Genomic DNA, 115,343 nt, shown 5'->3' on the forward strand with positions numbered 1-115,343 from the left:
CATCGTTCGCGGCGGCCGGTTGCGCGTCGCGGCGCTCGATCAGCGCGCGCCGGTCGAGCGTGTCGGCGATCACGTACGGTGCGCCGTCCACCGTGCCTTCATGCCACGCGCGGTGCATCGACACCGCGAGCGTCGATTCGGCCATCCCGTAGCACGGCTGCAGCGCCGATGCCGCGAGGCCGTACGGCGTGAACGTCGCGGCGAAGTCGCGCAGCGTCGTGTCGTCCACGCGTTCGCCGCCGATGAAGATGTTGCGGCATGCGGACAGGTCGACGCCTTCCATCGCGGCGGCATTGAAGCGGCGCACGCAGTAGCGCAGCGCGAAGGTCGGCACCGACGTCGTGGTCGCGCGCGCCGACGCGATGCGTTTCAGCCAGCCGAGCGGATTCCGGATGAAGCTGTTCGGCTGCATCATCAGCAGCGGCGCGCGGTAGTGCAGGTTCGACAGCAGCGTGAGCAGCCCCATGTCGTGATAGAGCGGCAGCCACGAGGCGGTGCCGTCACCCGCCGCGATGTCGAAGCGGACCGACCCGCCGATGCCGAGCACGTTCGCGATCACGTTCTCATGGCTGAGCACCGCGGCTTTCGGGTGCGACGTCGAGCCCGACGTGAGCTGCACATGGTGCGGGTCGCGGCCGCTTTTCGCGCTGATCAGCGCGCGTGCGCCGGCATCCGCGGCGCTCGACAGCGTGTCGAGATCGACCACGCGCGTCGACGCCGCGGGAAACGCGTCGTCGCGCCACGCGGCGGCCTGTGCATCGGCGGCAATGACGAGACGCGGCCGGTACAGCTCGCACGCGACGTCGATCACTTGCCTGCCGGCGGTGGCGCGGCGCGCGGGAACGGGCACGGTGCAGGGCAGCGCGCCCGTCATCACGCAGGCCATCATCGCGACCGCGTGCTCGACCGACGCGGGCAAGGCGAGCATCACCAGGTCGTTCTCGCGCACGTCGAGTTCACGCAGCGCGCCGGCCTGGTGAAACACTGCTTCCGCGAAGCGCCGGTACGTGATGCCTGCCTCGTTGCCGCCCTCGTCGACGAACGTCATGCGATGCGTGGCGCCCGCGACGTCCTCGAGCGATTCGATCAGGCGATGAATGGTGGATGCGCACTTCGTCACGAGAATCTCCCGTTGAGGAACACGGCCGCTCGTGCCACGGTGCCGGCGGCGCCGTTCGTCGAGTGAGGGGGATTCTTGCCGGATCGACATGACGCGACAAACGGAATATTTGCAGGCTATGCATGAGCGGCACGCATCCACTCGGGTCTGCCCCGCACGGATGCATGTGAAGCCGCGCCAGGTGAATGACCGGTACGCATTCGACCGGTCGTCTAGTTCACGATGTGGTGCGCTCATGCGCGGGCGTCATGCAATGCGTTCGGAAAATTCGTTTGTCCGAAGCATCGACTCACAGAAGAATTGCAACCCGGCAGCGCGCCAGCGTCGCCGTGTCATGGCGCCGGGCAGGGTCCGGCTCAAGGAGAGCGTCTTGTCCGTCACCTCATCGCTTGTCGCCCGTCAGAAACCGGTTGCAGACATGAAGAGCCGCCCGAGCGGCGTCGTCTTCTCGCTGAAGCTCGCGGTATACGTCGCGCTCATTGCGCACGGCATGCTGTTCGCGCTGTCGACGTATGTGATCCTGAAGATCGTCGGGATCCTGCTGATCGGCGCGATGTACGCACACGGCGTCGAGCTGCAGCACCAGGCGCTGCACTACCAGGGGTTCCGGAGCAAGCGGCTCAACATGGTGTTCGGCGTGCTGCTCGGCATGCCGATGCTGGTGTCGTTCCACGCGTACCAGGACAGCCACCTGCGTCATCACCGGCTGCTCGGCACGCCGGAGAACAAGGAGTTCTTCGACTACGGCGACCAGTACGGCGCGAGCCCCGTCGTCAATCTCGGGCTGTGGGCGTGGCGGCTGTCGATGGCCGCGCACTATATCCAGTTCGCGAAGAACGTCGCGAAGCTCGTCGTGCCGGGAGCGCGCTTCGGCGACAACCCGCTCGTGTCGCGCGCGATCCGCCGCGATCACCTGCTGATGGTCGCGGCGATCGCGCTGCTGGCCGGCGTGTCGGTCGTGCTGCATACGTGGTTTGTCGTGTGGGTGTGGGTCGTGCCGCTGGTGTTCGTCGCCGCGCCCGTGCATGCGCTGGTCGAGATGCCCGAGCACTACCGCTGCGACCTGACGAGCACCGACCCGTTCCGCAACACGCGGACGATCGAGAGCAACGCGTTCATGACGTGGTTCACGAACGGCAACAACTATCACGTCGAGCATCACATGATGCCGAACCTGCCGATCGAGCGGCTGCACGACCTGCATGGCGCGATCGGGCCGCGCATCCGCTATTACCACCGCACGTACCGGCAGTTCTATTACGCGCTGCTGCGCGGCAGGCTGTCGCCGCGCACGGTGGACGACGATGCGGACGAGCGTGCGCCCGATGCCGAAGCGGCGGCGCCGGCGTCCACGCAATCGGCATGACCGCGACGGGGCCGGCCGCCCGCGTGCGTGCCGTGCCGGAACGTTGTTCAACGACGGTGACGACGATGCTCTATCCGGAATTATTCAAGTCGCTCGAAGCGGTGCGCTGGAACATGGAGAAGGACATTCCGTGGGACAAGTTCGACGCTTCGCTGCTCACCGACGAGCAGGCCGAGACGATCAGGATGAACGCGATCACCGAATGGTCGGCGCTGCCCGCGACGGAAATGTTCCTGCGCGACAACCGGCACGACAGCGACTTTTCCGCGTTCATGAGCGTGTGGTTCTTCGAGGAGCAGAAGCATTCGCTCGTGCTGATGGAATACCTGCGCCGCTTCCGGCCGGAGAGGGTGCCGACCGAAGAGGAACTGCACGCGGTGCGCTTCGAATTCGACCCGGCGCCGCCGCTCGAGACGCTGATGCTGCACTTCTGCGGCGAGATCCGCCTGAACCACTGGTACCGCTGCGCGGCCGACTGGCACACCGAGCCGGTCATCAAGCAGATCTACGAAACGATTTCGCGCGATGAAGCGCGCCATGGCGGTGCCTACCTGCGCTACATGAAGAAGGCGCTGAACGACTGCGGCGACGTCGCGCGCGCGGCGTTCGCGAAGATCGGCGTGCTGATGGCGTCGGCGCGCCGCACCGAGAAGCCGCTGCACCCGACCAACCTGCACGTGAACCAGGCGCTGTTCCCGCGCGATACCGTGCAGTCGCGCCTGCCCGATCCGGAATGGCTCGAGCGCTGGCTCGACGAGCAGATCCGGTTCGACGGCGAGTGGGAAAAGAAGGTCGTCGAGCGGATCCTGCACAACCTGTCGATCCTGTTCGAGCGCACGTTCGCGACCGCGCAGGAGCTGAACCGCTATCGCCGCGAAGTGACCGCGCGGACGAACCGTGTGGCGGATGGCATGGTGGACGCCATATAGCGGATGCGTGTTCCGCCCAGCATGGGCGGAACCGATTCCGGCCGGCAAGATGACGTGGTGAGCACGGCGTGCCGTATCCGGCCGGCGGGATATTCATTTCCGGACACAATTGGTTCATCAATTTCCTGTTATTGCATGGTTGAATCCAATTTCATGCGTTTAGTATATTTTTATAAACATGAAATTCCGGATTTAAATGGTATTCCGCGTGTATGTTGAGGTGTGTTTTCTTTCCGTAATGCGGCAAATTAATCAATATGTCGGGCGACTGAAATTGTATTGTAGGCGCGGGTGCGTGATTCCGTTGCGACGTCGGGATGTCCGTCATGACATCGTTTTTTGCCCGCAATGCGCTGTTTTTGCGGGTATTTTCAGGCCGTTCCCGGCGCCATTCCACCCGGATATTTATTTACAAAATCACTACTTCATAATTTTAATGTAAGAATTTCCGTGGTGGCTAAAATCGATAGATAAATACAAGTGTCACGATTGAAAATAAGAATGATCCGCATCCATCCTTCAATATAAAATCGCTTCAGAATCCAAATAGGAGAAACGATTCAGGGGAACGAAAGGCGACTTGCCTGTCGATGGGTGCAACTTTGAGGCGGCGGTATGGCTAATGTGAGATTGGCAAAACGATTGAGAAGTATGCCTTCGCTGGATTTCCTGAGAGGCTTCGAATGCGCGGCGCGTCATTTGAGCTTTACACGCGCCGGGCAGGAACTGAACGTCACGCAATCTGCCGTGAGTCGGCAGGTCAAGGCACTCGAGGAGCAACTCCGGATCGAGCTCTTTCACCGGCACATTCGATCCCTGACGCTGACCGACAAGGGACGGGAGCTGTACGACGCGATCTCGTTCGCGTTGTCCGACCTGGAATCGGTGATCGGCAAGCTGTCGTCGAGCGTGGGACAGCGCGCGATCTCGTTGTCGACGACCGTATCGTTCGCGGCGCTGTGGCTGATTCCGCGCCTCGGTTCGTTCCGCGCAAGCTACCCCGACATCGACGTGCGCGTATCGGCAACGAGCGAAATTGAAGATCTTAAGCGCAAACGTTTGCACCTGGCCGTACGATATGCGGGGCCGTATACGTCGACGGACGATACGGACGTGCTGTTTCGCGAGCGCGTCGTGGCGGTCTGCAGCCCGAGCCTGATGGCGACGGCGGGCGATGCGGCGTCGATGAAGCCGGAGGACCTTGAAAAGCACGTGCTGCTGCATCTCGACGATCCGCGCTGCGAATGGCCGTGGCACGGGTGGAGCCATCTGCTGAAGGAACTCGGCGTGCCGCGCCTGCGGCCCGCCGGCGCGCTGCATTTCAGCCAGTACGACCAGCTGGTGCAGGCGGCGGTCGACGGGCACGGCATCGCGATCGGGCGGCGGCCGCTGGTGGACGGGCTGCTGAAGCAGGGCCGGCTCGTCGAGCTGTTCGCGCACTGCACGGTCGCATCGGGCAGTTACGTGCTGGTGCAGAACCCGGATGCGTGCAACGAGTTCGACATCGCGGTGCTGACCAACTGGCTGCTCGAACAGGCGCGCCATCCGCTCGCGTCGGGCCAGGAAGCGGCCGGCAGCAACGTGCTGCCGATGTATCGCGTCGGATAGGACGGCACGCGTCGTGCCGTCGCGCGCGACGCCGGTGCGATCGACGCGCGATGCGGTGACGAGCGGCGCCGTGCCGCCGAATAGCGCCCCCACGCGTTGAAGCCGGTCGCGAGCCCGTGCGTGATTGCCATACGGGGGGGGCAACGCGCGGTCGCGGCAGCCCGTGGTACCTGGTGAAATCGATCGTGCCGATCGCCGCACGTCCGGCGACGTTCACGATCACGTCGTTGCCTTCCGTCGCGATCCGCCCGTCGTTAAAAAAGCGGTCGCGCAGCGCGCGCGGCATCGACGAAAAAAGCGCGCGGCCGCGCGGCACGCGCGCAAACTCGGAGATCGTTCGGCGGTGGCGAGTCAGTTGCCGTTCGACGCGACGGTGTTGGCCGCGCCCGTGCAATCCTTCTGATACTCGTTCATCAGGCGCGCCTGCGCCGAATCGATATCGTCCGGATAGCTGCTCTCGTCGCCCGACGACGGGTTGTAGCCGACGGATTCCAGTTCGTTCAGCTCGTTGATCAGTTGCCGGTGAGAGACCGGGCCGTGCGTATGCACGAACGGATAGTCGTGGCATTGCGCCGGCGTGAGCGTCGGTGCGGCATGCGCGGCGAAGCTCATCGCGAGCAGCGCGGAACAGGCGAGGTAACGGGCGGGATGTTTCATCTTCGACTCCTGGGAAGCGTTGGGAACCGGCCGTACGGTGGATTGCCAGCGTCGACCTCACGACACAGGTTAGGCACCGTGGACTATCGAAACGGCCGCGCGAAGATGAAACTAGTTTTATCCGGACCGACCTCGCGCGGAAGCGAACGTCGTCGTACGCATCGAACCTTAAAGAAACCTTCATGCACGCGCGACCGAACGGTTAGCCGTGCGGGCGTATCGTCGAACCCGTGATCAATCGACGCTGCGCATGGCGCGGCCTGCATCGGGGTAATGCAATGAAAGAGACCGTCAGGATGGCCGCGCTCGTCGCGCTGGTGTGCGCACCGCTGCTGGCGTTCGCGAAGGTGCAGGGAACGGGGCTCGCGATTGCCGACGTGACGCTCGCGCACGAGAAGGCCGAGCGAATGCAGCGTGTGGAGGACGCGACACATCGCGTCGCTTCGCATCGCGTCGACCAACCGGGCGTGGAGCCGCACCGAAGCTGATGCGCGATTCTTTACCGATACCTTTCTAAGCGAGCGATCGCGACCGTCCGTGCGCGACAGCGACGGGCCGTGCGGCATCCTGTCGCAACAACGCGCGCCGGTAACGCCGGCGGGCGTTGCCGCCGTAGATGAAACTTTCTTCATGAAGTCGACGCGCACGATTTACACGCGCGCGTGTAGTCTCCATCCGAACGCGCGCGCCCTTCGGGTGTCGAAGCGCGTGCGTCCCTTCGCTGAAGACGAGAATCGTAAATGGCATCATCAGTTTCCCCCGGTAACACGCCGGCCCTGCCCGACAGGCTGGCCAGGAGCGGTACGGCCATGGCGCACGTACTGACGATCGAAGACGACGAGATCACCGCGAACGAAATAGTCAGGGAGCTGCAAGGGCGCGGCTTCACGGTCGAATGGGTGGCGAACGGCCGTGACGGCATGGCCCGCGCGCTCGGCAACGAGTTCGACGTGATCACGCTCGACCGCATGCTGCCGGTCGTCGACGGCCTCACGATCCTGACCACGATGCGCAGCGTCGGCGTGCGCACCCCGGTGCTGATGCTGAGCGCGCTCGGCGATGTCGACGAACGCGTGCGCGGCCTGCGTGCGGGCGGCGACGACTACCTGACCAAACCGTTCGATCCCGAGGAAATGGCGGCGCGCCTGGAGGTCCTGCTGCGCCGGAGCCAGACCGCGCCGGCGCCGTTCGCCACGACGCTGACCGTCGGCCCGCTCCGGCTCGACCTGATCTCGCGCAAGGTGTTTCGCGACGGCGATGAAATCGCGCTGCTGCCGACCGAATACCGCGTGCTCGAATACATGATGCGCAATGCCGGCCAGACCATCACGCGCACGATGCTGTTCGAGGCCGTATGGGGCTATCACTTCGATCCCGGCACCAACCTGATCGAAGTGCACATGGGCCGGCTGCGCAAGAAGATCGATCCGCCCGATGCGAAGCAGATGATCCAGACGGTACGCGGCGCGGGCTACATCCTTGGCTGAGTTCGCGACCTTGACGTCCTCGACGGATCACGTCCCGCCGGCGCCGAAGCGTCGCTGGTATTCCAGCACGTTCCGGCTCGTGTCGGTCTATGCGGTGACGTTTTCCATTTCGGTGATGCTGCTGCTCGGTTTCATCGCATCGATCATCACGCACGACATGGAGCGCGAAACCGACGTGGTGATCGACTGGCAGATGATCTACTTCGATTCGCTCCAGGACAGCCAGCTTGCCGCGGCCATCCAGCACCGGATCGAGCACGAGCGGATGCACACCAACTACTACGGACTTTTCACGGCCGACGGCAGGCATGTCGCCGGCGACGTGCTGGCGATGCCCGACGGCATCCGGCCGGATCGCAACGGCGTGACGCTCGACCACACGATGACGATCGCGGGCGACCAGGTGCCGCCGGTCGTCCGCACGATGGCGGAGCGGCGCGCCAACGGCGACGTGCTGGTGCTCGGGCGCGACCTGACGCACATCCTGCGGATTCGCGCGGCGATCATCCAGGCGCTGGTCGGCGGCGGCCTGTTCTGCCTGGGCGCGGGCGTCGTCGGCGGCCTGATTCTCAGCGTGCGGCAGATGCGGCGCCTGAAGGAAGTCCGGCGCATCACGCAGCGCATCGCACAGGGCGACCTCGGGCAGCGGCTGCCGATCGGCGGGCACGACGAGATCGACCTGCTGTCGCATCTGGTCAATCACATGCTCGAGGAAGTCGAGCGCCTGATGAACGAGGTGAAGGGCGTCTGCGACGGCATCGCGCACGACCTGCGTACGCCGCTCGCGCACGTGCATACGCTGCTTGCGCATGCGGCGGAGCGCGCGGACGGGCTCGACGATGCCGCGCTGGCGACGCTCGTCGCCCGCGCACGCAACGAGACCGACGTGCTGCTCAGCCGGTTTCGCGCGATGCTGCGCATCGCCGAAATCGGCTCGCTGCAGCGGCGCGGCGGGTTCGCCGAGCTCGCGCTGGAGGATCTCGTCACGGACGTCGGGCAACTGTTCGAGCCGCTCGCCGACAGCCGTGCCATCCATTTCGTCGTGCTGGTCGAACCGGTCGCGCGGATTCACGGCGATCGCGCGCTGCTGTTCGAGGCGCTCACGAACCTGCTCGACAACGCGCTCAAGTACACGACCTCGGGCGACACCGTGCGCCTCGAACTTCACGATACGCCGTCCGGTCCGCGCATCGACGTGGTCGACAACGGCCCGGGTATCGCGCCGAACGAGCGCGAGGCCGTGCTGCAGCATCGTTACCGCAGCCGCCGCACCGGGCATCTCGCCGGGGCGGGGCTCGGCCTGAGCATCGTGTCGACGGTCGTCAACGTGCACGACTTCACGCTGCGCATCGGCAATGCCGAGCCGGGCACGCGCGTGACGATCGAATGCTGGCCGAGGTCGCTCGGATGACGGTCGTTCGGATCCGGCTGCACGTGCGCGCGCATCGCTGCCGCGAAGGGGGCTGACGATGCGCGTGCTGCTCGTGACTTCGCCGCACCCGGAAGCGGCGTGGCTGTACAAGGCGCTGCAGGAGAGCGGGCACAGCCTGCAGCGTGCGGACGATCTGCGCGACGGGTTGTTCCTCGCGTCGCAGGAGACGTTCGACGCGATCGTCGCGACCGCGTTCGAGCCGGGCAGCGATGCCGCGCTGATCGCGATGCTGCCGCGTTTCGTCGCCGACGGCGGCGGCGCGGCACTGGTGGTGCTGATCGGCCAGGCGTCGGCGCGCGAGCGCATCCGCGTGCTGCACGCAGGTGCCGATGCGTGTTTCGGCGCGCCGTATTCGTTCATCGAGCTGCACGAACGCCTGCAGGCGTTGCAGCGGCTGGCCGGGCCGCGCGACGCGGAAGGCCCGGTCGCGGCGGTGTCCATGCTGGAGACGCTCGCGCGCGAACTCAAGGACGGCAAGCTGCGCCTCGCCGTGACGCGGCGCGAATGCCTGCTGCTCGAATGCCTGATGCGCCACCCGAACGCGCCGGTGCCGCGCGACCAGTTGATCCGGTATGTGTGGCAGGACAAGGACGATGTCGACCCGTCGAGCGTCAATCTCGTGGTGTCGCGGCTGCGCCGCAAGCTCGCGCGTCATCTGCCCGATGTCCGGATCGATACGGTGAGCCGCTACGGCTACCAGGTGACGCTGCCGGACGCATAGCCGCGCGGCCCGGGCCGTCCCCCTGTACGAACGGGCGCGTTGCCGATGGCAGCGCGCCCGTCGTGCGTTTACGAGCCGAAGAACGGCACACAGAAATCGGGCGGGCCGACACAATCGCCGGGGCCGTCGGGTTGCGCGCCGGCGCAGCCGGACAGCATCACGCCGGCCGCGATCGCGACGAGCGCAGCACGGGCGGAACGAACGAGCAAGGGACGAAGCTTCATGAGTGACGGGTGATGCGAGGGGTGGGCGGCGCGCGCCGGGCAGCACGCCCGGCCGCACGGCGGTGCGCATCAATGCGAATAGAGCGTGGAGTCGAGGTACTTGATCTGCCCGTCCTGTTCGGCGTGCACGAGTTCGGCGTAGACCTCGGCACGCGTCTTCTCGTGGATCGGCTGTCCGTACGGCGGCACCCACTGGCCGGCGGCCTGCGCGCCGGGCACGCCGTCCTTGGTGGCGGCCGGCGTCATCTGCGTCGCCGGGGTACTCGTCTGCGCGAACGCGGGAACGGACAGCGCGGCACACGCGGCGAGCAGCGTGGAAGCGACGATCGTGGTGTTTTTCATGTTCGGAATCCTCATGATGATTGACGGGATCATCCCCGGTGCGGCCAGTCGATGCCGCGCATCGGGTTGAGGACAAGCATAGGGGAGCGGCGCTATCGGATCGGCATACGCAACGTGAAAAGAAATTCATGCGCGGGCGCGTTCCGCACGGACATGAATGCGGCGTATCGCGAGGATGAAGAAGGTTTCATTTTTCGGGCCGTTTCGATAACGGCGCTGTCATGCCCGCTGCCTAAATTGTGCGCCATCGCATCGCGGACGGATCGGCCGTTCCACACCGGCCGGCGATGCGAGAAGACCGATCCACTCTAGCGAAACCATCATGAAGAAACTTCTGGCAATCCCGGCAGCGGTTGCGTGCCTGCTTGCGGGCGCGGCGCATGCGCAGAGCAGCGTCACGCTGTACGGCACGATCGACGCGGGCCTGGACTACATCAGCAACCAGAAATCGGCGGCCGGCGCGGGGCCCGCTTACGGCGTGCAGAGCGGCAACGTCAGCACGTCGCGCTGGGGGCTGCGCGGCAACGAGGATCTCGGCGGCGGCCTGGCCGCCGTGTTCACCCTCGAGAACGGCTTCAACGTCGCGAACGGCAAGTTCGGCAACGGCGGCGACGAGTTCGGCCGTCAGGCCTGGGTCGGCCTCGCGAGCCGCCAATGGGGCACGGTGACGCTCGGCCGGCAATACGATTTCCTGGTCGACTTCGTCGCGCCGCTGTCGGCGACGGGCTCGGGATTCGGCGGCAACCTCGCCGATCACCCTTACGACAACGACAACCTCGCCAACGACACGCGGATGAACAACGCGGTGAAGTTCCGCAGTGCAGACTATGGCGGCCTCACGTTCGGCGGCGCGTACGGTTTCAGCAACCAGGGCGGCGGGTTCAGCAACAACAACGCGTACAGCGTCGGCGCGCAGTATGTGAACGGCCCGGTCGACCTGGCCGTTGCCTACCTGCAATCGAACCAGCCGGGCGGCGTGAATGCGCCGCAGAACACCGGCGGCTCGCTCAGCAGTTCGGATGGCGATGCGATGCTCGTGGGCGGCCGCTGGCGCACGTTCGGCGCCGGCGCGCACTATGCGTTCGATCATGCGACGATCGGCTTCGTCTATACGAGAACGATCCTGAACGACCCGCGCGAACTGTCGCAGAGCGGCGCGTACGGCACCGTGAACGGCCAGTTGCTGACCTTCAGCAACTACGAACTGAACGGGCGCTACTTCCTGACGCCGGCCTTCTCGCTCGGCGGCTCGTATACGTTCACGCAGGGCCGCTTCGACGATGCGGGCCGCAGCATCGCGCCGAAGTGGAACCAGTTCATGCTGCAGGCCGACTATGCGCTGTCGCGCCGCACCGATCTCTATCTCGAAGGCGTGTATCAGCGCGTGACGGGCGCGGACGGTGTCGCGGTGCTCGGCAACGCGGGGATCTTCAATCTGGCCGCGTCGGGCAACGATCGCCAGGCGGTGGTCGCGGCCGGCATCCGTCACAAGTTCTGAGTGCGCCGGGCCCGCGAAAAAAAAGCACCCGTCGCGATGACGGGTGCATCCAAACGCGACACGCTCCCCACGTGCCGCAACGGGCTCAGGTCGTCGAACGCGCCGGCGTCGCGCCCGGCGCTTTCGCGCCGGACGCTGCGTCGTCGGCCGACCACCCTCCGCCCAGTGCCGCGATCAACCCCACCGCCGCCAGTTGCCGGCGCGTATCCAGTTCCAGCATCGCCACCTTCGTATCGAGCTCGGTGGTTTGTGCGGTCACCACGTCGAGGTAGCTGACGACGCCGTCCCGATAGCGCGACATCGACAACTGCAACGTGCGTTCGGCCGCGTCGAGCGCTTCCTGCTGGCGATCGGCTTCGTTGCCGAGATGGTGCGTGAGCGCGAGGTTGTCTTCCACCTGCTGGCACGCGTCGAGTACCACCGCGCGGTATTTCGCGCCGTTCTCGGCCAGCTGCGCGTGCGCCTGGGCCGTGAGCGCCTGGCGGCGGCCGCCGTCGAACAGCGTGAGCGCGAGGCTGGGCCCGATCGACCAGATCTCGTTCGGCGCGCTGAGCCAATGGCCGAGCCCCGAACTCTGGTACCCGCCGATCAGCCCGAGCGTGATGTCGGGGAAGAACGCCGCGCGCACCACGCCGATCCGCGCGTTTGCGGCCGCCATGCGGCGTTCGGCGGCCGCGACGTCGGGCCGCCGTTGCAGCAGCGTGGCGGGAATGCCGGCCGGGATCGCGGGCAGATACGCGACGCTCAGGTCCGGCGCGAGCGAGAACGACGAGGCCGGCACGCCGGTGAGCGTCGCGATCGCGTGCTCGTACAGCGCGCGCCGAGCCCGCACGTCCTCGGCCGACGCGCGGGCCGAGTCGAGCTGCGTCTGCGCGCGCGAGACGTCGAGATCGGATGCGATGCCGCCCGCGTGCCGGCTCATCGTGAGTTTCAGCGCACGCCGGTACGTGTCGATCGTGTCGGACAGCAACTGCTGCTGCTGGTCGAGCCCGCGCAGGTTGAAGTACGCGTTCGCGAGGCTGGCCTGCAGGCTCAGCTGCACCGATGCGAGATCGTCGGCGCTGGCCTGCGCGTTCGCGCGCCCGGCCGCGACCTCGTTGCGCACCTTGCCCCACAGGTCGAGGTCGTAGTCGAACCCGGCGTCGAGCGTGTTCGAGCCGTACACGTTCGGCTGGTTCGAGCCGCGCAGCGGGCGCGTGGCCGATTGCCGGTTGCTCGAGACCTGCGCGCCGAGGCCGATGGTCGGGAACAGCCCTGCGCGCGCCTGATCGAACAGCGCGCCGGCTTCGTCGTGGCGGGCCACCGCGGCGGCCACGTCGGGGTTGGCGGTTGCCACCCGCGCTTCGAGCCGGTCGAGCACCGGATCGCGGAACGCCTTCCACCAGCCGTCGCGGGCGATGCGGTCGGCCGGCTGTGCCGGCTGCCAGCCGCCCGCTTCCTTGAAACGGGCAGGCAGCGCGGTGGTCGGCGCGTGATAGACGGGCGCGAACGAGCAGGCGGAGAGGAACGCGACGCCGGCGAGCATCGCGCAGAGCCGACGCGGGTTAGCCATTCGCACGCTCCGTGTCGCGCACGGCCGCCGCGACGGTGCCGGCCGGCGTCGCGAGCCGGACGCGGTCGCCCGCGGACAGCGAGTCGGGCGGGTTGTCGATCACGCGATCGTCGGGCGCGAGGCCGGTCGCGATCTGCACGTGCGTGCCGAGGTCGGTCGCGATCGTGACGGGCTTGAGCACCGCGCGATCGTCCTTGCCGACCACGGCGACCTGCAGGCCGGCCTGGCGGAAGATCAGCGAGCTGGCCGGAATCGTCAACGCGTGGCTGCTGCCGGCCGGCAGCGCGAAATGCACCTCGGTGTATTCGCCCGGAATCAGCTTGCCGTCGCGGTTGTCGACCATCAGCTGCACGAGCAGCGTGCCGGTCGAATCGGCGATCGAATCGTCGGTGTCGGCGAGCGTCGCATGGAAGGTCTCGCCCGGATGCTCGGGCACGGTCAGCGTCGCGCTCATGCCGGGGCGGATCGCGGCGGCCTCGTTCTGCGGCACGCTCACGTAGACGCGCATCCGGTGCACGTCGGACACGGCGAACAGTTCGGGGCCCGTGCCGCCGCCGGCCGAGATCAGCTGGCCGATGTCGGTCTTGCGCGCGGTGACGACGCCGTCGAACGGCGCGACGATGCGCTTGAATGCCTCCAGCGCGTCGAGACGCCGCACGTTGGCCTCGTTGGCCGCGACGATCGCCTGCTTGGCGGCGAGGTCGCTGGTCTTCTCGTCGGTTTCCTGCTGCGACACCGAATCCTGCGCGAGCATCCTGGTCCAGCGCGCGGCCGTGGACGCGGCCAGCTTCTCGTTGGCGAGCGAGCTCTGCAGGTCGGCGCGCGCCTGCTGAAGCTGCTGGTCGAGCTCGGGCGTGTCGATCAGGCCGAGCAACTGGCCCGACTTCACGTGCGCGCCGATATCGGTGTACCACGCATGCAGGTAACCCGACACCTGCGCATGGATCGGTGCGCTTTCGAACGCGGACAGGTGGCCGGGCAGCACGAGCGCGGCGCCGTCGCCGCCGGTCGTCGGCGTGTACGCGGCCACGGTCGGTATGGCCTGGTCGGCGGACCAGGTCGTCATTTCCTGTTTCGCGTGTGCGCGGCCTGCGATGCCGGCCGTCACGATGCCGGCTGCGACCAGCGCGGCGATCGTGGCGACGAGCTTGAGGTTGGGCAGCCGTTTCGGCGACTTGATTTCGATCTCAGTGGACATGGGAAGCTCCGGACGCGGAAGGGGAGGAAGCGCGGGGTGCGTCGTGTTTCAGCGCATCGCGCCGATGCACGAGGCTGAACACGACGGGAACGAAGAACAGTGTCGCGATCGTCGCGCACGCGAGGCCGCCGATCACGGCGCGGCCGAGCGGCGCGTTCTGCTCGCCGCCGTCGCCGAGGCCGAGCGCCATCGGCGCCATGCCGATGATCATCGCGAGCGCGGTCATCAGCACGGGCCGAAAGCGCGTGAAGCCGGCTTCGAGCGCCGAGGCGAGCGCGTTGCCGGTTTCGGCGAGGCGCTCGCGCGCGAAGCTGACGACGAGGATCGCGTTCGCGGTGGCCACGCCCATGCACAGGATCGCGCCGGTGAGCGCGGGCACCGACATCGGCGTGTGCGTGGTGAACAGCATCCAGACGATGCCGGCCAGCGCCGCCGGCAGCGCGGAGACGATCACGAACGCATCGGCCCACGAGTGGAAGTTCACGACGATCAGCAGGTAGATCAGCACGATTGCGCCCACGAGCCCGAGCAGCAGGCCGGTGAACGCGCTGTTCATGGTCTGCACCTGGCCGCGCAGCGTGACGGTCGAGCCCTTGGGCAGGTCCTTCGCGGTGGCCTTGACGACGCTGCCGATTTCCGCGGCGACGGCGCCGAGGTCGCGGCCCTGGGTGGTCGCGTAGATGTCGAACAGCGGTTCGATGTTGTAGTGCGACACCACCGCGTTGCCGACGCCGCGCGTGATCGTCGCGAGACCGCCGAGCAGCTGCGACTGGCCGTTCGCGCCGGTGACGGGCAGGTTCTGCAGCGCCGACAGCGTGGTCATCCGGTACTGCGGCGTCTGCGCGACGATCGGATAGGACACGCCGTTACGCGGATTGAGCCAGTAGGTCGGGTCGACCTGGCTGGTGCCCGCGAGCGTCGCGACCACCGAGTTCGTCACGTCCTGCTCGGTGATGCCGAGCTGGTCGGCACGCGTCCGGTCGACCGCCACCGTGAACTGCGGATAGGTGCTGGCCTGCTGGATGCGCGGGTCGGCCACGCCGGCGATCAGGCGCAGCTTGCGATACAGCTCCCGCGCATAAGCGAGGTTGGCCTGCTGGTTGGGGCCGGCCACCTGCAGGTCGACCGGGGCCGGTGCGCCGAAGTTGAGGATCTGGCTGACGATGTCCGCCGGCAGGAACGAGAACGTCGTGCCCGGATAGGCGCGCGGCAGGCGTTCGCGCAGCTCGCGCACGTAGTCGGCGGTCGGCGCGTGGTCGTGCGACAGCGAGATCAGGATGTCGCCGTCCTGCGGTCCGAGCGTGCCGCTGTTGTTGTAGGTCAGGTTGATCCCGCTGTTCGGCAGGCCGATGTTGTCGACCACTTCGCGCAACTGCGCGGGCGGGATCACGCCGCGAATCGTGTTTTCGATACGGTCGAACTCGGCGGCGGTTTCCTCGACCCGCGTGCCGACCGGCGCACGCACGTGCAGCGAGATCTCGCCCGAGTCGATCGTCGGAAAGAAGTTGCGGCCGAGCCACGGGACGAGCAGGAACGATGCGGCCACCACGCACAGGAACGCGACGACGAACGGCTTGCGGCGCGTGAGCGCGAGGCCCAGCAGGATCCGGTACGACGCGCGCACGGACTCGAAGCGGCGCTCGAATGCACGCTGGAAGCGCACCAGCGGATTGCGCGACGGCGGCACGTCGTGCGCGCCGGCATGGCCCGCATGCGAATCCATGATCGCCGCGAGCTCGCCCGACGCATGGCCGGCCGACGCGTGCGGCTTGAGCAGGTATTGCGCGAGCATCGGCACGAAGGTGCGCGACAGCACGAACGACGACATCATCGAGAAGATCACGGCCTTCGCCATCGGCACGAACAGGAAGCGCGAGATGCCGTCGAGCATCAGCATCGGCACGAACACGATGCAGATGCACAGCAGCGAGACGAGCGCCGGCATCACGATCTGCTTCGCGCCGTCGACGATCGCGGTGCGCGTGTCCTTGCCCTGTTCGAGGTGCCAGTTCACGTTCTCGATCGTCACCGTCGCATCGTCGACCAGAATCCCGACCGCGAGCGCGAGGCCGCCGAGCGTCATCACGTTGAGTGTTTCGCCGGTGGCCGCGAGCAGCGCGATCGCCGAGAGCACGGCCAGCGGGATCGACGCGGCGATGATCAGCGTCGAGCGCCACGAGCCGAGGAACAGCAGGATCATCAGCGACGTCAGTGCGGCGGCGATGATGCCTTCCCGCGCGACGCCGCTGACGGCGCCGTTCACGAAGGTCGACTGGTCGCCCATCGTGACGAGCTTCAGGCCCGGCGGCAGCGTCTGTTCGACCAGCGGCAGCTTCGCCTTCACGCCCGCGATGATGTCGAGCGTCGACGCCGAGCCGTTCTTCAGGATACTCATCAGCACCGCGCGGCGGCCGTCCACGCGCACGATGTTGCCCTGCGGCGGGTAGCCGTCACGCACGTGCGCGACGTCACGGATATAAATCGTCGTGCCGTCGACCGACTTGATCGGCAGGTCGTTCAACGCGTCGAGCGAGAGCGGGCTGTTGTTGAGCTTGATGTTGTATTCGAAGCGGCCGATCTTCTGCGTGCCGGCCGGGATGATCTGGTTCTGCTGCGCGAGCGCGTGCGCGACGTCCTGCGCCGACAGCCCTTTCGACTGCAGCGCCTGCGGGTCGAGGTCGATCTGCACTTCACGCGACTTGCCGCCGTACGGCGTCGGAATCGCGACACCGGGCACCGACAGCAGCTGCGGTCGAATGAAGTTGACCGCGTAATCCGCCAGCTTCTGTTCGTCGAGCGTGTTGCTGGTCAGCGCGATCTGCAGCACGGGGACGGTCGACGCGTTGTAGTTGAGGATCTGCGGCGGCGTGGTGCCGGGCGGCATCTGTTTGAGCACGGTCTGCGAGATCGACGTGACCTGCGCGGTCGCCGTGCGGATATCGACGGTCGGCTGGAAGAAGATCTTCACGATGCCGTAGCCGCGGAACGATTGTGATTCGATATGCTGGACATCGTTGACCGTCGTGCCGAGCGTGCGCTCGTAGTACGTGATCACGCGTCCGGACATGTCGTCCGGCTGCAGGCCGGCGTAGTTCCAGACGACGCTGATCACCGGAATGCGGATATCCGGGAAGATGTCGATGGGCGTGCGGAGTGCCGCGAGCGGACCCGCGATCAGGATCAGCAGCGCCAGCACGACGAACGTGTAGGGCCGGGTGAGCGCGAGCCGGACAATTTTCAGCATGGGGTGCTGCTCCGTTCAAAAGCGTCGTGAAGAAGAGCCGGATGCGCGCGGCTTCGGGAAAACACCGATACGCAGCCGATGACCGCATTCTGCGGAGCGGCCCCTAACAGCCGGTCGCTAAAAAAATGAAAGAAGTTTTAGGTGGCGGCGGCCGGATTCAGCCGAGCATGTAGCCCGCGCCGCGGATCGTGCGGATCAACGGTGCCGCATCCGGCCGGTTCACCTTCTTGCGCAGGCGGCCGACGTGGACGTCGATCAGGTTGGTGCCCGGATCGAAACGGCAGCCCCACACCGCCTCGAAGATCATCGTGCGCGTGAGCACGCGCCCGGCGTGGCGCATCATGAATTCGAGCACGCGCAATTCGGTCGGCAGCAGCGCGAGTTCGCTCGCGCCGAGCGTGACGCGGCGCCGCACCAGGTCGAATGCGAGCTCGCCCGTGCGCAGCACCGTCTCGACCGGCGCGCCGCGCGGCCGGCGGCGGATCAGCACGTCGATGCGCGCGCACATCTCGTCGAGCGAGAACGGCTTGACGAGATAGTCGTCGCCGCCCGCGCGCAGCCCCTGGATGCGCTGGTCGACATCGGACATCGCGCTCATCACGAGCACCGGCGTGTCGAGGCCGACGCCGCGCATCGTCGCGAGAATCGTGAGCCCGTCGAGATCCGGCAGCATGCGGTCGAGCGTCACGACGTCGTAGTCCGCACTCATCGCCCTGGCCATGCCGTCGCGGCCGGTGCGCGCGACGTCCACCTGGTGGCCGGCGGCGCGCAGCGCCTGGGTGATGTGATCCGCGATCAGCGGATCGTCTTCGATCGTCAGGATGTGGGGCATGGACGGAGCGGCCCGGGCGGAATCAGGCGGCGGCGCGCTCGGGCGCGCGATAGTGTTCGACCACGTAGTCGATGAAGCTGCGGACCTTGGTCGACAGATGGTTGCGGCTCGGGTAAAGCATCGAGATGCAGCGCGCGCCGCCATTCACTTCGTAGCGTTCGAGCAGCGGCACCAGCGCGCCGCGTGCGAGATCGTCGGCGACGAGCGGGTGCGGCAATTGCGTGATGCCCATGTGATTGAGTGCCGCGATCCGCACCATCATGCTGCCGGTCGAGGCCAGCGCGTTGCCGGTGTAGACGCGGTAGGAACCGTCGACGTCCGAGAATTCCCAGCTGCGCGCGGTGCCGTTCGACACGGTCAGCAGGCTGTGTTCGTTCAGTTCGACGGGATCGTTCGGCGTGCCGTGGCGCGCGAGGTACTCGGGCGATGCGACGACCACGTCGCGCACGCTCGTCAGCATCCGCGACACGAAGGTCGCGTTGACGAGGCGGCGATCGTCGCAGAAGCAGACGTCGTAGCCGCCCTCGACCATGTCGACATGCGTGTCGAACGTGGTCACGTCGAACCGGACGCGCGGATGCCCGTCGCGATATGCCGACAGCAGCACGCCGAGGCCGGCCGCGACGGAGGTCGCCGACGCGGCGATCCGCAGCGTGCCGCGCGGGTCGCGCGTGACCTGCACGAGGTTCGATTCGATCTCGTCGAGCTTCTCGATGATCGTGCGGCAGCCGTCGAGATATTCGCGGCCGGTCTCGGTGAGGGACAGGCTGCGGGTCGTCCGGTTCAGCAGTCGCATGTTCAGGTGCGCTTCGAGCATGCCGACGCTGCGCGTGACCGCGGCCGCCGACATCCCGAGCTGGCGCGCGGCGAGATTGAAACTCGACAACTCGACTACGCGCGTGAACACGCGCATCGCTTGCAGTTGGTTCATGGTTCGCCGAAGGAAAGAATTGACCGTTCGCATGCGCCGCCGACGCATCGCTCGATGCGTGCCGCCGCGCGTGACCGGCAAGGTAGCGAGCCGATTATGGGATGCGGGCCGGCGCCGGACGCTTAAAAAACGACGCGGAATGGATGAAATTTCGTTTAAGGAAGCGGCGGACGACGCGGGGGATGACGCGTGCGCGTGCGGGACGGCGTTCTTGCCTGTTGCTGCGATTCACTGAACACGCGTGTCGTCGAAGGTCTCGACCATACCGTCGAGATCGTCGTGCGTCGCGACGACGAATACGCGTTTGCCGCAACGGCAGACAACCTAAAAATAAATTAATGAAGCTGCATCAAATCTTCAGGTGCGCGCGTGACGCGGCTGCCGATAATGGGCCGATACGAGTAGCCACGAGGAACGCAATAATGACGCAGCCGCTGAGTATCAAGATGATCCAGGAACACGGCAAGCCGGTGGTGCTGGTGTCGATCGAACGGGGTGCCGCGGTGCTCGATCCGGAGGACGTCGATGCGGTCATCCAGTATCTGAGCCTGTTGCGCGCGTCGATGCAGCCGGCCGTGCCCGAGATGCCGCCGCGCGCGCAGCAGTTCGTGACGGAGATGGACCCGTGCTGGTATGCGGAGCGCCATCCGCTGTACGGCGGCGCGGTGCTGTTGCTGCGGCACACGGGGCTTGGCTGGGCGAGTTTCGCACTGCCGCCGCGCAGCCTCGAGCGTCTGCACGGGTCGCTCACGCAACTGCTCGAGGACGAGCAGATGGTGGTCAGCCTGCCGAACTGATTCGACGCGCGGGTCGATCGCACCGGCCGGGGCCGGCTTCCGGTACACGGCAAGCCGGCCCCTTCGCGCGATCGCCTAGAACGTGTGGCGCAGCCCGATCCGGCCGACCGCCTGCCGGCCGCTCGACGACGGATCGAAGCCCGCGACCTGCGCGACGGCGCCGCCCGACGCCATCTGCAGTGCCGCGAGTGCGTAGACCGCCGTGCGCTTCGACAGTTCGTACTCGGCGCTCGCGTTCAGCTGACGGTATTTGGGTTCCTGGCCGGTCGCGTGGTCGCGGCCGGTCGTGTAGGTATAACCGAGGCCGAAGTTGAGCTGGCTCGTGGCGGCGAGCGTGCCGGCGACTTCGTAGTTCTGGAACTTCACGTCCTGCTCGTCGTCGCCTTGCTGGAAATCGACGTCGGTGAAGTTGCCCATCAGCTTGACGTTGCCGAGCTGGTACGACGCGCCGGCCGCGAAGATGTTCTGGCTGCGCGCGTTCATGAGCGCGTCGCCGTATACCGCGTTCGTGTATCCGCCGCCGTTCTGGTAGCTCTGCACGGCCTGCTCCGGATCGTTGACGCGCAGGTAACCGACACCGGCCGAGAACGGCCCGTTCGTGTACGCGAGCGCCGCGCTGTACGCGGCGTTGTCGGAGAAGCGGCCGGGCTGCCCGCCGAACGAGTAGAGCGCCTCACCCGTGAAACCAGCGATCGTCGGGCTCGTGTATTTCACGGCATTGCTGATCGCGAAGCCGTTGTCGAGGTTGTCCATGTCGTTCGGGTGCGAGAAATACCAGCCCCCGTAATAGTCGTTCAGCGAATACGGCTCGATCAGGTCGACGATCGGATCCCACTGGCGGCCGAGCGTCAGCGTGCCCATGCGCTGATCGGACAGCCCGACGTAAGCGTTGCGCGAGAACGCGAGGCCGCTGCCGAGCCCGCCGTTCGTGGAATTGAAGCCGCTTTCGAGATCGAAGATCGCGGCGAGCCCGCCACCGAGATCTTCCTTGCCGCGCAGCCCCCAGCGGCGGCCGGCGCTGACGCCGCTCGCCATCTGCCACAGGTGCTGGCCGCCGACGTTCGACGCGAAGTCGATCCCGGTGTCGATGACGCCGTACAGCGTGACGCTGCTTTGCGCATTCGCGTGGGAGAACAGGCCGCAGCAGGCGAGTGCGCACGTCATGCGCAGCAGCCGTGTCGTTTTATTCATGGATGAAGGTCTCGAACGTAGGTTGACGGATATTGTTCGCAGTCCTTGTTTAAAGGGCTGGTCGTCGAGAATATAGCTGCGTCAAAAGCGTGCGGATCGGCAATTCAGTCTTTCAGTTTTTGCGTTGGTTTCGTGCCTGTGGGCGGTCGACAACGCGGGTGTTGGGCGCTGTGGGTTGTTCGTTTCGGGGTTGCGGGCTTGGGCGATGATTCGTTCGCCCTTCCGGGAAGCGGGCATGCTCCTGGCCGCTTCGCGGGGGAGTTGACGCCGCGCTTCGCAACGCGACCGACATCGATGCGCAGTGCGTCAGCGCTTGAATAGGCCCGGATCTCGAGGCTACCGGTCGACCATGACCTGCCAACTATTTTCAGAACAGGCGTAATTTTCAGAGAAATAATCATTCGTACCGGTTCGGGTTTTGAATGATTGGCGGGCTTTATTCAATTCAAATATCAACCGACGAATCAAATTATCGAACAATGGAGGCGGCCATGCCGGTGGCTCCCGAACGCGAAATTCCGGGATCGATCATTCACGATCGTCAAGCGCCAGAATCCGCGTTACGTCAGGGCTGACGAGCGAAGCAAGCGGGAATGGATGATTCGATGCCGCGAATCAAAAGATTAACAATGACGGACGTTTATTTTTCCGGTTTTTGCGGATAAGGTTCGACTCGGTGAAAGTGATTTGTCAGAAAGCATGATGATTGTTTATTGCTTGCCGCGGTTTCATTCGACCGCCGCTTTCGCCGATCAGCATGCGCGACGACGCGTCGACAGGAATCTCTTCACGGAATCTTGCGACAGGCTCGATGTGCGCATATCCGTTTCGACATTCATGCCATGAGAGGGCTCATGAACAAGAACATCCGCAGCTACGTTGCTTCCGTCATGCCACGCGCGCTGGCCGGTGTCGCACTGCTGATCGCGGCGGCCGGTGCGCACGCGCACGGCCGTTTGACCGAACCGCCTTCGCGCATCGTGCTGTGCACGCAAGGCCAGAATCCGAACTGCCCTGTCGACGCGTGGCACGCGAACGCGATGGAGAACGGCAAGTTCTTTCCCGCGACGCAAAGCGGCCTGTCGGACCCGTTCGCGCCGGATGACGCGAAGAATGCCGCGCCACCGAAGGACGGCGAAATCGCCGGCGCCAGCACGAATGGCCCGCTGCCCGTGCTGAACGAGCAGTCGCCGGGCCGCTGGCAGAAGATCCCGCTGCGGCCGGGCGCGGTGCAGAATTTCAAGTGGGAGTTCAGCGCCGTGCACAAGACGCGTCGCTGGAACTACTTCATTACACGCGCCGACTGGAACCCGTCGGAAAAGCTCACGCGTGCGCAGTTCGAGCCCACGCCGTTCTGCACGATCCAGAATCCCGGCCAGCCATACTGGGACCCGAACGCGAACCTGGTGCCCCAGCAGCCGACCATTCACGCGTGCCGGCTGCCGGTGCGTAGCGGCTACCACGTGATCCTTGCGGTCTGGGAAGTCGCGGATACGGCGATGGCGTTCTATCAGGTCGTCGACGCGATCTTCACCAATGGCGATACGACACGCAGCCCGTTCTGATACGGCCGCGACATGACGCGCCCGGCGATGCCCGGCGCGTCATGAGATGAAGAACCCGTGTGAGGGGCGCGGTGAGCGTCACTGACACGGCAACCGGCTTAGCCGGCGACCACCTGGTTGCGGCCTCCGGGTTCGATGGATGCATCAGGGTCGGCAGCCAATACGATGAAGCTCGATCGCGTCCCTTGAATTTCGTTGATTTGAACAATCAGCCAAATGGCTGCGGAATATCCGGTTGAATTATCGAATGGCGATAATTGCAATATGGCCATACGATCGCGTGAATATTTAAGGTTTCGATATGGGTGAAAATACTCGATTCAAGGGTTGATGCCTGACGATTATGTAGTATAACCAAACGAAACGCGGGCGTCGGATTGAAGCATCACTACATCGGTCGGCGAAAGACCCGTGTCAGCCGTCGCGTGTCAGGCCCGCTATCCCCGGCCTGCGTGACGGCTACACGTACCGCCTGCAGCGCGCTTGTGACGGACATCCGGACTTGCGCGTAAGTGGCGTGCACACACTTCACCAGCATAGACCGAAGTCGTCGTTTTTTTCGTCGTAGATATAAAAACAGAATCAATATCGGAATTTGTTTCAGGTGGCAATTTGTAAGGTTGATTTCTTTTGAATTCGACCTGGGCGAAGCTTTGTCGATCGAAAGGGGAAACCACCGGTTGGATGAGCCCCAAGGCTGATCTGGTCGCGATGTTGATTTGGTAGTCCGTATCAATGATGCCGACGCTTGCCGTCCGCGTGACGTGGCGGGTTTCCGTTACGCCTGCGCGGGCGGAGCGCGTCTTCCTGACATATTCCCCGGCATGTATCGCGTGGAAGAGCGATGCCGGTAATGCGTAAAACGCGATGAGGGCATGAAAATGAAGAGCAACCGATCCGGAATCATGCAGCGCTCGACCTTGAAGGGCGCGCTGGCGCTTCTGTTGGCATGGTCGTCCTTCGGCACTGGCACCGGTACCGCCGCGGCAGCCGGGGCGGGTACCGGCACGGCGCCGGCATTCGTCTATAGCCCGTACAAGGACGCGACGATTTCGATGAACTGGAACACGAACGTCATCTCGTCGAACGTCACCGGTCAGATGAGCCCGGTGCTGTCGGTGCTGCCAGCCGGTGTCCGCACGCTGACGCTCGCGTTTGCGACCGGCGAATGCGGCAGCGAGAACTGGGCGGGCGTCGACGGCGGCGCGCTGGCGGCCGCCAACGTGCCGCTTTTCACCGCGGCCAATGTGAATTACGTGATTTCCACCGGCGGCGCGGCCGGCATGTTCACGTGCGGGTCGGATGCGGGCATGGCGGCCTTCATCAATCGTTATGCGTCGAGCAACCTCATCGGGATCGACTTCGATATCGAGGGCGGGCAGACACAACAGGTGATCGACGATCTCGTCCGGCGCGTGGCAGTCGCCCAGCAGAATTATCCCGGCCTGCGTTTCAGCTTTACGCTCGCGACACTGGCCCCTTCCCAGCAGGGCGCGACCACGGCCAGCTCCTGGGGCGCCAGCGCCCCCGACAGCTTCAACGTGTATGGGGACTGGGTCATGCAGGCGATCCAGGCGCACGGCCTGAAGAACTACACCATCGACCTGATGACGATGGACTACGGGTCGGCGGGGGCGGGGAACTGCGTGGTGGCGAACGGCACCTGCCAGATGGGACAGTCGGCGATCCAGGCGGCGATGAACCTGCACGATCACTGGGGCGTGCCGTACAGCCAGATCGAGCTGACGCCGATGATCGGCGGCAACGATGTGAGCGGCGAAACCTTTACGCCGGCCGATGCGGACACCGTTGCGCAGTTCGTGAAACAGAATGGCCTCGTGGGTGTCCACTTCTGGTCGTTCGACCGTGACGTCGATTGCCCGCCCGGCGCCGCATCGTCGACGTGCAACTCCATCGGCGGCGTCGGTACGCTCGGTTATACGAACCGGTTTGCCAACGACCTCGCGCCCGGCAATTGAACGAAGCGGGGGCAGCGCGGCGGATCGGTGTCGGCTTCTGCGTCGACCGTACCTTCAAGCCGCGGCGGATCGCCCTTTCGGCTCGGCGAGGTGTGCCAGCCCGAGGCCCTCGAGCACCTGCGCCTGAATCGATGCCGCTTGAGCGTTGAGGGCGTCGGCGCCGAATGACTCGCCCACGATCAAACGCGGCGGGCGAGTACCGTTGGCTTGTGCGACAAGCTGCACGATCGCGTCGGCGACGTCGTGCGGGTTCGGCGCGTGGTCGCTCGCGAACAGCGCCATGAGCGTCTCCACCATCTTGTCCGGAATCGCACCGGCGTCGCCGTAGCCGGGTACGCGCGCGGCATCGGCCGGCCGCTGCGCGCTGGCGAAAATATTCGTCGGATAGTTGCTGGGTTGAACGAGAACGACGTCGATGCCCGACGTCGACAACTCATAGCGGTAGCTGTCGGTCAACGCTTCGAGCGCGAACTTCGATGCGCCATAGAGACCGAAGAACGGAAACGTCACGCGGCCGAGTATCGAACCGACGTTCACGATCAGGCCTTCGCCCTGTTTCCTGAAGGTCGGCAGCACCGCGCGCGACGTTCGCTGGATGCCGAATACATTCACGTCGAAGAGCGCCTGTACCTGCTTTGTCGTGAACGCCTCGGAAATACCCGCTGATCCGATACCTGCGTTGTTGACGAGGACGTCGAGATGTCCGGCATTTTCCAGCACGGAAGCTACGCCTCGCTCGACGGACGCATCGTCCGTCACATCCAGTTCGATGACGTGCATGCCTTTCGCTTGAAGGGCATCGGCATGCGGCCGGTTTCGGCCGGCGATGTCGCGCATCGACGCGAATACCCGGTGCCCGGCCACCGAGAGCGCTTCCGCAGTGTCGCGGCCGAAGCCGCTGCTGGCGCCGGTTATCAGAATAGTTTTGGACATGTCGAGTGTGTTCCAGCAAAACAAGGTTGGAGAGCCGCAACCGAATCAGCGCGAGCATGTCCGATGCGGTCGAGATGAAATGGACGGCGTCGTTGGAGAAATCTTCGCCGCATTGCTGTGCAGTCTAGGTTTTTCACGGAAAGCGGGCTATAGTCGTAAATGACATTAATAGATGTGTTTACGACATGAGATTGTCCATTCTGGCGCTCGAAGGGCTGTTCGACACCGGCCTGACGGTGTTTTTGGATACCTTCGCGATGGCCAACGAACTGGCTGCCGCTCAGGGCTTTGCCGCGCCGCCCTTCGACGTCGAAGTGGTCGGCGTACGCAGATGCGTCCGTACCGCGCACGGACTGTCCATGCTGGTGGAGCCCGCAAGCAGCGCACGCCATGCCGACTGGGTGGTCGTGCCCGCGCCCGGCATCAGGCAGCCGGAGCGCCTGATCGAGGCGCTGGAGCGTCCGGACGTGCGCGATGCCATGGCGTACCTTCGGGCGTGGCATGCCGATGGCGTCGGTGTCGCCGCCGCTTGCATCGGTACGTTCGTGCTGGCGGAAGCCGGGCTTCTGGATCATCGCGAGGCGACGACCACCTGGTCGCTCTCGCCCTTCTTTCGGCAACGTTATCCTGCAGTCGATCTGGACGATTCACGCATGGTCGTCGCCGCGGATCGCCTGGTGACGGCGGGGTCGGCCATGGGCCATCTCGACCTTGCGCTGTGGTTGCTGCGTCAGGCGAGTCCCGAACTGGCCACGCTCGTTGCCCGTTTCATGCTGATCGACAAGCGTTCGTCACAGGCCGAATACATCGTTCCGGATTACCTTGCCCATGCGGATCCGCTGGTCGCTCGATTCGAGCGATGGGCCCGCGAGCATCTTTCCACGGGTTTTTCGCTTCAGGCGGCGGCCGCCGCATTGGCCGTAGGACCGCGCACGTTGCAGCGCCGTACCGAGGCGGTACTCGGGAAGTCGCCATTGGCGTTCGTCCAGGATCTCCGCATCGAACGGGCGCAGAATCTCGTGTCGATGGGTTACGACCTGGAGACGATTGCGAGCGAGGTCGGCTACGCGGATGCGGCGACGTTGCGGGCCTTGTTGCGCCGTAGGCTCGGCCGCGGGGTGCGGGAATTGCGTGCCGGCAATCGATAGCGTCCGGCCTTGAAAAGCGGTGTTGCCGTACGCTGCGAAGGCAGCGCCAAGGGGCCGCGAGCGCCGCCGGAACGGCACTAGCGCATGCCGGCGCGGCCGTGAATATCCGTCAGTTCGACCATGAAATCCAGGAACGCCCGCGTCTTGGCCGGCACGTGATGCCGGGATGGGTAGTACGCATATAACGGATACCGCTCGTCGGCCCATTCGGGAAAGAGATTGATCAACCGGCCGTCGGCGATCAGCGGCTCGGCACCGAGCAGCAGCATCTGTGCAATGCCGGAACCGGCGAGGCACGCGCCGAGCAGCGCGCCCGGATCGTTGACCGTGAGGCGTCCCCGGGTGTCGACCACGATGCGTTTGCGCCGACGATGGAATTCCCAGGCGAACGGCTTGCCTGTCTCCGGGTTGCGAAATTCAAGGCATCGATGGCTCCGGCTTTCGAGATCCTCGGGTTTGGCCGGCCGTCCCCGGCGAGCGATGTACGAGGGCGCCGCGACCGTCACGACGCCGGTATCGAGCAGCTTTCTCGCAATCAGGCTGGACGATCGCGGTTCGCCGAATCGCACGGCGAGGTCGAAGCCGTCCATGACGAGGTCGCCCAGGCTGTCTCGCGCGATGAGCTCGATTTCGAGGTCGGGATGTGCGTCCATGAACGCATCGAGTCGTTGCCCGAGAACGGCCCGGTAAACGACGGGATCCAGGTTGATTCGCAGCTTTCCGCGCACGACGGAGGCGCCGCCCGCGGCCGCCGCGGCTGCTTCCTCCAGCCCGGCAAGATGCGGCATGACCTGCTCGTAAAACCTGCGGCCCTCTTCGGTCAGCGACACCGACCGCGTCGTTCGATTGAACAGCCGGATGTTCAGCCTTCTTTCCAGTCGCGCAATCGCTCGACTGACGCCCGGCGGCGTCATGCCTATTACGTCGGCTGCAGCCGCAAACGTGCCGGCATCGACCACGGCGGCGAACACGCTGATGCTGCCGGACAGTTTCTCGCTACTGGATCTCATGGTTGTTCGAGTGCATACGGTGGCGGATCGCGGGCGACCCACGGAAGGCCGACACGCCGACGCCGGATAGCGCGGCCATGCCGGTCGTCTGCGTCGATCATGCCGAATTAGTGACGCGTTGTCACTTATCTGCTTCCATCCATGTCGTTTTGTTTCGCTCGATGTTTGGCCAGAATGCGACCGACGTATTCACACACGGAGAACGAGCATGTATGCGATAACAGGCATCACCGGCAAGGTCGGCGGCGCATTGGCCAGCGAACTGCTGGCCTCGGGGCGGTCGGTGCGCGCGGTCGCGCGCGACGCGACGCGGGCAGGGGCGTGGGCGGCGCGCGGGTGCGAGATTGCGACCGCCGTCATGGAAGACCCATCGTCGCTCGCCGCCGCGTTCACGGGCGCTGCGGGCGTTTTCATCCTGCCGCCTTCGGAGTTCGATCCGGAGCCCGGGTTTCCCGAGGCGCGGAAGGTGATCGAGGCCGTGTCCGCGGCGCTTCTGCAGGCGCGCCCCGAAAAGGTCGTTTGCCTGTCGACGATCGGTGCGCAGGCTGACGAGCCCAATCTGCTCACGCAACGCACGCTGATGGAACAGGCGCTGCGCGAGATGCCGATGCCCGTGACGTTCCTGCGGCCCGGCTGGTTCATGGAGAACGCCGCGTGGGACGTCGCGTCCGCGCGCGACGATGGCGTCGTCGCCAGCTACCTGCAGCCGCTCGACAAGCCCGTGCCGATGGTCGCCACCGCGGACGTAGGTCGCGTCGCGGCAGAACTGCTCCAGCAGACCTGGCGCGGTGTGCGTGTCGTCGAGCTCGAGGGCCCGCGCCGCGTGAGCCCCGACGATCTTGCACTCGCCTTCGCTCGCGTTCTGGGGCGGCCGGTGCGCGCGGAAGGCGTCGACAGGCGAACGTGGGAAGCGCTGTTCCGCGCGCAGGGCATGAAACATCCACTACCCCGCATGCGCATGCTGGACGGCTTCAACGAAGGCTGGATCGATTTCGAAAGTAATCCGGAAGAAATCATGCGCGGGCACATCGCACTGGATGCGGTTCTCGGCGAGCTTGTGTCGCGTGCGGTCTGAGTGAATGCGGTGGGCGACGTGTGGCGCGTTTGTGCCACGCGCCAACGATGCATCGTCGCGGTCGAACGACTGCCGGATTCTGTTTCGATCTTGTGTCGTGATTGTCGCTATTAATGTCATTTGTGACTATGGATCAGGCCTCGTCGCGAGTCTAGACTGCGAAGCATTTCCGGCATCCGCAGATCTCTGCCGCACCTTCTGTTCGACAAGGCCCATCCGATGACATTTTCGCCAGAACTTCACCTGCTGACGCTCACTGCGCTCGCAACGCTGCTGATGTGGATTCCGTACATGCTGGCCAGGATCACGACGCGTGGCCTGATGGCGGCCCTGAACAATCCCGATCCGTCCCGTCCGCCCGATCCGCCGTGGGCGGAGCGCGCACGTAGCGCGCATGCGAACGCGATCGAGAATCTCGCCGTGTTCGCCCCGCTCGTGCTGATGTGCGCGATGACGGGGGCGAGCGGCCCGGCGACGGTGTTCTCGGCCAAGCTTTATCTGGGTGCCCGGTTGGTTCACTACGTGGTCTACGCCGCCGGCATTCCCGTCGTTCGCACGATCGCTTTCCTGGCCGGCTTCGCGGCGACGCTCACGTTCGCTGTTGCGTTGCTCGGACACGCGAGCTAACCCCACGCACTTGCGTTTCACTTGCCCGTTTACTTCAGAGGTCACCATGAAATCGACTCCCGGCAACATCCTCGACACGATCGGCAACACGTCACTCGTCCCGTTGCGAAACGTCGTCCCGAAGAACGGCGCACGCCTTTTCGTCAAGCTCGAAAGTCAGAATCCAACCGGCAGCATGAAGGATCGGATCGCGCTCGAGATGATCGAAGCTCCCGAGCGGGATGGGCGTCTGAAGCCAGGCGGCGCAGTGGTCGAATACACCGGCGGCAGCACCGGCGTGTCGCTGGCGTTGGTGTGTGCCGTCAAGCGGCATCCGCTGCATCTGGTTTCATCGGATGCGTTCTCGAAGGAAAAGCTCGATCACATGCGCCTGCTGGGCGCGAAGCTGACGCTCGTCCCCAGCGACAACGGCAAGCAAACCGAGAAGCTGACGAAGGACATGATTCGCGAAGCGCATCGAATTGCCGGCGAGACGGGCGCATACATCACGGCGCAGATGGAAAACACCGATCAGCTCAACGCCTATACGAAGATGGCCGACGAGATCTGGGAGCAGACCGGCGGCCGCCTCGACGGTTTCGTCCAGAGCGTCGGCACGGCTGCGTCGCTGCGCGGGATTTCGCGGCGCTTGCGCGAACACGATGCACGCATTCGGATCGCCGGTGTGGAACCCGCCGAATCCGCGGTACTGTCGGGTGGCCCTACCGGCGCGCACAAGATCGACGGGATCGGCGCGGGTTATGTCGTGCCGCTTTGGCGCGACGGGATTGCTGACGAGCTCGAGCGTGTCTCCACGGAGGAGGCGAGAGCCATGGCGTTCCGACTGGCCGCCGAAGAGGGGTTGTTCTGCGGTACGTCGACCGGAGCCAACGTAACTGGCGCATTGCGACTCGCCGAACGGCTTGGCCCGGATGCCACGATCGTGACGATCATGTGCGACACCGGCATGAAGTACCTGAAGTCGTTCGCGCCAACGACGGGCTGAAGGCCATTCGTCGTAGCCGCATCGTTTTGCACCGAGACCGGTTTCGTCATGCGCAGCAGGTGAACGACGGTCAGCGCGACCGGCACGACGCTGACGATCCAGGGTCGGGCGCGGCGCCGTGCTGGCGGGAAGGCCTCGGGTTCACTCACGTCCGCCTCACGCTTGGATGATGCATCGCTTTACTGACCGACATGAAAGGATTCCTGATAATAAAGAGGTGGAGCGAATGAAAAGGGACGGCGTCTGCGACGCGGCCCTCTACCGCTGAGCGACGATCGACCGGTGCCGCATCGGGATGCGCGTGCGACGGCGGACAGTCGTTACGGTTGGTCGGCAGCAGTGCGTCGGCTTCGGCATCGGCATCGATCGGTTGCCGGCGGACTTCGGCGCGCGTGAGCGACGCCAGCGTGGACGGTGTGAAGGTCAGCGTGCCGAACGGCAGGGGCGGTGCCTGTTATTAACCTATATGGATCCGGCCATTGGCGGCATTGGCGGATTTGACCCGCAGCATATTCAAAGTGATGCGCAGGTGATGCGTGCCTTTACCGCGCGATTCTCTTCACGGCTATTGGGGCCATCCTGATCGTCGTGACCCGATTAAGCGATTAATAGCACGTAATCGAATCAATCACGCGGAAAGTTACGCTTTGCTTTTCGGAATAAAAAATGTGTGATTGAGTAACATTGATTGCGTCTATTGTTATTCGCGCGCAGGCATTTTCAGGCACGACATAATTCGGTTCGGCGGCGTACAATTCGCTGCGAAACGGCAATGCCGTGACAAATTCATCATTCCCCCAAATCCCGTTGAAACCAGTTGGTTTGCTCTGATCGCCATTAGCATGGTTGCCGGGCACAGCTAGCGCCTGTCGCGCACGCCCACAGCAGCCCGAATGCAGAATGACCCCAACCGATACGACAACTCGCCCCGACACATGGCGACCGTCATCGACACCAAGGAAGCAAGATGCCGACATTCCAGGTGATGTTGAAGATGGCACTCTACGTTTCGCTGGTCCTGGCCACGCCAGGCCCGACAAATACCTTGTTGCTGTCCTCGGGAATCAGGGTCGGCTTCCGGCAATCGTCGCGACTCCTGGTGGCGGAGGCATCGGGCTACGGCTTCGCGATATCCCTGTGGGGTTTCTTCCTGGCGACCTTCGCGGCCACGCGGCCCTGGCTTTACGATGTGCTGAAGCTGGGGAGTTCGGCCTACATCTTCTATCTCGCCCTGCAACTATGGAAAAGCCCGCACCTTGACGGCATCCGGGCGGGCACCATCGGCTTTCGCGACATGTTCGTCGCGACGACCATGAACCCGAAGGCGTTGTTGTTCGCCACGGCGATCTTTCCCCCGCAGGCTTTCGTATCGGTTCCGTTCTATCTCTGCTCGATCGCGGTCTTCACGGTGCTCGCCGTGACGATCGGTTCGATGTGGCTTGTGGTCGGCGGCGTCCTGACGGCGCGCCGGTCGCTGGCCACCCATACCGGAACGCTGCTTCGCGGCGCGTCGGTCGTGCTGGCGATGTTCGCGGGCACGCTGGCGTTTTCCGTACTCAACCGCTAAGGCCTGTCGGGCAGCACCCTCTCATCGCCGGGGGCAGGTCAAGTTCGCCGAAATGCGCAAGGGTCGACATCATCGTTTCGCAAATGGTGGCGACCTCATTCGTTTCCCGTTAATTGGGTAGTTCGTTTATCGTTTTTATACAATAAATCGATGCGTTTGCTAAAAGTGAAATGATTGATTTTTAAAAATGTGAATGTTCATCTGGAAAATATCTAGTCGATATTTTATGGATTGAATAATTCTCTGGGGCAATGAAAATTGATATGAAATTTTGCGAGGTGTGCCGTCGTGAACGCTGTTAAGGTGTGTCCGGCAGGTTACGCGAACGGTATGAAAAGCTTCGGGAATCTGAAGTTTCATGTGAATTCGATGCGCTAATGGCAATTGCCGCATCGGCAAGCCAATCCATTCCCGGTGCGTTACCGGACGATTTACGCGTTCAGCTCGATCAGGCGGCACTATCCCTTCAGGTTTCAAATCCTATGAGAACCGTGTCATGAGCAACCCGATCAAGAATATCGTCATCGTGGGCGGCGGCACCGCGGGCTGGATGGCCGCTTCGTACCTCGTCCGGGCGCTCCAGCAGCACACGAGCATTACGCTCGTCGAGTCCGCGGCGATCCCCCGGATCGGCGTGGGCGAGGCGACCATCCCGAGTTTGCAGAAGGTGTTCTTCGACTTCCTCGGAATACCGGAGCGGGAGTGGATGCCCCAGGTGAACGGCGCGTTCAAGGCCGCCATCAAGTTCGTGAACTGGAGGAAGTCCCCCGAGCATGCGCGCGATGATCATTTCTACCACTTGTTCGGCACCGTGCCGAACTGCGACGGCGTGCCGCTTACCCACTACTGGATGCGCAAGCGCGAACAGGGCTTCCAGCAGCCGATGGAGTACGCGTGCTACCCGCAGCCCGGGGCGCTCGACGCCAAGCTCGCACCGTGCCTGTCCGACGGCACCCGCCAGATGTCCCACGCGTGGCACTTCGATGCGCACCTGGTAGCCGACTTCCTGAAGCGCTGGGCCATCGAGCGCGGGGTGAAACAGGTGATCGACGAGGTCGAGCAGGTTCACCTGAACGAACGCGGCTACATCGCCAGCCTGTCCACCAAGGAAGGGCGCACGCTGGAGGCGGACCTGTTCATCGACTGCTCCGGCATGCGGGGGCTGCTGATCAACCAGGCGCTGAAAGAGCCCTTCATCGACATGTCCGACCACCTGCTGTGCGACAGCGCGGTCGCCAGCGCCGTGCCGAACGCCGATGCGCGCGTGGGAGTCGAGCCGTACACGTCGGCGATCGCCATGAATTCGGGGTGGACCTGGAAGATTCCGATGCTGGGCCGGTTCGGCAGCGGCTACGTCTTCTCCAGCAAGTTCACGTCGCGCGACCAGGCCACCGCCGACTTCCTCAACCTCTGGGGCCTCTCGGACAAGCAGCCGCTCAACCAGATCAAGTTCCGGGTCGGGCGCAACGGGCGGGCCTGGGTCAACAACTGCGTCGCGATCGGGCTCTCGTCGTGCTTCCTGGAGCCGCTGGAATCGACGGGAATCTACTTCATCTACGCGGCGCTTTACCAGCTCGTGAAGCACTTCCCCGATACCTCGTTCGACCCGCGGCTGGCGGACGCATTCAACGCCGAGATCGTCCACATGTTCGACGACTGCCGGGATTTCGTCCAGGCGCACTATTTCACCTCGTCGCGCGACGACACGCCGTTCTGGCTCGCGAACCGGCACGACCTGCGCCTCTCGGACGCCATCAAGGAGAAGGTTCAGCGCTACAAGGCCGGATTGCCGCTGACCACCACGTCGTTCGACGATTCAACGTACTACGAAACGTTCGACTACGAATTCAGGAACTTCTGGTTGAACGGAAACTATTACTGCATCTTTGCGGGCCTGGGCTTGCTGCCCGACCGGTCGCTGCCGCTCTTGCAGCACCGGCCGGAGTCGATCGACAAGGCCGAGGCGATGTTCGCCCGCATCCGGCGCGAGGCCGAGCGTCTGCGGACGGGCCTGCCGACCAACTACGACTACCTGCGGTCGCTGCGCGACGGCGGCGCGGGGTTGTCTCGCAGCCAGCCCGGGCCGACGCTCGCGGCGCCGGAAATCCTGTAGTGGAGCGCACCCTCGACCGCGCATGCGCATTCGCGGCGACGCACGCCGCGGTGGCGGCTTGCGATCCGCTGCGGGCGCGGGCACTCGTTCTGCAACTGCCGGGCCTGAACCGCCAAAAGGACGTGCCCGGCATCGTCGGCCTGTTGCGCGAGTTCCTCCCGGTGCGCGGCGCGCCCGCCGGCTGGGGCTTCGTCGAAGCCGCCGCCGCGATGCGGGACATCGGATTCTTCCTGGGCTCGCTCAAGCGGCACGGCCACGAGCCCGTGGACGCGGTGCCCGGGCTCGAGCCGGTGCTGCTCGACCTGGCGCGCGTGACCGGCCTGCCGCCGCGCGAGACGCTCCTGCACGTGACGGTCTGGAACCCGGCGGCGGCCGACGCGCAGCGGAGCTACACCGGGCTGCGCGACGAAGCGCACCTGCTCGAGAGCGTGCGCATCTCGATGGCGGCGCTCGAGGCGGCCATCGGGATGACCGTCGAGCTTTACGACGTGCCCCTGCGGTCGCCGTCGTTCGCCGAAGGGTGCGACGAGCTGGCGGACTATCTCCACAAGATGGTCGAATCGATCGTTTACGCGTACCGCTATATCTCGGTGCAGGTCTTCTACGACGAGCTTCGGCCGTACTACGAACCGATTCGGGTCGGGGGCCGGAGCTACCTCGGCCCCGGCGCGGTGGAAATGCCGCTCTTCGTGCTGGAGCACGTGCTGTGGGGGTCGCAATCGGACCACCCGGGTTATCGGGAATTCAAGGAGACGTACCTGCCCTACGTGCTTCCCGCGTTCGGGGCGATCTACGCGCGGTTCGCCGGGGCGCCGTCGCTCGTCGACCGCGTGCTCGGCGAGGTGCAGGCGTTCGGCGCGCGGGGCGAGCCCGTCGTGGCCGGGCTGGCGGCCCTCGACCGGGTCTTCGAGATCCTGCTGCGCTTCCGCGCGCCGCACGTCAAATTGGCGGAGCGGGCGTACGAAGTCGGGCGAAGCGGCCCGACGATCGGCAGCGGGGGGTACGCGCCCAGCATGCTCGGCGATCTGCTCACGCTCACGCGTGCCGTGCGGTCCCGCCTGCGCGCCGCGCTCGACGAGCCCTGATACCCGATTCCCGACGCGTGCGGCCATGTGTTCCATCTCACAAGGAGAGTGTGCCCCCATGACTCAAAAGAGCCCCGCGAACGGGCGCGACAGCAACCACTTCGACGTGATCATCCTCGGGTCGGGCATGTCCGGCACCCAGATGGGGGCGATCCTGGCCAACCAGCAGTTTCGCGTGCTGATCATCGAGGAGTCGTCGCACCCGCGCTTCACGATCGGCGAATCGTCGATCCCCGAGACGTCCCTGATGAATCGCATCATCGCCGATCGCTACGGCATTCCGGAGCTCGACCGCATCACGTCGTTCTACGCGACGCAGCGTTACGTCGCGTCGAGCACGGGCATCAAACGCAACTTCGGCTTCGTGTTCCACAAGCCCGGCCAGGAGCACGACCCGAAGGAATTCACGCAGTGCGTGATTCCCGAACTGCCGTGGGGCCCGGAGAGCCACTATTACCGCCAGGACGTCGACGCCTACCTGTTGCAGGCCGCGATCAAGTACGGCTGCACGGTGCGCCAGAAGACGAACGTGACCGAATACCATGCCGACAAGGACGGCGTCGCGGTGACCACCGCCCAGGGCGAACGGTTCACCGGCCGGTACATGATCGATTGCGGCGGGCCGCGCGCGCCGCTCGCGACCAAGTTCAAGCTCCGCGAAGAGCCGTGCCGCTTCAAGACGCACTCGCGCAGCATTTACACGCACATGCTCGGGGTCAAGCCGTTCGACGACATCTTCAAGGTCAAGGGGCAGCGCTGGCGCTGGCACGAGGGAACCCTGCATCACATGTTCGCGGGCGGCTGGCTCTGGGTGATTCCGTTCAACAACCACCCGCGATCGACCAACAACCTGGTGAGCGTCGGCCTGCAGCTCGACCCGCGTGTCTATCCGAAAACCGACATCTCCGCACAGCAGGAATTCGACGAGTTCCTCGCGCGGTTCCCGAGCATCGCGGCGCAGTTCCGGGACGCCGTGCCGGTGCGCGACTGGGTCAAGACCGACCGCCTGCAATTCTCGTCGAGCGCCTGCGTCGGCGACCGCTACTGCCTGATGCTGCATGCGAACGGGTTCATCGACCCGCTGTTCTCCCGGGGGCTCGAGAACACCGCGGTGACCATCCATGCGCTCGCGGCGCGCCTCATCAAGGCGCTGCGCGACGACGACTTTTCTCCCGAGCGCTTCGAGTACATCGAGCGCCTGCAGCAGAAGCTGCTGGACCACAACGACGACTTCGTCAGTTGCTGCTATACGGCGTTCGCGGACTTCCGCCTGTGGGACGCGTTCCACAGGTTGTGGGCGGTCGGCACGATCCTCGGACAGTTCCGGCTCGTGCAGGCCCATGCGAGGTTCCGCGCGTCGCGTGACGAGGGCGACCTCGACCACCTCGACAACGACCCTCCGTACCTCGGATACCTGTGCGCGGACATGGAGGGGTACTACCAGTTGTTCAACGACGCCAAGGCCGAGGTCGAGGCCGTGAGCGCCGGGCACAAGGAGGCCGGGGAGGCCGCGGCGCGGATTCACGCCCTCATCGACGAACGCGAGTTCGCCAGGCCGATGTTCGGCTTCGGGTACTGCATCACCGGGGCCAGGCCGCAACTCAACAACTCGAAGTACAGCCTGGTGCCGGCGATGAAGCTGATGCACTGGACGCAAACCAGCGCGCCGGCAGAGGTGAAACGGTACTTCGACTACAACCCGATGTTCGCGCTGCTCAAGGCGTACATCACGACCCGCATCGGCCTGGCGCTGAAGTAGCCGGCCGACACCGCCAGGAAAACGATGAACGACGTTCAATTCGATCAAGCGGTCGCCACGGAGCAAGCCCCGGGGGTGTACGACGCGACCACGCGCGTGGCCGCGAGCTGGTACGTCGCGATGCGCTCGGACGACCTCAAGGACAAGCCGGCGGAGTTGACGCTGTTCGGCCGTCCGTGCGTGGCGTGGCGCGGCGCGACCGGGCGGGCGGTGGTGATGGATCGCCACTGCTCGCACCTCGGCGCGAACCTGGCCGACGGGCGGGTCACGGACGGGTGCATCCAGTGCCCGTTTCACCACTGGCGGTACGACGAGCAGGGCCGGTGCGTTCACATCCCCGGGCACAGCCAGGTGGTGCGGCAGCTGGAGCCCGTTCCGCGCGGCGCGCGTCAGCCGACGTGGGTCACCGCGGAGCGGTACGGCTACGTGTGGGTCTGGTACGGCTCCCCGCAGCCGCTGCACCCGCTGCCCGAAATCGCCGCGGCCGACGTCGACAACGACGACTTCATGCACCTGCACTTCGCGTTCGAGACGACGACGGCGGTCTTGCGGATCGTCGAGAACTTCTACGACGCGCAACACGCGACCCCGGTGCACGCGCTCCCGATCTCGGCCTTCGAACTCAAGCTGTTCGACGACTGGCGCCCGTGGCCGGAGGTCGAGCCGCTGGCCCGGGCGGGCGCGTGGTTCGGTGCCGGGATCGACTTCACCGTGAACCGGTATTTCGGGCCCCTCGGCATGCTGTCGCGTGCGCTCGGCCTGAACATGTCGCAGATGAACCTGCACTTCGACGGCTACCCCGGCGGGTGCGTGATGACCGTCGCGCTGGACGGAGACTTCAAATACAAGCTGCTCCAGTGCGTGACGCCGGTGAGCGACGGCAAAAACGTCATGCACATGCTCATCTCGATCAAGAAGGTGGGCGGCGCGCTGCGCCGCGCGACCGACTACGTGCTGTTCGGGTTGCAGACCCGACAGGCCGCGGGGTACGACGTCAGGATCTGGAACGGGATGAAGCCGGACGGCGGCGGTGCGTACAGCCGGTACGACAAGCTCGTGCTCAAGTACCGCGCGTTCTACCGGGGCTGGGTCGACCGCGTCGCCGAGACGGGCGCCCGACCGCACCGCCGCGAGTGAGCGGCGAGGCGTGAGGCGAGGCGTGAAGCGGCGGCCGGGAACCGGCCGATGAGCAGGATCGCGCCGGCAACGCATGCGGCCGGCACGCCCGGGCCGAGCACGGGCCATTTTTTCGCGTTCATCGTTTCACGTCGTCGGGCAGGCGGGCGGCCGTCGGGCCGGTGCGCTCAAGCGCCTGAGCCACAAGGATTTCGCGGGCCCGGCTGCGGGCGCCGCGAAATCCGCCGACAGGCGCCGGGTCGGCGCGCGATCCGGCTGTCGGCCGGCGGCCGAACATGGGCGGAGATCAATTGCCGGCCGATGCCGTCGCGACCGGAGCCGCTTCGGGATGCGCGCGCGCGTAAAGCTGGCGATTGCGCGCGATCTGCGCGTGCGACGGCGGATAGTCGTTCCGGTCGGTCGGCAGCAGGCCGCCGGCTTCGGCATCGATCAGCTGCTGGTAGATTTCGGCGCGCGTGAGCGGCGCCTGCGTGGACTGGGCGAAGGCCTGTGTACCGAACGGCAGGCTCAGCGCGGCGGCGACAAAGGCAGTGAAGAGTTTCATGGCGATTCCCTGGTGGGTTGAACGAACGGGCGAGTGGGGCGGCCCCACGTATCCCATTCTGGTTGCCGCGGCAGTCACGACGCTGACCCGCCGATTACAGATTTGTAATCCGCCCGTTTCGCGCTTGCACGATGCGGCTCGCGCGCCGCGTTTCCCGGTAACATCGGCGCATGTCACCACCCCATGCGACGGAGCCGACCATGCGCATCCTGATAGTCGAAGACGAACCGAAGACCGGCGCGTACCTGAAGAAAGGGCTCGAGGAATCCGGCTTCAGCGTCGATCTCGCAAAGGATGGCGGCGAGGGCCTGACGCTCGCGCAGGAGGAAAGCTACGACGTGATCGTGCTCGACGTGATGCTGCCCGTGCTCGACGGCTGGAGCGTGCTCAAGCGGCTGCGCGACACGCATGCGACGCCCGTGCTGTTCCTGACCGCGCGCGACGACGTGCAGGATCGTGTGCACGGCCTCGAACTCGGCGCCGACGACTACCTCGTGAAGCCGTTCGCATTCGTCGAGCTGCTTGCGCGGATCCGCACGCTCGCCCGGCGCGGGCCGCCGCGCGAGACGGAACGCATCGCGGTGGGCGACCTGGAGATCGACGTCGTGCGCCGCCGCGTGAAGCGCGGCACCGTGCGGATCGACCTGACGCCGCGCGAATTCTCGCTGCTGCAACTGCTCGCGCGCCGGCAGGGCGAGGTGCTGAGTCGCACGCAGATCGCGTCGTATGTGTGGGACATGAATTTCGACAGCGACACCAACGTCGTCGAAGTCGCGATCCGGCGGCTGCGCGCGAAGATCGACGACGATTTCGCGGTCAAGCTGATCCATACGGTGCGCGGCGTCGGCTACGTGCTCGAGCCGAAGGACGCCGCATGACGCTCGGCCGCTTGATCGGCCGCTCGATCGGCGCGACGCTCGCGCTCGCGTTCGGCGCGACCATGCTCGCCGTCTTCGCGCTTGTCGGCACCTATGTGTATACGGCCCTCGAGCGGCAGGTGAGCACGCAGGACGACCTCGACATCGTGCTCGCCGCGCGGCACACGCGCCGGCTGGCGGGCGAGCTCGATTCGCTCGACGCGGTGCGCACGCATGCGGACCGGCTGACGAGCCAGGTGCTCGGCAACGCGGCGCTGTCGATCGCCGTCGTCGACGGGCAGGGCAACGTGCTCGCGCGCCACAACGTCGAGCGCACCGGGTTCGAGGACTCGCCCGAGCCGGCGGCAGCCGCATCGACGCCCACCTCGCCCGCCTCGCCCGCCTCGCCCGCGCTGCCGGCATTGCCCGACGCCGCGCTGTTCCCGCCGCACGCGACGCCGGTGCCCGCGAACGAACGGATCACCACCGACCGGATCGCGACCTGGACGGCCGGCGGCGGCGTGTCCGTGCGCGGCGTCGTCAGCGATGCGCAGTTGCGCGACCACTCGACGATCCGGATCGCGATCGCGCGTAACATGAGCGATCGCGCCGCGATGCTGGACGGCTACCGCGACCGGCTGAAGATCGCCGGCGGTCTGGGTGCGCTGTTCGCGATGCTGCTCAGCTACGGGCTGATCCGCACATCGCTCGCGCCGCTGCGCGAGATCGTCGCGAACACGGGCCGGATCACCGTCGACAAGCTCGATACGCGGCTCGACGCGTCGCGTGCGCCGCGCGAGCTGACGGCGCTCGTCGACGCGCAGAACGCGATGCTCGGCCGCCTGCAGCAGGCGTTCGGACACCTGTCGCAATTCAGCGCGGATCTCGCGCACGACCTGCGCACGCCGCTGAACAACATGCGCGGCGCGACCGAGGTGGCGCTCGCGCGGCCGCGTTCGACCGACGAGTACCAGGCACTGCTCGAATCGAATCTCGAGGAATACGACCGTCTCGCGCGGATGATCGAGAACGTGCTGTTTCTCGCGCGCGCCGAGCATCCGGGTTTCGTCACGCGGCAGCGTGCGTTCGACGTGCATGACGAACTGGAGCGTATCGCCGGTTATTTCGAAGGGCTCGCCGACGAAGCGGGATCGACGCTGCGCGTCGACGGGCACGGGCAACTGACCGCCGATCTCGAACTGTTTCGCCGCGCGGTCAGCAACCTGCTCGCGAACGCGCTGCGCTATACGCCGGCGGGCGGCGTGATCACGCTGCGTGTCGACGAAACGGTGGATGCGGTGCACGTCGTCGTCGCGAACCCGGGCGAGCCGATCGATCCCGCGCTGCTGCCGCGCATCTTCGAGCGTTTCGTGCGCGGCGACCCCGCGCGCAGCGGCGGCGTGCCGGGCGGCACGGCCGGGCTCGGCCTCGCGATCGTGCGTTCGGTGATGGAATTGCACGGCGGCACCGTACGCGTCGAAAGCGACGCGGCCGGCACGCGCTTCATCCTCACGTTCGTCAGGACGCCGACGACGTAGCGGCCGCGTGCGCGGCGGCCGTTGCGTGCGCATCCATATCCGTATCCTTGTTCCAGCCGCCGCCGAGCGCCGTCAGCAGCGCGACCGCCGCCTCCATCCGGCGCGCGGCGATCTGGTCGGCCAGGCGCCGGTTCGACAGCGCGATCGTCTGCGCGGTCACGACGTCGAGATAACTGACCGCACCGGCGTTGAAGCGGTTGGTCGTCAGCTTCAGCGACAGGTCGGCCGCGTCGGTCGCGCGCTGCTGGCTGTTTGCTTCCGATGCGAGCGCATCGAGCGCGGACAGTTGATCCTCGACCTGCTGGAACGCGGCCAGCACGGTCTGCCGGTAATCGGCGACCACGCCGTCGTACTGCGCATGCGCGGCGTGCAGCGACGCGCTGCGGCGCCCGCCGTCGAACAGCGTGCCGGCGAGCTGCGAGCCGAGCGACCAGAACAGGCTCGGCGCGGTGAGCCACGGCGCGAAGAACGAACTTTCGAGTCCCGCGCTCGCCGACAGCACCAGGTCGGGGAAAAACGCGGCGCGCGCCTCGCCGATCTGCGCGTTCGCGGCCGCGACGCGCCGCTCGGCTGCCGCGATGTCGGGCCGCCGCTCGAGCAGTTGCGACGGTACGCCGGCCGGGATCGCCGGCACGTCGAATGCCTGCACGCGCGGCGGTAGCGTGAAGGTCGACGCGTTTTCGCCGACCAGCGTCGCGAGCGCATGCTGAAGTTGCGCGCGCGACGCGTCGATGTCGGTGTCCTGCGTCTGCGTCGATTCGAGCTGCGTCTCGGCTTGTGCGACGGCCGACGCGTCGATCGCGCCGTCCGCGAGTTGCTGCTTCAGCAGCTTCAGGGCATCGGCATACGCGCGCACCGTTTCGTCGAGCAGTTGCTTCTGCGTGTCGAGCGAGCGCAGCGCGAAATAGTCGGTCGCGAGCTCGGCCGTGACGGACAGCCTCACGGCCTGCAGGTCGGCCGCGCTCGCGTCGGCATTCGCCTGCGCGCCCGTCACGGCGTCGCGCACGCGGCCGAACAGGTCGGGTTCCCAGCTCGCGGCGACGCCGGCCTGGTAGTCGGGCGTCGTCTTGCCGGCGAGCGACGAGCCGAGCTTGTTCTGCGACAAGCGCGAGCGGCTCTGCGCGACGCCGGCCGTGACGGTCGGCAGGAACCCCGCACGCTGGTAGCCGACCATCGCGCGCGCCTGCTCGAGATCGGCGACAGCTTTCTTCACGGTCTGGTTCGAGATGTCGACGCGCGCTTCGAGCGCGTTCAGTGCGGCGTCGTCGAAGACGGTCCACCACGGGCCGCGCGACGTGGCATCGGCGGGCGTGGCGACGTTCCAGCCGGGTTGGGTGGTGGGGGCGGCCGAAGCGGGTACGCCCGCAGCCGGTATGCCCGAAGCCGGTATGCCCGCAGCCGGGACGCCCGCATAGTGCGCAGGCACCGCGACGGTGGGGGGCGAGTAGGCGGGTAGCGTCGAGCATGCGGTCAACGCGGCGGCGATGCCGAGCGCGACGACGCGGCGTGCGAACGGAAGCGGATGAAAGAGGCACATGGTGGAGATCTCGCGGGTTGTCATGAACGGTCAGCCGTGGGACTGCGTCGACGTCGCAACCGACGTGGCAACCGGCGTCGACGCGGGCGCCGCGACGGCGGCCGGTACTGCCGCAACCGCGCGAGGCGCCGCCGGCGCACCGGTAGCCGAGCCGGCCCGCGCAGCCGCCTGCGCGGCGCCGGGCTCGACCGCCACGATCTTCACGGTCTCGCCGTCGGCGATCGAATCGCCCGGGTTGTCGATCACGCGATCGGTCGCGGCCAGCCCCGCGACGATCTCGACGTGCGTGCCGAAATCGCGGCCGATCTGCACGGTCTTCAGCGCGGTGGTGCCGTTCGCGGCGACGGTCGCGACCGTCACGCCGTTCGGCCGGAACAGCAGCGCGCTGACCGGCAGCTCGAACGCGGGCGCCGCACTCGCGACGAGCAGGTGCGCCTGCGCATACGCGCCCGGCATCAGCGCGCCGTCGTGGTTGTCGACGTCGATCTCGACCCGCAGCGTGCGCGTCACGGGATCGATCGCGCCCGCGCTGCGCGCCACGCGCGCGGCGAAGCGCCGGCCCGGATACTGCTGCGTGGTCAGGTACACGGGCGTGCCGGCCGATACGCCGGCAGCACTATCCTGCGGGACGTCGACGAACACGCGCAGCGTGTCGGTCTGCTCGAGATGGAACAGCTCGCCCGACAGCCCCGGGCTGCCCGGTGTGCCGCCCGCCGTGACGAGCGTGCCGACGTCGACGTTGCGCGCGGTGATCACGCCGTCGAACGGCGCCGTCACCGATTCGTACGACACGAGTTCGTTCAGATGGGCGGCATTCGCCTGCGCGGAGGCGAGCATCGCGCGCTTCGCGTTCATGTCGGCGACCTTCGTGTCGGTGTCCTGCTGCGATACCGACTGCGTCTTCAGCATCTCCTGCCAGCGCTGCGCGGTCGATTTCGCATAGTCGTAGTTCGCCTGCGCGGTCGACGTGTCGGCATGCGCCTGACGCAACTGCGCGTCGAGGTCGGGCGCCGTGATCTGCGCGAGCGTCTGCCCCGCTTTCACGTGCGTGCCGATATCCGCACTCCAGTGCGCGATGTAACCGCTCGTGCGCGCGTAGATCGACGCTTCCGCGTAGGGCATCACAGCACCCGGCAGCGTGAGCGTCTGGTCGGCCGGCGCGACGCCGGGCCGGATCACGGACACCGGCAGCGCCTGCTGCGCGGCCACCTGCACGCGCTGCGCGGCGCGTGCATCGATACGCGGCACGATGCCGGCGGCCAGCAGCGCGGCGGCGAGTGCGAACGCGGCCAGCGGCACGGCGAGCCTGCGGCCGCGACGGGGCAGCGGCGCGTCGGGTGCGGTGTCGCGCGCGACAGGCGGCACCGCCGCCGTTTCGGCAGAAAGCGGGGCGAGAGGTTCGGTCGAGTCGTTCATGATGGGTTCGAAGTCGGGCGAGTCGGAGGAAATCGGCGGGTATCCAGTCCAGCTATCCGGGTATCCGTGCTCAGGGCAGGGCCGGCGTGTCCGGCACGCGGCGTGCGGCGGCCGCATCGCGTCGCCGTTCGAGCCACGCATGGACGAAGCCGAACACGACGGGTACGAACAGCAGCGTCGACACCGTGCCGAACGCGAGGCCGCCGATCACCGCGCGGCCGAGCGGCGCGTTCTGCTCGCCGCCGTCGCCGAGGCCGAGCGCCATCGGCAGCATGCCGATCAGCATCGCGAGCGCGGTCATCACGACCGGGCGGAACCGGCTGAACCCCGCATCGAGCGCGGCCTGCCACGGCGGCGTGCCGCCGGCGCTCAGCTCGCGCGCCGCGTTGACGACGAGAATGCTGTTCGCGGTCGCGATGCCGATGCACAGGATCGTGCCGGTCAGCGCGGGCACCGACAGCGTCGTGTTCGTGACGAACAGCATCCACGCGATGCCCGCGAGTGACGCGGGCAGGCCGCTGACGATCACGAGCGGGTCGAGCCACGACTGGAAGTTCACGACCATTAGCAGGTAGACCAGCGCGATCGCCAGCACGAGGCCGCTCAGCAGCCCCGCGAACGACTGGTGCATCGCCTGCACCTGGCCGCGCAGCACGATCGACGAGCCGGGCGGCAGTTGCGCGCGAGCGGCGTCGACGAGTTTCGTCACGTCGGCCGTCACGCCGCCGAGGTCGCGGTCCTGCACCGACGCGAAGATGTCGAGCACCGGCTGCACGTTGTAGTGCGACACGACGGCCTGCTGCTCGGCGCGCGAGAAGGTGCCCAGCGTGCCGAGCAGGTTCTGCGCGCCCGCGCCGGCCGCGGGGCCGCCCGCGGGCGTCTGCGGCGATTGCGCGGCGGTCGGCATCGCGATGTTCGCGAGCGACTGCAGCGAATTGACGTCGTACTGCGGCGCCTGCACCAGCACCGGGTAACTGACGCCGTTGGCGGGGTTCAGCCAGAAGTTCGGCGTGGTCTGCGAGCTGCCGGACAGCGCGATCAGCAGGTTCTGCGCGACGTCGCGCTGCTGGAGCCCGGCCTGGATCGCCTTGGTGCGATCGACGTCGACGTTGATCGCGGGTGCGTCGCCGGGCTGCTGGATGCGCGCGTCCACGAGGCCGCGCACGCCGCGCAGTTGCGCGAGCAGCCGGTTCGCGACCGCGCGGTTCGCATCGAGCCGGTTGCCGACGATCTGGATGTCGATCGGCGCGGGCAACCCGAAGTTGAGGATCTGGCTGACGATGTCGGCCGGCAGGAACGCGAAGGTCACGCCCGGGAACGCCTGGTTCAGCAGGTTGCGCAGCTTCGTCACGTACTGCGCGGTCGGCCGGTGGTTCGGCTTCAGCGTGATCATGATGTCGGCGTCGCCGGCGCCGACCGGATCGGACGAGTCGTAGGTCAGGTTGATCCCGCTGACCGGCACGCCGATGTTGTCGAGCACGCCGGCCAGTTCGTTCGCGGGGATCACCGAGCGGATCCGCGTCTCGACCTCGTCGGTCAGGCGCGCGGTCTCCTCGATCCGCGTGCCGGTCGGCGCGCGCAGGTGCAGCCGGATCTCGCCGGTATCGACCGACGGGAAGAAATCCTGCCCGGCGACGGCGAACAGGCTCGTGGAAGCCACGCAGGCGAGCAGGAACGCGGCCGCGAAGCGGCGCCGGTTCGCGATCGCGGCCGACAGCAGCGCGCGATAGCGCGCGCGGACCGCTTCGAAACGGTGCTCGAAGGCGGCCTGGAAGCGCGCGAAGCGAGCGAAGATGCCGCGCGGCGGCTTGCCGTGCCCCTTGGCGCGCATCAGCACCATCGCGAGCGTCGGGATCAGCGTGCGCGAGAAGAAGTACGACGCGATCATCGCGAAGATCACCGCTTCGGCCATCGGCACGAACAGGTAGCGCGCGACGCCCGTCAGCAGGAACATCGGTGCGAACACGATGCAGATCGACAGCGTCGACACGAAGGTCGGCACGGCGATCTCGCCCGCGCCGGTCAGGATCGCCTCCTCGAGCGGCGCGCCGCGTTCGAGGTGGTGCGTGATGTTCTCGATCGCGACGGTCGCATCGTCGACGAGAATCCCGACCGCGAGCGCGAGCCCGCCGAGCGTCATGATGTTGATCGTCTCGCCGAGCGCGGCCAGCGCACACAGCGAAGTCAGCACCGCGAGCGGGATCGTCACCGCGATGATCAGCGTCGCGCGCCAGCTGCCGAGGAACAGCAGGATCATCAGCGCCGTCAGGCACGCGGCGATCAGCGCCTCGCGCGCGACGCCCTGGATCGCCGCTTTCACGAACACCGACTGGTCGCCGAGCGGCGTGATGTGCAGCGCCTTCGGCAGGCCGGCCGCGATCTTCGGCAGCATCGCCTTCACCTGGCCGATGATCGTCAGCGTCGATGCGCTGCCGGTCTTCTCGACCGTCAGCAGCGCCGCGCGCTTGCCGTCGCTGCGCACGATGTTGGTCTGCGGCGCGTAGCCGTTGCGCACGTGGGCCACGTCGCGCACATAGACGACGTTGCCGCCGACGGTCTTCACCGGCAGGTCGTTCAGCGCGGCGACGGTCTGCGTACTGCCGTTCATCTGCACGTTGTATTCGCGCGCGCCGATCTTCGCGGTGCCGCCGGGCAGGATCAGGTTCTGCGCGTTGATCGCGTTGACCACGTCGATCGGCGCGAGCCCCTTGGCCTGCAGCGCGCGCATGTTCAGGTCGACGACGATCTCGGGCACCTTGCCGCCGAACGGCAGCGGCACGGCCGCGCCCTGGACGGTCGCGAGCTGCGTGCGGATGAAGCTGTTGCCGAGGTCGTACAGCTGCTGCTCGGCGAGCGTGCTGCTCGACAGGCCGAGCTGCAGGATCGGCACCGTCGACGCGTTGTACGTGATGATGTTCGGCGGCAGCGTGCCCGGCGGCAGGATCCGCAGGATCGACGCGGAGTTGCTCGAGGCTTCGGCGATCGCGCGATTGATGTCCGCGCCGGGGTGGAAGAAGATCTTCACGACCGACACGCCGTTCAGCGATTGCGATTCGATGTGCTCGATGTCGTCGACGTCGGACGTGAGCGCGCGCTCGTAGTTGGTCGTGATGCGCTTGGCCATGTCCTCGGCGGAAAAGCCGTTGTACGACCAGACGATGCTGACGACCGGGATGTCGATGTTCGGAAAGATGTCGGTCGGTGTGCGCAGGATCGCGAGCGTGCCCGCGATGAAGATCAGCAGCGCAAGCACGACGAACGTATAGGGCCTGCGCAATGCCAGCCGGACGATCCACATGATGATTTCCTCGAAGCAGGGCAAGGGCGCCGCGATGGATGCGACGAGCGTGCAGTCTGCCGGTGCCGCGTTGACCCGGCCCTGACTCGAAGATTACGAAACGGTTATCTGCGCGTGGCGCCACAGATTTCAGGATTGTCATGTGGCGGTCAGCGTCGTGCCGGCCGCAGTCACCAGAATGAATACGTCGGGCGGCGAACCGCTTCCGCGGCACCGCCGGCGGCGCATCGACGATGCGTCCTCATCGAACCGTTCTGGGGAGTTTCATCATGAATCGCAGACTGATCGCAGCGACCGCGCTGCTCGCCCTCGCCGTCGGCACGCCGGTTGCCGCTTTCGCGCAAGCGTCGTCGTCGGGCCCGACCCGTGCCGACGTGATCGCCGAGCTCGTTCAGGCGCAGCGCGACGGCACCGTGCCCACGTCGAACTGGGACTATCCGCCGAGCCCGTCGACGATTGCGCGCAATCGCGAGCTCTATGCGATCGCGCACGGCGAGCAGGCCACCGCGACCGCGTCGACGCCGGTGCCGGCCGTCAGCGCGCAGTGACCGGAGACAGGCGATGAAACGCCTTTTCCGGCTGGCGATCGCCGCGCTGCTCGCGGCGGCGGTCGCGCCGGCCTTTGCACGCGGGATGCCGCAATTGCCCGATGACGACGGCGGGCGCGCGAGCGTGCTGCAAGCGTTGAATCCGGCGCGCGCGGCCGACGCCGGTCGGCCGCATGCGGCCGGCGTCGTGCCGAATCGGGGGGAGAGACGCCGCGCGGTCGCGACAGCGGCATCGACCGGCGGCTCGGCGTGGCCGGCGATGACGATGGGCGGTAATTCTGGCCGTCGTGAGCGACGGTCGGATAAAAGCGCGCGGTCGGCGCGTTCATGCCGGTATGGGCGCCGGGAATGAACGATCCCCAAGCAAAGGCGAGCACCTGCTGGGGCCGGAACGTCGACTGCATCCCGTGCGCGGCCCGGAGTGACCGTACCGCCAGGCAAAAACTCGTGGCAATAACCCGTAGCGATCGAAGCGATCCGTCAGCCAGCAGATCGCAACCGAGCCCGGCGTGCCGGCCCAGTTCACGAAGCCGCCCATGATCGCGCCTTGTGCGCTCGTATAGCCGGTGCTTTTCGCCATCGTCGGCAGCCAGTTGTACAGCAGGTAAGGGACGAACAGCCCGACGAAATAGCACGGCCAGATCAGGGCCGTGTCCGCGAGATAGCGCGACGAGAGGATCGTGCCGCCTTTCACCTTCGGTTGCGCGGGCAGGAAGAATGTCGTACCAGCTGCCACGCGCGTGCGGCCGATCGCGGATGGGATTTTCGCGATCAGGTCGGGACGCGGGTTCTGAAGCGAGGCGCGGTGCTTGATTTGCTGTGTTGGCCGTTCCGCAATGGTTCGTTGCGGAACTCATTCAGTTTGAATCAAATTGGTCTGCAATGAGGCGGACCTGATAGCGGTTCGCTTTTCATTTGACAGCACTGAACAGCCGGCACTGATTGCGACGTCGTCTGCCTCTGGGCGGTTCAACCGGATACGAAGCCAGTGAGGCCGATTGAGGTGTCGTCGACATCAGCATCGACTGTGGCGGCTACCGCAAAGCACCCAAACATTACATATTTCATTCTCGTTGGCATAAATAGAAATTATAAAGAAAGGAATGTGTTTGGAAAATGGAATATTGAAGATGTCGAAAGGATGTGGCTGGCGGATTCGTGAATCGCACTTCAACTTTTGTCAGTCAATATTGTTGTTTTAGAGATTAAATACATTCTCGCGACTTGTTGTTGCCGCTAGAATTGCGGCGGCAAGACGGGGTGCCGTTCCCGTGAGAGTGCGGACCACTACTGGCTCGCAAAAAACAAGAAGATGGATAACGAATGAACATGACCGAAGTGGCTCAGGCGATTCGTGGCGGCCTGATCCAGCATGATCGCCTGCTCAAGACGAGCATCCCGGTTTTGCCGGAGAACGCACTCGTACCGCGGCGCGCTGTGACCTACGCCGAGCTTGGTCGCGACTTTAGCGTGACGCTCGACATGGTCTCCACGGCGGGCGACATCGAATTGAAGACGCTGATCGCCCAACCGATCACGCTCTGGATTCAACAAGCGAACAAGTCCTATCGACCGCTCAACGGCTACATTCATACGGCTCGAAGACTTGGTGCTGACGGTAGCCTTTCGAGCTATCAGCTGACTTTCGCTTCCTGGATGCATTTCCTCAAATTTCGCAACGACATGCGGTACTGGCAGGACAAAAGCGTCGACGCCATCATCACGGACGTATTTAACGTGCATCCGCAGGCACAAGGGCAGTTCGAATTTGCATTGCTAAAGCCGCTGCCTTCGCGTTCATATTGCCGCCAGAGCGAGACCGACTGGAATTTCATCCATCGTTTGCTGGAGGAAGAGGGTTTGTTCGGCTTCTGGCGGCACGACAACGACGGGAAGTCGCATCGATTTGTCGTGACTGACGATATCTACTCGCTCGATGAGATGTCACCTGGTTCGGTCGGGTTCTCAAGGTCGGGTACGCGTGGCGAAACGGATGCATTTGCGCAGTGGGCGGGTTCCCGGACGTTGCAGAGCACCGTTCACACGACACGCACGTTCGATTACAAGGCGCCTTCGTCCGTCGTCAATCCCAAAGGCACGACTTTGCCCACAATGTCCGGTCAAGGGAATTTGCCGGAGCAGGCTGAAGTCTACGAATACACCGGCGCCTATACGTATCTGGACCGGAGCCGCGGCGAACACCTGTCAAAGATTCACCTGGAGGAATGGGAGTCGCGAGCGAAGCGATTCTTCGGCGTCGGTGGTGTCCGCGCGATTGACGCCGGTTGTCGCTTCACTCTGATGGGACATCCGGAACATGATCGCGACTCAGCCAGCCAGCGCGAATTCGTCGCGATCAAGGTGCAGCGGCACATCGAGAACAACCTGCCGTTGCCCATCCAGGAAGCGAACTTCCCGCATAGCTTGCAGAGCCAGCTTGCGCACGCGAAATCGGCACATACGGGTGAGGCCGTTGTGCACGGAGACGGATCGGCGGGATTTTACGTGGTCGAGGTGGAAGCGCAGCGGGTGACCGTCCCGTATCGGAGCCCGTTCGAACACAAGAAGCCGGTGATGGAACTGGAGACCGCTATCGTAGTTGGCCCCCGGGGTGAAGAGGTATACACGGACGAACTGAACCGGGTCAAGGTCATGTTCGTGTGGGATCGTCAAAACCCGGCCGATGCGAGTGCTTCATGCTGGGTAAGAGTCGCGCAATCGGATACCGGTGGCGGGTACGGGAGCGTTCACGTTCCGAGGGTCGGTGAGGAAGTCTTGGTCGGATACGTCGGCGGGGACTGTGACAGGCCGATCGTTCTCCATCGCGTCTACAACGGGAGCGTCCGGCCCCAGTGGCACAGCCACGGCGTCTTGTCCGGCTATCGGTCGAAAGAATATGGCGGCAGTGGTTACAACCATCTCGTGATGGATGACTCTACCGGCCAGAACCGAGCGCAGCTGTACTCGACGAGTGGCGATTCACATCTGCATCTCGGGCACCTTGTCGAGCATGCCGACAACACGCGGGGAAGCTATCTCGGAACGGGCTTCGATCTGAAGTCGACAGCATACGGCGCGATCCGTGCAGGTAAAGGATTGTACATATCGACGCATCAGGCAACCGCGGGACAACCGCTGGATGCAGGCGAGGCGACGGAGCAACTCGTCAATGCGTACGGGGTGCTCGACGCGCAGTCGCAGGCGAGTGTGGCGAGCCAGGCGGAAAGCCTGCAGCCGGGCAGCGATGCGCTGGCCGGATTCCGTGATGCGACGCGGCACAGTGTCACCGCTGCGTCGCATGGCGGGCGGACTGCTGGCGGTGGCACGGGCAGCGCGAACAGCTTTGCGAAGTCGGTGATGCTGATGGCGAGTCCGGACGGTATCGCGCTGTCGACGCAGCAGTCGACGCAGATCACGGCAGACGAGCACGTCACTCTCGTCAGTGGGCAAAACATGCACGTTGCGACAGGCAAGTCTCTTGTCGCGAGCGTGGCGGAGAAACTCAGCCTGTTCGTTCAGAAAGCGGGGATGAAACTGTTCGCGGCCAAAGGCAAGGTCGAGATCCAGGCACAGGGTGATGCGATGGCGTTGGCGGCATTGAAAGACATTTCGATCTCGACCAAGGACGGCCGGATTGTTCTGACCGCTCCGAAAGAAATATGGATCGGCGCGGGCAACTCTTACATCAAGATCTCGACGAACGGGATTGAGAACGGTACACCGGGGCAGATCCTGGAGCGGTGCGCATCGTGGGAAAAGCAAGGCGGCACGAGCGTCTCGCCTCCGCAGCAGGCATTTTTCGAAAGCCAGCAACCGTTGCAGTACAGCCAGCAACTGGTGCTCGACGAAGTCCTGCACAAACCGGATGGCGTTGCGCAGGCGGTCGGTTATCGATTGGTCGGTGACGCGGGGGTCATTCTCGGCAGCGGCATGCTCGACGGCAGTGGACAGACTTTGCGCGCCTTTACCGATACGCCGCAACAGATCCACGCGATCTTCGATCTGAACCATGGCAAATGGAAGACGATGATGTATCAGGAGCCGTTCTACATGAGCGCCAACGAGGTCGATCACCCCAATGCGGGCGTGTTTGACTATGCGGATCATGCGATGACGGACGATGCCGGCGACACGACGGGCGAAGACGATTCGATTGACGCAGACGATTTGCCGGATACGGAAAACACGGCGGCCTGACCTCCATCCGGAAGCAGACGGGTGGGCATTTGATGTCACGAAAGGCAGTTAGGGAGATAAGGCAAAAGCAGATGAAAGCACGAGAGCAGATCAAGTACTGGATACGCGCTGTATTGGGCGCGATGCTGGTCCATGTAACGGTTGCATCGGCGCAGATGATGGAGTTTCCGCTCGGTGCGCCGGAAGGATTCAGTGCCGATGCCATCAATCCGCTCGGCAATGACCGTTACTGCATCAGCGGACATGTCTATGACGACACCGTGCCGAGCCGATCCGCAATGGTCGTGCTGTTTGATGCAGGTAGCCGCCGGGTGGAATGGCGTACGGCCATTCCATTTGGCTCGGGTCATGTCAGCAATTCGGCGGTGGCCTGCGGTAGCGATGGCCACTCGATTTTTGTGGTGACCGAGGAACACACGCAGGGCAGCGAGTCGCTCAATCAAACGAGCGTCGTCGTGAACCGCCTCTCCGTTGCGGGCAAGCTCGAAAAGCGGCAGCCGATTCATGCAGGCTTTGACGAGTGGTTCTACATGCTGGACGTGGGTCCTGCCAGCGTCAATGTCGCAGGGGGCACTAGCGCGACATTGCAGCGTGGCGGGCCATTTGGCACATTCGTCGCGCACCTCGATGCCGATCTCGAGCAGCCGACACTGACGCAGCTTTCGAGTGGAGCATTCTGGACCGACGCGTCTGCCCGTCTGGATGGCCGGCGCCTTCTGGTGGCAGGCAAGTTCCTGCCGAATGCCGGAGCAGGTCACAACGGATACGCGGTGTCGCAGATTGATCTCGACAGCAAGCGATATGTCCGTTCCGCGTATCCGTTGCCCGGGAATGTGACGTCCGCGAGTGCGTTTGTGTCTTCCGACGGTCTTGTGCATGACGTTGGCGTCACGCCTGCTGGTGTGTTGACGGTCGTGATGGTTGACCCTTCGGGAAAGACAACGTCCATGTTCTCGACGGCAAATGGCACGCTCTGCAGCATCGATGCAGTCGCTCGCGGCAATCGTACCGTAAGCGTCATCGGTGACGCATGCAAGGGTAATCGCACAGTGTTGCTGTCCGTCGATCCGGCCTCGCATGCTGTGAGCACCGTCCATACGTTTGGCAGCGAGATGGATGCGATCGGGTTCGACGGCAGTAATTGGGTCGGCGTGGCGAAAACCAAAGGGCATGGCGCTGTATTTCAGCGGGGAGCGAGATAAGTTATGGCGGGCGACAAGAAGTATACGTACGACGACGAACTCGAATTCATCAAGAACCTGTATTGTCCGGCCCGACAGGTCGCCGACGAGACAGGCTGCTCGTGGAAACTGATTCTTGCGCAGGCTGCGCAGGAAACGGGCTGGGGGGAGCACGTTCTGGAGGGAACGAACAACTTTTTCAACATCAAGGCTGACGCGTCGTGGCACGGTGAGTCGCGTAACTTTACCGTCCCGGAAGAGAGGGAGGATGGTAGTAAGTATTGGGTGACGGCCCCGTTTCGCGTGTATCCATCCATGCTGGAGAGCTTGCGAGATCGTCAGAAATTTCTCGCATCGAATCCCCGCTATGCTGCGGCGGGTCTTTATAGCGAAGGAGTAAAGGGCAATCTCGAAGCGGAAGCACGGGCGCTGCAGTCGGCCGGTTACGCCACGGACAAGAAATACGCGAAGAACATTATCGAAGTGGCCGGTGGCAAGTCGATGAAGCGGGCTATCGAACGGGCGCAGAAGGCTGGCTGCAAGGGCTGTCTGCCGACGGTGAACGTCTACGTGCTCGACCAGGCCAAGGCTCATCTGGTCGACACCAAAATAAGGGCAACCCAGGGCGGTAAAACTATCGACCTGGTCACGGACAAGAACGGGCAAGTGCAGGTACAGGCCGCGCTATCGGGTGGGCCAGTTTCCTTGCAGGCCTGGTCGGAACACGATCACAAGTGGGTACAAATCGAGCAGACCGTGACGCCGACGACGCCCGCTACGGCCATTACGGTCGTTGCGCCCACAATCGTCGTGCCGTCGGCAACCGAATTACACAAGCAGCCACTTGCGCCTGCGCCGACGGAGCCTCGGCCGGCAACGAGTCATCCTGCGGCGCCTACCGAGACTCCCGCTCCCGCTGCCGCTGCCGCTCCCGCTCCCGCTGCCGCCGCTTCGCACGCTAGCGTAGCCGGCGCCGCTCCGCATGGCTGTACGGAGACCTATATCGTTCAGAAAGGCGATACGCTCAGCAAGATCGCAAAAAAATACTCGACGAGCTATCGCGTGCTCGCGCGTCTGAACGGCATTGCATCGCCGTACTTTCTGTATCCGCATCAGGTACTGACCGTACCGAAGGCACATGCGCACCCGTCTTCGTCATCGGGCGCGGCAACGGCCGCCGCACCGGTGGCTGCAGGCTCTTCATCTGCGGTGGCACCTGTGGCCACCGGAGCGCCCGTCGCAGTGGCGGCTCCCGCGACATCTGCATCGACCGCTGCCTCGTCTCATGCTGCGGAGACTCACGGGAAAGCCGTTCATACAGCCCCTGCCGCACCTGCAACGAGCGCGCCCGCGCACCCAAGCACACATCCGGCAAGCGGGACTGCCGGGTCATCACCCGCGCCAAAGCCGGCGCCGGAAGTGCACGCTGTCCGTTCCCGGGACGAGAGCGATCACCCGAAAACCGAGGCACTGAGTGCCAGTCATGCACCGTGGATGACGTATGCAGAGGAGGAGCGTCGCGTCGGCATCAAGCGCAAGGGAGGAGACGTTTCCACCGAGCACATCAAGGAGTATTTCGGTGCGACGTCGCAAACCAAGGCCGATCCGAATTCCGCCGCATACTGTGCGGCATTCGTGAACTGGTGTCTGCAGCGCGCGGGCTATGAGGGGACGAAGGGAAAGACCAATGCGATGGCAAGCAGTTTCCTGAAGTGGGGGAAGCCGACCAAGGGGAACAAGCCGGTATACGGCGCCATCGCCGTCGTGCGCTTCGGCAAGAGCGCGTACCACGTTACCTTTGTCAACGGTGCCCATCGCTTCGATGCTCATCAACATCTGCAATCGTTGGCAACGTTGGGTGGCAACCAGGGCAAGGCGCATGAGGTGAACAAAAGCCATCTGCCGCCGTCTTTGGTGGTAGCGTATCGTCTCCCGATCGGCTATGACGCAACGGATGACGACTATCAACTGGCGCTTGTGCCGGATGACGGCAGCACATCGATGACGGCCGCATCGACTCGTTAGATGTACTTTTACCCGAGGTAAGGTGTTGCGATGTCCCGCGAGACGTTCGCTGCTCGATGACGGGGCGATCCCGGTTATTTATTTCTCTCGAATCTTGATGATAAAGCTATCCAAGCTCACTGCATGCGCCTTGATCCTCGTCGCGACCGTCGCCAACGTGACGTATGCCCGCGATCTGGACAAGAGCGACCCTGACCGCGCCCATATACTGGCTGCCGTTCACCGGCTGAACGACAGCGAACCGGACCTGAAGGATTACCGCTATTTCGTGGTCGACCTGATCAAGGATCGTGATGCCGCCTTCGCATGTGTTGCATTGACGGATAAGGACGGCAGCCTGGAGATGACGGATGACCAGGTCGAGATCATGAAGTTCGCGCTTGAAAGGCGCAACGCGCAATGGGTAGCAACCGATCTCGGCGGCGTGGGATTTGCAGACGGTGCGAAGCCGGTGCAATCGGATTGCAAGGTGGAGGGCCGTATCGTCAACACGCGCGATGATGTCAATGTCGCGTTGAAGGCAACGGGACACAAGTCGTTATCCGCTCGTTGACCTCGGAGATGGTTGGCGAGACCGAGAGGAAGGTGGCGGCCTGCCGGATCTGAGTTCTGTCGCGACGGCTCTCGTCACGTATTCGCGGAAACCTCCGCCGCAGAAATCACGGCCGTTCCCTTGGATTCATCGGCCAGCGCCCGGCGCATCACGAGCCCCGCTACCGCGCCGATCAGCGGCACGTCGGCCATCAGCGGAAGAATCTGGCCGAGCCCCAGCCCCGCGCTGAGGAGGGCCGCGCCGGCAAATGCGCTGCCGATCGCGCCCAGCCCTCCGAACGCATGTATCCGCTCAACCCGGTCGAACGCGCGACGGTCCGGTAGAAGCGCGCAGTCAACGCGTTCATGCGGGTATTGGTGCCGGGAATGAACGATCCCCAAGCAAAGGCGAGCACCTGCTGGGGCCGGAACGTCGACTGCATCCCGTGCACGGCCCGGAGCGACCGTGCCGCAAGGCAAAAACTCGTGGCGATCACCCGTTAGCGGTCGAAGCGATCCGTCAGCCGGCCGCTCGCGACCGAGGCCGGTGTGCCGGCCCAGTTCACGAAGCCGCCTTGCGCGCTGGTATAGCCGGCATTTTTCATGGCCGGCGCCTTTCTCCATCTCCGCCGCACCTTCCCCAGCCCGTTTAGGTGTTTATACGTATGCCGATTCCGATATCGTCCGAATCCAATATTTCATTGGAAGGTTATCGGACTTGTTCATAGACTGATGCGGGGCATGCAGACCGGGCCGGCCGCACGCGCCAGCCCGGTCTGCAGTACCGACCCGCATCCCCGCGCCAAGCAGAACCACAACAGCGCAGCGGCATACAACGACATCATCGGAGACGGACCATGACATTTTTCAGGAAGCTGACGGCCGGCGCGCTCGTCGCCGCGGCGACGGTGTTCGCGCACGGCGCGTTCGCGCAGCAAAAGCCGATCACGCTCGGGTTCTCGCAGGTCGGCGCGGAAAGCGCATGGCGCACCGCGAATACCGTGTCGGTGAAGGGCGCGGCGAAGGACGCCGGCATCAACCTGAAATTCTCGGACGCGCAGCAGAAGCAGGAGAACCAGATTCGCGCGATCCGTTCGTTCATCGCGCAGAAGGTCGACGTGATCGCGTTCTCGCCGGTCGTCGAATCGGGCTGGGAACCGGTGCTGACCGAAGCGAAGGCCGCGCATATCCCGGTGATCCTGACCGATCGCGCGGTCGACGTGAAGGACCCGTCGCTGTACGTGACGATGATCGGCTCCGACTTCCTCGAGGAAGGGCGGCGCGCCGGCCACTGGATGGAAGAGCACTACAAGAACGACCCGGGCCCGATCAACATCGTCGAGCTGCAGGGCACCGTCGGCTCGGCGCCGGCCAACGATCGCCGCGCGGGCCTGCTCGAAGTGATCAAGAACAATCCGAAATTCAAGGTGATCGCGTCGCAGAGCGGCGACTTCACGCTCGCCGGCGGCAAGCAGGTGATGGAAGCGTTCGCGAAGACCTACGGCAAGCAGATCAACGTCGTCTACGCGCACAACGACGACATGGCGCTCGGCGCGATCCAGGCGATGGAAGAGGCTGGCATCAAGCCCGGCAAGGACGTCAGCGTCGTGTCGTTCGATGCGACGAAGGGCGGTTTCCAGGCGATGATCGCCGGCAAGATCAACGTCGACGTCGAATGCAGCCCGCTGCTCGGCCCGCAACTGATGAGCGCGGTGAAGGACGTGGTCGCCGGCAAGCAGTTGCCCAAGCGCATCGTGACCAACGAGACGGTGTTCCCGATGAACGTCGCGGCGCAGGTGCTGCCGACCCGCAAGTACTGATGTCCCGCACGGGTGGCGGCGCGGTTGCCGCCCGAGTCGCAACCGCTTTGCTACCGCTTCGCAACCGTTTCGACGGAGGGGTCATGACGCAATCGCCGGTGGTCGAGATGACCGGCATCGACAAGTCATTTCCGGGTGTCAGCGCGCTGCAGCGCGTGGACTTCCGGTTGTTTCCCGGCGAGATCCATGCGCTGATGGGCCAGAACGGCGCGGGCAAGTCGACGCTGATCAACGTGCTCACCGGCGTGCATGCGCACGACGCGGGCGAGATTCGCGTCGGCGGCCGGCCCGTGCGCTTCGCCGCGCCGCGCGAAGCCGAGGCGGCCGGGATCCAGACGCTTTACCAGGAAGTGAACCTGTGCACGAACCTGTCGGTCGCCGAGAACATCTTCGCGGGCCGTCAGCCGATGCGGCGCGGTGCGATCGACTGGAACGCGATCCATGCGCGTGCGCGCGCGGCGCTCGCGGAACTCGACCTGTCGCTCGACGTCACGCGCTCGCTCGACGCGTACCCGATCGCCGTGCAGCAGATGGTCGCGATCGCGCGCGCCGTTTCCGTCGACGCGCGCGTGCTGATCCTCGACGAGCCGACGTCGAGCCTCGACGACGGCGAGGTCGCGCGGCTGTTCGACGTGCTGCGCCGGCTGAAGGCGTCGGGCATCGCGATCCTGTTCGTCACGCATTTCCTTGAGCAGACCTATGCGGTGTCCGATCGGATCACCGTGATGCGCAACGGCGAGCGCGAAGGCGAGTACCTGGCGCGCGACCTGCCGGTCGACGCACTGGTCGCGAAGATGACCGGCCGCGAGCGGATGTCCGATACGCTGCAGGCGGGTGCCGCGGCCGCCGTGCGCACCGCGGGCGACGCCGCGCCGTTCCTGTCGATGCAGCAGGTCGGCCGGCGCGGGATGATGAGCGCGCTCGATCTCGACGTGCGGCCCGGCGAGATCGTCGGGCTGGCCGGGCTGCTCGGCTCGGGGCGTACCGAAACCGCGCAGCTCGCGTTCGCCGCGGAGCGCCCGGACACCGGCGCGATCGAGATCGACGGCACGCGCACGCGGCTCGCGTCGCCGCACGACGCGGTGCGGCACGGCATCGCGTACTGCCCGGAAGACCGCAAGAAGGAGGGTATCGTCGCCGCGCTGTCGATCCGCGAGAACATCATCCTCGCGCTGCAGGCGCGGCGCGGCTGGTGGCGGCTGATCGGGCGCGCGCGCCAGCGCGAGATCGCCGAGTCGTATATCGCCCGGCTCGGCATCAAGGCGCGCGACGCGGAGCAGCCGATCGGCCTGCTGTCGGGCGGCAACCAGCAGAAGGTGCTGCTCGCGCGCTGGCTCGCGACGGACCCGAAGCTGCTGATTCTCGACGAACCGACGCGCGGGATCGACGTCGCCGCGAAGTTCGACATCATGGAGCGCGTGCTCGCGCTGTGCAAGACCGGGCTCGCGATCCTGTTCATCTCGTCGGAGATCGGCGAGGTCGTGCGCGTGAGCCACCGGATCGCGGTGCTGCGCGACCGTCGCAAGGTCGCCGAGCTGAGCGGCGCCGATGCATCCGAGGAGCAGGTGTACCGTCTGATCGCGGGAGGCCAGTCATGACGCCACTGCGCACGCTGTTTCGTCATTCGCTCGCGTGGCCGGTGCTGACGCTCGCGCTGCTGTTCGCGCTCGATGTCGCGCATCGTCCGGGTTTCCTGTCGATCGCGCTGCTCGACGGCCACCTGTTCGGCGCACCGGTCGACATCCTGAACCGCGCGGCGCCGCTCGTGATCGTGTCGCTCGGGATGACGCTCGTGATCGCGACGCGCGGGATCGACATCTCGGTCGGCGCGATCGTCGCGATCGCCGGCGCGGCCGCGGCGATCGTGCTCGACGGCGATCCGTCGCGGGTCGGTGCCGCGCTGGCCGCCGCGCTCGGCGTCGGCTTGCTCGCGGGCGCCTGGAACGGGCTGCTCGTCGCGTTCGTCGGGATGCAGCCGATCATCGCGACGCTGATCCTGATGGTGGCCGGCCGTGGCGTCGCGCAGCTGCTGACGGGCGGCCAGATCATCCCGATCGGTGCGCCCGGCTATCTCGCGCTCGGCGGCGGGTATCTCGCGACCGTGCCGTGCGCGGTGTGGATCGCCATCGCGACGATCGCCGCGACCGCGCTGCTGGTGAACCGCACGGCGCTCGGGCTGTTCATACGCGCGATCGGCGTGAATCCGGTCGCGACGCGGCTCGTCGGGCTGCGCGCGGGTGCGGTCGTGTTCGGCGTGTATCTGTGTTCGGGCGTGATGGCGGCGCTCGCCGGCATCCTCGCGAGTTCGAACGTGCGCAGCGCCGACGGCAACAACGCCGGGCTGCTGCTCGAACTCGATGCGATCCTCGCGGTGACGCTCGGCGGCACGTCGCTGCTCGGCGGCCGCTTCAGCCTCGCCGGCTCGGTGCTCGGCGCGCTGATCATCCAGACGCTCACCTACACGACCTATTCGATCGGCGTGCCGCCGGAGGCGACGCTCGTCGTCAAGGCGGTCGTCGTGATCGTCGTGACGCTGATCCAGTCGGAGGCGGCGCGCGCGCTGGTCGTCCGGCATGCGTCGCGGCTGCTGCCTTCCGCGCGTTCGCGCGCCACCACCGGAGCGACGCCCCGATGACCCGATTCCTTGGCCGGCTCGCCGACCCGCGCACGCTGCCGATCGTCGTGACGATCCTGCTGTTCGTCGCGCTGTTCGGTTTCGGATCCGTGATGTACACGGGCTTCTTCTCGATGCAGGTGCTCACCGGGCTGCTCGTCGACAACGCGTTCCTGCTGATCGTCGCGATCGGGATGACGTTCGTGATCGTGTCGGGCGGGATCGACCTGTCGGTCGGCTCGGTCGTTGCGCTGACAACGATCTTCTGCGCGGTCGGCGCCGAGCGGCTGCATTGGCCGGTGTGGGTCATCGTGCCGCTCGTGCTGGCGTTCGGCGCGCTGTACGGCGCGGCGATGGGCGCGCTGATCCATTACTTCCGGCTGCAGCCGTTCATCGTGACGCTCGCGGGAATGTTTCTCGCGCGCGGCGCGTGCTTCCTGATCACGACGCAGTCGATCACGATCAACGAGCCGACGTTTCATGCGATCGCGGGCATCAGCGTGCCGGTCGGCGGCGGCACGCTGAGCGCGGGCGCGCTGATCGCGCTCGCGACGCTGGCCGCCGCGATCTACGTCGCGCATTTCACGCGGTTCGGCCGCAACGTGTATGCGGTCGGCGGCAACGAACGTTCGGCGCTGCTGATGGGCTTGCCGGTCGCGCGCACGAAGATCGGCGTCTACGCGCTGAGCGGCTTCTGCTCGGCGCTCGGCGGCGTGGTGTTCACGCTGTACGTGCTGTCGGGCTACGGGCTGCAGGCGCAGGGGATGGAGCTCGACGCGATCGCCGCGACCGTGATCGGCGGCACGCTGCTCACGGGCGGCGTGGGTTACGTGATCGGTTCGGTGTTCGGGGTCGGCATCCTCGGCACGATCCAGGTGCTGATCACGTTCGACGGCACGTTGAGCTCGTGGTGGACGCGGATCGTGATCGGCGCGCTGCTGTGCGTGTTCTGCGTGCTGCAGCGGGTGATCGAGCGGCATGCCGCGCGGCGGCGCACCGGCGGCACGGGGCTGGGCGAGCGGCCGCGGCCGGCCGACGCCGCATCGGCACGGCCGGCCGGCGCGGGCGAGGATGCGGCGCTCGTGTCGACGATGCGGCGCGCGTAGGGGGATCACACCGGCGATCGCACCGGGGATCGCACTGCGCGTGCGGTGCAGCGGAACGGAATCGACCGGGCAACGGCGCGCGACGTAGCCGCGCCGTCGCCGTGCACCGCGTCAGGCGCGAACGCCGACGCGGTACTGCGTGGTCTGTCGATAGACGGCACCCGGTTGGACGATGACGGCGTCGCGCAGGCCGTCCATGTTGACCTGATCCGGAAAGCCGCCGGCTTCGACGCACAGCGCGGCGTGTCGCGCGCAGCGCGTGCCGCCGCTCACGCGCAGGCCGTCCAGGTAGTTGCCCGTATAGAGTTGCAGGCCGCGCTGATCCGTCGACACGAGCAGCTCGCGTCCGCTTTCCGGGTCGTAGATCGCCGCGACGGGCCTGAGTGCGTGCGCGCCGTCGCGCAGCACGAAACAGTGGTCGAACCCGCGCGCCCGCGCGAGCTGCGCGTGCGGCCAGTCGAGGCGCGCGCCGAGCGGCGCGCTGTGCCGGAAGTCGAACGCGGTGCCGGTCACGTCGGCGGTGCCGGTCGGGATCAGCGCGTCGTCGACTTCGAGGAACGCGTCGGCGTCGATGCTCAGCACGTGGCCGCGCACGTCGCCGCCCGCGCGGCCGCTGAGGTTGAAATAGCTGTGATTCGTCAGGTTGAGCGGCGTGGGCGCGTCGGTGACGCCGGTGTAGTCGATCGTCAGCGTGCCGTCGTCGTCGAGCGCATAACGCACCTGCACGCTCACGTTGCCCGGAAAACCCGCGTCGCCTTCCGGCGAATCGAGTTGCAGCGTCAACCCGCCGCAGTCGTCGACGACGGCCCAGCGCTGGCGGTGAAAGCCGTTCGCGCCGCCGTGCAGCAGATTGCCGCGCTCGTTGCGGTCGAGCCGGTAGTCGACGCCGTCGAGCGTGAAGCGCGCGCCGGCGATCCGGTTCGCCCAGCGGCCGACCGTCGCGCCGAGGTAGGCGCCCGATTCGACGTATTCGGCGGGCGTGTCGTGCGCGAGCACGATATCGGCGAAGCGTCCGGTGCGGTCGGGCGCGAGCCACGACACGACGGTCGCGCCGAGGTCGCTGACGACGACGCGCATCCCGTGCGCGTTACGCAGCGTGTAGCGCCGCACCGCGTCGCCGTCGGGCAGCGTGCCCCACGGTTCGGAAGGGACGCGTGCGACGCCGGGCGCCGGGCGGGGAGAGTCGGTATCGATATGCATGGGTGGATTCGATGGGTAGGGCCGGCTTCAGTGCGCGGCGATCGTGCGTTCCTGGTATTCGCGCGGCGTGCATCCGAGCTCGCGGCGGAATACCGCGTACATGTACTGAAGCGACGTGAAGCCGCAGCGGATCGCGACTTCGGCGCTCGACGCCTGCCGGCCGGCAAGCAGCGCCTGCGCCGCTTCGAGCTTGTGGCGCAGGATTTCCTGGTGCACGGTGCGCTGCAGTTCGCGCCGGAAGTGTTCCTCGAGCAGCGAGCGCGACACGCCGACGTAGTCGGCGACCTGTTCCGTCTTGATGCCCTGGCACGCGTACTGGCGAATGAAGTGGCGCGCGCGCATCACGTAGGGGCTCGTGAGCGGCTGGTGGCGTGTCGATTCGAGCACGTTGATCCCGACGGGCGGCACGAGAATGCGCCGGTCGGGAAAACGCACGCCGCGCAGCATCTGGTGCAGCAGGTGCGCGGCGGTCCGGCCCATTTCCTCGGTGCCCTGGATCACGGACGACAGCGGGATGCGCGTCAGCGTGCGCGTGAGCGGATCGTTGTCGATGCCGATGATCGCGACCTGTTCGGGCACCGCGAGGCCGGCGATCAGGCAGGCCTGCAGCAGGTGCCGCGCGCGCGCGTCGGTCACCGCGATGATGCCGACGGGTTTCGGCAGCGCATGCAGCCAGCCGATCAGCTGCTCGATCGCGTGATTCCATGCCGATGCGCTCGTCGACAGCCCGCGGTAGATCGGCGCGTCGAGGCCGTCCGCGCGCGCGAGCCGGTCGAATGCCAGCTCGCGCTGCTGCGCCCAGCGGTTCTGCTGCGCGTCGGGCAGGCTGTACATCGCGAAGTGCGCGAGCCCGGCGCCGATCAGGTGCGTGTAAGCGAGCGACACGAGTTTCGCGTTGTCGGTCGCGATATACGGCACGCCGTCCGGATACTGCGCGGGATCCTCGTAGGACGAGCCGAGCGCGACGACCGGCAGCGGCGAGCCGGCGAGCGCGTCGGCGACGGCCGGATCGTCGAAGTCGGCAATGATGCCGTCGCCGTCGAAATGCTCGATGCCGGCGAGCCGGCAGCGGAAGTCGTCCTCGAGGAACAGGTCCCACACCACGCGCGTCGAGCGCAGGTACTGGCCGATGCCGCTGATGATCTCGCGGTCGTAGACCTTGTTGGCGTTGAACAGCAGCGCGATGCGGTGCGGTGTCTGGCTGGAAGGGGCGCGGGTCATCTCGGTCTCGAGGCGCGTGCCGTGCGGGGCGTCGCGCCGTTGTCTCCGGGGGCGCGGACGGTGCCGCGCGCTGGTCTGGTGTCCGGCGATTGTAGGACGGAACGCGTGCGTTGCGCAGCGCGCTGGCAAGAATCGTTAAGCATGCTGCGCAATTTCGCAATTGCGGGGGCGGGGGCGCGCGGGCACGATCCAGCCAGACCGAATTCGGCCCGCACGCCAACGCGCCGCGCGCCGCACTGCAACAAGAAACCGGACGGAGACGCCATGTCGTATTTCGAACAGATTCCCGCGATTCGCTACGAAGGTCCGCAATCGGACAACCCGCTTGCCTACCGCCATTACGACCGCACGAAGCAGGTGCTCGGCAAGACGCTCGAGGAACACTTGCGCATCGCGGTGTGCTACTGGCATACGTTCGTGTGGCCGGGGCACGACATGTTCGGCCAGGGCGCGTTCCGGCGGCCGTGGCAGCAGCCGGGCGATCCGCTCGAGCGGGCGCGGCAGAAGGCGGATGCGGCGTTCGAGTTCTTCACGAAGCTCGGCACGCCGTTCTATACGTTCCACGACACCGACGTCGCGCCGGAAGGCGACAGCCTGCGCGAGTACGTCGAGAACTTCGCGCGAATGACGGATTACCTGGGCGAGCGTCAGCAGGCCACCGGCGTGCGGCTGCTGTGGGGTACCGCGAACCTGTTCTCGCATCCGCGCTTCGCGGCGGGCGCGGCGACCAACCCGAATCCCGACGTGTTCGCGTGGGCGGCGACCCAGGTGCGCCACGCGCTCGACGCCACGCACCGGCTCGGCGGCGAGAACTACGTACTGTGGGGCGGCCGCGAAGGCTACGAGACGCTGCTCAATACCGATCTCGTGCGCGAGCGCGAGCAGTTCGCACGCTTCCTGTCGATGGTCGTCGAGCACAAGCACCGGATCGGCTTCAAGGGCGCGCTGCTGATCGAGCCGAAGCCGCAGGAGCCGACCAAGCACCAGTACGACTATGACGTCGCGACCGTGCACGGTTTCCTCACGCAATTCGGATTGCAGAACGAGATCCGCGTGAACATCGAGGCGAACCACGCGACGCTCGCCGGCCATTCGTTCCATCACGAGATCGCGAACGCGTTCGCGCTCGGCGTGTTCGGCAGCGTCGATGCGAATCGCGGCGATCCGCAGAACGGCTGGGACACCGACCAGTTCCCGAACAGCGTCGAGGAGCTGACCCTCGCGTTCTACGAGATCCTGCGCCACGGCGGCTTCACCACCGGCGGCATGAACTTCGACGCGAAGGTGCGGCGCCAGAGCGTCGATCCGGAAGACCTGTTCCACGGCCACGTGGGCGCGATCGACGTGCTCGCGCTCGCGCTCGAGCGCGCCGCCGTGCTGGTCGCGAACGACCGGCTCGACGCGCTGCGCCGGCAGCGCTACGCGCAGTGGGACAGCGCGTTCGGCCGCGAGATCCTGTCGGGCGGCTACACGCTGGAATCGCTCGCCGCCGACGCGCTCGCGCGCGGCGTGAACCCGCAGCATGCGAGCGGCGGGCAGGAGCGGCTCGAGAACATAGTGAACCAGGCCATCTACGGGCTGCGCTGACACCATGTACATCGGAGTCGACCTCGGTACGTCGGGCGTGAAGGCCGTGCTGCTCGACCGCGACGGCGCGGTGCGGGCCAGCGCGAGCCGGCCGCTGGCGGTGAGCCGGCCGCGGCCGCGCTGGTCCGAACAGGCGCCGCGCGACTGGTGGGACGCGGCGTGCGGCGCGCTGGCGGCGCTCGTCGCCGATGCACGCGCGGCCGGCATCGATCCGCGCGCCATCGATGCGCTCGGCCTGACCGGGCAGATGCACGGCGCGACGCTGCTCGATGCGCGCGGCGACGTGCTGCGCCCCGCGATCCTGTGGAACGACGGCCGCGCGGATGCGGAGTGCGCGGAACTCGAGCGGCTCGCGCCCACGCTGCGCGCCGTCGCCGGCAATCTCGCGATGCCGGGTTTTACCGCGCCGAAGCTGCTGTGGGTGCGCCGGCACGAGCCGGACGTATTCGCGCGGATCGCCCATGTGCTGCTGCCGAAGGATTATCTGCGCTACCGGTTGACCGGCGCGTTCGCGACCGATCCGTCGGATGCGGCCGGCACGCTGTGGCTCGATGTCGCGAAGCGCGATTACGACGACACGCTGCTCGCCGCATGCGGGTTGTCGCGCGCGCAGATGCCCGCCGTGTTCGAGGGCAACCGCATCACCGGCACGCTGCTGCCGGCCGTTGCACGCGCGCTCGGGTTGCGCGAGATCCCGGTCGTCGCGGGTGGCGGCGACAACGCGGCCGGCGCGGTGGGTGTCGGGATCGTGCGGCCCGGCGATGCACTGTTGTCGCTCGGTACGTCGGGCGTCTACTTCGCGGTGTCGGACGGTTTCCGCGCGAATCCGGAATCGGCGGTTCACAGTTTCTGTCACGCGTTGCCGCGCACCTGGCACCTGATGTCGGTGATGCTGAACGCGGCCGGCTGCGTCGATTTCACCGCGCAACTGGCTGGCTACGACGGCGTTGCCGCGCTGCTCGCCGACGCGGAAGCGAACGCACGCGCGGAGCGCCCGTGGTTCCTGCCTTACCTGAGCGGTGAGCGCACGCCGCACAACGACGTGAATGCGAAGGGCGTGTTCTACGGGATGACGCCCGATACGCGGCGCGCGGATCTCGCGAACGCGACGCTCGAAGGCGTCGGCTTCGCGCTGCTCGACGGGATCGACGCGCTGCATGCGGCCGGGCTCGCGCCCGACGGCATCACGGTGATCGGCGGCGGCTCGCGCAGCGCGTACTGGACGCAGATGCTGGCCGACCTGAGCGGCCGCGCGCTGACCTTGCGCGCGGGCGGCGAAGTCGGCCCGGCGCTCGGCGCCGCGCGGCTCGCGCATCTCGCGCTCGAACCGGATGCGCCGCTCGACGCGGTGTGCCCGCAGCCGCCCGTCGTCGCGGTGCGGGAGCCCGACATGGCGCGCCACGCGTGGTATCGCGACGCGCGGCGGCCGACGTTTCGCGCGCTGTATCGGGCGCTCGAACCGGTGTTTGCGACAGGCGCGTGACGGGCGCGTGGCACGCCGCACGAAGCCGTGCCGCGCGGTGGCAAGACGATGGGCGACCGGCTTCGGCGGCTGCCCGGCGTTCGTGGAGTAGTCCAATAAAGAGAGGAATGGAGACATGAAATCCGTGAAACGTCGTACGGTATTGAGCTCGCTTGCCGGCGCCGCTGCGCTGGCGATCCTGACACTGGGCGCACCGCTCGCGCATGCGAGCAAGGACAAGCCTGAAATCGGCTTCTGCATCGACGACCTGCGCGTCGAGCGCTGGTCGCGCGACCGCGACTATTTCGTGGCGGCCGCGACGAAGCTCGGCGCGAAGGTGTCCGTGCAGTCCGCGGACGCGAGCGAGGAGCGGCAGATCTCGCAGATCGAGAACCTGATCTCGCGCGGCGTGGACGTGATCGTGATCGTCCCGTTCAACTCGAAGACGCTCGGCAACGTGGTCGCCGAAGCGCGCAAGGCCGGCATCAAGGTGGTGTCGTACGACCGGCTGATCCTCGACGCCGACGTCGATGCCTACATCTCGTTCGACAACGAGAAGGTCGGCGAACTGCAGGCGCAGGGTGTCGTCGACGCGAAGCCGAAGGGCAACTATTTCCTGCTCGGCGGCGCGCCGACCGACAACAACGCGAAGATGCTGCGCGAAGGGCAGCTGAAGGTGCTGAAGCCGGCGATCGATCGCGGCGACATCAAGGTCGTCGGCCAGCAGTGGGTGCCGGAGTGGAGCGCGTCGACCGCGCTGCGGATCGTCGAGGATGCGCTGACCGCGAACAACAACAAGATCGACGCGATCGTCGCGTCGAACGACGGCACCGCGGGCGGCGCGATCCAGGCGCTCGCCGCGCAGCACCTGGCCGGCAAGGTGCCGGTGTCCGGGCAGGACGCGGATCTCGCGGCGGTCAAGCGCGTGATCGCCGGCACGCAGACGATGACCGTCTACAAGCCGCTCAAGCTGATCGCGAGCGAAGCGGCGAAACTCGCGGTGGATCTCGCGAAGGGCACGAAACCGGCGTTCAACGCGCAATACGACAACGGCAAGAAGAAGGTCGACACGGTGCTGCTGCAGCCGACGCTGTTGACCAAGCGCAACGTCGACGTCGTCGTGAAGGACGGCTTCTATACCCAGGCGCAGCTGGCGAGCCAGTAACGGCGCGGCGCGCGGGCGGCCCACCGGTGCGTCCGCGCGCACACTGCGAGGCATGAGCGAATGACCGAACCCTTGCTGACGATGCGCGGCATCGTCAAGGAATTCGACGGCGTGAAGGCGCTCGACGGCATCGACCTGGTGGTGCGGCCCGGCGAGTGCGTGGGGCTGTGCGGCGAGAACGGCGCGGGCAAATCGACGCTGATGAAAGTGTTGTCGGGCGTGTATCCGCACGGCACGTGGGAGGGCGAGATCCGCTGGGAGGGCGCGCCGCTCGTCGCGTCCGGCGTGCGCGACACCGAGCGCGCGGGCATCGTGATCATCCACCAGGAACTGATGCTCGTGCCCGAGCTGTCGGTGGCCGAGAACATCTTTCTCGGCAACGAGATCACGCTGCCGGGCGGGCGCATGAACTATGCGGCGATGGTGCAGCGTGCCGAGGCACTGCTGCACGAACTGCGGATCGACTCGATCAACGTCGCGCAGCCGGTGATGAACTACGGCGGCGGCCACCAGCAGCTGATCGAGATCGCGAAGGCGCTGAACAAGCGCGCGAAGCTGCTGATTCTCGACGAACCTTCGTCGTCGCTGAGCGCGTCCGAAACGCGCATCCTGCTCGACATCGTGCGCGACCTGAAGCGCCGCGGCGTCGCGTGCGTGTACATCTCGCACAAGCTCGACGAGGTCGAGGCGGTGTGCGACACGGTGACGATGATCCGCGACGGCCGCCATGTCGCGACCGAGCCGATGCGCGCGCTGACGACCGACCGGATCATCGCGATGATGGTCGGCCGCGAGATTCGCGATTTGTACCCGCGCGAGCCGCACGAGATCGGCGACGTCGTGCTGGAAGCGCGCCACGTCACCTGCCGCGACGTGACGAACCCGCGCCGCAAGCGGGTGGACGACGTGTCGTTCAGCGTGCGGCGCGGCGAGATCCTCGGCGTCGCCGGGCTCGTCGGCGCGGGCCGGACCGAGCTGATGCAGGCGATCTTCGGCGCGTATCCGGGCGCGAGCACGGCGACTGTGCTGATGAACGGCCGGCCGCTGTCGATCCGCACGCCCGCCGATGCGATCCGCGCCGGTATCGCGATGGTGCCCGAGGACCGCAAGCGCCACGGCATCGTGCCGCAGCTCGGTGTCGGCCACAACATCACGCTGACGGTGCTGCGGCGCTTCGCGGCGCGCGGCCGGATCGACGCGGCCGCCGAGCTGGACGCGATCCGCACCGAGATGCAGCGGCTGTCGGTGCGTGCCGCGCATCCGTTCCTGCCGATCGCGAGCCTGTCCGGCGGCAACCAGCAGAAGGCCGTGCTCGCGAAGATGCTGCTGGCCGAGCCGCAGGTGCTGATTCTCGACGAGCCGACACGCGGCGTCGACGTGGGCGCGAAAGCGGAGATCTACCGCCTCGTGTTCGCGCTCGCGAAGCGCGGCGTCGCGCTGATCGTCGTGTCGTCGGAAATGCCCGAGGTGCTCGGGCTCGCCGATCGCGTGCTGGTGATCGGCGAAGGCGAGCTGCGCGGCGACTTCGTCAACGACGGCCTCACACAGGAACAGATCCTCGGCGCCGCGCTGAAATCCGGCCGGCTGCCGACCGAACCCATTGCAGCGAGTGCGACATGAATTCCGAACTTTCTTCCTCGACCCCGGCGACGCAGGACGCGGATGCGCGCCGTTCAAGCGGCCACGAAGCAGGGCAACCGGCCGGGCGCTCGACCGGCAGCCAGCTTCGCCAGGTCTTCGTGCGCTACAAGATCCTCGCGCTGCTGCTCGCGGTCGCGGCGATCTGGGCATTCTTCTCGGTGCTGACCGACGGCGCGTTCGTCACGCCGCGCAACGTGTCGAACCTGCTGCGGCAGATGTCGATCACAGGGATGCTTGCGTGCGGGATGGTGTTCGTGATCATCGCGGGCGAGATCGACCTGTCGGTCGGCTCGCTGCTCGGGCTGCTCGGCGGCGTCGCGGCGATCCTCGACGTGAACCGCCATTGGCCCGTCGCCGCGACGGTCCCGGCGGTGCTCGCGCTCGGCGTGCTGATCGGGCTTTTCAACGGTTGGTGGTCGACCTACCGGCGCGTGCCGTCGTTCATCGTCGGGCTCGGCGGGATGCTCGCGTTTCGCGGGATCCTGCTCGGCGTGACGGGTGGCTCGACGATCGCCCCGGTGTCCGACGGCTTCGTGTTCCTCGGGCAGGGCTACCTGCCGCGCGTGGCCGGCGACGGCCTCGCGCTGCTGCTGTTCGCGCTCGTCGCGCTGCTGGTCGTGCGCCAGCGCGGCACGCGGCGCCGCTACCGGCTCGCGGTCGCGCCGCTGTGGCAGGACGCCGTCAAGATCGTGGGCGCGGGGGCCGTGCTGTTCGCGTTCGTCGCGACGCTCGACCGCTACGGCGGCATCCCGGTACCGGTGCTGTTGCTGCTCGCGCTGCTCGGCGTGTTCTCGTGGATCGCGACGCAGACCGTGTTCGGCCGGCGCATTTATGCGGTGGGCTCGAATCTCGAGGCGACGCGGCTGTCCGGCGTCGATACCGACCGCGTGAAGCTCGCGATCTTCGCGCTGATGGGCTTGATGTGCGCGTTCGCGGGCATCGTGAACACCGCGCGGCTCGCGGCCGGTTCGCCGTCGGCGGGCACGATGGGCGAACTCGACGCGATCGCCGCGTGCTTCATCGGCGGCACGTCGATGCGCGGCGGCTCGGGCACCGTGTACGGCGCGCTGATCGGCGCGCTGGTGATGGCGAGCCTCGACAACGGCATGTCGATGCTCGACGTCGACGCGTACTGGCAGATGATCGTCAAGGGCGCGGTGCTGGTGCTGGCGGTGTGGATCGACGTGGTGTCGCGGTCGAACCGGCGGTGAAGCGTCGTGCGCTGGCCGCCCGTCAACGAGAGGTGGACATGAAACGGAACACGGTACCGATGCGCGGGATCTCCATGCTGACGGCGTCGCCGCTCGCGGCGCCGGCCGTCGAATACGATCGCGGGGCCGCGCTCGGCCTCGGCGATCCGCGCGACCGCCGGATCATCGCGGATGCGCTGCGCACGCTGTTGCGCGAGCGCTCGGAAGCGCTCGCGTTCGCGATGCGCGTGGCGGACGAGCATGATCGTCCAAGGCCGGACGCGAACGATTTCGCGCTGACCGACATCATCCGGCTCGCTCGCATCGTCGAGCGCGCGGAGCGATACGGCGATGCGATGAACGAGCCCGTTCCGGGCGCTGCACGCTGATACGTGAATGGCCTGGCCTCGCCGGCGCGCCGTTTGTGCGAGGTTGTGCGAGGTTGCGCGAGGTTGCGTGTCGACCGAACAATTTCGCACTGGAAATCGGTTGAAGCGGGCGTCGACACGATCCGTGATCATGGCCCGGCTCGCTTCGCCGTCGCGGCGGTTCGCGGCGGCGAAACCTCCCGAATGCGCGCGGCGACCGTTACGGCAGCGGTGCACCCCACACCGCGCTCACGTCGCCGCCGAGCCGCCATTCGCTGAACGGGCGGCGCGGCGCGATGATCGCCGGCAGGCGGCGATCGTGAAAACGTGCGTAGTACGGCTCGACCCAGCTCAGCTCGTCGCGGAACGTCCACGGAAACAGGTCCTGCCTGACCGGCGTGATCGTCCTGAAACTGTCGGGATTTTCCACCGCGTCGATCACGAGGTTGGCGAGGCGGCCGATCGCGCCGCCGTTCTCGCGGTACAGGTCGATCTTGCGCCGTTGCACGAGTTCCGCCGCGAACACGAGCGGCAGCAGCGCGAAGGTGTGATAGTGCAGCGCGCGGTTGCCGCGCTTGACCTCCCGCGCGAGCGAACCGTCGGCGCCGATGTCGCGGATGCCTTCGCGTACCCGCAGCAGGCCGGAATCGATCAGGCTCGCGTTGTCGGTCACGGTGCCGATGGCGATCAGGTCGAGGCCCGCCCAGTACACGAGGTTGTTGTGCAGGTGGTTGATTGCTTCCGAATCGCGCGTGGCGATCGCGATGCGTTCGAGCCACGGGTCGATTGCGTTGAACTGCGCGCGGTTCGCTTCGCGCATGCCGCGCGGCATGCGCAGGATCACCATCGCGAAGTCGGTGCCGGCCCACGAACGCTCGTCATACCCTTGATAACCGGTGATCTTGCCCATCAGTGCATCCGCTTGCGCCCAGCTGTCGAGCAGGGTCAGCGCGCACGACCAGTCGGCGTGTTCCGCCGCCGCGTTCAGCTTCGCGATGAAATCGCGCATCGGCTTCACGTCGCGCGCATAACCGGTCGGGTCGTCGTAATAGCCGGGCGGATCGATTGTCCGCACCGGCGCGGGCACGTCGCATGCGCGGCTGGCGGACGCGGCGCCGAGCAGCGCGCCGACGGTGAACAACGCGACCGATAGCCTTCGGAAAGAAATGACGCGCATGCGGTCCTCGAGGGGGCGGGTTGGGGGCGTCGAGCCGGAGGCAGTCTAGCGCTTCGATCTTTCAGCGGCCTTTCCTGATGGCGGCCGTTGCCGGCCGGCGCGATGTCCTGCCCGATCCGGCAGGCCGGCGGCGCGGGTCCCGGCGTCGTATGCTTTACGTTATCCTGTCGCCCTCGACCGCCTGCCCGATCCGATGAAGCGTCCGCCGTTTTCCACTCAACTCGTCATGCTCTGGGCGCTCGTCGCGACGCTCTGCGCGACGCTCGTCGCGGTTGTCTGGGTGATGGCCAGTTCCGCCGAAGGGCAGCAGATCGCCGGCGCGCGGGCCGCGGGTGAAGCGGCCTGCGAAGCGGTCGCGTCGCGCTACGATGCGTCCGCCGCGCAGGCCGGCGCGCAGCCCGATTCGGCACTGATGCATGCGATCCTCGATATCGTCCTGGCGCGCGCGCCGGACATGGAAGGCGGTTTCTGGACGGCCGGCGGCGCACCCGCGGCGAGCGGTTTTCTTGCGTATTCCTTTCCGACTTATCAAGGCAGCGGCATCAAGCGCGACGTGCCGGACGCGGAAACGCCGCTGATTCTCCGCACGCTGCGCGCGGCCGCCGCGACGCGTGCCACGGCGTCGAATGCGGTCGAGGGCGCGCAGGATGCCGTGATCGCGGCGGCGTGTCCGGTCCGCGCCGGGTCGGGCCTGTTCGTCTGGATGCTGACGCGCGCCCGCCCACCGCTCGGCCGGCACGGCGAGCTGCTGGCGACGGGCCTTGCGGGCGTGCTCGCGGTGATTCTCGCGATCGCGGCGGCGCTCGCCATCGCGCTGCGGCGCTGGAAGGGCAATCTCGCGCGGATCGAAGCCGGGTTGGCGCCCGACGGCCGCGCGCCGCAGCTGCCGTATGTCGGCGAGCCCGATCTCGACCGGATCATCGATGCGTTCAACGCGCATGCACGGCGCGCCGAGCAACTGCAACAGCAGGCCGCCGAACTCCGCACGCGGCTCGCACAGGCGGAACGCTTCGGGATGCTCGGCAAACTGGCCGCGCAGGTCGCGCACGAGATTCGCAACCCGATGGGCGCGATGCGGCTGAAAGCCGAAAACGCGCTGGCCGGCGACAGCCGACGGCAGCAGGACGCGCTGCGCGTGATCCTGGCGCAGATCGAACGCATCGATGCGCAACTGTCGGGCCTGCTCGCGCTGACGCAGCCGGTCAGCCCGCATGCGACGCGCGTCGACGTCGACGCGTGGCTCGCGCAGGTCGTCGACACGCACCGCGAGCTCGCGCAGCGGCAGGCGATCGATCTCGCATGGCTGCCCGGCGAGCAGGGCGAACGCCTTGCGCAGCCCGCCGCGTTCCCGATGTTCGATCCCGACCAGATGCGTCGCGCGCTCGACAACCTGTTGCTCAACGCGCTGCGCCATGCCGGCGACGGCGGTGCGGTCACGCTCGCCGCCGCGCGTCGCACGTTCGGCGGACGCGACTGGCTGCGGATCACCGTGTCGGATACCGGCCCCGGGGTTCCCGCCGAACAGCGCGAGCGGATTTTCGAGCCGTTCGTGACGGGGCGGGCGGACGGCACCGGCCTCGGTCTTGCCGTCGTCCGCGAAGTGGCCGCGGCGCATGGCGGCCAGGCCTGGCTCGACGACGTTCCGCACGGCGCATCCTTCGTCATTGAAATCCCATGGCAACCATCCTCATAGTCGACGACGACGCGGCATTTCGCGACGGCCTGGCCGAGACGCTCGCCGATCTCGGTCATCGGGTCGTCGAAGCCGGAGCGGGGCGCGCGGCGTTGAGCGCGCTGCGCGACGGCGGCCGCGTCGACTGCATCTTTCTGGATTTCCGCTTGCCGGACCTGGACGGGCTCGCGGTGCTCGCGCAACTGCGCGACGATCCGGCGCTGGCCGCGATCCCTGTCGTGATGCTGACCGCGCATGCGACCAGCGACAACACGATCGACGCGATGCGGCTCGGCGCGTTCGATCACCTGACCAAGCCGATCGGGCGTCGCGACATCGCGCAACTGCTCGCGCGCATCGTTTCCGCGAACGCGCCGCCGGCGGCCGTCGAGCCGCACGATGGCGGGTTTGCGCGCGAACCCGCATCGGCCCGCCCCCGGCTGCTGGGCGTGAGCGCCGCGATGCGCGACGTGCAGAAGCAGATCGGCCGGGCCGCGACGAGCGACGCGACCGTGCTCGTCACCGGCGAGACGGGCACCGGCAAGGAAGTGGCGGCGCGCGTGCTGCATGCCGCGTCGATGCGGCATGCCGGGCCGTTCGTCGCGGTCAACTGCGCGGCGATTCCGGCCGACCTGCTCGAAAGCGAACTGTTCGGGCATCGACGCGGCGCATTTACGGGGGCGCACGTCGATCGCCCCGGGCGGCTCGTCGAGGCCGACGGCGGCACGCTGTTTCTCGACGAGATCGGCGACATGCCCACCGCCATGCAGGCCAAGCTGTTGCGCGCGCTGCAGGAGCGCGAGGTGACGCCGCTCGGTGCGGATCGTCCGACGGCGATCGACATCCGGGTCGTGGCCGCGACGCACCGCGATCTCGCCGAGGCCGTCGCGAACGGCACGTTTCGCGAAGACCTGTTCTACCGGCTGAACGTGATTCCGCTGCACCTGCCGCCGCTCGCGGATCGCGTGGCCGACATCCTGCCGCTGGCCGCGCATTTCCTGGCATGCGCGGCAGGCGCGCGCCCGTTGCACCTGACGAACGACGCACAGCGGGCGTTGCTCGATCATCGCTGGCCCGGCAACGTGCGTGAGCTGCGCAACGTGATGGAGCGGGCGGCCGCGCTGGCGCCCGGGCCGGCCATCGGCGCGGCCGATCTCGGGCTCGGCGTCGTGCCGGGGCTTGCGTCCGGCGGCGACACGCTCGCGCTGCCTGCGCCGCTGTTCGACATGCCGTTGCCCGACGCGCTGGCGGCGGTCGAGCGCGCCGCGATCCTGCGCGCGCTCGAGCGCGCGAACGGCAATCGCGCGGAGGCGGCACGGCAGCTCGGCATCGGCCGTCAGTCGCTCTATGCGCGCATGGCCCATCTGGGTATCGAGCGCGACGAGTAGCGGCGCCATGACGCCTGTCGGGATTCCCGACAACGGCGGGTAATACGTGTCGGGAATCCCGACACGTGTTGCACGGTTCATCGTTCGATACACGGCCCGGCGGGCATATGCGTGCTGGCACGCGTGTTGCAGATATCACGGCATCGCAACCCGTTGCCGGAGCCCGCCATGAAGTCGACCCCACGCACCGCGCGTTCGCGGCCGCCGCGCCGCGTCGCCGTTCGCCGCAGCTGTGCCGGACTGTGTGCCGCCGCGCTGATCGCCGCGGCGACCGCCTGCGCCGCACAGATTCCACCCCCGCCGCGTGCGGACGAACCGCCCGGTGCGCCGCCGCGCGCCGGTTTCGAACCGGCTTCTCTTCCGCCGCCGCCGCAGTCGCCCGTCGCCTCCGACACACTCGTGTCCGGCACGCTTTCGCGCCTGACGATCAACCCGGAAGGCGCGGTCGACGGTTTCGTGCTGACCGACGGTACGCTCGTCGGCGTGCCGCCGCATCTCGGCACGCAGCTGATCGCGCTCGCGCGGCCGGGCGACCGGGTAACGGTGGCCGGCGAACGTCGCGTCGGCGATGACATCCACGCGCGCGTCGTGCGCAACGACCGCAGCGGCGCATCGTTGTCCGACCAGCCGCCGCCATCCGCCGCACCGATGCCGCCCGCGCTGCGCGGCGTCAATCTGGCCCGCCTCAGCGTGTCGGGTGTCGTGCGGCGCGTCACGCGCGCACCACGCGGCGAGCCGGACGGCGTGATGCTCGACAGCGGCGCGATCGTCAAGCTGACGGTGCCGGCCGCCCAGCAGTTCGGCGCGCTGCTCGTACCCGGCGCGCGCGTTGCCGCGGTCGGATACGGCACGCGCAATGCCTACGGCGAAGCGCTGCAGGCCACCGCATTCGGCTCGCCGGGCCGCGTCGTGAATCTTTATGACGACGTCGTGCGCTGATCGCGCGTCGTCTTCCCGCCATCCCACAAGGAGTCCTGCCATGCATTGGATCGATCCCGCCTGCCTGCCCGAAACGCGCGGCCGCGTCACACAGTTCCTGCTCAACCCGCACGGGGACATCGACGGCCTGATCCTGAACGGCGACCTGCAGGTTCACGTGCCGCCGCACCTGGGCCGCGAACTGGTTCGCCATGTCGAGGTGGGCGACCGCATTCGCGTGCGCGGCGTCAAGTCGCGCGGCGCCGCGATGATCGTGGCGGTGCAGCTGACCGGGCGCCACGGCGTCGACATCGTCGACAACGGGCCCGTGCCCGGTGCGCCGAAGCCGCCGCATGGCGGCCGCAAGCTGATGGAGATGAGCGGCGAAGTCGCGTTCGCGCTGCACGGCCCGAAAGGAGAGCTGAACGGCGCGTTGCTGACGAACGGTGTCGTGCTGCGGATGCCGCCGCATGCGGCAGCCGAGCTGAGCGACTATCTGCGCGCCGGTATCCACGTCATGGCGTGGGGGCAAGGCGTCGTCACGCGGTACGGCGCGGTGCTCGAAGTGAGCGAGATCGCCGAGCTCGTCGATGCGGACGACGAATGACTGCCCGTCGACGATGAGAGCGGCGCGCGCGCTCGAGGCGCTCAATTTCTTCCTGGCCGACGTGCAGGCCGGCATCGGCCCGTTCGTCGGCGTGATCCTGCTGTCGCGCGGCTGGAGTGCCGACGCGATCGGCTCGGTCATGACGCTGGCCGGGCTCGCCGCGATGGCCGCGACGCCGCCGGCCGGCGCGCTCGTCGATGCGCTACGCGCGAAGCGCGCGCTGATCGTCACGGCCACCGCCGTGACGGCGCTGGCCTCGCTCGCGCTGATGTTCGCCGACGGTTATCCGGCGGTGGCGGCGTCGCAAATCCTGGCCGCCGTCGGCGGCGCGGCGCTGGCGCCGGCCGTCGCGGGCGTGACGCTCGGCATCGCGCACCGGCAGGGTTTCGACCGGCAGTTCGGCCGCAACCAGATGGCGAACCATGCGGGCAACGTGGTCGGTGCGGCGCTCGCCGGATGGCTCGGCTGGCATGCGGGCTTCGACGCGGTGTTCGCGCTCGTCGCCGTGTTCACGCTCCTCGCGATCGCGAGTACGTTGGCGATTCCCGCGCGGGCCATCGACCACGCGTGCGCACGCGGCCTCGACAGGGACCCTGTCGAGCCGCGCACGCATGCCGTGCGCGATGATCCGCCCATGGGCGCGGCGGCGCCGCACGCCGGCGGCTTGCGCACGCTCGCCTCGAACCGGCCGCTGGTCCTGCTCGGCGCGTCGCTCGCGCTGTTTCATCTCGGCAACGCGGCGATGCTGCCGCTCTACGGAATGGGCGTGGTCGCCACGCATCGCAGCAACGCGAGCATGTTCACCGCGCAAACCATCGTCATCGCGCAGCTCGTGATGATCGCGGCCGCGTGGGTCGCGCCCCGGCTGATTCGCGCTCACGGTTATTGGCGCGTGCTGCTGCTTTCCTACCTGGTGTTGCCGGTGCGGGGCGTGCTTGCCGCCGTGCTGATGAGCGAGGCGGGCGTCTGGCCAGTGCAGGTGCTCGACGGCATCGGTGCCGGCCTGCAAAGCGTCGTCGTGCCGGCGCTCGTCGTGCGCCTGCTGCACGGCTCCGGCCGCGTGAACGCCGGGCAGGGCGCCGTCGCGACCGCGCAGGGGATCGGCGCGGCGCTCAGTCCCGTGCTGGGCGGCGTGCTCGCGCAGCACTTCGGTTATCCGGTCGCATTCGTCGTGCTGGGCGCCGTGTCGACGGGCGCGCTCGCGCTCTGGCTCGGTCACGCGCGAGCGCTGAGCAGCGTGTGCGGCAAGCCGGCCGACCTGCCGGCCGCGTCGTCCTGAATGTGCTTTCCTTCTCCCTGCGATTCCCGACCTGCCCATGAATTCCGTTTCACTTGCATGGCTGATTTCCGCGCTCGCCACGGCGGGCGTCATCGCACGCCCGTTCGGCTGGCCCGAGGCAACCTGGGCCGTGAGCGGCGCGTTGCTGCTGGTCGTGTGCGGCCTGTTGCCCGTGCATCCGGCGCTCGATGCCGTCGCGAAGGGCGGCGACGTGTACCTGTTCCTGACCGGCATGATGCTGCTGTCCGAGGTCGCGCGGCGCGAAGGGCTGTTCGACTGGGTCGCGACGCGCGTCGTCAATCTCGCGCAGGGTTCGCCCCGGCGCCTGTTCGCGCTCGTCTACCTGGTGGGCACCGTGACGACGGTCTTCCTGTCGAACGATGCGACCGCCGTCGTGCTGACGCCCGCGGTCATCGCGGCCGCGCGCCGGGCGAAGGCCGATCCGCTGCCGCTGCTGTACATCTGCGCGTTCGTCGCGAACGCGGCGAGTTTCGTGCTGCCGATCTCGAACCCCGCGAATCTCGTGCTGTACGGCGCGCGCATGCCGTCGCTCGGCGTATGGCTCGCCCACTTCGCGATCCCGTCCGTCGCATCGATCGCATGCACGTTCCTGATGCTTCGGATGACCCAGCGGCACGCGCTCGGCGGCCGTTGCGAATCCGGTTTGCCGACCCGGCCGCTCACCGGCGGCGGGCGTATCGCGCTGGCCGGCATCGCGATCACGGCCGCCGCGCTGATGACGGTGTCGGCGCTCGATCTTCCGCTCGGGTTGCCGACCGCGGCGGCGGGGATCGTCACCGTCGCATGCGTGCTGGTCAAGGATCGGACCGCGTGCATGCCGATCGTTCGCGCGATTTCATGGAGCGTGTTGCCGCTCGTCGCGGGGCTGTTCGTACTCGTCGAGGCGCTCGACCGGAGCGGTGCGGTGCGTGCGCTCGCCGGGCTGCTGCGCGCGCTGACGGCAAGCGGCGAGCAGACCGCCGCGGCCGTAGCCGGCGTTGCGATCGCGCTGGCGTCGAACCTGGTCAACAACCTGCCTGCCGGGCTCATCGCGAGTTCGACGGTCGACGCCGCGCGCAGCCCGCAAACGGTGATCGACGCGATCCTGATCGGCGTCGACCTGGGGCCGAACCTGTCCGTCACCGGATCGCTCGCGACGATTCTGTGGCTCGCGGCCATCCGGCGCGAAGGGTTGCAGGTCGGGTTCGGCGCGTTCCTCGCGGTCGGCGCGTGCGTGATGTTGCCGGCCTTGCTGCTCGCGCTGGCGGCGCGGCTCGTGCTCGGCGCGTGAAGCGCATGAAGCACGGCGCCGGCCGGCCAACCCCCGCTAGAACGTATACGCGAGCGACGCGAACAGGCTGCGCGGCGCGCCCGGCGTGACCCACAGGCTGTTGTAGGAGCTGACGTAGGTGGTGCGATTGAACAGGTTGTTCAGCACGACCGACGCACGCAGGTGCTTGTTGACCTGCACATAGCCGTTCAGCTGCACGGTCGCATAGGCCGGCAGCTCGAACCCGTCCTGCGTGTTCGCGGTATTGCCGGCCCGGCGCCCGACGTAGATCAGGCCGGCGCCGGCACCGGCCTTGTCCGCGAACGGTACCGCGGTTTCGTACAGGAGCAGCGCGCTGCCGCTCAGGCGCGGAATGTCGACGAGGCGTGCGCCGGGTGTCAGCACCGCGTCGTGCGTGACTTCGGCGTCGACATACGCAAGGTTGACGAGGCCGCGCACGCCGTGGCCGAGATCGCCGTTCCATTCGAATTCGACGCCGCGGCTGCGCACCTCGCCGGCCGCGCGCGAGAAACCGGCGTTCGCCGGATCGGCGGTCAGCACGTTGCGCTTGGTCACGTAGAACGCCGCGACGGTCGCGAGCCAGCGCGCGCCGGCCCATTTCGCGCCGGCTTCGTAGCCGTGCCCCTTCTCCGGATCGAACGCGCGGCCGTCGACGTCGGCGCCGTTGTTCGGCCGGAACGAATACGCGGTGTTCGCATAGAGCGACAGGGCGGGGCTCATCTCGTACACGATGCCGATACGCGGACTCAATGCGGTCTGCACCTGGCTGCTCGTCGTGCCTTTCAGGCGGTTCTCGACCGACTGGTGGAAGCGATCCCAGCGCAGCCCGGCGAGGATTTTCCAGTGCGGCCCGAACGCGAGCGTGTCCTGCGCGTAGAGCCCCTGGCCGTCGTCGCGCTCGAGCAGGTTGGTCGCGGTGCGCGGCGTGGGCGCCGGCTGGCCGTAGACGGGATCGAAGATGTCGATCGCATACGGCGCGGCGGCCGTGGGCGTCGAGCGCGCGACGAACTGGTCGTAGTTGAAGCGGTACGCATCGACACCCAGCACGAGCGTGTGGCCGATGCCGCCGGTGCTGAACTTGCCGGCCGTTTCGATGCGGCCCTGCAGGTCGTTCGAATGAAACGCGACTTGCCGGTAGCGGCGCCACAGCGTGCGGCCGTCCGGCTGCAGCGCGAACGCCTCGGACGAGCGGCCGGACAGGTCGGTGGTGCGCTGCGCGAACCCGGCGTTGACCGACCAGTTCGCATCGACGCGATGCTCGAGCGTGAACTGATGGCCCGTGTTGCGCACGTCGTAGTCGCCGTCGCGCGGCTCGCCGAGGAAACGCGACGCGGGGATCGCTCCAAGCTGGCCGTTGACCGCGAGCACGCCGCGATCGAGCGGCGCGCGCTGGCGCGCACTCTCGAATTCGTAATGAAGCGTCGTGTCGGCGCCGATGTCCCACGTGAACGACGGTGCGAACAGGTAGCGTTTGCTCGACACGGTATCGCGGAAGCTGCCGTTGTTCTCGTTCATTGCAACGAAGCGGTATGCGAGCGACTTCGTCACGGGGCCGGTCGAATCGAGCGTCTCGCGCAACGCGCCGTAGCTGCCGGCCGACACGCCGATGGTGTTCGCGCGAGCGAACTGCGGCTGCTTCGTCGTATAGCTGATGATCCCGCCCGGATCGCCGCGGCCGTACAGCGCGGACGCCGGCCCCTTGAGCACTTCCATGCGCTCGAGGTTGACGGTGTCGCGCGGCACGCTGATCCCGCGATTCCACGAAAAGCCGTTGACCAGGTAGTCGGTGCCGGACGTGTTGCCGTCGCCGGCGAAGCCGCGCACCGCGTAGTTGTCCCACAGGCCGCCGAAGTTGTTCTGGCGCGATACGCCCGCGACCCAGTCGTAAAGATCGTCGCCGCGCGTGGCGGCCACGGTCTGGATCAGCTTCGTGTCGACGCTGCTGACCGCGAACGGGATCTCCATCACGTCCGCGTCGCCGCGCGTCGCGCTCGTCGAGTCACGTGTGCGAAACGGCGCGCTCGCGCGCTGCCCCGAGATCTCGATGGTGGGCAGCGTCGCCTCCTGCGCGTCGGCCGCGCCCACGCCGGTCGCGCCGACGACGATGGCCATCGGTGCGGCCGCCCAGTTCCTCCTGCTCATACCTCTCCCTTTCGTGTCGTTCGCGTTCGGGCACGGCGGGCGGCCTTGCGCCGACATCGGTGTTCCAAACAGTACATTTGCGCGGCAATTTAATGCAAATGAGAGGCATTTGCAATCGTAATTTTGAGTGTTGAGGGGGGAGCGAAACGGTGGGGCGCACGGATGCGAGCGAGGGGATGGGTGGGTTTCCTGAAATGCCGAACGGCGGGGAAACAAACCATGGCGTGGTGAAGGCCGGATAGCGCTTTCGTCACGCCTGCGCGAGAAATATGAGTGAAATTGCAGGGGGCACGGCGCCACGCGATGCACGACACCGCGCTCGCCGACGCGCGCCGGCGCCCGTGCGTGTTCAGCTCAATCCGGATCGGCTTTCAGCCCACCCTCGATCCACCGCGCTTCCGACGCGCGAAGATGCGCGCGAATGGCCGTCTGCGCTGCGATCGGATCGCCGGCCTGCAACGCGAGCAGCACGTCCTCGTGTTCGCGCACTGCGGCGGTCCACGTCTGCGGATTCTCCGCATGGCCGCGCATCGCGGCCGCGATCGGGTCGTGGCGGCTGTCGAACAGCTCGCCGACGAAGCGGGTGAGCACCGAGTTGCCGGCGGCTTCCGCGATCAGCATGTGGAACTGCCGGTCGGCTTCGACCGGGGATTTGCCGGCCTCCGCGAGCCGCTTCATGCGCTGCACGGTGCGGCGCAGCCGCTCGAGCATCGCGGCCGTCATCCGCGCGGCGGCCAGGGCCGCGACGCTGCCTTCGACGGCCGCGCGAGCCTGCATCAATTCCGACGGACTGTCGCCGAGCGTGGCCATCGGGCCGACAGCGTCGGCGGCCGTATCGCGCACATACACGCCGGAGCCCATCCGGATCTCGATCTGCCCGCCGATTTCCAGCGCGATCAGCGCCTCGCGAAGCGACGGCCGCGACACGCCGAGCGTCAGCGCCAGCTCGCGCTCGGGCGGCAGCCGCTCGCCGATCGCGAATTCGCCCTGGCGAATCAACGCGACGATCTGGGCCGCGACCGATTGGTAAAGCCGCTTGGGTTCTGTCGATTTCATCCGAGTGATAGGGATCAATGCGCTTCGGGCGAAAGCGCGTGTCGCGGAGTCTATCACGCCGGACGCATCGCCCCGTGTAGCGGCGCGTTCATCCGGATGTCCGGGTTTTCACTATTGGTAAGATCGGATGTGAATAATTAAATTGGCTTGACCAAAATGCCTTTGATTGCTGTAATTCATCCAAATTGGACTGACCGGATAGTGTCGAGGTCGATCCATCCCCAGGAGACGCAATGGCAATGCCTCGCAATCTGCCCGGTCAGGCCGCGCAGGACGAACCGGACCGGGAGATCCTGCGCCTGGACGGGATTCGCAAGCGCTTCCCCGGCGTCCTCGCGCTCGACGGGATTCGCCTCGACCTGCGCCGCGGCGAGGTGCATGCGGTGTGCGGCGAAAACGGCGCGGGCAAATCGACGCTGATGAAGATCATCAGCGGCCAGTACCTGCCCGACGACGGCGTCGTTCACTATCGCGGCGCGCCGGTGCGGTTTCATTCGGCCTCCGAAGCGCAGGCGGCCGGCATCTCGATCATTCATCAGGAGCTCAATCTCGTCCCGCACCTGAGCGTGGCGGAGAACCTGTTCCTCGCGCGCGAGCCGCGGCGCGGGCCGTTCGTCGATACGAAACGCATGAACGCGGAGGCGGCGCGCTGCATCGCGCGCATCGGCCTGAACGTCGCGCCGACGACGAAGGTCGGCGTGCTGTCCATCGCGCAGCAGCAGATGGTCGAGATCGCGAAGGCGCTGTCGCACGATGCGCGCGTGCTGATCATGGACGAACCCACGTCGTCGTTGACCGAAACGGAAACGGTGCAGCTGTTTCGCATCATCGAGGAACTGCGCGCCGACGGCGTGGCGATCCTGTATATCTCGCACCGGCTCGACGAAATGGCGCAGATCGTCGATCGCGTGACGGTGCTGCGCGACGGACGCCACATCTCGACGGACGCTTTCGCCGACGTGAGCATCGACGACATCGTCGCGCGCATGGTCGGACGCACGCTCGACGACGCCTATCCGTCGCGGCAATCGGTGCCGACCGACGAGGTGCTGCTCGACGTGCGGGACCTGCGCCGCGACGGTGTGTTCGGGCCGGTGTCGTTCGCGCTGCGCCGCGGCGAGATCCTCGGTTTCGCGGGCTTGATGGGCGCCGGGCGTACCGAGATCGCCCGCGCGATCTTCGGCGCGGATCGCCCCGACGGCGGCACGATCGCGCTGCACGGCCGGCCCGTGACGATCCGCTCGCCGCGCGAGGCGATCCGGCATGGCATCGCGTATCTGTCGGAGGACCGCAAGAAGGAGGGGCTCGCGCTGCCGATGCCCGTCGCGGCGAACCTCACGCTCGCGAACGTGCGCGGCATCACGTCACGCTTCGGATTCCTGCGCTTTGACGACGAACTCGACGTCGCGCGCCGCTACGTGCAGGACCTCGCGATTCGCACGCCGTCCGTGCACCAGCGCGTCCGAAACCTGTCCGGCGGCAACCAGCAGAAGGTCGTCATCGGCAAATGGCTGTACCGCGGCTCGAAGATCCTGTTCTTCGACGAGCCGACGCGCGGCATCGACGTCGGCGCGAAATTCGCGATCTACGGGCTGATGGACCGGCTCGCCGCCGACGGCGTCGGCGTAGTGCTGATCAGTTCGGAACTGCCCGAACTGCTCGGCATGACCGACCGGATCGCCGTTTTTCACGAAGGTCGATTGACCGCATTTCTCGATACGAAACACACCAGTCAGGAGGAGATCATGCACTACGCGTCGGGGCGTTCCCATGCTTGAAATGACATCCGATCGAAGCCAGGCCGACGAACGGGCGGCGCGACAGCGGCGGCGCGACCTGATCCAGAAGTTCGCGGCGCTGGGCAGCCTCGTCGTGCTCGTGTTCGCGTTCTCGATCTCGAGCGCGGCGTTCTTCTCGGTCGACAACCTGATGACGGTCGGCCTGCAGGTCACGTCGATCGCCTATCTGGGCGTGGCCGCCACCTGCGTGATCATCACGGGCGGCATCGACCTGTCGGTCGGCTCGGTGCTCGCGCTGGCCGGCGTGTGCGCGGCGCTGCTGGTCAAGGCCGGCGTGCCGGTGCCCGCCGCGATGGCGGCCGGCATCCTGGTCGGCGCGCTGTGCGGGCTCGTCAACGGCATCTGCGTGACGCAGATGGGCCTGCCGCCGTTCATCGCGACGCTCGGCATGATGCTCGTCGCGCGCGGCATCGCGCTGCAGATCACCGGCGCGCGGCCGGTATCGGATCTCGGCGATGCGTTCGGCGCGCTCGGCAACGGCGCGCTGCTGCGGATCTCGCGCATCGGCGCGGACGGGTTCCCCGACACGACCTTTCCCGGCATTCCGTATCCGGTCGTGATCATGGTCGTGCTGTTCGTCGTGGTGTCCGTGCTGCTGTCGAGAACGTCGCTCGGCCGCCATATCTACGCGGTCGGGTCGAACGCGGAAGCCGCCCGGCTGTCGGGCGTGAACGTGCAGGGCGTGAAGCTGTTCACCTACGTGCTGTCCGGCGCGCTCGCGGGCGTGACCGGTTGCGTGCTGATGTCGCGGCTCGTCACCGGGCAGCCGAACGAAGGCGTGATGTACGAGCTCGACGCGATCGCCAGTTCGGTCATCGGCGGCACGTCGCTGATGGGCGGCGTCGGCACGATCTCCGGCACGGCGATCGGCGCGTTCGTGATCGGCGTGCTGCGCAACGGCCTGAACATGAACGGCGTGTCGAGCTTCATCCAGCAGATCATCATCGGCGTCGTGATCCTCGGCACGGTGTGGATCGACCAGTTGCGCAATCGCCGGCCCTGACCGGCAGCAAGCAGTCCCTACCAACGAGAAGCGGAGCGAGACATGAACAAATCCATCCTGCTGGCGGCATCGGCGTGCGTGTTCGCGGTGTGCAGCAGCGGCGCGTATGCGGCGGGCGGCGAGATCGCCGTGATCGTCAAGACGGTCAATTCGAACTACTGGCAGAACGTGCAGAAGGGCGCGAAGGCGGCGCTCGACGGCGCCAAGGGTTACACGATGACGTTCCAGGGCCCGGCGGCCGAGTCCGACATCAGCGGGCAGGTCAACATGGTCGACAACGCGGTCACGCGTCACGTGGCGGGCATCGTGCTCGCGCCGTCCGATCCCGATGCGCTCGTGCCCGCGATCAAGAAGGCGTGGGAAGCGCACATTCCCGTCGTGCTGATCGACTCGGCGATCGCGGACGCGGGCAAGCCGTACTACCAGGCATTCCTGTCGACCGACAACGAGAAGGCGGGCGCGCTGTGCGCGAAAGCGCTGATCGATCGCGTCGGGCAGTCGGGCAAGATCGCGATCATGTCGTACGTGCCGGGCGCGGGCTCCGAGGTCAGCCGCGTCGGCGGGTTCCGCAAGTACATCGAGAGCCATTCGAAGCTGCAGGTCGTCGGCCCGTACTACTCGCAATCGCAAATGGCGACCGCGCTGAACCAGACGACCGACGTGCTGTCGGCGAACCCTGACCTGAAGGGCATCTTCGGCGCGAACGAGCCGACCGCGGTCGGCATGGGCCGTGCGCTGAAGCAGTCGGGCAAGGCGGGCAAGGTGGTGGCGATCGGGTTCGACGGCAACGAGGACCTGCAGGGCTTCGTGCGCGACGGCACCGTGCAGGCGATCGCCGTGCAGGGCTCGTGGCAGATGGGGAACCAGGGCGTGCGCACGGCGCTCGACGTGATCGAGCGCAAGCCCGCGCCGAAGCTGATCGATACCGGCGTCGTGATGGTCGACAAGCAGAACCTCGATTCGCAGGCGGCGAAGAATGTCCTGTACTGATCGCCCGTGCCGCTTGCACGCATCGAGTCGCCACTCATGAACGCAAACGATACGCGCGCCTTGCCGCGCAGCGGGCTGACGGTGTCCGCGCTCGGTCTCGGCTGCTCGCAGCTCGGCGGCCTTTATCGGCCGATGTCGGCGGCCGACGCCGCCGCGCTGGTCGACGCCGCGTGGGCGGCCGGCCTTCGTTATTTCGACACCGCGCCGTATTACGGCTACACGCTGTCCGAGCGGCGGGTGGGCGCGGGGCTCGCCCCGCGCGAGCGCCGCGCGTTCACGCTCAGCACGAAGGTCGGGCGGCTGATGCGCGCCGACGCGAGCGTGCGGCCGGGCGACGACGGCTGGGCCGAGCCGCTGCCGTTCCGGCCCGTGTACGACTACAGCTACGACGGCATCATGCGCTCGCACGACGACAGCCGGCAGCGGCTCGGGCTCGCGCGGATCGACATGCTGTACGTGCACGACATCGGCGCGATGACGCACGGCGATCGTCACGCGCACTACTGGGAACAGTTGACGCGCGGCGGCGGGTTTCGCGCGCTGGATGCGCTGCGCGCCAGCGGCGAGATCGGCGCGTTCGGTCTCGGCGTGAACGAATGGGAAGTCGCGGCCGACGCGCTGAACGAAGCGGCGCTCGATGCAGTGCTGCTGGCCGGCCGCTACACGCTGCTCGAACAGACGGCGCTCGAACCGCTGCTCGACGCGTGCGCCCGTGACGGGACGGCGATCGTGATCGGCGGCGTGTTCAATTCCGGCCTGCTCGCCGGCAACGGCAAGTTCAACTATGCGGACGCGAGCGCCGACGTGATCGACAAGGCCACGCGGCTCGGCGCGCTGTGCAACCGCTTCGACGTGCCGCTTCCCGCCGCGGCATTGCAGTTTCCGTTCGGTCATCCAGCCGTCGTATCGTGCGTGGTCGGCGCGCGCAGCGTGGCGCAGTTGAAGCAGAACATCGACTGGTTCGAGCGTCCCGCGCCGGCCGAACTGTGGGATGCGCTGCGCGACGAAGGGTTGATCGCGGCGCACGCGCCGGTTCCGGGAGCCCACGCATGACCATGCGCATCGACGCTCATCAGCACTACTGGCGCATCGACGCGCGGGCCGGCTGCTGGCCGCCGGCCGAACTCGATGCGATTCACCGGGATTTCGGTCCCGCCGATCTCGCGCCGCTGCTCGACGCCGCGCGCATCGACACCACCGTCCTCGTGCAATCGCTGCCGAGCGAAGCCGACACGCGCTTTCTGCTCGATCTCGCGGACGAAACGCCGAGCGTCGGCGCGGTGGTCGGCTGGGTCGACCTGAAGGCCGACGACGCGCCGGCGCGGATCGCGGCGTTTGCGTCCGCGCCGAAGGCGCGCGGCTTGCGACCGATGCTGCAGGATCTGCCCGACGACGCGTGGATCGACGATCCGCGGCTGGATCGCGCGGTCGCCGCGATGCTCGAGCACGGGCTGCGTTTCGATGCACTGGTGATGCCGCGCCATCTCGATGCGCTGCATGCATTCGCGCGACGCCATCCGGATCTGCCGATCGTGATCGACCATGGCGCGAAGCCGTTCATCGAGCGCGGCGAATGGCAGCCGTGGCTGTCGGCGATGGGCCGGCTCGCCAGCCTGCCGAACCTTCACTGCAAGCTGTCCGGCCTCTGGACGGAGGCAGGGCCGTCGGCCGGCACGGATGTCGTGCGCGCGCGCACGCGGCCGTATGTCCACGCGCTGGCCGAGCTGTTCGGGCCGACGCGCCTGATGTGGGGCAGCGACTGGCCGGTGCTGCGGCTGGCGTCGGTGTGCGGCGGCTACGGCGAATGGCTGGCCGCGTGCGAGGACGATTGCGCGCGGTTGCTCGGCGCCGCGGCGCTGGACGGCCTCTTCGGCGGCAACGCACACCGCTTCTACCGGATCGACACCGCACGCCACGACGAATGAACCAGAACGAAAGGAACCCGACATGCTCAGCGTGATTTGCGAATCCCCCGGCGTGCTGCGCGTGCAGCAGCGCGAACTGCCCGTGCGCGGCAGCGGCGAAGTACTGTTGCGCGTGCAACGGGTCGGCATTTGCGGCACCGACCTGCATATCTTCACCGGCAACCAGCCGTACCTCGACTATCCGCGCGTGATGGGGCATGAGCTTTCAGCGGTCGTCGTTGAGGCGGAACCCGAGTCGGGGCTCGGCGCCGGCGACGCGGTGTACGTGATGCCGTATCTGTCGTGCGGGCACTGCATCGCCTGTCGGCACGGCAACACGAATTGCTGCGTGAACATCAAGGTGCTCGGCGTGCATCGCGACGGCGCGCTCGCCGAATACCTGAGCGTGCCCGCGCAGTTCGTGCACAAGGCCGACGGCATTTCGCTCGACCAGGCGGCGATGCTGGAATTCCTCGCGATCGGCGCGCATGCGGTGCGGCGCGCGGACGTCCGCGCCGGGCAGCGGGCGCTGGTCGTCGGCGCCGGGCCGATCGGCATGGCCGCGATGATCTTCGCGAAGGTGCGTGGCGCCGTTGTCACATGCCTCGACACGCGGGCGGATCGACTGGCGTTTTGCCGGCAACATCTGACGGTCGATGCGACCGTGGAGGTGGGCGCGGATGACGCGGCGCGTCTCGCGGCGTTGACGAACGGAGAGTATTTCGATGCGGTGTTCGACGCCACAGGCAACCTCGATGCGATGAATCGCGGTTTCGAATTCGTCGCGCATGGCGGCAAATACACGTTGATCTCGATCGTGCGCGGGCACGTCGCCTTTTCGGATCCCGAATTCCACAAGCGGGAAACCACGCTGCTCGCAAGCCGCAATGCGACGGCCGAGGATTTCGCGACGGTGCTCGACGCGATGCGCGGGGGGCGTATTCCGGACCGCGCGCTGAACACGCACCGGATGCGGCTCGAAGAGGTGCCGGATGCGCTGCCGCGTTTGCTCGATGCGGGGCAGACCGTCGTGAAGGCGCTCGTCGAATGCTGATCGATCGCATCCGGCACGCGGAGCGCATGCGATGACGCCGCCGATCCTGCAGTTCGGCACGAGCCGCTTCCTGCTCGCGCACGTCGACCTGTTCGTCTCGCAGGCGCTGGACGACGGCAACGCGATGGGCGGCATCGGCATCGTGCAGACGACCGGCAATCCGGCCAGCCGCGCCCGCATCGACGCGCTGCGCGCCACCGGTCGCTATCCGGTGCGGATTCGCGGGCGCGACCGCGGCGGCGTGGTCGACGAAGTCGTCGAGTGCCGCGCCGTGCAGCGCGCGTGGGACGCCGAGCACGACTGGGCGGAGATACGCGGCGCCGCGATCGAGACCGTACGCGTCATCGTGTCGAACACCGGCGACGCAGGGTATCGCGCCGATCCACGCGACACCGTGGACCTGCTGGCCCAGCCGAGGCACGCACCGCACGGCTTTCCGGCGAAGCTGCTGGCGCTGCTGCATGCGCGCTGGCAGGTGCGGCCCGATGACGGCGTCTCCATCCTGCCTTGCGAACTGGTGACGAACAACGGCGACACGCTGCGCGACATCGTGCTGGACCTCGCGCGCCGGTGGCGGCTGCCCGACGCGTTCGCCGACTATCTGGGCAACCGCTGCGTATGGGTCAACTCGCTCGTCGACCGCATCGTGTCCGAGCCGCTCCATCCGGTCGGCGCGATCGCGGAGCCCTACGCGCTATGGGCGATCGAGCGGCGTGCCGGCATGGCGCTGCCGTGCACGCATGCTCAGATCGTCGTCACCGACGATTTGCGCAGCCACGAGCGCCTGAAGCTGTTCTTCCTCAATCTCGGGCATAGCTGGCTCGCGGAGCAGTGGCTCGCGGCGGGGCGCGACGCCTCGGAAACGGTGCTGGACGCGATGAACGACGCGCGGTTGCGCGACGGTCTCGAAGCCGTGTGGCGCGATGAAGTCGCGCCGGTATTCGTGGCGCTGGGCTTGCGCGAAACGGCCGAACACTACGTCGACAGCGTGCGCGAGCGCTTTCTCAATCCGTTTCTCGCGCATCGTATCGCCGATATCGCGGTCAACCATCGCGAGAAGGTCGCGCGACGGATCGAGCCGCTGCTCGCGCTCGCCGATTCGCTGGCGCTGGCGGCCGAACAACCGCGGTTGCGGCAGCTCGTCGCCCGCTACGAACCGGTGGCCGCAACGACAGGGAGAAGACCATCGTGAAGCAACCGACCATCGTGATCCTTCACGGCAACGACAACGTCGCCGTCGCACTCGATGCGCTGGCGCCGGACGTGCCGATCGACGTGCACGGCGCGCCGCTGCGGCCGGCGGCCGCGATACCGGCCGGCCACAAGATCGCCATCACGCCGATCGCGCGTGGCGACGCGATCGTCAAATGCGGGCAGCCGATCGGCGTCGCGCTGCGGGACATCGCCGCGGGCGAGCACGTGCACGTGCACAACGTCGGGATGCCCGAGCGGCATGCGCACGACGACGGGCCGGCGGGCGACACGCACGAGGTTCCGGCCGATCGCCGCGATAGCTTCGACGGATTCGTGCGGCCCGACGGCAGCGTGGGGACGCGCAACTACGTTGGCGTGATCGCGAGCGTCAACTGTTCGGCGAGTGTCTGTCATGCGATCGCCGATGCATACCGGCACGGCGCGCTCGACGCGTTCGGCCATGTCGACGGCGTCGTCGCGATCACCCATCAGAGCGGCTGCGGCATGTCGGCGACCGGCGACGGCATCGAACTGCTGCGGCGCACGCTCGTCGGTTATGCACGGAACCCGAATTTCGCCGGCGTGCTGCTCGTCGGCCTCGGTTGCGAGGTCAACCAGGTCGGCGCGCTCGCGCAACGGCTCGACGCGGCGGCACCTGGCACCGTGCGCACGCTGGTGATCCAGGACGAAGGCGGCGTGCGCGACACCGTGGCCAAAGGCGTGTCGATCGTGCGCGAGTTGCTGGAGGTGGCCGACGGCGCGCGTCGCAGCGCCGTGCCGGCCTCGCGGCTGACGGTCGGCCTGCAATGCGGCGGCTCCGACGGCTACTCGGGCATCACCGCGAATCCGGCGCTCGGCGCGGCCGTCGATCTGCTGGTCCGCAACGGCGGCACCGCGATTCTGTCCGAGACGCCCGAGATCTACGGCGCCGAGCATCTGCTGATCGCGCGGGCGGCGTCGCGCGACGTGGCCGAGCGTCTGCTCGGCAGGTTGCAGTGGTGGGAGCGTTACGTCGCCGACAACGGCGGTGAAATGAACAACAACCCGTCGCCCGGAAACCTCGCCGGCGGCATCACGACGATTCTCGAGAAATCGCTCGGCGCGGTGTCGAAGGGCGGCCGCTCGCCGCTGCGCGCGGTCTACGACTATGCGGAGCCGGTGCGACAAGCGGGGCTCGTGTTCATGGATACGCCCGGTTACGACCCGGTGTCGGCCACCGGGCAGATCGCCGGCGGCGCGAATCTCGTGTGCTTCACGACGGGCCGCGGTTCGGTGTTCGGCTCGAAGCCGGTGCCGACGATCAAGATCGCGACGACGAGCGGCCTGTACGAGCGGATGCAATCGGACATGGATTTCGACAGCGGCGGGATCGTCGCCGGTTCGCTCTCGGTCGGCGAAGCGGGCGAGCGGCTGTTCCGGCTGATGCTCGACGTTGCCTCCGGACGACGATCCCGCAGCGAGGACAACGGCATCGGCGAACGCGAGTTCGTGCCGTGGCTGCGCGGCGCGGTCATGTGACGCGAAAGGCGACGTGCGACCGCGTGCGCAATCGGACAGCGAAGGAGAAGCCGCGATGGAAACCCGCATGAGCGAGCCGGCGATCGGCGAAATCGGTCAGGATGGCTCACTGTCTGAACTGGAGAAGGGTTTGCTCGGCGAGGCGCTGCGATTGCTCGCCGAGACGCGCGCACGGGCGCTGGAACTCTGTGTCGAGGTGAGCCGGCGGCAGGGCGGCGCCGCGCCGGACGTCCACGATTTCAATCTGCCGACGATCATCGAGCTGCAACGGCGCTTCGGTACGCGGTCTGGCCCGGACGGCGCCGGCATGGCAGCGTCCGGTCGCTTCGCGTAGTCGAAGCCGAAGCCGCCCGTGGGCGGCGCCGTGGCAGGATCGAGCGCTGCCGGTTCGCCGCCGACAGCCGGATCGCGTCCGTGCGTCGCGCTGATCCGCGGGTACGTCGCCCCATGCCGTGGCTGACTGCGATCCATCACCCGTGGGCGGGCCGGTATCGCTGCCGTTCCGCTCAGGCAAGCAGCCCGCGTGCCGCCAGATTCGCATACAGCGCGCGCACGCCGAAGGTCCACGGCGCGATCTCCGTGCAAAGCCGCACGGTGTTGACGAGTGCGCCGAGCGCGGGCGTGGAGATCGTGACGCGGTCGCCGAGGTGATGCGTGAATCCGCCGCCGGGCGCGTCGCGATCCTGGATCGGCGAGAACATCGTGCCGAGGAACAGCATGAAGCCGTCCGGATACTGGTGATGCGCGCCGCAGGTCTGTGCGACGAGGTCGGCCGGGTCGCGGCTGATCTCGCGCATGTGGCTGATGCCGTCGAGTACGAAGCCGTCGTCCGCGCCTTCGACGCGCAGCGACACGCTGCATTGCCGCACACTGTCGAGCGTGAAGCCGTCGTCGAACAGCCGCACGAACGGGCCGATCGCGCACGAGCCGTTGTTGTCCTTGCATTTGCCGAGCAGCAGCGCCGAACGGCCTTCGATGTCGCGCAGGTTCACGTCGTTGCCGAGCGTCGCGCCCACCGGCCTGCCGTCACTGGCGACCGCCAGCACAATCTCCGGTTCCGGGTTGTTCCACACCGACACGGGCAGCAGCCCGACGTCCGCGCCGAAGCCGACCGCCGACATCGGCTGCGCCTTGGAGAACACCTCCGCATCCGGGCCGATGCCCACTTCCATGTATTGCGACCAGGCACCGCGGCGTTCGAGCTCCGCCTTCAGGCGCAGCGCGGCTTCCGAGCCCGGCACGATCTTCGATAGATCGGTGCCGATGGTCGCGGCGATGGTGTCGCGAACCTCCCGCGCTTTGGCCGGATCGCCGCCCGCCTGTTCCTCGATCACGCGCTCGATCAGGCTGACCGCAAAGGTCACGCCGCACGCCTTGATCGCCTGCACGTCGCACGGCGCGAGCATGTGCGTCGCGCCCGGCGTGCTGTCCAGCGCGGCCTGCAACAACGGCTCGACACGGCCGAGCGATTCGCCGGCAGCGGTGCGCGCGATGGCGACTGCATCGGGGCGATCGAACAGGTCGGCGGTGGTCGGCACGGTGCGCGTGATGTCGAACACTTCGCCGCCGCGCACGGCGACGACGCTCGGGCCCGCATGGGCGCCGTCGTGCCGCCAGACGCGGCCGATCAGCAGCGCGTGGTCGAGGTCGTGCGGCAGGCAATCGGAAACGGAAGGCGTATGCATGGTCAGCTCGGCAAGAGTCGGGGGCGGTGGGTCAGTGCGAATGGCGCGGGTTGCCGCGCTGCTCGATCACCTTCAGGTACAGCGTGGCCGGTTCGAGGCAGCCGCCGGTGGACAGCTGGCCGACGAACCGGCGATAGAGTTCCTGCCACGGCGTTTGCGCCTGCGGCACGGTGAAGCTTTCGGTTTCGCGGCGGCGCGCGAGCTCGTCCTCGTCGACGAGCACGTCGACGCTGCGGCGATTCAGGTCCACGCGCACGCGATCGTTCGTGCGCAGCAGCGCGAGGCCGCCGCCGACCGCCGCTTCCGGCGACATGTTCAGGATCGACGGGCTGGCCGATGTGCCGCTCTGGCGTCCGTCACCCATGCACGGCAGCGACGTCACGCCGCGCTTCACCAGTTCGGCAGGCGGCGCCATGTTCACGACTTCGGAACTGCCCGGGTAGCCGACCGTGCCGCAGCCGCGGATCACGAGGATGCAGCGCTCGTCGATGTTCAGCGCGGGATCGTTGATGCGCGCGTGATAGTCCTCGGGGCCGTCGAACACGATCGCGCGCGCCTCGAACGTATTCTCCGCGCCCGGCTCGGACAGGTAGGTGCGGCGGAACGCGTCGCCCACCACCGACATCTTCATGATCGCGCTGTCGAAGAAGTTGCCCGACAGCACCATGAAGCCGGCGCCATGCTTGAGCGGCGCGTCGGGCGTGCGGATCACGTCGCGGTCGGCGTCCTGCGCGGTGTCGGCGATCTCGCCGATCGCGCGGCCCGATACGGTCAGGCAGTCGCGCCGCAGCAGCCCGGCCGAATCGAGCTGGCGCAGCACGGCGGGCACGCCGCCGGCGCGGTGGAAGCTCTCGCCGAGGTAGTCGCCGGCCGGCATGCAGTTGACGAGCAGCGGCACCGATTCACCCAGGCGCTGCCAGTCGTCCAGGCTCAGTTCGACGCCCATGTGGCGTGCTATCGCGATCAGGTGCGGCGGGCAGTTGGTCGATGCGCCGAGCGCGGACGCGACGACGATCGCATTCTCGAATGCCGCGCGCGTCATGATTGTCGACGGGCGCAGGTCTTCGCGAACGAGCTCGACTGCGCGCTTGCCGGTCGCGTAAGCCATCTGGCCGCGCTCGCGATAGGCGGCGGGAATGCTCGCGCAGCCGGGCAGCGACATGCCCAGCGCCTCGGCGAGGCTGTTCATCGACAGCGCGGTGCCCATGGTGTTGCAATGGCCGATCGACGGCGACGAGGCCGTGGTCAGCTGCATGAAGCCTTCGTAGTCGATCTCGCCCGCCGCGAGCAGGTTGCGCGCATGCCAGATCACCGTGCCCGAGCCGACCCGCTTGCCCTCGTGCCAGCCGTCGAGCATCGGGCCGCCCGACAGCACGATCGCGGGCATGTCGACCGTGGCGGCCGCCATCAGGCACGCGGGCGTGGTCTTGTCGCAGCCGGTCGTCAGCACCACCCCGTCCAGCGGAAAGCCGTGCAGCACTTCCACCAGCCCGAGGTACGCGAGATTGCGGTCGAGCGCGGCGGTGGGCCGGCGGCTTTGCTCGGCCAGCGGATGCACGGGGAACTCCATCGGAATGCCGCCCGCGTCGCGGATGCCCGCCTTGGTGCGTTCGGCCAGCTCGATGTGATGGCGGTTGCACGGCGCGAGATCGCTGCCCGTCTGCGCGATGCCGATAATGGGGCGGCCCGACTGCAGTTCCTCGCGCGTCAACCCGTAGTTCATGAAGCGCTCGACATAGAGCGCCGTCATGTCCGCGTGCGCGGGGTCGTCGAACCATTCCTGACTGCGCAGGCGGCGAGGCGTGTGTGACATGGCAGGCTGTCTCCTGAGGGGCCTTTGTCATTTTGCGTGCCGGATGGTACCGGTAACATCGCTTGGATGTTAGCACGGGTTTTTTGCGCAGCGGAAGGGATTTCGTGCGCATGTGGCGAAGATGAGGGCAGGGGGGGCGGTACGAAGCCGCGCGCGTGGCGGTCGGGATGCGCGCGGCCGTCGGCTTGTCAGGCGCTTTCCCGCGCGATGATCGTGTAGTCGATACGGATGCTTTTCGATTCGGTCCGCTCGCCGCCGTCACGCGCTTGCAGCGCCGCCAGCAACGCTTCGCCCGTGCGCTGCCCGATGCCGTACGCGTCGACCGAGACGGTCGTGATGGTCGGATGGCAGCAGGTCGCCACTTCGAAGTTCCCGAAGCCGGCCACGGCGATGTCGGCTGGCACGGCGAGCCCGCGCCGGTGACACTCCATGATCGCGCCGAACGCCGACATGTCGCTCACGCACATCACCGCGTCGGTATCCGGCCATTGCTCCAGCAGCGCGGCCATCGCCGGCCCGCCGTGGCTCATCGTGATCGGCGATTCGCCCAGCCGCACGACGCGCGGTTCGCCCAGCCCCTGCGCCTTGATCTCCGCCTGGTAGCCCTTGAGCCGGTCCAGGCCGCGGCGATCCAGTTCGCTCGCGCCGACCAGAAAGCCGATGCGCCGGTAACCGCGCTCGGCCAGGTGGCGCACCATCGCACGGGCGGCGCGCACGTTCGAGAAGCCGACGGCGGTGTCGATCGGGCGCGTGGGCAGGTCCCACATCTCGACCACTGGAATCGCCGAGCGCTCCAATACCTTGCGCGTCGCATCGGTGTGCTGCGACCCCGTCAGCGCGATGCAGCGCGGCTGGTGTCGCAGCATCGACCGCACGAGCCGTTCTTCCCGTTCAAGGTCGTAGTCGGTATCGCCGAGCAGCAGTTGCAAACCATGCGGCTCGAGCGCGTCGGTCAGGCCGCGCACGGTGTCCGAGAAGTTGGAACTCGACAGCGACGGCACCAGCACCGCGACGAATTCCGAGCGCCCCGACGACAGCGCACCGGCAGCGGCATCCGCCACGTAGCCGAGCTGGTCGATGGCCTCGCAGACCCGGGCGCGCGTCTCGGCGGCCACGCTGTGGCCGGCGAGCACGCGCGACACCGTCATCTTCGATACGCCGGCGAGGCGCGCTACGTCGGACATGCGGGGCGGCCCGGCGGGCCGGACGGCGGTGGGACTGGGCATCGGAATCGCGATCGGGAGAAGGCCGGAAAGGCTACATCATACCGGTGCGGCATACCGCGCAGGCGGGGCGCGGCGTGCCCGCCGCGGTGAGAGTCGCACTAGGGAAACCACGCGTCCGGCGGCACTTGTACGCGCCTGTGCCGCATGCTACCTTCGAATGTGTTACCGGTATCAGATTGCCGATCGCTCCCGTCGCCTCGTCGGCTTTTTTTGGGTACCGGATGTTACCGGTAACATAGATGCACGCAGCGCACGCGACGGTACGAAGAAGATCGACACAATCAGGAGACAGACCGATGCCATCCCTTACGCAGGCCGCTGCCGCACCGGCCGCGGCCGATTCGTCCGAAGACGCCCTTTACCGCAAGGTCATGCGGCGCATCCTGCCGTTGCTGCTGCTCTGTTACGTCGTGGCCTACCTGGACCGCGTCAACGTGGGCTTCGCGAAGCTGCAGATGCTCGACGACCTGAACCTGAGCGACGGCGTCTATGCGCTCGGCGCCAGCATCTTCTTCTGGGGCTATTTCCTGTTCGAGATGCCCAGCAACCTGCTGCTGCACCGCTACGGCGCGCGCTTCTGGATCGCGCGGATCATGATCACGTGGGGCATCGTGTCGTCGTCGATGGCGTTCATCGTGCCGCTCGCGCAGTTCTTCCACGTGCAGACGACCACGATGTTCTACACGCTGCGCTTCCTGCTGGGGCTGTGCGAAGCGGGTTTTTTCCCGGGCGTCATCCTGTACCTGAACTACTGGTTCCCGGCGCGGCGCCAGAGCGTGGCGATGTCGGGCTTCCTGGTCGCGATCCCGCTGAGCCTGACGCTCGGCAGCGTGCTGTCCGGCTGGCTGATGGGGCAGACGCACGGCCTGTCGGGCATGAGCGGCTGGCAATGGATGCTGCTGCTCGAAGGGCTGCCGTCGATCGTGGTGGCGTTCATCGTGCTGGCCTGCCTCGGCGACGGTCCGCAGACGGCGAAGTGGCTGTCCGCCGACGAAAAGGCGGTGCTGTCGCGCAACCTCGAATCCGAGGCCGCGCACAAGTCGCACAGCATTGGCGCCGCGCTGCGCAGCCCGCGCGTCTGGCTGCTCACCTTCATCCTGCTGACGTTCAATACCGGTTTCTACGGGCTGGCCTTCTGGCTGCCGTCGATCATCCGCGCGTCGGGCGTGCACAGCCCGCTGCACATCGGCGTGCTGACGGCCATTCCTTACCTGACGGCGATCTTCGCGATGGTGTGGAACGCGTCGCACTCGCGCAAGACCGGCGAACGCCGCCTGCATGCGGCGATTCCCGCGCTGATCGGCGGCGTCTTCCTGATCCTGAGCGCAGCGTTCGCGCACAACGTGGCGCTGTCGATCGTATTCCTGACCATTGCCACCTGCGGCATCCTCGCGCTGATGCCGATCTACTGGACCTTTCCGGGGCAGATCCTGTCCGGCACGGCCGCGGCCGCCGGCATCGCACTGATCAACTCGGTGGGGAACCTGTCCGGCTTCACGGGCTCGATGATCACCGGCGTCGCCAAGCAGATGACCGGCAACATCAACAACGGGACTTATGCGCTGGGCGCTTGCCTGCTGGTCAGCTGCGTGTTGATCGCGTCGATTCCGCGCGATATCCTGCGGCCGCCGGTGGGGCGGTAGGGCGTTCGCGGGACGTTACGTCCGGCCGGGGCGGGGGCATCGCGCCGCCTCGGCGCCGGATGCATCACGTCACGCGGATCGATCTTGTGTGAGTTTGCCCGACCACCACACGCGGAGTTCCGGCTACTTCCAGCCAGGGACGCCCGGCGGACTCCGCTTTCTCGTGAGCGGCCGTCATGCGTCCTCCAGTGCGAAGCGCACCTTGTCCCCGAGCGTGCGCAACCGGTCGACAGGTTCGTTTGAAAACACGAAACGGACGTACTGCTCGCCGTGGGCGACGCCCCATCCGGTCATGGCCGTCGCACATACGCCCCGGCGCAGCAACCGCTCCGACATCTGCGATCCGGTCAGACCGAAATCGGCGACGCGCAGCAGCATCGACCAGCCGCCCGCCGGCATGCCGAACGGGAGCCCCGACAGTTCGGCGGCGACCGTGTCCCGCCGTCTCTCGAGTTCGCTCACGTAGCCAGGCAGATCGGATGCGGAATGTTCGAGCGCAACCGCCGCGGCCTCCTGGGCTATGCCGACCGGTACCACGACATTGGCGAGCGACACAGCCACCAGATCCGGAATCAGCCATTCCGGCGCGACGATCCAGCCGACCCGCCAGCCGATCATGCGCAACTCTTTCGACGCCGCGCCGACCGTGACCGTACGCTCGGCCATGCCGGGCAGGCCGGCGGGATGGATGACCGTGCGCCCATCGAAAAGCAGCCGTTCCATCGCGCTGTCGAGGATCAGCAGCAGATCGTTCTGCACGCACAGGCTCGCGATCAGTTGCCAGTCGGACGCATCGAAGAAGCCGCCCGAAGGCATCGACGGAGACATCAGCAGCATGGCCCGCGTTTTCGGACCGATTGCTGCCCGCAGTGCTGCCTGGTCCAGCTTCCATTCGCTGCCCGGCGTGAAGGTGAACGGGACTTGCTTGGGCACACCGCCCGCCAGGCGGATGCGGTTCAGCAGACCGGCGTAGGTCGGATCGGTGACGATGACTTCGTCGCCCGTCTCGACGGTGGCGAGCAGCGTATTCAGAATGCCGGAGAGCCCGCCCGCCGACACCACCACCTGGTCGGCCGTGAAGCGCTGCCCCGAAAGCGCCGACACGTGGGCGGCAGCGCTCGCGCGCAGCCGATCCTGACCGACGAAGGGCAAATAGGAGTTGGCCGAGTCTCGCTGAATGGCTTCTCGGGTGAAGGCCAGCGCTTCCGAAGTGGGTGGGAGGTCGGTGTCGAGATTTTCGAGTCGCAAAAGGTCGACGTCGGCATGATCGGCGATCGAGCCCATGCGATCGACGCCGATGCCGGCAATGTGCTGCAGACGGACAGGACGGTGGTGGCGCATCGAGCCTCCGGGTTTGTTACAATTTAATAGATAATCTATGCATGGTGGTCGGGATGAATTTGGAAGTCAAGGAGGATCGCTCGCTGGCCGATCGGATCGCCAGCGCATTGGCGGACCGCATCATCTCGGGCGTCATCGCGCCGGGGGAGTGGCTGCGTCAGGACCACATCGCGGCAGAGTTCGGCGCGAGTCATGTGCCGGTACGCGAGGCGTTCAGACGGCTGGAAGCGCAGGGGTTGGCCGTGGTGGAACCGCGACGAGGCGTGCGGGCGGCGCCGCTCGAGCCGGCGGACGTGCTTGAAATGGCGAAGATGCGTGCGGCTTTCGAGGCGCTGGCGCTGCGCGAGGCGATTCCCGCGCTCGACGCACGGGCGCTGGAGGAACTCGATGCGATCCTCGATCAGGAGGCGGCGGCGCGTGGCATCGCCGTGCTGGGCACGCTGAACCTGAGGTTTCATCGGGCGTTGACCGCGCCGTGCGGGATGCCGCGGCTCGTCGCCGCGATCGGCGACATGCATCGGGCCAGTTCACGGCATCTGTATGCGACGTGGCAGCAACTCGACTGGCAGGATCGCTCGAACGACGAACATCGGGACATCGTTCGGGCGATACGCGAGGGGAATGTCGACGCGGCGTGTGCGGCTCTGTCCGCGCATATTCTGGCTGCGGGGGATGCGCTGGCTCAGGCGTTGGGTGGGCGGTAGGGATGTGGGTCGAGTCGTGGGCGTCGACCGGTCCAAAAGGCTGGTTTGGGGAATGGCTGGCGTCTTCTCCGGGGCGGCCATAGTCAAACGTGTCGGACGGTATCCGACCATAAGGCGTCATCCGCTCGTTGCGTCGCGTAGGCATTCAAACGTCGGGTCCAGTCGCGAACCGGCCATTGGTTTTCGCGACAGTCCGGATGTTGCAGGACGTCGCCAGAAGCGCGCACAACAGCGCAGACAGCACGCACCTCCATGACAGTTTCATCGGACCGTTCCAAAAGACCTGCCGGCAAACGCCCATGGCATCCGGTCATCCCTTGTGTCGTTACCCATTCACGCGATGGAACACCCGGGTCTGTCCGAGGGCGGATATGCCGAGGTAGCCGCGCAGATACATCTTTCCGTCCTTGATGGTCGCCTTGCAGGTGTATGTGCGGCCGGAGGACCCGTCGTAGAGCGAGCCTCCGGTCCATTCACCGTCGTCCCAGCGAAGGCCGGACAGAAACACGATGTTCTTCAGCGAGCGGGAGCGCAGCGCAGGGTCGGGGTTCCTCGTGTCGAGCTTGAAGGTGACGTTATCGGACTCCACCACCTGATTTCCGTACAGCAGGCGTGCCTCGAAGGCGGCGCCTGCCTTGTACATGTCGAGCTTTACGCTGCCATCGTCGGCTTCCCATATTCCAACGATCCCGTCGGCGGGAGCGTGCTGGGCATGGGCAGTTAGTGTTAAAAACAGGCTCATGAAGAAGAGCATCATGGAGACGGCCGATTGACGTAAAACGAGGCTTGCGTTCATGCCGGTGATCCTTTTTGACGGGTTTCCAGGAAGCAATCCTGTTCCGGGCGTCCGGCGTGCAGCCGCCCCCACAGCGGCAGCGCTCGCCGTCGGCAGGACCGGCTCACGCACACGAGGCGTGATCACGATTGCGACAGACCGGATCGTAAGGACTGAGCCCGGGTCGCACAGTGGCGGATGACGCCGTTCCCGTTGCGAGTAGCGCCATTCTTCCCGGAACGGGCGGCTGCGCGGCGGATCGTTTTCAGGTGGCCGCTCCCGCCATGGCGTGAATTGCGACCAACGTGGCGCCTTTCGTTAGTGCACCGGCGCGGTGCGGCGAGTAACGTTCACTCCAGTCAGAACTCGCTGAGAGACCACGATGTTTGATAGAAGCAAGAAAACGGCCCTCGTGACGGGCGCCTCCTCGGGCATGGGCAAGGAAATCGCCCGGCAGCTGATTCGCGACGGCTTCCAGGTCTACGTGGCCGCGCGGCACGTCGACAGGATGATCGACCTGCAACGCCTCGGCGCTAGGCCGCTACGCATGGACCTTTCCCGCGATGCAGAGATCGTGTCGGCAGTCGAGACGATTCTCAAAGAAACCGGAGGAGTGGACGTGCTCGTCAACAACGCCGGGTTCGGACTGTACGGGCCGGTAGAGGACATCGGCATCGAGGAGGCGCGATACCAGTTCGAGGTCAACGTGTTCGGCACGGCCCGCCTCACGCAGTTGCTCCTGCCTGCCATGCGCGAGAGGGGAAGCGGCACGATCGTCAACATCACGTCGATGGGCGGCAAGATCTATACGCTGCTCGGCGCGTGGTATCACGCGACGAAGCATGCCCTCGAAGGCTGGTCGGATTGCCTGCGGCTGGAGCTCGCACCATTCGGCATCCGTGTCGTGATCGTGGAGCCCGGCCTGATCGAGACGGGGTTCGGCGACGTGGTTTCGCGCAGCCTGCTCGCCCGCTCCGGCAGCGGCGCCTATGCGAAGCTGACCCAGGCTGTCGCAAAGTCGACGCAGCAAGCCTATGGCAACGGACGCGGTACCGACCCGGGTGTCATCGCCAACGTGGTGTCGCAGGCCGTGCGCGCGAAAAAGCCGCGCACGCGATATGTCTCCGGCAAGTACGCGAAACCGATGATCCTGATCCGCGCGTGGCTCGGCGACCGCATGTTCGACCGCGTGATCATGAGCCAGATGCGCTAGGATGGTCCGCGCCCCCGTCACGAGCCGGGCGCGTGCGAGCGGCAAAGATTACTTCCACACCGAGGCTACGATGGGCGCAGTCATGGCAGACAGATGCAAGGTACCGCAGGCGTTCTGGCGCGCGATTGCGCACGCCGGCCTGCCGCCGGCCGCGATACTGCGTCAGGCCCGGTTACCTGCCACGCTGCACCTGAATCCGCGGGCGCTCGTGAGCACCGAGCAGTACTTCGCGCTATGGAAAGCGATCGGGCAGCTGGCGCCCGAGCCTGGTCTGGGCATCGCACTGGTGACCCGGAGCGAAGTCGCAACGCATCCTCCTTTCCTCCTTGCCGCATTCCATGCCCGGGACTATCGCGATGGCCTCGAGCGGGTCGCCCGCTTCAAGAGGCTCTGCACGCCGGAGCAGCTGCATATCGCCGAAGAGGGGGCCGAATGTACGCTCACCTCGGAGTGGCCCTGCGCAACTGAACCCGAACCCGCCGTTGCGACCGACGTCACGTTTGCGACGCTGCTCGAACTCGGCAGGCGGGGCACCGGGCAACACCTGACGCCGCGTCGCGTGGAGTTCGTCCGCACAGGCCCGAGGGAAGAGGTCTACCGCGAGTACTTCGGCTGCCCGATTCGCTCCGGCGCGGCGCGCAATGCGCTCGTGCTGAAGTCAGCCGATCTCGACCGGCCGTTTCCCGGCCACAATCCCGAACTGCTCGACATGCTGACTCCCGCACTTACGGCAGCGCTGGGGGAAATCGAAGCGCGCAGCTCGATCCGCGAGCAGGTGAAAGTCGTACTCAAACGATGCCTCGCAAGCGGCCGGCCGGAACTGTCGGACGTGGCGCGCGACCTCGGGATGAGCGAGCGGACGCTGCAACGGCGCATCACGGATGAAGGCACGACATTCCGGGATCTTCTTGCCGAGGCTCGACAGGAGCTCTGGCGCCGGTTGCTCGCGGACCCGGCCGCGGGCATCGATGAGGTTTCCTGCCTGCTGGGTTACCAGGACACGAGTTCGTTCTATCGCGCGTTCCGCGATTGGGAAGGCGTCACCCCGAACCGCTGGCGGGAACTGAATTCGCCCGGCGTTGCCGCCGAACCGATCTGACGCGTACCCCCGGCGGGCTCCTTATCCAGACTTCTCACCGTAGCTTCGACTCGTTGCCGGCCACGCAGAGACCGGCACTCGAAGCTGTCATGTTGTGCACCACGGTGAAGTAACCGCTGCGCTGCGGCGCAAATCCGGTCCATTCGATTGGCGCCAGGCGCAAGGGGCATGGCGCGCTCTGCCAGTGCCGCCGATCAGGCAAAGCGGTACAAATCTGCCTGTAACGGCTATCCATCTTGAGAGGCATTCCATGACAGAAAAAGTGTGGTTCATTACCGGTGCATCCCGCGGCTTTGGCCGCATCTGGACCGAGGCGGCACTCGCGCGAGGCGACAAGGTCGCCGCGACGGCGCGACAGCTGGCCAATCTCGACGGGCTGGTCGAACGCTATGGCGAGGCGGTGCTTCCTCTGGCGCTCGATGTCACCGACTCCGCCCAGGCAAACCACGTCATCGCGCAGGCCCATGCGCACTTTGGCAAGCTCGATGTCGTCGTGAACAATGCGGGCTACGCGCTGGTAAGCGCGATAGAGGAAGCGAGCGAGGACGACGTCCGCGCTGAGTTCGAAACCAACTTCTTCGGTGCCTGGCGCGTGATTCGAGCTGCGTTGCCGTTTCTGCGCGAGCAGCGCCACGGCCACATCGTCGGCGTATCGAGCGTTGCCGGCATTGTGGCGGGGCCCATCGTCGGCTTCTATCACGCCTCCAAATGGGCGTTCGAAGCAATGCATGAGAGCCTCGCGCAGGAGGTCAAAGACTTCGGGATCAACGTCACGCTGCTCGAGCCCGGCGCATACGCCACCGATTTTTCGAGTCAGGCATCGCTGAAACTGGCGACCGGCAACGATGCCTATGCCGCTCTCAGGGCACGGGTCTTTTCGTCCAGTGGACAGATCGATTTCGGTGATCCACGGTCGACCGCTCAGGCTGTCCTCGAGATCGTCGATTCGGCCAATCCGCCGTTGCGTCTCTTTCTCGGCACGGAAGGGCTTCCTGTCGCGCGTTCCGCGTACGCCGAGCGTCTTGCCGCCTGGCAGGCGTGGGAGCCGGTCTCCAGCGCGGCGCAAGGCAATTCGAGGCGGCAGGACATTCTGCTGTGAACGCAGGCCGATCCCACGGCCAACCGTGACGGCCAGAGATTCATCGAGCCGCAGGGCCTGCATAACGGTGGGGTGCCGCTTCGCACGAGGCCAATCCGCCATCCCATTCACTGGATTACATCGACCGGACAACCGATGCCGCTTCATTTCTCGTGCACGATGTGCGGTCGGTGCTGCCGCGACCTCCGGGTACCGCTCGGCTTTTCCGAAGCGCTGGACTGGCTGCGCGACGGCGGTGAAGTGCAGCTACTCTGTGAAGCCGTACCCTGGCTCGTCGAGCCGGCGGCGGATGATCTGGCCGCCGCCTACAAGTTCCGGCGCTCGTTCGCGGCGCTGAGCGGTACATTACCGTTGCGCGTTGTCGTGACGGTCGTGGCTGCATTCGAAGGACCCTGCCCTCATCTGCAACCCGATCTGGCATGCGGCATTTACGAGCGGCGGCCGCGCGTATGCCGCATTTATCCTGCCGAGATCAATCCGTTCATCGAACTTCGCCCCGCTGGAAAGGCATGTCCACCGGATGCGTGGAGCGATCGTCATCCTGTGCTGGAAGTGTCGGGTCAATACGTGGAGCCGTCGCTTGTGGCAGGTATCGACGCTTTTCGAGACGCGGACGTGGGCGATGTTGGTGCGAAACGGATGCTGTGTACCGTCCTTGGCGTGAGTTCGACTGCGCTCGCCAACGAGGGGTTCGTTGCCGTGTTGGCGGAACGCGAGGCGATGATGCGGGCGATCGGGACCGCAATCGACAGGACCGAAGCCACCGAAGGCAAGGCGTGTGCGGAATCGTGGACCATCGTTTCGAATCGCCGCCGGTCGCGTGAGGCACTCGCCTCGGTCGACGCTCGCGCCGTAGCACCCGAAGCGTTGCCCGACCAACAAAAGTATCTGGGATTTCACGCGTCCAGCGACGATTAATCAGCGCCTGTTGGCCAGCAATCGATCTCCGGGCGCGCATGATGTTTGCGATGCCAACGTGAGGTAGCAGTCTGCGCGAAGATGGAAGTCGGAGACCGCCCCAAAGCCGCCGTTGAAGTCCCGCTGATCCGAAGGGCGGGTTCGGGTCGTTCAGATCCATTCGCGGCCGTGTCCAGGTCTTCATTCCGCCCGACGGCTCACGACACCCTGCGCCGCATCCCCCGCACCTGCAGCCAGATGGCCGATATCAGGAAATAAAGCGCACCCACTCCCGCGTAACCCGCGATCTTGACGATCGCCGGCGGCATTGGCGCATGGCTTTGCAAAATGAAGAACAACCCGGCCAGCGCCGATTGCGCGCCGCTCAGCACCATCACCCACTGCGCGCCGGCCTGCTTCCAGCGCCGCACGGCGGTGCCGAGCTGCAGCGCGCCGGACAGAATCGCCCACACGCCGAACACCGCGAGTACCGCGGGCAGGCCCGCATTCAACGCCGGAAATACCGCCAATGTCGTGACGGTGCTGATCGCGACGTTGACCGCCTGCGTGCGGTTTGCCGCCATCCCGCCGCTGCGGGACAGGTCGACGAAATTGGCGAGCGCATCCCAGGCCGGATAAACGACCAGCAGGACCGCCGCGCCGGCCGCGCTCCGCCGGCCGACGGAAAACGCCAGCGCGACCCAGATCAGCGAGAACACCGCCCGGGAAAAGTAGTACCGTTTCAGCCAGTGTTCGTCGGCCAGGGCGTGGAATTCAGGGTAGCGATCAGTCATGTGCACTCCTTTTACATCGAAACGTCGTACCGGCCGGCACGCAGGATGTCCGCCATGCGGATTCGGACTCGGATTCGGATGCGGCGCCGGCCGGATCTCCAGTGCGCCGAGTATCGCAATCGTCCGCGCCTGCCGCCATCGGTCAGATGTCCGATGGCGAAGTCCGCGGGGCGCTCCGCAGAGATGCGAGCGAACATCGCACCGTGTTGGCCCCGGGGCGCCCGCCCGACGCGCATGCCCCTGCACGCCGCGACGCCGTCGCGTATGATCGTTTTCCCGTCCTCGCGAATCTCCCCGCCCACCCGATGCCCGACGCCGAAGCCCGTCATGCCCCGCTGCGCATAGTCGACGCCGTACGCGCGCTGGCCTTCATCGGCGATCTCAGCATGGGCCAGCCGACCGACCATTCGCCGCGCACCGGCTGGCTGGCGGCGCAGCTCGCGCACGCGGCACGATTCGATGCATCGGTGTGCGACACGGCTCGCGAGGTGGCGCTGTTGCGCTGGTCGGGCTGCACGGCGAACGCGGCAGGTTTCGCGCAGGTATTCGGCGATGACGTCGCGATCCGCGCCGCGATGCTCGAGAGCCGGCCCGGCATGGCTGAAGCGATCGGCGGCGCGGGTGTCGCGCTGATTCCGCTCGCGCAGATTCACTGCGAAGTCTCGGGCGAGGTCGCGCGAATACTCGGTCTGTCCAGCGCGACGGAAACCGCGCTGCGGCACATTTTCGAAACCTGGGACGGCAACGGGCTGCCTGCGCGGCTCGAACGCGAACAGGTGCCGCCCGCCGTGTCGATCGTCGCGCTGGCGGGCGACCTGGACGTGCTCAGCCGCACGTACGGCATCGAACAGGCCCTCGACTTGATCGGCCAGCGCGCGGGGTCACGTTATCCGGCCGTGCTCGTCGAGACGGCCGCGCGCGACGCACCGCGCTGGCTGGCGACGCTCGAGCACATGGCGCCCGCCGAGCTGGACGCCGCGTTGGCCACGCCGGACATGCAGGGCGCGACGTCCGCCGAATTGATTGCGGACGTCATCGATCTGAAACTGCCGTGGATGACGGGTTTTTCGCGCTCGGTCGCGGCGACGGCGGCCGCCTGTTACGGCCGTCTGTCGCCGGACGAGGCCGCGCGCGAACGCGTGTACCGGGCCGGACTGATTCATGGCATCGGCAGGGCCGCGGTGCCGAACGACGTGTGGAATCTGCCGACGCGGCTGCCTGCGAGCGCATGGGAAAAGGTGCGACTCGTCCCGTACTGGACCGAGCGCGCCGGCAGGCAGACCGGCGCGCTCGGCGAAGCCGCGGTGCTTGCTTCGTATGCCTACGAGCGGCAGGACGGTTCGGGCTATTTCCGCGGCGCGCGCGATGCGGCGCTGACGCTCGAAGCGCGCGTGCTGGCGGCATCGCTGGCGTGGGTCGCGTTGCGCTCGGCGCGTCCGTGGCGCGCGGCGCTGAGCGATGCAACCGCCGCCGTCCAGTTGCAGGAAGAAGCGGCGTGCGGCCGCCTATGCGGCGAAGTGGTGGCCGCGCTCGTGACGGGCGGGGCGCCCGTGCCCCGGCGCATCGCCGTGGGCGCGTCGGCCGTTGGCCCGCGCTTGTCCGCGCGGGAAATCGACGTCCTGCGGGCAATCTCCCGCGGTGCGAGCAACAAGCAGGTCGCGCAGGCGCTCGCGATGAGTCCGAGCACAGTGCGCACCCATGTCGAGAAGGCGTTCCGCAAGCTCGAATGTTCGACGCGCGCCGCGGCGACCCTCAAGGCGTCGGCGCTGGGGCTGCTCTGACGCGCTCCGCGACGCGGATTCGCTTTCGTGTGTGCGCGGACGGCCCGTCGGGCCGGCGCGACCTTTGACGCTCCGCTGTCCGGTGGCTTACCCCGCGTATCGAAGATGGCGGTTGCACCATTCAAGTCGGCCAGTCGTTGATCCGTTCCCTGCGATTCGAGGCTGTCGCGTCGGTGTCGGCCCAACCGTACCCCAACGCCGCGATTGCGAAGTAGACGGCACCAACGGCTTCGCAGGAAAGCAGCGCGCCGGCCAGCGCCATTCGCGCTCCACCCGAGACCGTTTGCGCCGGCGCGTCGGCGTGTTTCCCGCGATGCACTGCGGTGCCGATCCGAAACAGGCCCGACACGATAGCGAGCACGCCGAACGCACGCGGCAGGCCGCTCGCCAATGCGACGATGAAGATCTGACGTCCCGACATTGCAGTGATCCTCCCGGTCCGGTATCGCGTGACGGTTGCCTATCCTGACACCCGATCGTTCGCGGCGCCATCGGACAAGTGACCGATGGCGCCGGCCGAAACCGATGCATGGCGGCGCGCGATCGCCGCTACGACACGCGCGGGAACACGTCCGTGATGAGCCGATCGGGTTCGATGTCGGTGAACGCATCGATATCTGCCATGACGTCTGCCGTCTCCGCGGACGCGAACGCAGCGTCCAGCGCCGCACTGTCCTTGAAACGGCACATCGCCACGACGATCAGTTCGCTGTCCTCACGTGCCGGAAAGAAAGCGTCGATAGCGTCGAGCCCGTACGGCTTCCAGGATTTTTCCACCAGCGGAATGTGTTGCTCGACGTAGTAACGGGCGTCGAATCGCGTGCCCGCGGCTCGGCGATAGGAGACGATGAAATACACGAAGAACCTCCAGGTCGGACTGACGCGGCGATGAATGTCGGTACGGGAAAATACGGGCAAATACAAACGATCACGGCCGTTCGCGTTCGGGGCCGAAGCCCGGACGGGCGGCGGCCCGCATCGACGTGTGCGCGGCGCCCGCCCGTGCAAGCGAGATGCCCAGCGCGGCGCCCACGGCGAGGAACACCGAGATCGACAGCAGTGCGACGATGAACGCATGCGCGATGGCCGCCGGATCCTGGCGCGTGCCGAGCGTCGTATAGAAAATGCCGCCGATGATCGCCACGCTCAGCGACGTGCTGACCTGCAGCGTCGAGCTGGCGATGCCGGCGATCATGCCGGACAGCGCCGGTGCGACGCGCCCCGTCACCATGCGCATCAGCGTCGGCAGCGCGAGACCTTGTCCGAAACCGATGACGAAGAGCACGACGGCGAGCGGCGCGGCCGCGAGCGGCATCCCGATCGGCGTGGCATCGATCAACCACGCGAGGCCGACGAGCCCGACGATCTCCAGACTCATGCCGAACGGATTGACGTAAGCGCCGATGACACGCGTGCAGGCAGGCGTCGACAACGGGCCGAGCAGGAACCCGACGCCGAACGGCAAGAACACGAGGCCCGCGCTCAGTGCGTCGACGTGCAACGCATTCTGCAGATACACCGAGAACAGCAGGAAGAACGCGCCGATCGAGTACAGCAGCAGCGCGATCAGCAACGCGCGGCCGAGCCCCGGTGCGCGCAGCGCGGCCGGATCGAGCAGCGGTGCGCCGCCGCGGCGGCCGAGCCGGCGCTCGTAGCGCCAGAAGAACCCGGCGAGGGCCGGCACCGCGAGCAGCGACACCCATGCCCATACCGGCCAGCCTGCTTCGCGCCCCTCGATCAGCGGCACGATCAGCGCGCCCAGCGTCAGCATCGACAGCGCGGTGCCGCCGAGGTCGAGCTTGCGCGCATGCTGCGCACGCGTTTCCTTCAGCAGCGGAATCCCGAACAGGACGACCAGAATCGCCAGCGGCAGGTTGACGAGGAAGATCGTGCGCCAGCCCAGATTCAACAGATTCAGCGAGATCAGGATCCCGCCCAGCGCCTGCCCGACCACGGCGGCGAGGCCGAATACCGCGCCGTACAAGCTGAGCGCGAGCGGCTTTTCCGCTTCGGGGAAGATCGCCTGGATCGAAGCGAGCGCCTGCGGCGCCATGATCGCGGCCGTCACGCCCTGCAACGCGCGGCCGACGATGAGCGTCCACGGCGAGCTCGCGAGACCGCACAGCGTCGAGGCGATCGCAAAGCCGATCAACCCGAGGAAAAACACGCGGCCGCGGCCGAACAGGTCGCCCAATCGCCCGCCGGTGATCAGCGTCACCGCGTACAGGCCCGCATACGACGAGATGACGAGTTGCTCGGCCGACGACGAGGCGCCCAGTTCCGCGCGGATCGACGGCAGCGCGACGTTGACGATGAAGAAATCCAGCGGCGGCAGGAATGCGCCGACGAGCAGGACCGCAAACATCGCCCAGCGGCGCGGGTCGGGTGATACGGGGTCATTCCGTGACATGGATGGTTCTCCATACGGAACCAATCGGTTCCAAATTGGGTAAAAAAATATCAGTCGAGGATGCGCATCGTGCGGTCGACCAGCGCGAGCATGTCCTGCTCGGACACGCCGGTTTTGCCCAGCACGCGCATGCCCTCGATCTGGCAGACGAGCAAACGCGCCAGCACCTGTTCGTCCTGCTCGGCGATCTCGCCGCTCGCCTGGCCACGGACGATCGCACCGGCATAGAGCTGTTGCAGCCGCCGGAACATGCGCCCGGTGCGCTCCGCGACATCCGCGTCGCGCGCGGCCAGTTCCGTGGTCATCGCGACCGCGAGACATCCGCGCCGGCCCGCCTCGCCGACGGACAGGCGCGCATAGCGCAGCAGCGAATCGCGAATCGCATCCTTGACGGCGCCGGGTTGCGACAGAATGTCCGCGGTCGCCTTGAGCCCGTCGGCCATGTACAGGTCGAGCGCCGCCAGCAGCAGCGCTTTCTTGTCGCCGAACGCCTTGTACAGGCTACCGCGCGACAGGCCGGTGCCGGCCATCAGGTCGGGCAGGGACGCGCCTTCGTATCCGCGGTCCCAGAAAACGTCCATCGCGTCGCGCGCGGCATCGCCAAGTTCGAATTCGCGTGGGCGGCCCACGCCAGCCGGATTTGCCATTGACCGGTGTCGCAAACGATGCGGTGCCAAAAGTTGGATGCATTATATGGACCGATCGGTTCCGATGTCAACGCATGCCTGACGACCGGGCGCGGCGAGGGCCGCCTCGCGGATGGCCCGGATTCATCCGATCAGTCGAGCCCGCCCTGGCACAGATATTTGATCGACAGATAGTCGTCGAGCCCGTAGCGCGAGCCCTCGCGACCATAACCCGACTCCTTCACGCCGCCGAACGGTGCGGCCTCGCTCGCGAGCGCGCCTTCGTTGATCCCGACGATGCCCGTTTCGAGCCGTGCCGACACGCGCGCGATGCGCCGCACGTCCTGCGTGTAGAAATACGCGGCGAGCCCGAACGGCGTGTCGTTCGCGGCATCGACCGCTTCGTCCTCGGTGTCGAAGCGAAACAGCGCGGCGACCGGGCCGAAGGTTTCCTCGCAGGTCAGCTGCATGTCGGCGGTGGCGTCGGCGAGCACCGTCGGCGCGTAATAGTTCGCACCGAGTTCGGTCAGGCGCTTGCCGCCCGTCAGCACGCGCGCGCCGCGCTCGACGGCATCGCCGACGTGGCGGGCAATCTTGTCCACCGCACGCGCGTTGATCATCGGGCCGATCTGCGCGGCCGGGTCGGTCGCCGGTGCGACCTTCAGCGCGGCGACGCGCGCCCCGAGCTTCGCGGCGAATGCGTCGTAGACGCCGGCCTGCACGTAGACGCGATTCGGCGACACGCACGTCTGCCCGCCGTTGCGGAACTTGGCGGCCATCAGCCCGTCGACCGCGGCATCGAGCTCGGCGTCGTCGAATACGATGAACGGCGCGTTGCCGCCGAGCTCCAGCGACAGCTTCTTCAACGTCGCCGCCGATTCGCGCGCGAGCAGCTTGCCGACCGGCGTCGAGCCGGTGAACGTGATCTTGCGCACGCGGCCGTCGGCGAGCCAGTCGGCCACCGCATCGATGCCCCGTTCGCGCGATGCGGCGATCAGGTTCAGCACCCCGGCCGGCACGCCGGCTTCCTGCGCGAGAAACGCGAGCGCGAGCGCGGTCAGCGGCGTGTCCTCCGCCGGTTTCGCGACCACCGTGCAGCCGGCCGCGAGGGCGGGCGCGATCTTGCGCGCGATCATCGCGAGCGGGAAGTTCCACGGCGTGATCGCGGCGACGATGCCGATCGGCTCCTTCACCGCGCTCAGCCGCTTGCCGCGCTGCTGCTGCGGAATCAGGTCGCCATACGTGCGTGTCGCTTCCTCGGCGAACCACAGCACGTACGACGCGCCGTATGCGACTTCGCCGCGCGCTTCCGCGAGCGGTTTGCCCTGTTCGCGCGACATCAGTTTCGCGAGATCGTCGGTATGCGCCACGATCGCGGCATGCCATGCGCGCAGGATCGCCGCCCGTTCGCGGGCGGGGGTCGCGCGCCATGCGGGCAGCGCGCGTGCGGCCGCGTCCGTCGCGGCGCGCGCGTCGGCGGCGCCGCTGTCGGGTGCGTGCGCGACGATGTCGAGCGTCGCGGGATCGACGACGTCGAAGCGACGGCCGTCGAGCGCGTCGCGCCACGTTCCGTCGATCAGGTTGGCGGTGCGAACGAGTTCGGTTCGGGACAGCGTAAGCGGCATGACAGGTCCTTGGAGGAAGCGGATCGGCGAAGGCGGAGGCGCGGGCGCGCGACTACCCCGCGCGGACAGCACGTTGCCGCGTTCGGGGTTGCCGCAGGCCGCCCGTCAGTGACGTTCGCCGAACAGCGATTCGAGCGGGTAGTGCCGTTTGACGAACGGCGATTTGATGATCACGTAACTGAAATACTTCTCGATGCCGATGTTCTGCTCGAGCAGCCCTTCGACGATCGTCTGGTAATGGCTGACGCTGCGCGTGATGAACTTCAGCAGATAGTCGTAGCCGCCGCTCGCGAGGTGGCACTCGACGATCTCGTCGACGTTGCGGATCGCCGCGACGAAGCGGTCGAAGTCCTCGCGCCGGTGGTCGGCCAGCGTGACCTCGGTGAACACGACCTGCACGTCGCCGAGCTTCTCGAGCTGGATGTGCGCGCCGTAGCCGCCGATGTAGCCGGCCTTCTCGAGCCGCTTCACGCGGATCAGGCAGGGGCTCGGCGACAGCCCGACCGCATCCGCCAGCTCGACGTTGGTCATGCGGCCGCGCTTCTGCAACTGGGAGAGGATGCGCAGGTCGATGCGATCCAGCTTGCTGTCCGTCATGTTCACGTGAGTCGGAAAAAATGGAATGTCCGGTTACTTTAGAGTCGAACGATGGCCGCCACAAGCCCGGCTTTCCCTTGGCCGGTCAGGCCGGCTGCGCGTGCGCGGCGTCGAGGGCGCGCTGCACGCCCGGATCGGCCAGCACGTCGTCGAGCGTCTTGCGCACGCGTTCGAACATCAGGTCGAACTCGCCCGCGGTGAAGCTCAACGCCGGCGCGAAGCCGAGCACGCCGTCGCCGAACGCGCGAAACACCACGCCGTTCGCGTAGGCCGCCGCCGCGATCTTGTCCGGCACGTTCAGCGCCGCGTCGAAGCGCGTCTTGTGCGCCTTGTCGGCGACCAGCTCGAGTGCGCCGAGCAGGCCGGCCGAACGCGCGTCGCCGACGAGCGGATGCGCGCGCAGCGCATCGAGCCCCGCCGCGAAGCGCGGCGCCAGCGCCTGGCCGTTCGCGAGCAGCCCGCCTTCGTGATAGAGCTTCAGCACCTCGAGGCCGATCGCCGCGCTGACCGGGTGCGCGGAATACGTATGGCCGTGCCCGACCGCGGCCGACTCGGCACGGCTGCCCGCGATCCCTTCGTAGACTTCGTCGGACATCAGCACCGCGCCCATCGGCGCATAGCCGGCCGTCAGCCCCTTCGCGACGGTCATCAGGTCCGGATCGACCTGTTCGGTCTCGCACGCGAACAGCGGGCCCGTGCGGCCGAAGCCGGTGATCACCTCGTCGGCGACGAACAGGATGCCGAGGCGCCGGCACGCGTCGCGCATCGCCTTCAGCCAGCCGGCCGGCGGCACGATCACGCCGCCGGAACCCTGCACGGGTTCGCAGAAGAACGCGGCGACGTTGTCGGCGCCGAGTTCGGCAACCTTGGCTTCCAGCGCGGCCACCGACGCGGCGATCAGCGCCTGCGGATCGCCGCCGAGCGGATGGCGGTACGGGTAGGGCGACGGGATGTGGTGCTGGTCCGCGCGCGGCAGGTCGAAATGGCGGTGGAACGCGGGCAGCGCGGTGAGGCCTGCGCCGATCGACGACGAGCCGTGATAACCGCGCTCGAGCGCAATCATCTGCTTCTTCGACGGGCGGCCTGTCGCGTTGAAATAGTGCGTGATGAAGCGGATCGCGGAATCGACCGCGTCCGAGCCGCCGAGCGTGAAGTACACGCGATTCAGCGACGGTGGCGCGAGCGCCGCGAGCCGTTCGGCCAGCTCGATCGCGGGCTGCGAGCCGAAATGGAAATAACCGGTCGCGTAGGGCAGTTTCGCCAACTGGCTGGCGGCGGCCTTCACGATGCTGTCGCGGCCGTAGCCGACGTTGACGCACCACAGGCCCGAGAACGCATCGAGCAGCGTGTGGCCCGCGGCGTCGCGCAGGAACACGCCGTCGGCGGATTCGAGCACGGTGACGCCGCGCGCCTCGTGCGCACGATAGTTGACGACGGGGTGGATCAGGTGTTGACGATCAGCTTCGATCAGCGCGGCGTGGTTCATGGCAGGGCGGGACTCTCGTCGGGTGTCAGCGATGAGTTCATGCTACCGGGCGAGCCATCCTCATGCGTTTTCAATTTGCAGTCTGAAACATACGAACGCGGCGTTTGTGCGGGGCGCTGCGGCATTTTCTGCTGCGCGCCCCGCCGGCCCGGGCGCACGCGTCAGTAGCCGCGCGCGCGATCGACGACGCCGATCATCGGCTGCCCCGCGCGATGGCGCGCGAGGTTCGCGAGCACGGCCTCGACCGCGGTGTCCGGCCGCGTCGCGCTCGCGATGTGCGGCGTGATCCGGATGCGCGGGTGCGTCCAGAACGGATGGCCGGCCGGCAATGGTTCGGGGTCCGTCACGTCGAGGATCGCGCTGTCGAGCCGGCCGCTCG

At 66.7% G+C, this 115,343-nt stretch carries 98 protein-coding genes (2 of these 98 cut by a window edge); 59 read left to right on the top strand and 39 right to left on the bottom strand.

Annotated elements, in window-relative coordinates:
- Positions 1-1,120, bottom strand: the 5' portion of a protein-coding gene (locus VK92_RS16140) for a fatty acyl-AMP ligase (RefSeq protein WP_053077833.1). Its footprint begins 641 nt before the window's first position; only the first 1,120 of its 1,761 coding nucleotides appear in the window; it begins with the start codon at positions 1,118-1,120; its stop codon lies off the left edge, out of view.
- A gap of 418 nt (positions 1,121-1,538) precedes the next feature.
- On the opposite strand from VK92_RS16140, the gene VK92_RS16145 reads away from it, so the two are divergent.
- From VK92_RS16145 to VK92_RS16155, 3 genes are all read left to right on the top strand, one after another.
- Positions 1,539-2,486 (top strand): fatty acid desaturase family protein, encoded by a 948-nt coding sequence (locus VK92_RS16145; RefSeq protein WP_048027490.1) that lies wholly within the window; start codon positions 1,539-1,541, stop codon positions 2,484-2,486.
- 56 nt (positions 2,487-2,542) lie between these two features.
- On the top strand, positions 2,543-3,415 hold the full coding sequence (locus tag VK92_RS16150) for a ferritin (protein WP_048027764.1): 873 nt from the start codon (positions 2,543-2,545) through the stop codon (positions 3,413-3,415).
- A gap of 615 nt (positions 3,416-4,030) precedes the next feature.
- Positions 4,031-5,023 (top strand): LysR substrate-binding domain-containing protein, encoded by a 993-nt coding sequence (locus VK92_RS16155; protein WP_048027489.1) that lies wholly within the window; start codon positions 4,031-4,033, stop codon positions 5,021-5,023.
- Between the two features lie 351 nt (positions 5,024-5,374).
- Here VK92_RS16155 and VK92_RS16160 read toward each other — a convergent pair whose 3' ends face one another.
- On the bottom strand, positions 5,375-5,680 hold the full coding sequence (locus VK92_RS16160; protein WP_021160454.1) for a DUF4148 domain-containing protein: 306 nt from the start codon (positions 5,678-5,680) through the stop codon (positions 5,375-5,377).
- Positions 5,681-5,958: 278 nt separating this feature from the next.
- Here VK92_RS16160 and VK92_RS16165 point away from each other — a divergent pair, with 278 nt between their 5' ends.
- From VK92_RS16165 to VK92_RS16180, 4 genes are all read left to right on the top strand, one after another.
- Entirely contained in the window at positions 5,959-6,168 is a 210-nt protein-coding gene (locus VK92_RS16165; protein ID WP_048027488.1) for a hypothetical protein, read from the top strand.
- A gap of 321 nt (positions 6,169-6,489) precedes the next feature.
- Positions 6,490-7,167 (top strand): response regulator transcription factor, encoded by a 678-nt coding sequence (locus VK92_RS16170; protein ID WP_021160456.1) that lies wholly within the window; start codon positions 6,490-6,492, stop codon positions 7,165-7,167.
- 79 nt (positions 7,168-7,246) lie between these two features.
- A complete protein-coding gene (locus tag VK92_RS16175; RefSeq protein ID WP_042975654.1) occupies positions 7,247-8,578 on the top strand; it encodes a HAMP domain-containing sensor histidine kinase in 1,332 nt (443 codons plus the stop codon).
- Between the two features lie 58 nt (positions 8,579-8,636).
- Positions 8,637-9,320: a response regulator transcription factor gene (locus VK92_RS16180; protein WP_048027486.1), complete on the top strand. Its 684-nt coding sequence runs from the start codon at positions 8,637-8,639 to the stop codon at positions 9,318-9,320.
- Positions 9,321-9,388: 68 nt separating this feature from the next.
- Here the strand turns inward: VK92_RS16180 and VK92_RS42495 are convergent, their stop codons facing one another.
- Both VK92_RS42495 and VK92_RS16185 read right to left on the bottom strand, forming a co-directional pair.
- Positions 9,389-9,544, bottom strand: coding sequence for a hypothetical protein (locus tag VK92_RS42495; RefSeq protein ID WP_165589098.1), 156 nt, complete (start codon positions 9,542-9,544; stop codon positions 9,389-9,391).
- A 69-nt stretch (positions 9,545-9,613) separates the two neighbouring features.
- Positions 9,614-9,886 carry a DUF4148 domain-containing protein gene (locus VK92_RS16185; RefSeq protein ID WP_048027762.1) on the bottom strand — a complete coding sequence of 91 codons (273 nt, stop codon included), beginning with the start codon at positions 9,884-9,886 and terminating at the stop codon, positions 9,614-9,616.
- A 322-nt stretch (positions 9,887-10,208) separates the two neighbouring features.
- Between VK92_RS16185 and VK92_RS16190 the strand changes: the two genes are divergently transcribed.
- On the top strand, positions 10,209-11,384 hold the full coding sequence (locus VK92_RS16190) for a porin (RefSeq protein WP_048027485.1): 1,176 nt from the start codon (positions 10,209-10,211) through the stop codon (positions 11,382-11,384).
- 85 nt (positions 11,385-11,469) lie between these two features.
- Here the strand turns inward: VK92_RS16190 and VK92_RS16195 are convergent, their stop codons facing one another.
- The 5 genes from VK92_RS16195 to VK92_RS16215 form a co-directional block, all read right to left on the bottom strand.
- On the bottom strand, positions 11,470-12,936 hold the full coding sequence (locus tag VK92_RS16195) for an efflux transporter outer membrane subunit (RefSeq protein WP_048027484.1): 1,467 nt from the start codon (positions 12,934-12,936) through the stop codon (positions 11,470-11,472).
- On the bottom strand, positions 12,929-14,134 hold the full coding sequence (locus VK92_RS16200) for an efflux RND transporter periplasmic adaptor subunit (protein WP_048027482.1): 1,206 nt from the start codon (positions 14,132-14,134) through the stop codon (positions 12,929-12,931). Before VK92_RS16200 ends, VK92_RS16195 begins: the two co-directional genes overlap by 8 nt.
- Positions 14,124-17,378, bottom strand: coding sequence for an efflux RND transporter permease subunit (locus tag VK92_RS16205; protein ID WP_048027480.1), 3,255 nt, complete (start codon positions 17,376-17,378; stop codon positions 14,124-14,126). The genes VK92_RS16200 and VK92_RS16205 overlap by 11 nt, the downstream gene beginning before the upstream one ends.
- 157 nt (positions 17,379-17,535) lie before the next feature.
- Complete coding sequence (locus tag VK92_RS16210; RefSeq protein ID WP_021160466.1) at positions 17,536-18,210, bottom strand: response regulator transcription factor; 675 nt, start codon at positions 18,208-18,210, stop codon at positions 17,536-17,538.
- 22 nt (positions 18,211-18,232) lie between these two features.
- Positions 18,233-19,141: a LysR family transcriptional regulator gene (locus VK92_RS16215; protein WP_048027479.1), complete on the bottom strand. Its 909-nt coding sequence runs from the start codon at positions 19,139-19,141 to the stop codon at positions 18,233-18,235.
- 422 nt (positions 19,142-19,563) lie between these two features.
- Here VK92_RS16215 and VK92_RS16220 point away from each other — a divergent pair, with 422 nt between their 5' ends.
- Complete coding sequence (locus VK92_RS16220) at positions 19,564-19,938, top strand: hypothetical protein (RefSeq protein WP_021160469.1); 375 nt, start codon at positions 19,564-19,566, stop codon at positions 19,936-19,938.
- Between the two features lie 75 nt (positions 19,939-20,013).
- Here the strand turns inward: VK92_RS16220 and VK92_RS16225 are convergent, their stop codons facing one another.
- Entirely contained in the window at positions 20,014-21,102 is a 1,089-nt protein-coding gene (locus VK92_RS16225; RefSeq protein WP_048027761.1) for a porin, read from the bottom strand.
- A 917-nt stretch (positions 21,103-22,019) separates the two neighbouring features.
- Between VK92_RS16225 and VK92_RS16230 the strand changes: the two genes are divergently transcribed.
- The gene (locus VK92_RS16230) at positions 22,020-22,694 is read left to right on the top strand and encodes a lytic polysaccharide monooxygenase auxiliary activity family 9 protein (protein WP_048027760.1); all 675 of its coding nucleotides are present in this window, start codon (positions 22,020-22,022) and stop codon (positions 22,692-22,694) included.
- A gap of 98 nt (positions 22,695-22,792) precedes the next feature.
- Here the strand turns inward: VK92_RS16230 and VK92_RS41845 are convergent, their stop codons facing one another.
- Positions 22,793-22,966: a hypothetical protein gene (locus tag VK92_RS41845; RefSeq protein WP_155638150.1), complete on the bottom strand. Its 174-nt coding sequence runs from the start codon at positions 22,964-22,966 to the stop codon at positions 22,793-22,795.
- A 633-nt stretch (positions 22,967-23,599) separates the two neighbouring features.
- On the opposite strand from VK92_RS41845, the gene VK92_RS16235 reads away from it, so the two are divergent.
- A complete protein-coding gene (locus VK92_RS16235; protein ID WP_082163761.1) occupies positions 23,600-24,673 on the top strand; it encodes a glycosyl hydrolase in 1,074 nt (357 codons plus the stop codon).
- Between the two features lie 54 nt (positions 24,674-24,727).
- Here the strand turns inward: VK92_RS16235 and VK92_RS16240 are convergent, their stop codons facing one another.
- Positions 24,728-25,606, bottom strand: a complete 879-nt coding sequence (locus tag VK92_RS16240) for an SDR family oxidoreductase (protein WP_048027475.1) — start codon at positions 25,604-25,606, stop codon at positions 24,728-24,730.
- A 185-nt stretch (positions 25,607-25,791) separates the two neighbouring features.
- Here VK92_RS16240 and VK92_RS16245 point away from each other — a divergent pair, with 185 nt between their 5' ends.
- A complete protein-coding gene (locus tag VK92_RS16245; RefSeq protein ID WP_048027474.1) occupies positions 25,792-26,754 on the top strand; it encodes a GlxA family transcriptional regulator in 963 nt (320 codons plus the stop codon).
- Between the two features lie 77 nt (positions 26,755-26,831).
- Here VK92_RS16245 and VK92_RS16250 read toward each other — a convergent pair whose 3' ends face one another.
- On the bottom strand, positions 26,832-27,764 hold the full coding sequence (locus VK92_RS16250; protein ID WP_048027473.1) for a LysR family transcriptional regulator: 933 nt from the start codon (positions 27,762-27,764) through the stop codon (positions 26,832-26,834).
- A 208-nt stretch (positions 27,765-27,972) separates the two neighbouring features.
- Here VK92_RS16250 and VK92_RS16255 point away from each other — a divergent pair, with 208 nt between their 5' ends.
- The 8 genes from VK92_RS16255 (at position 27,973) to VK92_RS16290 (ending at position 38,112) form a co-directional block, all read left to right on the top strand.
- The gene (locus VK92_RS16255; RefSeq protein WP_048027472.1) at positions 27,973-28,839 is read left to right on the top strand and encodes an NmrA family NAD(P)-binding protein; all 867 of its coding nucleotides are present in this window, start codon (positions 27,973-27,975) and stop codon (positions 28,837-28,839) included.
- A 219-nt stretch (positions 28,840-29,058) separates the two neighbouring features.
- Positions 29,059-29,466 carry an MAPEG family protein gene (locus VK92_RS16260; protein ID WP_048027470.1) on the top strand — a complete coding sequence of 136 codons (408 nt, stop codon included), beginning with the start codon at positions 29,059-29,061 and terminating at the stop codon, positions 29,464-29,466.
- Positions 29,467-29,476: 10 nt separating this feature from the next.
- Entirely contained in the window at positions 29,477-30,451 is a 975-nt protein-coding gene (locus VK92_RS16265; protein ID WP_224051587.1) for a PLP-dependent cysteine synthase family protein, read from the top strand.
- Between the two features lie 967 nt (positions 30,452-31,418).
- Positions 31,419-32,018, top strand: coding sequence for a LysE family translocator (locus tag VK92_RS16270; protein WP_048027467.1), 600 nt, complete (start codon positions 31,419-31,421; stop codon positions 32,016-32,018).
- A 496-nt stretch (positions 32,019-32,514) separates the two neighbouring features.
- Entirely contained in the window at positions 32,515-34,131 is a 1,617-nt protein-coding gene (locus VK92_RS16275) for a tryptophan halogenase family protein (protein ID WP_048027466.1), read from the top strand.
- Complete coding sequence (locus VK92_RS16280) at positions 34,131-35,216, top strand: monodechloroaminopyrrolnitrin synthase PrnB family protein (RefSeq protein ID WP_048027464.1); 1,086 nt, start codon at positions 34,131-34,133, stop codon at positions 35,214-35,216. The genes VK92_RS16275 and VK92_RS16280 overlap by 1 nt, the downstream gene beginning before the upstream one ends.
- A 58-nt stretch (positions 35,217-35,274) precedes the next feature.
- Positions 35,275-36,975 (top strand): NAD(P)/FAD-dependent oxidoreductase, encoded by a 1,701-nt coding sequence (locus VK92_RS16285; RefSeq protein WP_048027462.1) that lies wholly within the window; start codon positions 35,275-35,277, stop codon positions 36,973-36,975.
- 24 nt (positions 36,976-36,999) lie between these two features.
- Positions 37,000-38,112 carry a Rieske 2Fe-2S domain-containing protein gene (locus VK92_RS16290; protein ID WP_048027461.1) on the top strand — a complete coding sequence of 371 codons (1,113 nt, stop codon included), beginning with the start codon at positions 37,000-37,002 and terminating at the stop codon, positions 38,110-38,112.
- Positions 38,113-38,398: 286 nt separating this feature from the next.
- Here VK92_RS16290 and VK92_RS16295 read toward each other — a convergent pair whose 3' ends face one another.
- Positions 38,399-38,656: a DUF4148 domain-containing protein gene (locus VK92_RS16295; RefSeq protein WP_048027459.1), complete on the bottom strand. Its 258-nt coding sequence runs from the start codon at positions 38,654-38,656 to the stop codon at positions 38,399-38,401.
- Positions 38,657-38,856: 200 nt separating this feature from the next.
- Between VK92_RS16295 and VK92_RS16300 the strand changes: the two genes are divergently transcribed.
- The gene (locus tag VK92_RS16300; protein WP_021160488.1) at positions 38,857-39,534 is read left to right on the top strand and encodes a heavy metal response regulator transcription factor; all 678 of its coding nucleotides are present in this window, start codon (positions 38,857-38,859) and stop codon (positions 39,532-39,534) included.
- On the top strand, positions 39,531-41,051 hold the full coding sequence (locus VK92_RS16305) for a heavy metal sensor histidine kinase (RefSeq protein ID WP_048027455.1): 1,521 nt from the start codon (positions 39,531-39,533) through the stop codon (positions 41,049-41,051). Before VK92_RS16300 ends, VK92_RS16305 begins: the two co-directional genes overlap by 4 nt.
- Here VK92_RS16305 and VK92_RS16310 read toward each other — a convergent pair.
- From VK92_RS16310 to VK92_RS16320, 3 genes are all read right to left on the bottom strand, one after another.
- Complete coding sequence (locus VK92_RS16310; protein ID WP_048027454.1) at positions 41,032-42,588, bottom strand: efflux transporter outer membrane subunit; 1,557 nt, start codon at positions 42,586-42,588, stop codon at positions 41,032-41,034. The genes VK92_RS16305 and VK92_RS16310 overlap by 20 nt on opposite strands.
- Before the next feature lie 30 nt (positions 42,589-42,618).
- Positions 42,619-44,004: an efflux RND transporter periplasmic adaptor subunit gene (locus VK92_RS16315; RefSeq protein WP_048027453.1), complete on the bottom strand. Its 1,386-nt coding sequence runs from the start codon at positions 44,002-44,004 to the stop codon at positions 42,619-42,621.
- A gap of 70 nt (positions 44,005-44,074) precedes the next feature.
- Positions 44,075-47,302: an efflux RND transporter permease subunit gene (locus tag VK92_RS16320; RefSeq protein ID WP_048027451.1), complete on the bottom strand. Its 3,228-nt coding sequence runs from the start codon at positions 47,300-47,302 to the stop codon at positions 44,075-44,077.
- Positions 47,303-47,571: 269 nt separating this feature from the next.
- On the opposite strand from VK92_RS16320, the gene VK92_RS16325 reads away from it, so the two are divergent.
- Positions 47,572-47,850: a DUF4148 domain-containing protein gene (locus VK92_RS16325; RefSeq protein ID WP_048027449.1), complete on the top strand. Its 279-nt coding sequence runs from the start codon at positions 47,572-47,574 to the stop codon at positions 47,848-47,850.
- Here VK92_RS16325 and VK92_RS41850 read toward each other — a convergent pair.
- Positions 47,837-48,025 carry a hypothetical protein gene (locus tag VK92_RS41850; protein WP_048027448.1) on the bottom strand — a complete coding sequence of 63 codons (189 nt, stop codon included), beginning with the start codon at positions 48,023-48,025 and terminating at the stop codon, positions 47,837-47,839. The genes VK92_RS16325 and VK92_RS41850 overlap by 14 nt on opposite strands.
- Before the next feature lie 150 nt (positions 48,026-48,175).
- Entirely contained in the window at positions 48,176-48,544 is a 369-nt protein-coding gene (locus VK92_RS41855; protein ID WP_131723228.1) for a hypothetical protein, read from the bottom strand.
- Between the two features lie 629 nt (positions 48,545-49,173).
- Between VK92_RS41855 and VK92_RS16335 the strand changes: the two genes are divergently transcribed.
- From VK92_RS16335 to VK92_RS16350, 4 genes are all read left to right on the top strand, one after another.
- Positions 49,174-52,047: a type VI secretion system Vgr family protein gene (locus tag VK92_RS16335; RefSeq protein WP_082163759.1), complete on the top strand. Its 2,874-nt coding sequence runs from the start codon at positions 49,174-49,176 to the stop codon at positions 52,045-52,047.
- A 71-nt stretch (positions 52,048-52,118) separates the two neighbouring features.
- On the top strand, positions 52,119-53,249 hold the full coding sequence (locus VK92_RS16340; protein WP_060156881.1) for a hypothetical protein: 1,131 nt from the start codon (positions 52,119-52,121) through the stop codon (positions 53,247-53,249).
- 3 nt (positions 53,250-53,252) lie between these two features.
- Entirely contained in the window at positions 53,253-55,253 is a 2,001-nt protein-coding gene (locus VK92_RS16345; RefSeq protein ID WP_048027442.1) for a TIGR02594 family protein, read from the top strand.
- 97 nt (positions 55,254-55,350) lie between these two features.
- Positions 55,351-55,806, top strand: coding sequence for a hypothetical protein (locus VK92_RS16350; RefSeq protein ID WP_048027441.1), 456 nt, complete (start codon positions 55,351-55,353; stop codon positions 55,804-55,806).
- 74 nt (positions 55,807-55,880) lie between these two features.
- On the opposite strand, the gene VK92_RS16355 is transcribed toward VK92_RS16350, so the two are convergent.
- A complete protein-coding gene (locus VK92_RS16355) occupies positions 55,881-56,186 on the bottom strand; it encodes a hypothetical protein (RefSeq protein ID WP_048027440.1) in 306 nt (101 codons plus the stop codon).
- A gap of 455 nt (positions 56,187-56,641) precedes the next feature.
- Here VK92_RS16355 and VK92_RS16360 point away from each other — a divergent pair, with 455 nt between their 5' ends.
- The 4 genes from VK92_RS16360 (at position 56,642) to yjfF (ending at position 61,324) form a co-directional block, all read left to right on the top strand.
- A complete protein-coding gene (locus VK92_RS16360; protein WP_048027439.1) occupies positions 56,642-57,604 on the top strand; it encodes an ABC transporter substrate-binding protein in 963 nt (320 codons plus the stop codon).
- A gap of 83 nt (positions 57,605-57,687) precedes the next feature.
- A complete protein-coding gene (locus VK92_RS16365; RefSeq protein WP_048027437.1) occupies positions 57,688-59,202 on the top strand; it encodes a sugar ABC transporter ATP-binding protein in 1,515 nt (504 codons plus the stop codon).
- Positions 59,199-60,239, top strand: coding sequence for an ABC transporter permease (locus VK92_RS16370; RefSeq protein ID WP_048027436.1), 1,041 nt, complete (start codon positions 59,199-59,201; stop codon positions 60,237-60,239). Before VK92_RS16365 ends, VK92_RS16370 begins: the two co-directional genes overlap by 4 nt.
- Positions 60,236-61,324: a galactofuranose ABC transporter, permease protein YjfF gene (gene yjfF / locus VK92_RS16375; RefSeq protein WP_048027435.1), complete on the top strand. Its 1,089-nt coding sequence runs from the start codon at positions 60,236-60,238 to the stop codon at positions 61,322-61,324. The genes VK92_RS16370 and yjfF overlap by 4 nt, the downstream gene beginning before the upstream one ends.
- Positions 61,325-61,435: 111 nt before the next feature.
- On the opposite strand, the gene VK92_RS16380 is transcribed toward yjfF, so the two are convergent.
- Together VK92_RS16380 and VK92_RS16385 are read right to left on the bottom strand one after the other, a co-directional pair.
- Positions 61,436-62,524, bottom strand: a complete 1,089-nt coding sequence (locus tag VK92_RS16380; RefSeq protein ID WP_048027434.1) for an aldose epimerase family protein — start codon at positions 62,522-62,524, stop codon at positions 61,436-61,438.
- Positions 62,525-62,551: 27 nt separating this feature from the next.
- Entirely contained in the window at positions 62,552-63,745 is a 1,194-nt protein-coding gene (locus VK92_RS16385) for a XylR family transcriptional regulator (RefSeq protein WP_021164181.1), read from the bottom strand.
- Positions 63,746-64,009: 264 nt separating this feature from the next.
- Here VK92_RS16385 and xylA point away from each other — a divergent pair, with 264 nt between their 5' ends.
- The 6 genes from xylA to VK92_RS16415 all read left to right on the top strand — a co-directional run bounded on the left by xylA (position 64,010) and on the right by VK92_RS16415 (position 71,179).
- Positions 64,010-65,332 (top strand): xylose isomerase, encoded by a 1,323-nt coding sequence (gene xylA, locus VK92_RS16390; protein ID WP_048027433.1) that lies wholly within the window; start codon positions 64,010-64,012, stop codon positions 65,330-65,332.
- Positions 65,333-65,336: 4 nt separating this feature from the next.
- Positions 65,337-66,815, top strand: a complete 1,479-nt coding sequence (gene xylB / locus VK92_RS16395) for a xylulokinase (protein WP_048027431.1) — start codon at positions 65,337-65,339, stop codon at positions 66,813-66,815.
- A 115-nt stretch (positions 66,816-66,930) separates the two neighbouring features.
- On the top strand, positions 66,931-67,959 hold the full coding sequence (xylF, locus tag VK92_RS16400) for a D-xylose ABC transporter substrate-binding protein (RefSeq protein WP_021163238.1): 1,029 nt from the start codon (positions 66,931-66,933) through the stop codon (positions 67,957-67,959).
- Between the two features lie 60 nt (positions 67,960-68,019).
- Positions 68,020-69,579: a D-xylose ABC transporter ATP-binding protein gene (gene xylG, locus VK92_RS16405; RefSeq protein WP_048027430.1), complete on the top strand. Its 1,560-nt coding sequence runs from the start codon at positions 68,020-68,022 to the stop codon at positions 69,577-69,579.
- The gene (locus VK92_RS16410) at positions 69,576-70,811 is read left to right on the top strand and encodes a sugar ABC transporter permease (protein ID WP_021163236.1); all 1,236 of its coding nucleotides are present in this window, start codon (positions 69,576-69,578) and stop codon (positions 70,809-70,811) included. The genes xylG and VK92_RS16410 overlap by 4 nt, the downstream gene beginning before the upstream one ends.
- Before the next feature lie 38 nt (positions 70,812-70,849).
- The gene (locus VK92_RS16415; protein WP_021163235.1) at positions 70,850-71,179 is read left to right on the top strand and encodes a hypothetical protein; all 330 of its coding nucleotides are present in this window, start codon (positions 70,850-70,852) and stop codon (positions 71,177-71,179) included.
- A 199-nt stretch (positions 71,180-71,378) separates the two neighbouring features.
- Here VK92_RS16415 and VK92_RS16420 read toward each other — a convergent pair whose 3' ends face one another.
- Positions 71,379-72,335: a mannuronate-specific alginate lyase gene (locus VK92_RS16420; protein WP_048027426.1), complete on the bottom strand. Its 957-nt coding sequence runs from the start codon at positions 72,333-72,335 to the stop codon at positions 71,379-71,381.
- A 193-nt stretch (positions 72,336-72,528) separates the two neighbouring features.
- Here VK92_RS16420 and VK92_RS16425 point away from each other — a divergent pair, with 193 nt between their 5' ends.
- From VK92_RS16425 to VK92_RS16450, 6 genes are all read left to right on the top strand, one after another.
- Positions 72,529-74,028, top strand: a complete 1,500-nt coding sequence (locus VK92_RS16425; RefSeq protein ID WP_048027424.1) for a sensor histidine kinase — start codon at positions 72,529-72,531, stop codon at positions 74,026-74,028.
- Positions 74,010-75,395: a sigma-54-dependent transcriptional regulator gene (locus VK92_RS16430; protein ID WP_048027423.1), complete on the top strand. Its 1,386-nt coding sequence runs from the start codon at positions 74,010-74,012 to the stop codon at positions 75,393-75,395. Before VK92_RS16425 ends, VK92_RS16430 begins: the two co-directional genes overlap by 19 nt.
- Positions 75,396-75,794: 399 nt before the next feature.
- Positions 75,795-76,334: a hypothetical protein gene (locus VK92_RS16435; RefSeq protein ID WP_226193319.1), complete on the top strand. Its 540-nt coding sequence runs from the start codon at positions 75,795-75,797 to the stop codon at positions 76,332-76,334.
- A 40-nt stretch (positions 76,335-76,374) separates the two neighbouring features.
- Positions 76,375-76,920 (top strand): hypothetical protein, encoded by a 546-nt coding sequence (locus tag VK92_RS16440; RefSeq protein WP_048027420.1) that lies wholly within the window; start codon positions 76,375-76,377, stop codon positions 76,918-76,920.
- A 13-nt stretch (positions 76,921-76,933) separates the two neighbouring features.
- Positions 76,934-78,199: an MFS transporter gene (locus VK92_RS16445; protein ID WP_048027757.1), complete on the top strand. Its 1,266-nt coding sequence runs from the start codon at positions 76,934-76,936 to the stop codon at positions 78,197-78,199.
- Between the two features lie 37 nt (positions 78,200-78,236).
- Positions 78,237-79,490, top strand: a complete 1,254-nt coding sequence (locus VK92_RS16450; RefSeq protein WP_048027419.1) for an arsenic transporter — start codon at positions 78,237-78,239, stop codon at positions 79,488-79,490.
- Between the two features lie 36 nt (positions 79,491-79,526).
- On the opposite strand, the gene VK92_RS16455 is transcribed toward VK92_RS16450, so the two are convergent.
- On the bottom strand, positions 79,527-81,632 hold the full coding sequence (locus tag VK92_RS16455; RefSeq protein ID WP_048027755.1) for a TonB-dependent siderophore receptor: 2,106 nt from the start codon (positions 81,630-81,632) through the stop codon (positions 79,527-79,529).
- Positions 81,633-81,986: 354 nt separating this feature from the next.
- Entirely contained in the window at positions 81,987-82,688 is a 702-nt protein-coding gene (locus VK92_RS16460; protein ID WP_027792854.1) for a FadR/GntR family transcriptional regulator, read from the bottom strand.
- Between the two features lie 233 nt (positions 82,689-82,921).
- On the opposite strand from VK92_RS16460, the gene VK92_RS16465 reads away from it, so the two are divergent.
- Genes VK92_RS16465 through VK92_RS16505 form a run of 9 tightly spaced genes read left to right on the top strand, consistent with a single transcriptional unit; the run spans position 82,922 to position 92,484 of the window.
- Positions 82,922-84,466 carry a sugar ABC transporter ATP-binding protein gene (locus tag VK92_RS16465; protein WP_048027418.1) on the top strand — a complete coding sequence of 515 codons (1,545 nt, stop codon included), beginning with the start codon at positions 82,922-82,924 and terminating at the stop codon, positions 84,464-84,466.
- On the top strand, positions 84,459-85,490 hold the full coding sequence (locus tag VK92_RS16470; RefSeq protein WP_011549867.1) for an ABC transporter permease: 1,032 nt from the start codon (positions 84,459-84,461) through the stop codon (positions 85,488-85,490). The genes VK92_RS16465 and VK92_RS16470 overlap by 8 nt, the downstream gene beginning before the upstream one ends.
- Positions 85,491-85,532: 42 nt before the next feature.
- Entirely contained in the window at positions 85,533-86,480 is a 948-nt protein-coding gene (locus VK92_RS16475; protein WP_011549866.1) for an ABC transporter substrate-binding protein, read from the top strand.
- 36 nt (positions 86,481-86,516) lie between these two features.
- The gene (locus tag VK92_RS16480) at positions 86,517-87,533 is read left to right on the top strand and encodes an aldo/keto reductase (protein ID WP_048027416.1); all 1,017 of its coding nucleotides are present in this window, start codon (positions 86,517-86,519) and stop codon (positions 87,531-87,533) included.
- Entirely contained in the window at positions 87,530-88,405 is an 876-nt protein-coding gene (locus tag VK92_RS16485) for an amidohydrolase family protein (RefSeq protein WP_082163758.1), read from the top strand. Before VK92_RS16480 ends, VK92_RS16485 begins: the two co-directional genes overlap by 4 nt.
- 22 nt (positions 88,406-88,427) lie before the next feature.
- On the top strand, positions 88,428-89,438 hold the full coding sequence (locus VK92_RS16490) for a zinc-binding alcohol dehydrogenase family protein (protein WP_048027415.1): 1,011 nt from the start codon (positions 88,428-88,430) through the stop codon (positions 89,436-89,438).
- Positions 89,439-89,469: 31 nt separating this feature from the next.
- A complete protein-coding gene (locus VK92_RS16495; RefSeq protein WP_048027414.1) occupies positions 89,470-90,630 on the top strand; it encodes a D-mannonate oxidoreductase in 1,161 nt (386 codons plus the stop codon).
- Positions 90,627-92,150, top strand: coding sequence for a UxaA family hydrolase (locus VK92_RS16500; protein WP_048027413.1), 1,524 nt, complete (start codon positions 90,627-90,629; stop codon positions 92,148-92,150). The genes VK92_RS16495 and VK92_RS16500 overlap by 4 nt, the downstream gene beginning before the upstream one ends.
- Before the next feature lie 55 nt (positions 92,151-92,205).
- Complete coding sequence (locus tag VK92_RS16505) at positions 92,206-92,484, top strand: hypothetical protein (RefSeq protein WP_048027412.1); 279 nt, start codon at positions 92,206-92,208, stop codon at positions 92,482-92,484.
- A 172-nt stretch (positions 92,485-92,656) separates the two neighbouring features.
- Here VK92_RS16505 and VK92_RS16510 read toward each other — a convergent pair whose 3' ends face one another.
- The 3 genes from VK92_RS16510 to VK92_RS16520 form a co-directional block, all read right to left on the bottom strand.
- Entirely contained in the window at positions 92,657-93,835 is a 1,179-nt protein-coding gene (locus VK92_RS16510; protein ID WP_048027411.1) for a fumarylacetoacetate hydrolase family protein, read from the bottom strand.
- A gap of 31 nt (positions 93,836-93,866) precedes the next feature.
- Entirely contained in the window at positions 93,867-95,648 is a 1,782-nt protein-coding gene (locus tag VK92_RS16515) for an IlvD/Edd family dehydratase (RefSeq protein WP_048027410.1), read from the bottom strand.
- A 188-nt stretch (positions 95,649-95,836) separates the two neighbouring features.
- Positions 95,837-96,874, bottom strand: coding sequence for a LacI family DNA-binding transcriptional regulator (locus VK92_RS16520; protein ID WP_175851698.1), 1,038 nt, complete (start codon positions 96,872-96,874; stop codon positions 95,837-95,839).
- Positions 96,875-97,170: 296 nt separating this feature from the next.
- On the opposite strand from VK92_RS16520, the gene VK92_RS16525 reads away from it, so the two are divergent.
- Complete coding sequence (locus VK92_RS16525) at positions 97,171-98,517, top strand: MFS transporter (RefSeq protein ID WP_048027409.1); 1,347 nt, start codon at positions 97,171-97,173, stop codon at positions 98,515-98,517.
- Positions 98,518-98,691: 174 nt separating this feature from the next.
- Here VK92_RS16525 and VK92_RS16530 read toward each other — a convergent pair whose 3' ends face one another.
- Positions 98,692-99,858 carry a pyridoxal phosphate-dependent aminotransferase gene (locus tag VK92_RS16530; protein ID WP_048027408.1) on the bottom strand — a complete coding sequence of 389 codons (1,167 nt, stop codon included), beginning with the start codon at positions 99,856-99,858 and terminating at the stop codon, positions 98,692-98,694.
- Positions 99,859-99,911: 53 nt separating this feature from the next.
- Here VK92_RS16530 and VK92_RS16535 point away from each other — a divergent pair, with 53 nt between their 5' ends.
- Complete coding sequence (locus tag VK92_RS16535) at positions 99,912-100,562, top strand: GntR family transcriptional regulator (protein WP_231616458.1); 651 nt, start codon at positions 99,912-99,914, stop codon at positions 100,560-100,562.
- Between the two features lie 325 nt (positions 100,563-100,887).
- Here VK92_RS16535 and VK92_RS16540 read toward each other — a convergent pair whose 3' ends face one another.
- Positions 100,888-101,358, bottom strand: coding sequence for a DUF2147 domain-containing protein (locus VK92_RS16540; RefSeq protein WP_048027405.1), 471 nt, complete (start codon positions 101,356-101,358; stop codon positions 100,888-100,890).
- Positions 101,359-101,719: 361 nt separating this feature from the next.
- On the opposite strand from VK92_RS16540, the gene VK92_RS16545 reads away from it, so the two are divergent.
- The 4 genes from VK92_RS16545 (at position 101,720) to VK92_RS16560 (ending at position 105,666) form a co-directional block, all read left to right on the top strand.
- Positions 101,720-102,550: an oxidoreductase gene (locus VK92_RS16545; protein WP_048027404.1), complete on the top strand. Its 831-nt coding sequence runs from the start codon at positions 101,720-101,722 to the stop codon at positions 102,548-102,550.
- 70 nt (positions 102,551-102,620) lie between these two features.
- Positions 102,621-103,649 carry an AraC family transcriptional regulator gene (locus VK92_RS16550; RefSeq protein WP_048027751.1) on the top strand — a complete coding sequence of 343 codons (1,029 nt, stop codon included), beginning with the start codon at positions 102,621-102,623 and terminating at the stop codon, positions 103,647-103,649.
- Between the two features lie 250 nt (positions 103,650-103,899).
- Entirely contained in the window at positions 103,900-104,748 is an 849-nt protein-coding gene (locus VK92_RS16555; protein ID WP_048027403.1) for an SDR family NAD(P)-dependent oxidoreductase, read from the top strand.
- A 135-nt stretch (positions 104,749-104,883) separates the two neighbouring features.
- Positions 104,884-105,666 (top strand): YkgJ family cysteine cluster protein, encoded by a 783-nt coding sequence (locus VK92_RS16560; RefSeq protein WP_048027402.1) that lies wholly within the window; start codon positions 104,884-104,886, stop codon positions 105,664-105,666.
- 197 nt (positions 105,667-105,863) lie between these two features.
- Here the strand turns inward: VK92_RS16560 and VK92_RS16565 are convergent, their stop codons facing one another.
- A complete protein-coding gene (locus VK92_RS16565) occupies positions 105,864-106,439 on the bottom strand; it encodes a DUF308 domain-containing protein (protein WP_048027401.1) in 576 nt (191 codons plus the stop codon).
- 305 nt (positions 106,440-106,744) lie between these two features.
- On the opposite strand from VK92_RS16565, the gene VK92_RS16575 reads away from it, so the two are divergent.
- Positions 106,745-108,220 (top strand): HD domain-containing phosphohydrolase, encoded by a 1,476-nt coding sequence (locus VK92_RS16575; protein WP_048027399.1) that lies wholly within the window; start codon positions 106,745-106,747, stop codon positions 108,218-108,220.
- A 121-nt stretch (positions 108,221-108,341) separates the two neighbouring features.
- Here VK92_RS16575 and VK92_RS16580 read toward each other — a convergent pair whose 3' ends face one another.
- The 8 genes from VK92_RS16580 to VK92_RS16615 all read right to left on the bottom strand — a co-directional run.
- A complete protein-coding gene (locus VK92_RS16580) occupies positions 108,342-108,641 on the bottom strand; it encodes a hypothetical protein (protein WP_048027398.1) in 300 nt (99 codons plus the stop codon).
- 128 nt (positions 108,642-108,769) lie between these two features.
- On the bottom strand, positions 108,770-109,078 hold the full coding sequence (locus VK92_RS16585; protein WP_048027397.1) for an EthD family reductase: 309 nt from the start codon (positions 109,076-109,078) through the stop codon (positions 108,770-108,772).
- Between the two features lie 70 nt (positions 109,079-109,148).
- The gene (locus VK92_RS16590) at positions 109,149-110,630 is read right to left on the bottom strand and encodes an MFS transporter (protein WP_048027396.1); all 1,482 of its coding nucleotides are present in this window, start codon (positions 110,628-110,630) and stop codon (positions 109,149-109,151) included.
- 50 nt (positions 110,631-110,680) lie between these two features.
- On the bottom strand, positions 110,681-111,277 hold the full coding sequence (locus tag VK92_RS16595; RefSeq protein WP_048027395.1) for a TetR/AcrR family transcriptional regulator: 597 nt from the start codon (positions 111,275-111,277) through the stop codon (positions 110,681-110,683).
- 131 nt (positions 111,278-111,408) lie between these two features.
- A complete protein-coding gene (locus tag VK92_RS16600) occupies positions 111,409-112,881 on the bottom strand; it encodes an NAD-dependent succinate-semialdehyde dehydrogenase (protein ID WP_048027394.1) in 1,473 nt (490 codons plus the stop codon).
- Positions 112,882-112,986: 105 nt separating this feature from the next.
- Positions 112,987-113,478: an Lrp/AsnC family transcriptional regulator gene (locus VK92_RS16605; RefSeq protein ID WP_006749694.1), complete on the bottom strand. Its 492-nt coding sequence runs from the start codon at positions 113,476-113,478 to the stop codon at positions 112,987-112,989.
- A gap of 85 nt (positions 113,479-113,563) precedes the next feature.
- Complete coding sequence (locus tag VK92_RS16610; RefSeq protein ID WP_048027393.1) at positions 113,564-114,964, bottom strand: aspartate aminotransferase family protein; 1,401 nt, start codon at positions 114,962-114,964, stop codon at positions 113,564-113,566.
- A 161-nt stretch (positions 114,965-115,125) separates the two neighbouring features.
- Positions 115,126-115,343, bottom strand: partial view of a 2-hydroxyacid dehydrogenase gene (locus tag VK92_RS16615; protein WP_048027392.1) — the 3' portion only. 709 nt of this gene lie beyond the right edge of the window; 218 of the gene's 927 nt are visible here — the last part of the coding sequence; its start codon lies beyond the right edge, outside the window — the gene reads right to left on this strand; it ends in the stop codon at positions 115,126-115,128.

The organism is Burkholderia sp. LK4 (genome assembly GCF_001043615.1).
In the GTDB taxonomy this organism is placed as follows: domain Bacteria; phylum Pseudomonadota; class Gammaproteobacteria; order Burkholderiales; family Burkholderiaceae; genus Burkholderia; species Burkholderia cepacia.

What these genes read in the sequence shown, in the direction of transcription:
- VK92_RS16145 (WP_048027490.1), top strand. Translation starts at nt 1,539, where the DNA reads ATGAAGAGCCGCCCGAGCGGCGTCGTCTTCTCGCTGAAGCTCGCGGTA.
- VK92_RS16155 (WP_048027489.1), top strand. Translation starts at nt 4,031, where the DNA reads ATGGCTAATGTGAGATTGGCAAAACGATTGAGAAGTATGCCTTCGCTG.
- VK92_RS16160 (WP_021160454.1), bottom strand. Translation starts at nt 5,680, where the DNA reads ATGAAACATCCCGCCCGTTACCTCGCCTGTTCCGCGCTGCTCGCGATG.
- VK92_RS16165 (WP_048027488.1), top strand. Translation starts at nt 5,959, where the DNA reads ATGAAAGAGACCGTCAGGATGGCCGCGCTCGTCGCGCTGGTGTGCGCA.
- VK92_RS16170 (WP_021160456.1), top strand. Translation starts at nt 6,490, where the DNA reads ATGGCGCACGTACTGACGATCGAAGACGACGAGATCACCGCGAACGAA.
- VK92_RS16180 (WP_048027486.1), top strand. Translation starts at nt 8,637, where the DNA reads ATGCGCGTGCTGCTCGTGACTTCGCCGCACCCGGAAGCGGCGTGGCTG.
- VK92_RS42495 (WP_165589098.1), bottom strand. Translation starts at nt 9,544, where the DNA reads ATGAAGCTTCGTCCCTTGCTCGTTCGTTCCGCCCGTGCTGCGCTCGTC.
- VK92_RS16185 (WP_048027762.1), bottom strand. Translation starts at nt 9,886, where the DNA reads ATGAAAAACACCACGATCGTCGCTTCCACGCTGCTCGCCGCGTGTGCC.
- VK92_RS16190 (WP_048027485.1), top strand. Translation starts at nt 10,209, where the DNA reads ATGAAGAAACTTCTGGCAATCCCGGCAGCGGTTGCGTGCCTGCTTGCG.
- VK92_RS16195 (WP_048027484.1), bottom strand. Translation starts at nt 12,936, where the DNA reads ATGGCTAACCCGCGTCGGCTCTGCGCGATGCTCGCCGGCGTCGCGTTC.
- VK92_RS16200 (WP_048027482.1), bottom strand. Translation starts at nt 14,134, where the DNA reads ATGTCCACTGAGATCGAAATCAAGTCGCCGAAACGGCTGCCCAACCTC.
- VK92_RS16205 (WP_048027480.1), bottom strand. Translation starts at nt 17,378, where the DNA reads ATGCTGAAAATTGTCCGGCTCGCGCTCACCCGGCCCTACACGTTCGTC.
- VK92_RS16210 (WP_021160466.1), bottom strand. Translation starts at nt 18,210, where the DNA reads ATGCCCCACATCCTGACGATCGAAGACGATCCGCTGATCGCGGATCAC.
- VK92_RS16215 (WP_048027479.1), bottom strand. Translation starts at nt 19,141, where the DNA reads ATGAACCAACTGCAAGCGATGCGCGTGTTCACGCGCGTAGTCGAGTTG.
- VK92_RS16220 (WP_021160469.1), top strand. Translation starts at nt 19,564, where the DNA reads ATGACGCAGCCGCTGAGTATCAAGATGATCCAGGAACACGGCAAGCCG.
- VK92_RS16225 (WP_048027761.1), bottom strand. Translation starts at nt 21,102, where the DNA reads ATGACGTGCGCACTCGCCTGCTGCGGCCTGTTCTCCCACGCGAATGCG.
- VK92_RS16230 (WP_048027760.1), top strand. Translation starts at nt 22,020, where the DNA reads ATGCCACGCGCGCTGGCCGGTGTCGCACTGCTGATCGCGGCGGCCGGT.
- VK92_RS41845 (WP_155638150.1), bottom strand. Translation starts at nt 22,966, where the DNA reads ATGGCCATATTGCAATTATCGCCATTCGATAATTCAACCGGATATTCC.
- VK92_RS16235 (WP_082163761.1), top strand. Translation starts at nt 23,600, where the DNA reads ATGCAGCGCTCGACCTTGAAGGGCGCGCTGGCGCTTCTGTTGGCATGG.
- VK92_RS16240 (WP_048027475.1), bottom strand. Translation starts at nt 25,606, where the DNA reads ATGTCCAAAACTATTCTGATAACCGGCGCCAGCAGCGGCTTCGGCCGC.
- VK92_RS16245 (WP_048027474.1), top strand. Translation starts at nt 25,792, where the DNA reads ATGAGATTGTCCATTCTGGCGCTCGAAGGGCTGTTCGACACCGGCCTG.
- VK92_RS16250 (WP_048027473.1), bottom strand. Translation starts at nt 27,764, where the DNA reads ATGAGATCCAGTAGCGAGAAACTGTCCGGCAGCATCAGCGTGTTCGCC.
- VK92_RS16255 (WP_048027472.1), top strand. Translation starts at nt 27,973, where the DNA reads ATGTATGCGATAACAGGCATCACCGGCAAGGTCGGCGGCGCATTGGCC.
- VK92_RS16260 (WP_048027470.1), top strand. Translation starts at nt 29,059, where the DNA reads ATGACATTTTCGCCAGAACTTCACCTGCTGACGCTCACTGCGCTCGCA.
- VK92_RS16270 (WP_048027467.1), top strand. Translation starts at nt 31,419, where the DNA reads ATGCCGACATTCCAGGTGATGTTGAAGATGGCACTCTACGTTTCGCTG.
- VK92_RS16275 (WP_048027466.1), top strand. Translation starts at nt 32,515, where the DNA reads ATGAGCAACCCGATCAAGAATATCGTCATCGTGGGCGGCGGCACCGCG.
- VK92_RS16285 (WP_048027462.1), top strand. Translation starts at nt 35,275, where the DNA reads ATGACTCAAAAGAGCCCCGCGAACGGGCGCGACAGCAACCACTTCGAC.
- VK92_RS16290 (WP_048027461.1), top strand. Translation starts at nt 37,000, where the DNA reads ATGAACGACGTTCAATTCGATCAAGCGGTCGCCACGGAGCAAGCCCCG.
- VK92_RS16295 (WP_048027459.1), bottom strand. Translation starts at nt 38,656, where the DNA reads ATGAAACTCTTCACTGCCTTTGTCGCCGCCGCGCTGAGCCTGCCGTTC.
- VK92_RS16300 (WP_021160488.1), top strand. Translation starts at nt 38,857, where the DNA reads ATGCGCATCCTGATAGTCGAAGACGAACCGAAGACCGGCGCGTACCTG.
- VK92_RS16305 (WP_048027455.1), top strand. Translation starts at nt 39,531, where the DNA reads ATGACGCTCGGCCGCTTGATCGGCCGCTCGATCGGCGCGACGCTCGCG.
- VK92_RS16310 (WP_048027454.1), bottom strand. Translation starts at nt 42,588, where the DNA reads ATGTGCCTCTTTCATCCGCTTCCGTTCGCACGCCGCGTCGTCGCGCTC.
- VK92_RS16315 (WP_048027453.1), bottom strand. Translation starts at nt 44,004, where the DNA reads ATGAACGACTCGACCGAACCTCTCGCCCCGCTTTCTGCCGAAACGGCG.
- VK92_RS16320 (WP_048027451.1), bottom strand. Translation starts at nt 47,302, where the DNA reads ATGTGGATCGTCCGGCTGGCATTGCGCAGGCCCTATACGTTCGTCGTG.
- VK92_RS16325 (WP_048027449.1), top strand. Translation starts at nt 47,572, where the DNA reads ATGAATCGCAGACTGATCGCAGCGACCGCGCTGCTCGCCCTCGCCGTC.
- VK92_RS41850 (WP_048027448.1), bottom strand. Translation starts at nt 48,025, where the DNA reads ATGCGGCCGACCGGCGTCGGCCGCGCGCGCCGGATTCAACGCTTGCAG.
- VK92_RS16335 (WP_082163759.1), top strand. Translation starts at nt 49,174, where the DNA reads ATGAACATGACCGAAGTGGCTCAGGCGATTCGTGGCGGCCTGATCCAG.
- VK92_RS16340 (WP_060156881.1), top strand. Translation starts at nt 52,119, where the DNA reads ATGAAAGCACGAGAGCAGATCAAGTACTGGATACGCGCTGTATTGGGC.
- VK92_RS16345 (WP_048027442.1), top strand. Translation starts at nt 53,253, where the DNA reads ATGGCGGGCGACAAGAAGTATACGTACGACGACGAACTCGAATTCATC.
- VK92_RS16350 (WP_048027441.1), top strand. Translation starts at nt 55,351, where the DNA reads ATGATAAAGCTATCCAAGCTCACTGCATGCGCCTTGATCCTCGTCGCG.
- VK92_RS16360 (WP_048027439.1), top strand. Translation starts at nt 56,642, where the DNA reads ATGACATTTTTCAGGAAGCTGACGGCCGGCGCGCTCGTCGCCGCGGCG.
- VK92_RS16365 (WP_048027437.1), top strand. Translation starts at nt 57,688, where the DNA reads ATGACGCAATCGCCGGTGGTCGAGATGACCGGCATCGACAAGTCATTT.
- VK92_RS16370 (WP_048027436.1), top strand. Translation starts at nt 59,199, where the DNA reads ATGACGCCACTGCGCACGCTGTTTCGTCATTCGCTCGCGTGGCCGGTG.
- yjfF (WP_048027435.1), top strand. Translation starts at nt 60,236, where the DNA reads ATGACCCGATTCCTTGGCCGGCTCGCCGACCCGCGCACGCTGCCGATC.
- VK92_RS16380 (WP_048027434.1), bottom strand. Translation starts at nt 62,524, where the DNA reads ATGCATATCGATACCGACTCTCCCCGCCCGGCGCCCGGCGTCGCACGC.
- VK92_RS16385 (WP_021164181.1), bottom strand. Translation starts at nt 63,745, where the DNA reads ATGACCCGCGCCCCTTCCAGCCAGACACCGCACCGCATCGCGCTGCTG.
- xylA (WP_048027433.1), top strand. Translation starts at nt 64,010, where the DNA reads ATGTCGTATTTCGAACAGATTCCCGCGATTCGCTACGAAGGTCCGCAA.
- xylB (WP_048027431.1), top strand. Translation starts at nt 65,337, where the DNA reads ATGTACATCGGAGTCGACCTCGGTACGTCGGGCGTGAAGGCCGTGCTG.
- xylF (WP_021163238.1), top strand. Translation starts at nt 66,931, where the DNA reads ATGAAATCCGTGAAACGTCGTACGGTATTGAGCTCGCTTGCCGGCGCC.
- xylG (WP_048027430.1), top strand. Translation starts at nt 68,020, where the DNA reads ATGACCGAACCCTTGCTGACGATGCGCGGCATCGTCAAGGAATTCGAC.
- VK92_RS16410 (WP_021163236.1), top strand. Translation starts at nt 69,576, where the DNA reads ATGAATTCCGAACTTTCTTCCTCGACCCCGGCGACGCAGGACGCGGAT.
- VK92_RS16415 (WP_021163235.1), top strand. Translation starts at nt 70,850, where the DNA reads ATGAAACGGAACACGGTACCGATGCGCGGGATCTCCATGCTGACGGCG.
- VK92_RS16420 (WP_048027426.1), bottom strand. Translation starts at nt 72,335, where the DNA reads ATGCGCGTCATTTCTTTCCGAAGGCTATCGGTCGCGTTGTTCACCGTC.
- VK92_RS16425 (WP_048027424.1), top strand. Translation starts at nt 72,529, where the DNA reads ATGAAGCGTCCGCCGTTTTCCACTCAACTCGTCATGCTCTGGGCGCTC.
- VK92_RS16430 (WP_048027423.1), top strand. Translation starts at nt 74,010, where the DNA reads ATGGCAACCATCCTCATAGTCGACGACGACGCGGCATTTCGCGACGGC.
- VK92_RS16440 (WP_048027420.1), top strand. Translation starts at nt 76,375, where the DNA reads ATGCATTGGATCGATCCCGCCTGCCTGCCCGAAACGCGCGGCCGCGTC.
- VK92_RS16445 (WP_048027757.1), top strand. Translation starts at nt 76,934, where the DNA reads ATGAGAGCGGCGCGCGCGCTCGAGGCGCTCAATTTCTTCCTGGCCGAC.
- VK92_RS16450 (WP_048027419.1), top strand. Translation starts at nt 78,237, where the DNA reads ATGAATTCCGTTTCACTTGCATGGCTGATTTCCGCGCTCGCCACGGCG.
- VK92_RS16455 (WP_048027755.1), bottom strand. Translation starts at nt 81,632, where the DNA reads ATGAGCAGGAGGAACTGGGCGGCCGCACCGATGGCCATCGTCGTCGGC.
- VK92_RS16460 (WP_027792854.1), bottom strand. Translation starts at nt 82,688, where the DNA reads ATGAAATCGACAGAACCCAAGCGGCTTTACCAATCGGTCGCGGCCCAG.
- VK92_RS16465 (WP_048027418.1), top strand. Translation starts at nt 82,922, where the DNA reads ATGGCAATGCCTCGCAATCTGCCCGGTCAGGCCGCGCAGGACGAACCG.
- VK92_RS16470 (WP_011549867.1), top strand. Translation starts at nt 84,459, where the DNA reads ATGCTTGAAATGACATCCGATCGAAGCCAGGCCGACGAACGGGCGGCG.
- VK92_RS16475 (WP_011549866.1), top strand. Translation starts at nt 85,533, where the DNA reads ATGAACAAATCCATCCTGCTGGCGGCATCGGCGTGCGTGTTCGCGGTG.
- VK92_RS16480 (WP_048027416.1), top strand. Translation starts at nt 86,517, where the DNA reads ATGAACGCAAACGATACGCGCGCCTTGCCGCGCAGCGGGCTGACGGTG.
- VK92_RS16485 (WP_082163758.1), top strand. Translation starts at nt 87,530, where the DNA reads ATGACCATGCGCATCGACGCTCATCAGCACTACTGGCGCATCGACGCG.
- VK92_RS16490 (WP_048027415.1), top strand. Translation starts at nt 88,428, where the DNA reads ATGCTCAGCGTGATTTGCGAATCCCCCGGCGTGCTGCGCGTGCAGCAG.
- VK92_RS16495 (WP_048027414.1), top strand. Translation starts at nt 89,470, where the DNA reads ATGACGCCGCCGATCCTGCAGTTCGGCACGAGCCGCTTCCTGCTCGCG.
- VK92_RS16505 (WP_048027412.1), top strand. Translation starts at nt 92,206, where the DNA reads ATGGAAACCCGCATGAGCGAGCCGGCGATCGGCGAAATCGGTCAGGAT.
- VK92_RS16510 (WP_048027411.1), bottom strand. Translation starts at nt 93,835, where the DNA reads ATGCATACGCCTTCCGTTTCCGATTGCCTGCCGCACGACCTCGACCAC.
- VK92_RS16515 (WP_048027410.1), bottom strand. Translation starts at nt 95,648, where the DNA reads ATGTCACACACGCCTCGCCGCCTGCGCAGTCAGGAATGGTTCGACGAC.
- VK92_RS16520 (WP_175851698.1), bottom strand. Translation starts at nt 96,874, where the DNA reads ATGCCCAGTCCCACCGCCGTCCGGCCCGCCGGGCCGCCCCGCATGTCC.
- VK92_RS16525 (WP_048027409.1), top strand. Translation starts at nt 97,171, where the DNA reads ATGCCATCCCTTACGCAGGCCGCTGCCGCACCGGCCGCGGCCGATTCG.
- VK92_RS16530 (WP_048027408.1), bottom strand. Translation starts at nt 99,858, where the DNA reads ATGCGCCACCACCGTCCTGTCCGTCTGCAGCACATTGCCGGCATCGGC.
- VK92_RS16535 (WP_231616458.1), top strand. Translation starts at nt 99,912, where the DNA reads ATGAATTTGGAAGTCAAGGAGGATCGCTCGCTGGCCGATCGGATCGCC.
- VK92_RS16540 (WP_048027405.1), bottom strand. Translation starts at nt 101,358, where the DNA reads ATGAACGCAAGCCTCGTTTTACGTCAATCGGCCGTCTCCATGATGCTC.
- VK92_RS16545 (WP_048027404.1), top strand. Translation starts at nt 101,720, where the DNA reads ATGTTTGATAGAAGCAAGAAAACGGCCCTCGTGACGGGCGCCTCCTCG.
- VK92_RS16550 (WP_048027751.1), top strand. Translation starts at nt 102,621, where the DNA reads ATGGGCGCAGTCATGGCAGACAGATGCAAGGTACCGCAGGCGTTCTGG.
- VK92_RS16555 (WP_048027403.1), top strand. Translation starts at nt 103,900, where the DNA reads ATGACAGAAAAAGTGTGGTTCATTACCGGTGCATCCCGCGGCTTTGGC.
- VK92_RS16560 (WP_048027402.1), top strand. Translation starts at nt 104,884, where the DNA reads ATGCCGCTTCATTTCTCGTGCACGATGTGCGGTCGGTGCTGCCGCGAC.
- VK92_RS16565 (WP_048027401.1), bottom strand. Translation starts at nt 106,439, where the DNA reads ATGACTGATCGCTACCCTGAATTCCACGCCCTGGCCGACGAACACTGG.
- VK92_RS16575 (WP_048027399.1), top strand. Translation starts at nt 106,745, where the DNA reads ATGCCCGACGCCGAAGCCCGTCATGCCCCGCTGCGCATAGTCGACGCC.
- VK92_RS16580 (WP_048027398.1), bottom strand. Translation starts at nt 108,641, where the DNA reads ATGTCGGGACGTCAGATCTTCATCGTCGCATTGGCGAGCGGCCTGCCG.
- VK92_RS16590 (WP_048027396.1), bottom strand. Translation starts at nt 110,630, where the DNA reads ATGTCACGGAATGACCCCGTATCACCCGACCCGCGCCGCTGGGCGATG.
- VK92_RS16595 (WP_048027395.1), bottom strand. Translation starts at nt 111,277, where the DNA reads ATGGCAAATCCGGCTGGCGTGGGCCGCCCACGCGAATTCGAACTTGGC.
- VK92_RS16600 (WP_048027394.1), bottom strand. Translation starts at nt 112,881, where the DNA reads ATGCCGCTTACGCTGTCCCGAACCGAACTCGTTCGCACCGCCAACCTG.
- VK92_RS16605 (WP_006749694.1), bottom strand. Translation starts at nt 113,478, where the DNA reads ATGACGGACAGCAAGCTGGATCGCATCGACCTGCGCATCCTCTCCCAG.
- VK92_RS16610 (WP_048027393.1), bottom strand. Translation starts at nt 114,964, where the DNA reads ATGAACCACGCCGCGCTGATCGAAGCTGATCGTCAACACCTGATCCAC.